The organism is Nonomuraea sp. NPDC050786, assembly GCF_040654115.1.
GTDB lineage: Bacteria > Actinomycetota > Actinomycetes > Streptosporangiales > Streptosporangiaceae > Nonomuraea.
On the sequence record NZ_JBFAHJ010000006.1, the window covers coordinates 112381 to 227723 of the forward strand.

The following is a 115343-nucleotide window of genomic DNA, read 5'->3' on the forward strand; positions in this document are numbered from 1 at the left end:
GCGTACACGCTCAAGAGCGCGGTCACGGCGTACGAGAAGCACGCGTTCCTGCACCTCCCGCTCTGGGGCAGCGGCTGGAAGGGCGAGCTGGGGCAGTTGCGGGTCTCTGTACGGCTGCCGCGCGCCGCCAAGGGCGGTCACGAGCAGTACCGGGCGTACGGGCGTTCGGACAGCGGCTTCAAGCCCGCCCTCTCCAAGGACAGGCGGACCGTCACCGGCACCGCCCGGGACGTGGCCGCCGGGCATCCCGTCTCGCTCGACCTGGCCTTCCCCACTGCCCAGCTGACCGACGTGACCCTGGGGAAGGGGACCGGCGCGGCCAGGCTGGCCAACCTCGAGAAGAGCGTGCCGGAGGCGGCCACGACCTCTGAGTGCGTGCTGGAGGACTCCATGGCGCAGCAGGACTACGAACCGCGTGAGGCGTTCTCGGACACGGGCTCCGCGCCCACGGCGTCCACCGGCTGGATGGGCATGATGTTCGTGCTGGTCCTGATCATCGCCGTGGTGTCGCTGCTGGCCAAGGCCGGGAGAGCCGGTGGGTGGTCCTCCGGGACGTCATCACGGCCGCGCTCCTATCACCGGCACACCTACCACTCGCACACCTGGAGCAGCGGTTCCGACAGTTCCAGCAGCTCCAGCAGCTCCAGCAGTTACGACTTCGGCAGCTCCAGCAGCTACGACTCCGGCAGCTCGGGCAGCTCCGACTCTGGCAGCTCCGGCAGCAGCTCCAGCGACGGCGGCGGCGGAGCCTGGTGAGCCGTTAATTCGGTTGCGCCGGGTTTCGGCAAGCCCATACGGTTACGGACATGCGCCTTTACCTGTAATTCGCACTCAGCAGCGAAACCGCCTCAGTCCACCCAGACGCGGCAGCTGTGCATGTCGAGCGGCCTCCATGAGCCGCGTCGCGAGTTACGTAGAGGAGCTTCCTTATGCGAGTTCGTTCAGCCAAGAAGAAGAACCGGCCCGAGTTGCCCGCGCCACGGCAAATGCCCAGGATGCCGCAACGCCCGGTCGCGCCACCCAGGCGCATCCCGTCGAAGGGTCGCTGAGACAACTACCCGGGATGGTAGTTAACGAGCGCCGCCTCCACCGTACGCCAGGAGGCGGCGCTCACCCTTTTCGCGTGAGGCGCGACGGTGCGGTGGCTGACCGTAATTGTTGATTACTCAGTGCTATCGTCGGGGAGTCATGTCGTCATGATTGCCGGGGGGAACGTTGCGGACATTCGTACGGATCGCCGTAATAGCCGTCATAGGCTGCAGTGCATTGTCGGCCGCGAACGCCGCGGCGGCCTCCGCGCCGCCTCGCGCGAACTCCCTGCTCGCCGGGCTCTTCGGCGCGGACCTCGGCTCGGTGGTGAGCGCGCTCCCCAGCGTTTTCTGCGGCAATCGGCTGGTCAGCTACAACTCGCCGGCGCCCAATTCGCCGACGAAGTGCGTCAACGGCCCGGTGAACTCCGGAAACTCCACCAACAGCGGCAACTACCACAATGATGGAGACCCCATCAACAGCGGTAACTTCTCGAATGCCAACGGCTCCACCGCCAGCAACAACACCATCAATGGCGGCAACACCGCCAATGGCTCCCAGCGGTTCGGTGGCCGGTGATGCGCAGAGCCGGAGCGGTCGTGGGGTGTCTCGGGCTGATGTTGACGACGACCGCGATGTCGATGCCGTACGCGTCTCACCGTGACGGCGGCAACTCCTGGAACAGCGGAAACTACTGGAGCAAGGGCCGTCAGATCAACAGCGGCAACTTCTCGTTCGCGAAGAACTCCCCGAAGAGCAACAACGTTCACGGAGGATCCAACTTCGCCAACGGCTTCCAGTGCTTCATCGAGCGCAAGAGCATCGTCAAGCGCGGCTGCTGACCGGCGTCCTCGCCGGTCGCAGCGCGCCCGCCAGGGCCAGCGCGACCAGCACCCCGGCGCCGCCCGCCAGCGCGATCGCGGGCCCTGGCGCGAGCACCTCGCCGAGCGCTCCGACCAGCGCCGCCCCGGCCGCCTGGCCCGTCATCAATCCGGAGGACTGCAGCCCGAACGCCTGGCCCCGCACCTCCTCCGGCGCCGACTCCACGAACCGCCGCTGCAGCCCGAGCTGGTACGACAGCCCCGCGGTCGCCACCGCGGCCAGCACGGCCGCCCACGCGATCCCGGGCCCGAGCGCGAAGCCCAGCCAGGGCGCGCCGACCAGCACCGCCAGCGGCAGCGAAAGCCGCTCCCGCAGTCCCGGCCCGGCGAACCTGCCCACCGCGAACTCCCCGACCGCCATCCCGCCGGCAGCGGCCGCGAGCACCACCCCGGCCTGACCCTGCCCGCCCAGGTACGGCACGACCATGGCCTCGGCCCCGGCCAGGCACACGCACGGCAGCCACCCGGCCAGCAGCAGCCCGCGCACCCGCCCGTCGGCCAGCAGTTGCCGGTTCACTCGCACCGTCTCACGTATCGCGCCCGCCTTGGCCGAGCTCGGGCCGCTCTCACGTGCCACGCCTGCTCCGACCGTGCCCGGCGTCGCCTCACGCGTCGCGCGTGCTCCGGTCGTGCCCGGCGTCGTCTCACGTGTCGCGCGTGCTCCGGTCGTGCCCGGCGTCGTCTCACGTGTCGCGCGTGCTCCGGTCGTGCCGCGCGCCGGTCGGTGCGGCAGCCCGGCCCTGAGCACCACGGCCGCCACCACGGACAGCCCCGCGGTCGCGGCCAGTGCCCCGGAGGGTCCTGCCCAGGCCAGGAACGCGCCCCCGGCCGCCAGCCCGACGATCTGCGCGCTCGCGGAGGCCACGTTCAGCAGCGACCGCCCCAGCACGAACGCGTCCCCTGGCAGCACCTCGGGCAGCATCGCCGCCCGCGCGGCGAAGAACACCGGCGAGAACAGCCCCGTGACCAGCACCAGCGCCAGCATCGCCCACACCGGCAGCCCCGCGTACGCCAGCAGCAGGCACGTCACCGCCCTGACCAGCTCGCCGGCCACCATCAGCGCCCGCGGCGGCACCCGGTCGGCAAGCGAGAGCAGGAACAGCCCGCCGAGGATGAACGGCAGCCAACCGGCCATGTAGGCGGCGGCCGACAGGCCGGGGGAGCCGGTCCGCGCGTACACCAGCACGGACATGGCCAGCATCTTGATCGAGTCGCCGCCGACCAGCAGCGCGAAGCTGCCGAACAGCACCCTGAACTCTTTGACGGCGAACACCTCGCCGAACGTCGCCGCTTTCACGCTCACGATGCTCGGATCGGCCCGGCGAATTGGCGACTGTTTCGGATATAACCGAAAGGTGCTCGTGACGATCGAGGTCACCCCGCAGGACCTGGTGGCCAGCAGGTTCGCGATCTCGCCGCTGATCGAGACCATGCACGCGCAGTGGGTGCTGGCGGGCCGGGTCGAGGCGGGCGTGCACGGCCTGTGGGCCGCGCGGTGGCGGGGGACGTACCGGGAGCTCGAACGCGCCCACCCCGCGCTGCGGGCCGTGGCCGCGATCAGCGGCAACAAGGGAGACGCGAACGTCGACTTCATCGCGCCGCCGCCCACGGCGGTGGACGTGCCGTTCGAGTCGGAGCTGGCCGCCATGCGGGCGACGCCGCTGGAGCAGGCCCATGCGGAGATCGCCAGAGTGCTGGCCAGACGGCCCGCGACGGGATGGGTCAGGGACCTGCTGACGGGGCCGCGAGTGGTGGAGCGGTTCGCGGACGCGTACGAGGCGCTCTGGACGGAGATCATCTCCCACGACTGGCCCCGCTTCCGCGCGATCCTGCAGCGGGACGTGGCCCATCGGGCGGGACGGCTGGCGGCCTACGGCTGGGCGGCGGCACTGGAGGACCTCAGCCCGCGCGTCCACTGGCGTCCGCATGACCAGATCGAGATCGAGATGACCCACTCCAGCGGGTCGCACCGGCTCGACGGCAAGGGGCTGCTCTTCCTGCCCTCGGCGTTCACGACCCGCATCGGCGCCTACCTGGAGGACGCCTGGCCGTACGCCATGATCTACCCTGCCAGGGGCACCGGCGCCACGCCGCCGGCGCCCGACGCCGACCTGTCCGCGCTGATCGGCCGCAGCCGCGCCCGCATCCTCGCCGAGCTGGCCGAGCCGGCCACCACCACGCAGCTCGCGGCCCTGCTCGGGCAGAGCCTGGGCACCACGGGCGGCCATCTGTCGGCGCTGCGCCGGGCGGGCCTGATCGTGGGCACGCGCGTCGGCCGCGGCGTCCTGTACGCGCGCACGCCGCTCGGCGACGCCCTGGTCAACCGCTGACGTTCCGAGCCACCCGGGATCCGGGGTCGCCTATTTCACGGACAATCCACTCAACGGCTCTCGATCTTCGTGCCCCGGCTGCCGGTATGTGTTGGGGCTGCTGCCGTGAATGCGCTTGAAGGCCGAGCTGAAGCTGAAGGCGTCGGCGTATCCGACGCGGTGGGCGACGGAGGCGACCGTTGCGCCGGGCTCGTTGAGCAGGTCGGCGGCCAGCGCCATCCGCCAGCCGGTCAGATAGGTCAACGGCGGCTCGCCGACCAGCTTGGTGAAGCGGCCGGCCAGGGTGGTGCGCGAGACGTTCGCGACGGCCGCGAGCGAGGCGATCGTCCACGGCCGGGAGGGGTCGTCGTGGATGGCACGCAGGGCAGGACCGACCACGTCGTCACCGAGGGCGGCGTACCAGCCGGGCGCTTCGGCCTCCGGCCGGTCGAACCAGTCGCGCAGCGTGCACACCAGCAGCCAGTCGAGCAGGCGGTCCAGGACGATCTGGCGGCCGGGACGGCAGGCCAGCAGCTGCGCTTCCAGGTAGGCGCGCATGCCGGCGCAGTCGGCATCCTCGGGCAGCACGATCAGGGACGGCAGAATCCGCACCAGGCGCCGCGCCACCTCGCCGTTGACAAGATAGGAGCCGACCAGCAGGACCGTATCGCCGGTGATGTCACCGCCGTGCCGGGCATCGCTGACGTCACCGCCGTGCCGGGCGTCGGTGATGTCACCGTGCCAGGCATTGGTGACGCGCCGCGGCGCCTCGGTGTCGGAGAAGACGAACGGCTCCGGCCCCCGGACGATGGCCGCCTCGCCCTCCCTCAGCCGCCGGGCATCGCCGTCGCGGATGATCCAGCCCTCGCCGCGCAGGGGCACGCAGAGCGTCAGCGACGCCTGGCCGGTGAACGTCAGGGCCCACGGCGGCGACAGCACCGAAGCGCCGAAGACGGAGCCTTCGCCGCGTACGCCGTGCAGGAGGTCATCGAACGGATCCACGGGCCTCACCATAACCGGACGATCGGAAAGGTCCCGCGTACGCGTGGCCATGGTCGCCGGGTCGCCGGCCCGGTTGGCTGTCGGTCATGAACGACATCGTGATTCTCGGTGCGACGGGCAAGACCGGCCGTCGTGTGGTGGAGCTGCTGCGTGCGGAGGGCAGGCGGGTCCGGCCCGCGTCCCGTTCCAGTGAGGTGCGTTTCGACTGGTTCGACCGGGCCACGTGGGAGGGCGTGCTGTCAGGGGCGGACGCGGTGTACCTGGTCCCGCCGGAGGACCCCGCCGCCGTACGCGACTTCGTCAAGCGGGCCGAGCGGGTGAAACGGTTCGTGGTGCTGTCGGGGCGCGGGCTCGAGCACGCCGGCGACACGTACTGGCAGGGGATGAGGGCCGCCGAGGAGGCGGTAGGCGCATCGGGCGCGGAATGGACGATCCTGCGGGCGAACAACTTCAACCAGAACTTCTCCGAGGACCTGTGGCATGCGCCGCTGCTGGAAGGACGGCTGGCGCTGCCGGTCGGCGCGGCGTTGGAGCCGTTCGTCGACGTCCATGACATCGCCGCGGTCGCGGCGCGCGCCCTGACCGCGGACGGCCGCCACGGCGGGCAGGTCTACGAGCTGTCGGGGCCGCGCGGACTGACGTTCGGCGAGGCCGTACGGATCATGGGGCAGGCGTCCGGCCGGACGATCGAATACGTCGAGCTGACCCCCGAGGAGTACCGGACCGGACTGCTCGCCGAGGGACTTCCCGAGGAGGTGGCCGACGAGCTGGGCGACCTGTTCGCCGTGATACGTGCGGGCCATGTGGCGGAGCCCGCCGACGGGGTCCAGCGCGTGCTGGGCCGCCCGCCCATCAGCTTCGAGGAGTACGCCGCCCGCGCTTGGGCCGTCTCCCGCCCCTGACCGCGTCGCCACTCCTGTGACGGCCGGGACGGGCCCTGACGGACGGTACGCCGCCTCACTCCGACGGCAGGAGGAAACGCCAGGTCACGGAGTAGACGCGACCGTGGCCGTCCCGGTAGAGCGGCCACGGTCCCGGCCCCTTGACCCGCTTGACGGAGCGGATCACCGCCTTCGCCTGGCGGCCCGTCAGCTTCCTGACCAGGACGTCCGTGTCACCCTTGGCGGGCTCGCGGATCGCGGACGGCCACGGCGCGTCCGCCTTCCGCTCGGACGAGAGCTCGGCCACCAGCCGTACCCGGTCGGCGCGGTAGGCGCTTCCTTCGCGCCGCACCCGGTCGGCGAGCGTGGTCAGGGTCCGCTGGGCGCGGTAGAGGGCATCGGGGTAGCGCTTGCCGCCGAATCCCTGGAGGGCGTAGGCGCTGACCGTACGCAGGGTGCTGCCGCCGGTCCAGACACCGAGGGTCGTCGTAGTGGCGTCGTAGACCCTCGGTCCGCTGGGGGTGGGGGTCCGAGGCTGGTCGTCCAGGTCCTTCCTGAGCGACCGGACGAGGGCACCGACATCGGCGGACGTCAGCCGCAGCCGGCGGTCGGCGTCGGCGACCGCCAAGCCGTTCCCGTAGATGATGATCTCGGGTGGATTGATCGCCTTGAACCCGGGCCGGATGTAACCTCCCCATTCCCGCAGCAACGCGACCACCTGACGGCTGCCCGGCCGCTCGTCCGGCCGGGCGGCCTCGGCGGCGGCGGGGTGGCCGATGGCCGCCAGCATCGAAACAGCTGTCACCAGAACAGTCCAGAGAAGGCGCATATCCCCGAAACGGGGAAGATCCCTCGCCGGTTCACCGCCCGGCGCGTCAGTTGTGGCGCAGGACCGTACGCCGGCCGTCGTCGCCGGGGGTGCGCACGATGAGGCGGCGCGCCATCGCGGTGGCGTCCTCCTTGGTGAGGCTCGCCCCCATGGCCGTCGCCTCGTCGTACGCCTCCGGCGAGAGGGCGGCGCGCACGGCGGCCACGTTCCTGGGGCCGTCCAGCGGATCCATGACCTCGGGGGAGTAGCCCACGCGGGAGCCGAGGGCCGAGACCGCGCCGAGGAGCACCGCGCCGTCCACCGCCCGGCCCGCCATGCCGAGAGCCCCGGCGAGCACGTGGGCACAGGCCAGCCAGGAGGTCACGTCCTGCACGCGGTCGAGGTGCACGACCAGGCGGGCCGCCTGCTGCACGGCCCGGTCGGCGTCGCCCAGGTCCATGGCGACCTTCGCGCCGATCCAGCCCGAGGAGCAGTACGCCCAGTCGTGGCCGCAGGTCTCGGCGATGTCGGCGGCCTGCACGAGCTGCCCGGCGGCGAGCAGCGGATCGCCCGCCACCCTCGTGATCTGCCCGCGCACCATCATCACCTCGGCCTCGATCCAGGACAGCCCGGCCGCCTTCACCTGCGTCCAGCCTTCGGCGAGCGTGCGCTCCGCCTGGCCCGGATCGCCGCTGAGCTGGAGGAAGTACGCACGGTACGGCAGGGCGCGGGCCATGACCTCGGCGTCGCCGGTGGCCTCGGCCTGCCGCAGCGCCAGCTCGACGTCGTCGTTCCCGGCGAACGGGTCGCCCGCCAGGTAGCGGAGCAGCGCCCGCCCGATCAGCGCCCGCCCCCGCCCGGGATGGTCGGCGCCGGCGCGGTCGAGGGCCTCGGACAGCCGCGCGATGCCCTCCTGCACGTCGCCGTTGCGGTACCAGAACCACGACAGCGCGCTGGCGATGCGCAGGGCGGCGTCCCCGTCGCCGGTGGCCAGGGCGTGGGCGAGAGCGGCCCGCGTGTTGGCCTGCTCGTGCCGGAGCCTGCGCAGCCAGAGCTCCCCGTCGAAGGTACGCAGCCGCCGCTCGGCCGTCTCGGCCAGCTCCACCACCCACGCGAGATGCCGGCCGGCCCACCGCGCCCGTTCGTCGCCGGACAGGGCGCGGAGAGTGTACTGCCGGATGCTCTCCAGCATGCGGTAACGCCGGGGCACGGCGGCGCCGTCCACGGCGATCAGCGACTTGGCGACGAGGCCGCCCAACCTGTGCAGCACCGCCGGAGGGCTCGCCAACCGTTCGGCCGCCTCCAGGTCGAAGCCGCCCTCGAAGAGGCTCAGGCAGCCGAGCAGCTCCTTCTCGGACGGGGTGAGCAGGCGCACGCTCGACGCGATCGCCGCCTCCAGGCTCCGATGGCGCTCGGGAGCGGTACGGGAGCCGGTGGCCAGCAACGCGAACCGGTCGTCGAGCCCGTCGGCGATCTCCTGGAGGGACAGGACCCGGGTCTGGGCGGCCGCGAGCTCGATGGCCAGGGGGAGGCCGTCCAGTTCCCGGCAGATCCGTGCGGCCAGCTCCCGCTCGTCGTGTCGTGGACGCCGGCCCGGATGGAGCACGAACGATCGTTCCATGAACAGCTCGACGGCCGCCCCGTCGGGGTCCAGCGGCGGCAGGTCCCAGGTCGCCTCTCCCGCGACGGCCAGCGGCTCCCGGCTCGTGGCGAGCAGCCGCAGGCCGGGGCAGCGGGACAGCAGCGTCTCCGCCAGCGACGCGACCGCGTCGACCAGGTGCTCGCAGTTGTCGAGCACCAGCAGCGTCTCCCGGTCGCCGATCGACGCGACAAGGTGGTCGGTGCCGCCCGCGATGGCCGCGCCCATCGCCGCGCCGGCCGCGGCCGGCAGCAGCTCCGCGTCCGTCACGTCGGCGAGCAGAGCCAGCCACGGGCCGTCCTCGTCCGGGTGCTCCCGGGCGATCTCCAGGGCCACGCGGCTCTTCCCGGCGCCGCCGGGACCGGTGATCGTCACCAGCCGGTGCGCGGCGAGCAGATCCCGTACCGCGCCCACGGCGGCCTCACGCCCGATGAGGCGGGTGAGCGGCGCGGGCAGCCGCGGGCGGGCAGGCTCCCTCGGCTCGGCGACGGTCGCCACCTCCCTCGGAGCCGCCTGCTCCAGGGCGGGGTCCTGCCTGAGCACCGCGGCCTCCATGGCGCGGAGCGAGGGGCCGGGGTCCACGCCGAGCTCCTCGATCAGCCGCTCGCGTGCCGTGCGCAGGGCCGCCAGAGCGTCCCCCTGCCGCCCGCTCCGGTACAGGGCGAGCGCGAGCAACTCCCAGGACCGCTCCGCGAGAGGGTGCTCGCGGACCAGCGACTCCAGCTCGCCCACCGCCTGGACGGCCGCTCCCGTCGCGAGGCGGGCCGCCGCGTGGTCCTGGCGGGCGGCCAGCCGGGCGTTCTCCAGGCGGGCGATCTCGGCGCCCGCCACCTCGGCGTCGCCGAGATCGGCGTACGCGGGGCCGCGCCACAGCGCGAGCGCGGTCGCGAGGCTCTCCGCCGCCGCCCGCGGATCGTCGGGCAGCAGCCTCGCGCCCTGCTCCGCCAGAGCGGCGAAGCGTTCGGAGTCCACCGATTCCGGCCGGACCCGCAGGACGTAGCCGGGGCCCTGACGGTCGAGAAGACCCGTGGCCGCACGCGGAGGGCGCTCCGGCTCCAGGGCCTTTCTCAATCTGGTGATGTACGAATACAGCGTCGACGTGCCGCTGTTCGGGACCTGCTCGCCCCAGACGGCGTCGAGGAGGCGGTCGGTCGTCACCACCTTGCCCTGTGCGATGAGCAAGGTCGCGACCAGGGCTTTGACCCGGGTGCCCCCGAGGTCGAGTTGTTCGCCCGCGCGCGTCACCACCAGCGGACCCAAGACGGAGAACTGGAGCCCGGCTGGTTCAGCGCTCACCTATGGACCGTTCCCTTTTCGTCGCATCCGCCCAAATGCGGACATGCCGCTGTTATACCCCAAAGGGCTTTTTTCGCCAATAGAGCAACATCAGCGTGTCGTGTGGCTGAATGTCGCTCCTTAATCTGACTCGGCTGCCGGGTGGTCGCGGAGTTCGTCGGCGGCCTCCTGGTAGGCGGTGGCGGCGCGGGCGAAGTAGTCGAACAGGACGCCGCGCTGCTCGGGGGAGTACTGCTGGATGATCGCGGCGATCCTGTCGCGGGCGGGGGCGAGGGCCTCGTCCAGGCCGGACGGGGTGGCGATCGGTTCGACGATGACCTTGCGGCGGTCGCCGGGATCGGGGACGCGGCGGACGTATCCGGCCTGTTCCAGGCGGTCGATCAGCCGGGTGGTGGGGCCGGTGGTCAGGCCGGTGCGGCGGCCGAGCTCGCCGGGGGTCAGTGCCCCGTTCAGGCCCAGGATGTTCAGCGCGTACAGGTCGGTCGCGCCCAGGTCGACGGCCTTGGCGCTGGCGTGGCCGTGCAGCATGACGGCGCTCAGGTAGCGCCGGTAGACCGCACCGGCGTTCTCGGGTGTTGACACGTTCTGCCCTCCGGCCTAATCTCTTCCTCAGAGAAGATAAATCTTCAAGGAATCAACTTCCTTCTTGAAGCTATCATGAGAGGCCCGCACCCATGAACGCTCGTACCGCTGACACCGCCGCCATCACCGCCGTGCTCGACCGTCTGGCCGACGCCTGGGAGCGGGGGGACGGCGCCGCCTACGGCGCGCTGTTCACCGCCGACGCCACCTACATCACCTACGTCGGCACCCTCTACGTCGGCGCCCAGGAGATCGGCGACGCCCACCAGGCGCTGTTCGACAGCTTCGTCAAGGGCACCAAGCTGGCCGGCCGGACCGTCAGCATCCGCTTCACCGGCCCCGACACCGCCCTGGTCGTCACCCGTGGCGACACCTACAAGGGCAGGCCCGGCAAGCTCCACAAGATCCAGACCTACACCCTGACCCGCCAGGCGGACGGCGAGTGGAAGATCGCCGCCTTCCAGAACACCAAGCACCAGGCGGTCATGGAAGCCATCTCCTTCAAGTTCCAGCCTGCCAGCAAGCCCGCCGCCGCCCACGCCTGAACGCGCACGGAAGACGCCCACATGACCTCGCTCGCCGTCGTCGCCGCCACCGGGCGCACCGGACGCCTCATCGTCGAACGCGCCCTGGCGGCCGGACATGCGGTCACCGCCGTCGCCCGCCACCCCGAAGCCCTCGGCCTCGACCACCCCGAACTCACGCGCCGCGCCGCCGACGCGATGGACCCCGCCCGGTTACGCGAGGCGCTGGCCGGGCACGACGTCGTAGTCTCCGCCCTCGGCTCGACCGGTCGCGGCCCGACCACCCTCTACTCGGCCGGCACGGCCGCGATCATCGCGGCGCTGCCCCCGGCCGCCCGGCTCGTCGTGATCTCTTCGGCCGGCCTGGCCACCCCCGCCGACGCCGGACCCGCCGTCCGCCTCTTCGGCCGCGTCCTGCACCACGTCATGCGCCACCCGTACGCCGACATGAACCGCATGGAGCAACTGCTCGCCGGGACCAGCCTCAGCTGGACGGCCGTGCGGCCGACCGGCCTGACCGACAGGCCGGGCACCGGCCGCCCGCGCGTCTCCCTCGGAGCGTCCGAGCGCCTCGGCGCCCGGACCTCCCGCGCCGACCTGGCCGCCTTCATCGTCGACCACCTCGACGACCCGCTGACCTTCGGCCGCCCCGTCGCCGTCTCCTCATGAGCTCCACCTGGCTGCAAGGAGAACAGAACTGACCCATCGGCCGGTTCCCGCTGCCACGGCGTATCAGCGCGCGACGGCGGGGACGCGCGGGCGGTGCTCGACCTTCATGGGCGGTTGGACTTCGGCTGCCATCCAGGCGGAGGGTCCTCGCCGACGAGCCCGTCCACGGCCTCGCGGAGCAGGTCGGCATGTCCGGTGTGCCGCCCGTACTCCTCGATCAGGTCGCAGAGCAGCCGGCGCAGGCTGAAGTGGCGCCCGTCGAAGTAGGTGAGGTGGACGAGCTGGTCGAGCCCGCCGGAGGCCAGGGCCGCGTCGAGCTTCGCCCGCGACCGCTCCACGGTGGCGTCCCAGAGCGCGTAAAGGTCCTCGGGGGTGTCGTCGGCGGCCGAGTTGAAGTCCCAGTCGGGGTCGGCGGCCCAGTCCGCGCCGTCCCACGGCGCGCCCATCGGCGCGCCGCTGAGCTTGGTGCTGAACATCTGATCCTCGGCGCGCGCGAGATGCTTGAGCAGGCTGCCCAGCGTGAGCGGGGAGGCCCCGATGCGGGTCCGCAGCCCGGCCGCGTCAAGGTTGTCGGTCTTCCAGCGGAACGTCGTGCGCAGGCGGTCGAGCGCACCGACGAGGTGTTCGGCCTCGGTGCCGGCGAGGGGTGGTTCCCACCAGTAGTCGCTGTTGGTCATGTCGCCACCGTAGAGTCCGTTCCGGACGTTCTGCTTCCGGAACCGCAGGTCGAGGGGGCGGCGGCGCACCGGGCGCGCCGCGGTGCCGGACATCACAGGCGCGCCGCGTACTCCTGCGGCGCTCGATCCCTTGACCTGGAGCGCGCTCGACCTCCTAGCCTCGGCGGCACCGAGAAAGGAGCACATCACATGAGAACCGTGCAGCTTGGCCGTACGGGCGAGCAGGTCAGCCGGCTCGCACTGGGGTGCATGATCATGGGGACGGTGACGCCGGAGGACGAAGCCGTCACGATCCTCGACCGGTACCTCGAGGCCGGCGGCAACTTCCTCGACACCGCCGACTGCTACTGCTGGTGGGAGCGCCGGGGCAGCCACGGCGGCGAGAGCGAGGAACTGCTGGGCCGCTGGCTGGCCAGGACCGGCCGGCGCGAGCAGGTGTTCCTCGCGACCAAGGGCAGCGCCGTGGTACGCGACCTGGACGCGGTCTGGTCCGACGGCCGGCCGGACTGGGACGCCGCCTACCGGACGTTCGTCGGGGCCGGGGCGAAGACCCTGCGGGAGGCCATCGACGGCAGCCTGCGCCGGCTCGGCACCGACCATGTCGACCTGTACTACGTGCACGTCGACGATCGCGCCACGCCCTTGGAGGAGACGCTGGAGGCGCTGGCCGGCATCGTCCAGGCGGGGAAGGCCCGCTACATCGGCTGGTCCAACGTACGGACCTGGCGGCTGGAGCGGATCCGCCAGTTGTGCGCCCAGCACGGCTGGCCGGCGCCGGTGGCGCTCCAGCAGCAGCACTCCTACCTGCGGCGCCGGGCCGGGCTCCGGCACGCGTCCATCGTGGACGACGAGCAGCTCGACTACCTGGAGGCACACGACGACCTGACCCTGGTCGCCTATTCGCCGATCCTCAAGGGCATCTACGATGACCCCGCCAAGCGCGCGGGCCACGGGGCGATGGACCCTTACCAGGGCCCGGACGCCGAGGCCCGGCTCGCCGTCGCCGCCGAGGTGGCCGCCGAGACCGGCGTCACCCCGAACGCGCTGGTCCTCGCCTGGCTGCTGCACCAGACCTCGCCGGCGATCGTGCCGCTGATCGGGCCGCGCACGCTCCAGCAGTACGAGGCGGCGCTGCCGGCGCTCGACGTCAAGCTCACTGAGGAGCAGCTCGCCCGCCTCGACGCCGCCGGAGCCTGACGGGAACCCGGCACCGACCGTGAGCTGAGCGGTCGACGGACGGCTCACTGCCGAGATCCCATCGAGATCCTGCCGTCGTGACGAGGGACCCGCGAAGGGCGGGGCTGACGATGGAATTCGTGAGTGAGTTGTCTGGAAACACCCAGAAATCGCTAGAGTTCAGGCTTCTCGGCCCCCTGGAAGTGGTGGCCGACGGCCGCCAGCTCCCCGTCAGCAGCCCGCGCCAGCGCGTCGTCCTGGCGATGCTCCTCCTCGCTCCGGACTGCGTGGTATCCGTCGACACCCTGGTGGAAGCCATCTGGGACGACGATCCGCCCGTGACCCGGCGTACCCAGATCGCGATCTGCGTCACCGCCCTGCGCAAGATGTTCGCCGCGGCGGGATTCCCCAACGTGATCTCCACCGTCTCACCCGGATACAAGCTGAATTCGGCTGGTTGCCGGATCGATCATGAAGAGTTCGCCCGGCTGACCGGGCAGGCGCAGTCCGCGCTGCGCGAAGGGCGTACGTCCGTGGCGGGCGCCCTGCTGGAACAGGCGCTCAAACTGTGGCGCGGCGACGCGCTGGCCGGCGTGCCGAGCGGCATCCTGGCCGCCAAGGCACTCCAGCTCGAGGAGCGGCGGCTGACCGCCACCGAGGAGTGCCTCGCGCGCAAGGCCGAGCTGGGACGGCACACCGACCTCGTGCCCGAGCTGGCCGCCCTGGTCAGGGAGCACCCCTTGCGGGAGCGGGCACGGGCGGCGCTCATGCTGGCCCATTACCGGGTCGGGGGGCGCCGCGAGGCCCTGGAGGTCTTCAACGAGGGACGCCGCCGCCTGGTGGACGAGCTGGGCCTCGAGCCCGGCCCGATCCTCCGCGACATGCAGGCGGCGATACTCAACGACGACCCCGGGCTCTCCGAGGGCGGCGCCAAACCGGCCACGACCGTGTGGACCGGGCTGGTGCCCGCCCAACTGCCGCCCGCGCCGCCGTACTTCGCCGGCAGGAAGGCCGAGCTGGACGCGCTCGACGGGCTGCTCGAGCTGCGCGGGCGCGGCGGGCTGCCCGCCGTCGGCGTGCTCACGGGCATGGCGGGCGTCGGCAAGACCGCGCTGGCGCTGCAGTGGGCGCACCGCGCGGCCGAGTACTTCCCTGACGGGCGGCTCTTCGCCGACCTGCGCGGCTGGGACTCCGACTACCTCGCCGCCGAGCCGTCGGCGGTGCTGAGCCGGTTGCTGCGCGACCTCGGCGTGGCGCCGTCGGAGATCCCGGCGCGGGTGGACGAGCAGGTGCCGCTCTACAACAGCCTGCTGGACGGCCGCCAGACGCTGCTCCTGCTCGACAACGTCAGGAGCGCCGCCCAGGTACGCCCCCTCGTCCCCGGCAGCGGCAGCTGCTGCGTCATCATCACCGGTCGCAGCCTGCCCGACGCGTACGGCAGCGTGCAGGCGCACGTGACGCCGCTGGGGACGGCGGACTCGGCCGACCTGCTGCGCAACCTCATGGGCGCCGAGCAGCGGGCCGGTGAGGAGCCCGGCGCGCTCGAGCGGGTGGCCGAGCTCTGCGACCACCTGCCCCTGGCCCTGTGGGGCGCGGCCATGCGGCTGGGCTCGCGGGGCCACTGGACGCCCAAGGACCTGATCGGCAGGCTGGAGCGGCGCGGCGGCCGGCTGGGCGAGATCAGCCACGGCGTCTGGGACATGCGGGAGCGGATCGCGCTCAGCTACCGCGAGCTGCGGCCGGGCCCCGCGATGGCGCTGCACCGGCTGGGCGGCCTGGACTTCCCCGAGGTGACACCGTGGAGGGCCGCCCGGCTGTTCGGCTGCGGCCCCGAGGAGGCCGAGGACCTGCTGGAGGAACTGCGCGAGGCGGGCTTTCTCGTGCTGTCGACGGCCGGCGACGAGCCGCTCTACCGCACGCCCGGCCTGTTCGCCGAGTACGCCCAGGAGAAGGGCCACTATGTGTACGCCGACGTGCCCCGCCCCGTAGAGGTCCGAGGCTAGCGTGCCCGGCGCGAAAAAGCGGGCGGGCAGCAGGCCCGCCCGCCCTCACCGCCCATCAGCTCCCGGCGTTCTCCATGACGTTCACCAGGCTCTTCGGCCGCATGTCGGTCCAGTTGGCCTCGATGTAGTCCAGGCAGTTCTGCCGGCTGTCGGCGCCGTGGACGCTGTTCCACCCGGCGGGGATCTCGATGAACGACGGCCACAGCGAGTGCTGGCCCTCGTCGTTCGTCAGCACGTAGTAGTCGGCGTCGTTGTTCTCGAAAGGATTGGTCATGACGATCGTCCCTTTTCACACGGTGGGGATGGACGGGGCCGGCTCGGCGAGGTGGTCGAGCTTCCAATGAGGGGGCAGCCATTCCTCGCCGGCGTAGTGGTGGTTCAGCCACGCCTTCGAGTAAATGGTGTCCATGTAGCGTTCTCCCAGGTCGGGTGCGATGGCCAGGGCGGTCACCTCCTTCCCCGGGCGGTGCTCGGCGAGCCACCGCAGGGCGCCGCTGGCGACGGTACCCGTCGAGCCGCCGAACAGGAAGCCGTCGGCGGCCATCCGGTGGCAGGCGCGGATGGTGTCCGGCTCGCTCACGTGCACGACGTCGTCGACGTACGACTCGTCGAGCAGGGGCGGGCGCACGCTGGTGCCGAGGCCCGGGATCAGCCGGGGCTGCGCGGGGCGGCCGAAGGCCGAGGACCCCTCCGCGTCCACGGCCACCACGCACACCTTCGGCCGGTGCTCGCGGAAGTAGCGGGCGCAGCCCATGAGCGTCCCGGTCGTGCCCGCGCCGACGAAGAGCACATCGAGGTCGGGGAAGTCGGCGGCCAGGGCCGGGGCCGTCCTGAGGTAGTGGGCCCGCCAGTTGCCGGGGTTGGAGTACTGGTCGAGCCAGACGTAGCGCTCGTCCTGCGCGCACAGACTCCGTACGTAGTCGATCCGCGCCCCCAGGAACCCGGTCACCGGGTCGGGGGTCGTGATCACATGTACGCGCGCGCCGTACAGCTCCATCATCGCGCGCACCGGCGCGTTGCAGCGGGTGTCGGTCACGCAGACGAAGCCGTATCCCTTGCTGGCCGCCACGATGCTCAGCGCCAGGCCCAGGTTCCCGGAGGAGGACTCCACCAGGGTCGAGCCGGGCAGCAGCCGCCCCGACCGTTCGGCGGCCCCCACCATCTCGGCGGCCGCCTTCAATTTGACGGATCCGGCGAAGTTGAATCCTTCGCATTTCAGATAGAGGCGGCGGCCGAAAGTCGCTCGCAAATCGACATAGACGTTTTCCGCGTTGTACTGGAGCGGATCGCTTATCACCGGCACGGAAACGAATCTAACCGCCTCCGATTTCCGCTCATTATCGGCGGCATTTCACCGGAAAAGAACCCGAGGAGAAACCGATGAACGGACCACGCTGGATCTCCTGGCGCCACCGCAACCCCGCCGCGAGCGTCAGGCTCTACTGCCTGCCGTACGCGGGCGGCGGGACGCGGATCTTCGACGGCTGGCCCGCGCTGCTGGGCGAGGGGGTCGAGGTGTGCCCGATCCTGCTGCCGGGACGGGAGGACCGCATCACCGAGCAGCCGGTGTCCCGGCTGTCCGACCTCGTCCCCGCGCTGCTCGAAGGGCTCGCGCCGACCATGACCAAGCCGTACGCGATCTACGGCCACAGCATGGGCGGGCTGGTCGCGTTCGAGCTGGCCAGGCGGCTGTGCGCGGAGGGCGCGCGGATGCCCGCCCACCTGTACGTCTCGGGCTGCGGCCCCAAGCCCATCCCGCCCGCGCGCCGGGCGGGGGAGCTGTCGGACGAGCAGTTCATCGAGAAGCTGCGCGGCATGAACGGCACGCCGCCGGAGTTCTTCGAGGACCGCGACCTGGTGGATCTGCTGCTGCCCGCCATCAGGGCGGACTTCCGGCTGTCGGAGGACTCGTCGGTGCGCGAGGGGGTGCGGCTGCCGGTCCCGCTGACGGCGTTCGCCGGCGAGCACGACCCGAGCGCCCCTCCCGCCGAGGTCGAGCGGTGGCGGGAGCACGCGGTGGCGGGGTTCGCCTTCCACGTCCACCCGGGTGACCACTTCTTCATCCACGACTGCCCGCCGATGGTAGGTGCCATCCGCGACGACCTGCTGAAGGCGGCCGGCTCCCTGACGGCATGAGGAAGGGGCGCCGGGGAAGGTCCCCGGCGCCCCTCGTGTCTCCATGGGTCAGCCGTGGGCCGACCAGCGGCCGTAGCGGCGCAGGCCGTACAGCAGGGGCCTGGTCTCGGCGAGCGTGGAGATGCGGAACGGCTCGCCGAACACCATGCGCTGCGGCCCGACCAGCACGCTCTGGCTCACCCGGCAGTCCGCCACCGAGTGCGCCGCCTCGTACAGGTGCGGTCCGCCGTACCCGCTGTCGTGCTCCCACGCCACCAGGTCGAAACGGTCGGGGTCCGCGGAGGCGAACAGCTCGGCCGTCTCCCTGGCCCGCTCGTGCAGCAGGTTGACGGCGAAACGGCCGCTGTCGAGCAGCGCCTGCAGCGTCGGGCTCGCCGCCCTGATCCCCACGATCAGGGTCGGCGGGTCCACGCTGGCACTGCACACCGCCGAGCAGGTCATGCCCCACTGCTTGCCCCGCCGGTCCGTCGTGGTGACGATCGCCACCCCGCTCGGGAAGCCGGCCATGAAGCCTCGGAAGCGGCCGGGCAGGGAGGCGGGGTCCCCGGCCGTCATGGTGGTGGCATCACCTCGCAGCACGGTCATGTGGTCACCACCTCGCCGCCAGTGTGATGTTCGCTGCCATGGGATCATCCTTCGCGATCGGCACGTATCGATCGGCCGCGTTCAGCATCAGGCCGCTGAGCCCGGTCGTGATCAGGGCCATGCAGAGAAACGCCAGGTACAGCCCCGGCGACAGCAGGCCGGCGCCGTAGCCGGCCTGCAGGATGACGATCTCCGTCAGACCTCTCGTGTTCATGAGAACGGCGATCCGCGCGCCGGAGGCCGGCGACCGGCCGCCGAGGCGCGCACCGGCGTAGCTGCCGCCCACCTTGGCCGCGACGGCCACGGCCGTGACCACCAGCGCCGCCTGCCAGGGCAGGACGGCCTCGGGACCGGAGGTCAGCGCGACGCCGGTGGTGACGAAGAGCACCGGCAACATCGTGCGGCCGGTGCGGCCCAGCACCTCCGCCACTCTCGTCCACGGGCCGGGACGCTCCTCCGCGGGCAGCGACAGGCCGACGAGCACCGCGCCGAAGACCTCGGTGAGGCCGAACCGGCCGGTCGCCGTGGCCGCCGCCCACGCGGCGGCGCCCACCACGACCGGCACCGCCCGCGGGAACCTGCCCGCCAGCGAGCGCGGCACCACGCGCCGCAGCAGCAGCGCCGCGACCGCGCCCGCCGCCAGCACGGTCAGGGCGGCGGCCGGGCCGCCGCCGGAGGCCATCCCGACCGCCACCGCGAGCAGCACCCAGGTCAGGACGTCGATGCACGACGCGCTCAGCAGCGCCAGCCGCCCGTCCACGGTGTGGTCCATGCGGCGGTCCCGCAGGATCCCCGCCAGGACCGGCACCGCGGTGACCGTGAGCGCGACCGCGACCATGAGCGTGAACGCGACCGCCGGCGCCCCGCCGCGCAGCGCCGGGTCCCCGGCGGCGATCAGCCACCATGCCACCAGCCCGCCGGCGGCCAGCGGCACGGCGGCCGAGCCCGCCGACAGGAACGTGACGGTGCGGACGAGCCGGCGGTCGAGGCCCGCGCGCATCCCGTGCGCCGTACCCACCAGGAACAGCGCCAGGCCCAGGTGCCCGGCCTGGCCGAGCAGTCCCCAGTCCGGCCGCGGGCCGAGCTCCGCCAGGCGGGGCAGCAGGAGCCAGCCGGAGGCCAGACAGAAGGCGATCTCGACGACCACCGCCGGCTGGCGGGTCAGGCGGGCCACCAGCCGCGCGGCGAGCACGACGATGACCACCGCGACGGCTACGAGCAGGGTGGCGAGCAGGGTTCCCATGGCCATCAGTGCATCTGGGCCAGGTATTCGTACTGACTGGGCAGCTTGCTGAGCAGGTACTTGGACTGGTCCCTGATGAGCTGGAACTCCTTGTCGGCCGCCGTGCCGTCCATGAGCGCCAGCGCCGGGGCCGGCTTGACGTCCACCCCGCCGAGGCCGAGCAGCACCGCGAGGTACGAGTACGACTCGAAGCCGTGGTAGTGCGGGTAGATCGAGGAGTCCGTGGGCAGCTTCGACTGCCACTGCTCCAGCCGCTCGGTGAACCCGTCGGGGACCGCCCGGGTCTTGGCGTCGCGCCAGTACTGGTTGTCGTTGCGCGCGGCGCCCCGGTAGTGCAGCACCAGGAACTCGCGCACCCCGTCGATGGCCTCCGTCACCGACCGGTTGTAGGAGTCGCGCAGCACCGGGTCCCAGTCGGCGGCCGGGAAGTGCTTGACGAGCTGCTCGATGCCGTGCTGGATGAAGAAGATCCCGGTCGACTCGAGCGGCTCGACGAAGCCGCCGGACAGGCCGATGGCCACGCAGTTGTTCACCCAGGGGCGGCGGGTGCGGCCGATGCGCATTTTGATGTGGTTGGCCTCCATGTCCTCCGCCTCGGGCCCGACGAACTCCCGCAGCGTGCGCTCGGCCTCCTCGGGCGAGCAGTAGTCGCTGGCGTACACGTAGCCGGTGCCGATGCGGCCGAACAGCGGGATCGTCCAGATCCAGCCGGCCTCCTGCGCCGTGGCCGTGGTGCAGGGCCGCAGCCCGCGCTTGTCCATGTCCACCGGCACGCGCAGCGCGACCGCGCTGTCGTTCGGCAGGTTCTCCTGGAAGGAGATGAACGGCTCCTCCAGCGCCTGGTTGATGAGCAGGCCGCGGAAGCCGGTGCAGTCGACGAACAGGTCACCCTCGACCTGCCCGTGCTCGCGCGTCTGGACATGGGTGATCCAGCCGCGCTGGTCGCGGCCCACGTCCAGGACGTCGTCGAGGATCTGGACGGCCCCGCGCTCCTTGGCGTGCTCGGCCAGGAACCCGGCCAGCAGCGCCGCGTCGAAGTGGTAGGCGTACGGGAACTGCGTGGCCTGCTCCGACAGCGTCGTCCGCGTGCTCTCCGGCTCGGCGCCCTCCACGTAGTCCTGCTCGAACAGCCGCCCGTCCATGTAGCGGGGGGAGCGCTCGGCGTCGCAGATGGCCGCCATGAGGAACGCGTCGCGGTCGAACCGGTCGCCGGGCCGCTTCTGCACCCACCAGTCCGTCAGCGGGAAGCCGTCGACGATCCGCAGCCGCTCGAACGGGTGGTAGAAGTAGTGGCCGGGCTCGCGCCAGTTCTCGAACCTGATGCCGAGCTTGTACGTCGCGTTGCACCGCGGCATCCAGTCCTGCTCGCGCAGCCCGAGAAAGCCGAAGAAATGCCGGACCGTGCTGAAAGTGGCCTCACCCACACCGATCGGCGCGATTCTCTTCGACTCGACCACGGTGACCGCGATGCTGCTCCCGAATGCCGCCCGCAAATACGCGGCCGTCATCCAGCCAGCAGTTCCGCCACCAACGATGACAACTTTCTTGAGCATGAGGAACCATCCGTTCTCGTGTCTTGACTTGCCGGGGTGAAGCGTCACGCGCGGCGGCGGTAGAACCGTCCGACGGACATCGGGGCGAACACCACGAGAATCGCGCTGATCCAGGCGATGGCGCCGGTGATCGACTGGGAGCTGGCATGGCCGTCGAGCAGGCCCCGGGAGGCGTCGACGACCAGCGTGATGGGGTTGATGTCGGCGAAGGCGCGCAGCCACGCGGGCATGCCCTCGGTCGGCACGAACGCCGAGCTGCCGAACTGGAAGGGCAGCACCCACAGGGAGGTCACCGTCGAGACGGTCGTGATGCTGCGGACGGAGACGCCGATGAACACGGCGATCCAGGACATGGCGATCCCGAAGCCCATGAGCAGCGCGATCGCGCCGAGCGTGCCCACCGGGCCGCCGAGCAGCCGGAACCCGAAGAGCGTCGAGCAGGCGATGATGACGACCAGGCTGAGCAGCATGCGCAGGCTGTCGGCGATGACCCGGCCCGTCAGCACCGCCGACCTGGAGATGGGCAGCGACCGGAACCGGTCGACGACCCCCGAGTTGAAGTCCACGGACATCCCGACGCCCGTGGTCCTGGAGATGATCATCAGGTTGATGGCCATGATGCCCGGGATGAAGTACTGGGCGTAGTTCGTCACGTTCCCCGCGATCGCCGCGCCGAAGACGGCGACGAAGATCACGGAGATGATCACAGGGGTCAGGGTGGCGTCGAGCAGCAGCCCGGGGTCGCCCTTGATCTGGACGAGGTTCCGCCGCGCCATCACGGCGGCGTCGCGGAACGCGTGCGGCAGTGGCCGGCGGCTCATGCGTCCTCCCTGGTCAGTGCGAGGAAGACCTCGTCGAGGCTGGGTGTGCGGGTGCCGAACCCGGTGACCGTGACGTCGCTGCCGCCCAGGGCGCGCAGCGCGGAGGTCAGGTCCTCGTCGCGGGCCAGCGCCATGTGCAGGACGTCCTCCCCGGACGTGTCGGGCGGCCCGGCGACCGGGGTCAGCCCGGCGGCCACCAGCGCGGCCCTGGCCTCGGCCAGGTCGCCGAGCGCCGCCTGGACGTACAGGAGCTGGCCGCCGACGCGGGAGCGCAGCTCCTTGGGGGTGCCGCGGGCGATGACCTGGCCGTGGTCCACGACGACCACGTCGTCGGCCAGCACCTCCGCCTCCTCCATGTGCTGGGTGGTGAGCAGCAGGGTCATGCCGTCGTCGGTCATCGTGCGGATGATGTCCCACAGCTCCTTGCGGCTGCGGGGGTCGAGCCCGGTGGACGGCTCGTCGAGGTAGAGGATCTCCGGGCGGCCGATCAGGCTGGCGGCCAGGTCGAGGCGGCGCCGCATGCCGCCGGAGTAGCCCTTGGCCGTGCGCCCGCCGGAGGCGTCGAGGCCGAACAGCTCCAGCATCTCGTCGGCGCGGGCCCTGGCCCGGCGGGGGCTCTCGCCGCGCAGCCGGGCCAGCATGTAGAGGTTCTCGCGGCCCGAGATGCCGTCGTCGATCGTGGCGTACTGGCCGACGACCGCGATGACCTCGCGTACGCGCTGGGGGTCGCGCACGACGTCGTGCCCGCCCACCAGGGCCCGGCCGGAAGTGGGGCGCTCCAGGGTGGACAGGATCCTGACGATGGTGGTCTTGCCCGCGCCGTTGGGGCCGAGCAGGCCGAGGACCGTCCCGGGCGGCACGTCGAGGTCCACGCCCTTGAGCGCGGCCACCTCGCCGAAGCGCTTGGTCAGCCCCTCGACGACGATCCCGCCGGCGCTCATCGGGTCACCGCCGTGGGGGCGCCCATGGCCACCAGGACCTCGCGCGTGCCGTCGTAGGGCTCGCGGCTGTGGGCCGTGCGGAGGTTGTCGACGATCATCAGGTCGCCGCTCCGCCAGGGCTCACGTACCGTGCAGATCTCGTACGCCTTGTTGATGAGCTCCACCTCCTCGGGGCCGATGGGGGCGCCGTCGCCGTAGAAGGTGTTGAACGGCAGGCGGTCGGGGCCGTAGACCTCGATGAGGTAGTCGCGGACCTCGGGGCTCATCGTCCAGGCGTTGAGGAAGGCGACCTGGTTGAACCAGCAGCGCCGCCCGGTGACCGGGTGGGTGATCACGGCCGGCCTGCGCTGCCGGGTGGACAGCCCGCCGTCGCGCCACTCGGCCTCGATGCCCTGGGCCCGGCAGTAGGCCTCCACGACGGCCGGGTCGCCGGTGCCGAACGCGTCCTGCCAGGGCACCCCGATGTCGTCGCCGTAGTGCCGGGTCAGCACCCAGCCCTCCCGCTCGAACCGGTCGGCCAGCTCGCCGGGCAGCCGGTCGAGTACGGCCCCGGCGTCGGCCAGCGCGGTGATCCCCCCGCGCTCGGGCGCCGTGACGCAGCCGAACAGCAGCAGCCGGGGCGGCTCGGCCAGGTGGCTCAGCTCGTGGTGCATGCACATCGGCTGGTCAGGCGGCCACAGGGAGGAGGAGTAGACGCCGCCGCCGTGGTCGTGGCGGGGGGCGAACCCCTCCCGCTCGGCCACCGGCTCGCCGAGTAGCTCGGCCGCCACCCGCCGCAGGTCGCCGGGCCCGTTCATGCCGAGGCCGCGGACGATCACCGCGCCGTGCTCGGCGGCCAGCGCGGCCGGGTCCCGCTCCCGCAGCCAGCCGGCGTCCGCCCCGGGAGGCGCGGTCAGCACGAGCGGTCTCTCCGTGGTGGGCGGCGAGGTGGAGGGCGGGGCAGGGCGCCCGGGGATGAGTACGGGGTCGGGCATGTCGTGGCTACCTCCGTCGATGAATGCTGCGAAATCGGCCAGCGTGGGGTGCTCGGCCAGCGTCCGGGGGGTGGCCTGCGTGCCGAGCCTGGCCAGGAAGCCGATCGCCGACAGCGAGGTGCCGCCCAGGGCGAAGAAGTCGTCGCCGCGGCCGATCCGGTCCTCGGGGAGGCGCAGGACCCGGGCCCAGGCGGCGGCCAGGCGCCGCTCGGTGTCCGTCGCGGGCGGCTCGTACGACGACGTCTCGCTCCACAGCTCCCGCGCCGGCCCGGCCAGCCGCCGCTTGTCGATCTTGCCGTTGCCGGTCAGCGGCAGCGCCGCCATCCAGCGCGCCCGAGCGGGCACCATGTACGCCGGCAGCCTCACGCCCAGCGCCTCCCGCACCGCGCCCTCGGGGACCGGCGGGTCGGCCGTGTAGAAGGCGACGAGCTGCCGCCCGCTGTCCGCGGTCTCCGCCACGACCACCGCGGCGTCGCGTACCCCGGGGACGCCCGCCAGCGCGTTCTCGACCTCGCCCAGCTCGATCCGGTGCCCCCGGATCTTGACCTGCCCGTCCCTGCGGCCCAGGAAGGCCAGCTTGCCGTCCGGCCGCCAGTAGCCGAAGTCCCCCGACCGGTACAGGCGCTCCCCCGGCCGGTGCGGGTCCTCGGTGAAGGCCAGCCGCGTCCGCTCCGGGTCGCCCACGTAGCAGCGCGCCACGCAGCGGCCCGAGAAGACGATCTCGCCGGGCGAGCCGAGCGGCACGGGCCGGTCCGCCTCGTCCAGCACATAGACGCGCGCTCCGCGGATCGGCGCGCCGATCGGCACGCTGTCTCCGTCGGGGGGCTCGCGCAGCAGCTCGTGGTTGGTGTCGTCGTGCGTCTCGGTCAGCCCGTACGCGTTGAGCACCCCGGCCCCGGGGAAGCGGGCGAACCAGCGGCTCAGCAGCTCCTTCTTCACGGCCTCGCCGGTGACCGAGATGTGGCGCAGGTCCGGCAGCTCACGCGGCTCGTCGTCCAGGTGCGTGAGCACGGCCTCCAGGTACGACGGCACGAGCTGCACGACGTTGACGCGGCGCTCGGACAGGGTGGCGGCGAAGCGGCGCACGTCGAGGATCACGTCCTGCTCGACGATCAGCGTGCGCCCGCCCGCCAGCGGGGCGGCCAGGAGCTGCCACAGCGAGATGTCGAAGCACTGCGGCGCGGTCTGCGCGACCACCTGACCGGGGCCGATCCCCAGGTCGTCGATCTTGGCGTAGAGGTGGTTGAGCATGCCCGCGTGCTCGCACACGGCGCCCTTCGGCTGCCCGGTGGAGCCCGAGGTGAAGTAGATGTAGGCCGCCTGCTCCGCCGCCACCGGGACCCCGGGGTCGCCGTCGCGGGAGGCGGCCTGGCACTCCGCGTACGTGATCGCCGGCCGCCCGCCCGCGACCGGGCCAGGGGCCAGGACGTGGCGGCAGGAGGAGCGCTCCAGCATCGCCGTCACGCGGTCCGCGGGGAAGTGCGGCTCCACCGGCAGGTACACGCCGCCGGCCTTGAGCACGCCGATCACGGCGGCCATCCAGTCGAGGTCGCGCTCGCCGATCACGGCCACCACGTCCTCGGCGGCCAGGCCGCGGTCGAGGAGGGTCCAGGCGACGCGGTTGGCGCGGGCGTTCAGCTCGGCATAGGTCCAGGTGGTGGTCCCGCACTCGGCGGCCACCTCGCCGGGGTGGCGGCGTACGCGCTCCTCGAGCAGCTCATGGAAGCGGCGGCCGGGCAGCTCGCGGGGCGCGCCGGCCAGGACGTCGAGCTGATGGCGCAGCTCCGCCTCCGACAGCAGGCCCTGCCCGCCGTGCGCGGCGGCAGGATCGCCGGCCAGCAGCTCCAGCGCGCGCCGGTAGTAGCCGCCGATCCGGCCGGCGTGCGCCTCGTCCATGGCGTCGCGGCGGTAGCGCAGCCGGATCCGCTCGCCCGGCACGTCCACGCTTACGCACAGCACGGCGTCCGCGCCATCGGGCGAACCGCTCAGATCGAGCACCGTCTCCACGACCGCCGCCGTCTCCACGACCGCCGCCGGGTCCGCGACCGCCGCCGGGTCCGCGACCGCCGCCGGGTCCGCGACCGCCACCGGGTCCGTGGCCGAGGAGAGCGCCTGGCCGGCCGCGGCGATCAGCTCCTCCCACGAGCCGTCGCGCACGTCCACCTGGCACGTCACCGCCGTACCGGCCTCCCGGCACCGGGTGACCACGCGGGTCTCGCCCGCCAGCGTCGCGAGCACCCTGGCATGCACGGCCAGCAGCACCGCGGGCAGCGGGTCCCCGGCCGCGGAGAGCAGGCCGGGACGCAGCGACACCGTCACCTCGCCCGTCCCGGTACGCGTGCCCTCACCCGCCGGGCCGTGCCACCGCGGCACGCGTGTCGGCGCGGACGCCTCCTGTAGGGTTTCACGGTCCACCCGAGCCCACCTCCTTCGGCTTTACCGGGAGGCTAGGGACGGCGTTTATCCGCGCCATATCGCGGCCATTTCATAAACACCCGAAAACGGCCCGATAAGTAACGGGCCTAGCTTCTCCGGCATGGCTAGACTGACGGGCCGGATTGGCGGCGCCCCGGCGATCCTGCTGCACGAGGAAGTGCTCGAGCCGCAGTTCTCCCACGACGTGCGGCACCTGCTGCCGCACTATTTGCACATCGAGAAGGTGCTCCTCGTCGAGTACCGGCGGATGGGCATCCTCGCCGAGGGCGAGACCCGCGCGATCGCCCGCGCGCTCGACGGGATCGGCCCCGGCGAGCTCATGGCCGATCCGCACGAGAACATGTCCGATCTCTCGTTCGGCATCGAACGCCTGGTCAGCCGGGCGAGCCCGGCCCCCGCCTGGCATGTCGACCGCAGCCGCAACGACGCGCAGGCGTGCGCGCAGCTCATGTTCGGCCGCGAGCGGGTGCTGCGGATCGCCGCGGAGCTGCTGGCCTGCGCCGCCGCCGCGCACGCGCTGGCGGCCGGGCACACCGACGCGCCGATGCCGGGCTACACCCATCTGCAGGCGGCGCAGGTCATCTCGCCGGGCTTCTACGTGACCGCCCTGGTGGAGCACTTCCTGCACAGCGCACGCAGGCTGCTGGCGACGTACGACCGGATGGACCGGTGCCCGCTCGGGTCCGGCGCCATGGCCGGGCAGGAGCTGCCCTGGGACCGGGAGTCCATGGCCGGGCTGCTCGGCTTCGCCGGGCCCGTGACGCACGCCCTGACCGGCGTCGCCTCCCGCGCCTGGCTGCTGGAGCTGGCCGGCGAGTGCGCGACCTTCGCCACCGGGCTGAACCGGTTCGTGACGGACCTGATGACGTGGGCAGGAGGGCGGCACGGCCTGATCGAGCTGCCCGACGAGCTGGCCGGCATCTCCTCGGCGATGCCGCAGAAGAAGAACTACCCGATCTTCGAGCGCATCCGCGGCAAGACCGCGCACCTGCTGTCCTGGTACGTGGACGTGTCCGCCGCCCAGCGCGGCACCCCGTACAGCAACACGGTGGAGGCGGCCAAGGAGGGCGGCGCGCAGCTCGTCACGGCCACGCAGGCTCTCGAGAGCGCGCTGCGGCTGCTCGCGCTGGCCCTGCGGCACACGCGGTTCCCCGCCGAACGCGGGCTGGCCGGGTGCACGGGCGAGTTCCTCGGGGGCTTCTCCCTGGCCAACCGGCTCACGCTGGAGGAGGGCGTGCCCTGGCGGACCGCCCAGGTGGTCGCGGGGACGTACATCACCACCGCGGACTCCTCCGGCGGCGGGATCGCGGAGGAGAAGCTGCTGGGGGAGATCGCCCGCGAGCACGGGCACCCGCTGAAAGACCCCGCCGCGCTGCTGTCCGGCCTGTCGGCCCCGGAGGACCAGCTGCGCCGCAAGCGTTCGGCGGGCTCGACGGCGCCGGAGGCGGTCCACCGCATGCTGGCCGACCAGGAAGGCGAGCTGGCGGCCCTGGAACACGAGTGGGCCGCCCGCCGCCACGCCGCCGAGAGCGCCCCCGCCCGCGTCAACGCCCTGCTCGGACTGGAGGACCCGGCATGATCGGCACCGGCCTGGCGTACGGCACCTTCGGCGAGCTCCTGCAGGGACGGCTCACCGGATCCGTCGACTTCCTCGTCACCCTGCCCATCCCGCGCGCCAGCCGCGCCGTCTTCAGCCTCGACCTCGGCACCGACGAGGTGGAGGTACGGCCCGCGCACAAGCTGAAGTCGCTCCGGGCCGCCAAGAGCGTGCTCGAGCTGCGCGGCGCCCGCTGCGGCGGCGTGCTGACCGTGGAGAGCGACCTGCCCGAGGGCAAGGGCTTCAGCAGCTCGTCCGCCGACCTGGTCGCCACGGCCCGCGCGGTCGGCGAGGCCGTCGGCGCCACGCCGGCCCCGGCCGAGATCGCAGCGCTGCTGCGCCCCATCGAGCCCACCGACGGCGTCATGTACGACGGCGTCGTCGCCTTCCTGCACCGCGAGGTCCGCCTGCTGGCCAGGCTGGGCCACCTGCCGCCGATGACGATCGTCAGCGTGGACGAGGGCGGCAAGGTCGACACCATCGCCTTCAACCGCCTGCCCAAGCCCTTCCTCCCGGCCGACCTGCGGGAGTACGAGCGGCTGCTGGACACCCTGGTCGTGGCCGTGGCGGCGGGCGACACCAGGGAGATCGGCCGCGTGGCCACCCGCAGCGCCGTGCTCAACCAGCGGCTCAACCCCAAACGCACGATCGAGCCGATGCGCGCCGTCTGCGAGGCGGTCGGCGGGCTCGGCATCGCGGTCGCGCACAGCGGCACCGTCGTCGGGTTGCTGCTCGACGACGCCGATCCGCGCTTCCCCGACCAGCTCGACCGCGCCAAGCGGGCCTGCGTGCGGCTGGCCGGCCACGCGCACGTCTACCACACGCTCGCCGTGCCCGAGGAGGTTCGATGCTTCACCCGAACATGATCGCCGCCATCGGCCACACCCCGCTGGTCAGGCTCGCGGTGCCGGGCGCGGCGGCGTACGCCAAGCTCGAGCTGCAGAACCCGTTCGCGATGAAGGACCGCGTCGCGCGGCAGGTCATCCTGGCCGCCCGCGAGTCGGGGGAGCTGGCCCCCGGCGCGCCCGTCGTGGAGAGCTCGTCCGGGACGATGGCGCTCGGCGTCGCCCTGGTCGGCACCGCGCTCGGGCACCCGGTGCACATCGTCACCGACCCCCGGATCGACCCGATCACCCTGGCCAAGCTGCGCGCGCTGGGCTGCCAGGTGCACATCGTGGAGCGGATGACCGCGCAGGGCTGGCAGAGCGCGCGGCTGGAGCGGCTGGCGGAGCTGCGGGACACGCTGCCCGGCTCCTTCTGGCCCCGGCAGTACAGCAACCCGGACAACCCGCGCGCCTACCGCTCGCTGGCGGCGGAGCTGATCGCCGACCTCGGGCACGTGGACGTGCTGGTCGGCGCGGTGGGCAGCGGCGGCTCGCTGTGCGGGACCGCCAGGGCCCTGCGCGAGAGCCTGCCCGACCTGTGGACGGTGGGCGTGGACTGCGTCGGCAGCGTCATCTTCGGCCAGCCGGACCTGCCGGGACGCCTCCAGAGCGGCCTGGGCAACAGCCTGGTGCCGCAGAACGTCGACCACGCCGCCGTCGACGAGGTGCACTGGCTCAACGACCGCGAGGCGTTCGAGTCGACCCTCGCCCTGGCCGCCGAGCAGCAGATCTTCGGCGGCAACACCTCCGGCTCGGTCTACCGGGTGCTGCGCCACCTGGCGGCCGCGGAGCCGCCCGGCACCAGGATCGTGGCCATCATGCCCGACCGGGGCGACCGCTACGCCTCCACCGTCTACGACGAGACGCACTGGCTGGAGAAGGAGCTGCACGACCTTCCGGCCGCCGCCGCGCCCGTGGAGGTGGACGCGTCGGAGACGGTGCGCAGCTGGTCTTACTGCTTCCCAGGATCGAGACGCAAGGAGTCGAGATGGGCCGCTGCCTTGCCTTCATAGAGGCCAACACCACCGGCACCGGGATGATGGCGCTGCGGACCGCCAGGGACCTGGGGCTGGAGCCGCTCTTCTTCACCGGCCGGCCCGAGCGCTACCGCGGGCTGGACGGCTCCGGGGCCGAGGTGGTGCGCTGCGACACCAACGACGCCGCCGCGCTCCGCGCCGCCGTGGAGCGTCACGCGGGCGAGCTGTGCGGCGTGACCACCACCAGCGACTTCTACGTCGCCGCCGCGGCCGAGCTGGCGGCCGGGCTGGGCCTGCCCGGCAATCCGCCCGAGGTCGTGCGGCTCTGCCGCGACAAGGGCAGGCTGCGCCGGGTGCTGGCCGAGGCCGGGGTGCCGCAGCCGAAGTTCGCCGTGGTCACCGAGGAGGACCAGATCACCGCCGCGCTCGCGTCGGTCGGGCTGCCATGCGTGGCCAAGCCCGTGGACGGCTCGGGGTCGGAGCACGTACGGCTCTGCGCCACCGAGGAGGAGGTGCGCGCCCACGCCGGCGAGGTGCTGTCGGTACGCACGAACGTGCGCGGCCAGCCGTCGGCCGGGGCGATCCTGCTGGAGGAGTACCTGGAGGGCCCCGAGTACAGCGTCGAGACCTTCCACATCCGTGGCGAGCCCACCTGCGTCGGCGTCGTGGCCAAGTCGGTGACCGGCCACCCCTACTTCGTGGAGTCCGGGCACGTCTACCCGGCTCCGCTCGACCCCCTGGAGGGCGAGGCGCTGGTCGCCGCCGCGCAGGCGGCGCTCGCCGCGGCCGGCGTCCGGGAGGGGCCCACCCACACCGAGGTGAAGCTGCTGCCCGGCGGCGTGGCGATCGTCGAGATCAACCCGCGCCTGGCAGGTGGCATGATCCCCGAGCTGGTCCGCCTCGTGGACGGCCTCGACCTGCTCGAACAGCAGCTCCGCGGCGCGGCGGGCATGCCGGTGACGCTCGCGACCAGGCGCCGCGGATACGCGGGCGTGCGCTTCCTGACCGCCGAGCGGGCCGGCGTGCTGCGCACGGCGTGCGGATGGCGCCAGGCCGAGCTGCTGCCCGGCGTGGAGAGCGTCGTGATCACCGCCGAGCCGGGCACGCGCGTGTCGCCGCCGCGCAGCGCGTATGACCGGCTCGGGCACGTGATCGCGCGCGGCAGGACCGTCCGCCAGCTCACCGCGCGGCTCGAGGCGGCGGTTCCCAGTCTTCTGATGGAAGCGAGTGAGCGACCGTGATCAGGCACATCGTGCTGTTCAAGCTGAAGCCGCAGTTCACCTGGGACGACGAGTGTGTCGTCCGGGCCGAGCGCATGGCGGCCGAGGTCGGCGCGCAGGTGGGCGACCTCCTCGAATGGCGGGTCGGCAGGAACGTCTCCGACCGCGACATCGCCTACGACTTCGTCGTGATGGGCCTGGTCGACGACGAGGCGGCCCTGCAGCGGTACCTGGTCCACCCCTTCCATCAGCAGTCCGTGCGGCAGTGGCGCGAAATCAGCGACTGGGTCGTCGCAGATCTCGAGGAGTGAGGGAAAACGATGTTCACCGTCTATCATCCGGAGCTCGCCGACCTGGCGAGGTCCCTTCGCGAACGGCACGACGAGTTCCTGGCCGGCGGCTGGGACGCCGCCCGCCTGGCCGAGTACCAGGCCGAGCGGCTGCGGGCGACGCTCGCGTACGCCGGCAGCCGCTCGCCGTTCTACCGTGCCAGGCTCGACGGGCTGGCCGAGGGCGACGACCTGGCCACCGTGCCGTTCACCACGAAACAGGACCTGCGTGACGCCGGCCTGGACCTGCTGTCGCGCCCGATGCACGAGGCGTGGATCTTCTACGAGACCACCGGCACGACCGGTGCCGCGACGCCGTGCCCCCGCGACAACGTCGACACCCTGCACAACAACAGCGTGCTGACCGCCTACTACGGCACGGTCTTCGACCAGTACGGCGACGCCCAGGTGATCGGCGTCTCCGGCCCCAGCGAGATGCACGCCACCGGCGACACCTTCGGCGACGTCTGCCGCAACCTCGGCCTCGCCGTGGCCAAGATGTGGCCGCACTCGCCGATGGTCGGCTTCGAGCGGGCCCTGGAGGTCATGCGGCTGCTGCCGATCACGGGCATGTTCTGCACGCCCGGCATGGCGCTGTCACTGGCCAAGAGGGCGGTGGAGGCCGGGCTCGACCCGCGCGAGGACTTCTCGATCGAGGTGTTCATGCTCACCGGCGAGCTGGCCTCGCCCAGCCTGCTGGCCAACATCGGCTCCCTGTGGGGCGCCCGCGCCTACAACGCCCTGTACGCCTCGCAGGAGGCGTCGGTGCTGGCCGCCGCGGGCGCCGACGGCGGCCTCTACACGGCGCCGCTGATCAACTACTACGAGGTCATCGACCCGGAGACCACCCGCCCCGCCACCCCGGGGCCGGACGGCGTGCGGCAGGGCGAGCTCGTCGTCACCAACCTGTACCAGGGCGCCAAGCCGCTGATCCGCTACCGGACCGGCGACATGGTCAGGATGAGCCCCGCCGCGCCGGGGGCCGACATCCCCGCGCCGCGCGTGGAGGTCCTCGGCCGCGTCGGCGACCAGCTCGAGGTGAACGGCCGCCGCATCACCGGCTACGACCTGGAGGACCTGCTCCTGCGGCACGTCCGTAACTGCCTGGACTACCAGATCGTGCTGGCGGACGACCACGTCGGCCTGCTGCTCCACGGCGACCTCGGGGCCGACGACCCCGGCCTGCGCCTGGCCCGCGAGGAGTGCCGCGACACGCTCGGCACCGAGCTGGTCGTCTCCTTCGGCGACCCGGGCGCCATCACCAGCACCGGCGCCATGGTGAGCTGGAAGGCCGCCAGGGTGGTCGACCGCCGGTCCGGCCGGCTCGGCGCGCGGGACGAGCGTGAGGCGCGCGCCGCCCGCGCCCTGGCCGCCCGGAGGCGGTGATGCGGCCCCTGCACGGCCGCTGGGTCTACCACGGCGGCGAGTTCGTGCCGTTCTCCGAGGTACACCTGCCGCCGACCACCCAGGGCCTGCACTACGGCACCGGCGTGTTCGAGGGCATCAGGGCGTACGCCACGCGCGACGGCGCGCAAACCCATCTGTTCCGCGTGCACGACCATTACCGGCGCTTCCTGCGCTCGTGCCGGCTGCTGCGCATCGATCCGGGGCTGACGGCCGACGAGCTGGCGGACGTGACCGCCGAGCTGCTGCGCCGCAACGGCGACCGGGGAGACGTGTACGTCCGCCCGCTGGCGTACAAGCTGGGCCTCCTGCCGGGCACCCCGCCCGGCGTGGGCCTGGGCGGCGTGTCCGACGCCGTCACCATCGTCGCCTCGCGGCTCGGCGACTACGGCCCGCCCGGCGGCGTGCGCTGCCTGATCAGCTCGTGGCGGCGGCCGGGCCGCGCCACGCTGCCGGTGCAGGCCAAGGTGACCGGCGGCTACGTCAACAACGCGCTGGCCGTCGAGGACGCCCGCGCCGCCGGCTACGACGACGCGATCCTGCTGAACGAGGCCGGTCAGGTCGCCGAGGCGAGCACGGCCAACGTCTTCGCGGTGCGCGGGGGCCGCCTGGCCACCCCGCCCGCCGACGCCGACATCCTGCCCGGCATCACCAGGGACACGGTGCTCACCCTGGCCGCCGGGCTGGGGATGCCCGCGGAGGAGTCGCCGCTGCACCCGGCCGACCTGCTCCTGGCCGACGAGGTCTTCCTCACCGGCACCGGGATCGGCGTCACCCCGGTGATCGAGATCAACGGGCGGCCCGTCGGCGCCGGCGCGCCGGGCCCGTCCACCACCCGCCTCGCCCAGCTGTACGGCCGGCTCGTACGCGCCGAGCGGGAGGACACCCACGGATGGCTCACCCCGGTGGAGACCGGGAGTGACGAACAGGCTCTGGCGGAAGAAGCGGTGGCGAAGGCATGAACCGGACCGGCGACATGGAACTGCTCGGCTGGATGGACGTCGACACGCGCAGCCGCGCGCCGCTCGAGGCGATCGGAACGCTCGGCCCCGTGGGCACGAGCAGCGAGACGGCGGCCGCCATGCTGTGGCGGGTGGCCGAGGCCCCCGGCGACCCCAGGATCGACCTGTACGACACGTACGAGGAGGCGGCCCAGGCCCTGCTCGACGGCAAGGTCACCCACTTCGTCGTGGCCAACGCCTACCGGTGCGTCAACGAGTTCTACATGGACACCCGGATGGCTCTGGGCGGCGCGTTCATCATGGACACCCCGCTGTACGGGCTGGCCAAGTCACGCGGCCACGACACCGTGCCCGCCGAGCCGACGATCGCCACGCACCCGGCCCCGGCCCCGCTCATCGCGCAACTCCTGCCGCCGAACTACACGCCCGGCAAGGTGATGATCATGAGTTCGACCAGCGCCGCGGCCATGGCGGTCAGCTGCGGCACGATCGACCTCGCGCTCACCACCGCGCCGTCCGTGGAGACCTACGACCTGGAGTTCATCTCGCGGACCCGCCCGATCCGCATGGTCTGGTCCGTCTTCGTCGCCTCCGACTGATCCCGTACGTACGCAAAGGAGAGGATCATGCTGTTCCTCGACGGCCAGGCCGTGCGCAAGGCCCTGCCCGTGGAAGAGGCGATCGGCCTCATGGCCGGCGTCATGCGCGCCTACAGCTCCGGGGAAGTGACGCAGCCGCTACGCGCCATCCTGCGGCCGGAGTCGGACGACGGCGTCTTCGCCGCCATGCCCAGCCACGTCCCCGGCTCCGGGTACGGCATCAAGGCCATCTCACTGCGGCCCGGCAACCCCGCCAAGGGGCTGCCCGCGCACGTCGGCATGGTGATCGTGTTCGACCCGGAGACCGGTTACCCGCTGGCCCTGATGGACGCCGCCGAGCTGACCGCCGTGCGGACCGCGGCCGTGTCGGCGGCGGCCACGGACGCGCTGGCCCGGCCGGAGGCGGGCGACCTGGCCCTCATCGGCTCCGGCGTGCAGGCCCGCAGCCACTTGGAGGCCCTCGCCGCCGTGCGGACGCTGCGCCGGGTCCGCGTGTTCAGCCCGAACAGCGCGGCCGGCCTGCAGAAATGGGCCGCCACCTGGCTCGACGTGCCCGTCGAGGTCATGCCCTCCGCCGCGGCCGCTCTGGAGGGCGCGGACCTGGTCTGCACCGTCACCTCATCCAGGAAGCCCGTCGTGGCGGGCGCCGACCTCACACCGGGCGCGCACGTCAACGCGGTCGGGGCGTCCGTGGCCGACGCCAGGGAGCTGGACTCCGAGGCGGTCGCGCGGTGCGCGGTGTTCGTGGACAGCAGGCAGTCGGCCGCCGCCGAGTCGTACGACCTGCGCGCACCCATGGAGGAGGGGCTGACCGGAGCGGACCACGTACGGGCCGAGCTGGGCGAGGTGCTGCTCGGCCGGCACCCGGGCCGCACGGACGCCGAGGAGATCACCCTGTACAAGTCGCTCGGCATGGCCGCGCAGGACGTCGTCGCCGGCTTCGCCGCGGCGCGGGCCGCCCAGGAGTCCGGGCTCGGCATCCACGTCCCCTTCCCGGCGTCATGAAGATCTTCGTGGTGGACGCCTTCGCGTCGCGGCGGTTCGGCGGCAACCCGGCCGGCGTGTGCCTGCTGGACCGGCCGCGCGAGGGCCGCTGGATGCAGTCGGTGGCCGCGGAGCTGAACCTGTCGGAGACCGCGTTCGTGGACCGGTCGGACGGCGGTGACGGCATCGGCCTGCGCTGGTTCACCCCTGACGGGGAGGTGGACCTGTGCGGGCACGCCACCCTGGCCGCGGCCCACGTGCTCTGGGAGCGCGAGGGGGAGCGGCGGGAGCGGCTGCGCTTCCGTACCAGGAGCGGCGTGCTCGAGACCGAGCGGGGCGAGCACGGCATCCGGCTCGACCTGCCCGCCGAGCCGCCGGAGCCGGTCGAGGAGCCCGCCGGGCTGGCCGAGGCGCTCGGCGCGCGGCCCGTCTGGACCGGCCGCAACCGCTTCGACTATCTCGTCGAGCTGGCCGACGAGGCGGAGGTGGCCAGGCTGCGGCCGGACTTCGCCGCGCTGGCCGCCTTCCCGGTGCGCGGCGTCATCGTGACGGCCGCCGGGGAGGGCGAGCACGACTTCGTCTCCCGGTTCTTCGCGCCCCGGCACGGCGTGAACGAGGACCCGGTGACCGGGTCGGCGCACTGCTGCCTGGGCCCGTTCTGGGGCGCCCGGCTCGGGCGCGGTGACCTTCTCGGCCACCAGATCTCGCCCAGGGGCGGGCGCGTACGCGTGACGCTCCTCGGTGACCGCGTCGCCCTCGACGGCCGCGCGGTCATCTTCATGAGCGGAGAACTTCACGACCAGGAGGAACAATGACCACCTTCGTCATCGGCAACGTCGCCGCCATCCCCGACAAGGAGAAGATGGCCGAGTACCGCGCCAAGGTGCTGGCCACCCTCCAGGCGTACGGCGGCGGTTTCGCCATCCGCGGCGGCGCGTTCGACGTGCTCGAGGGCGACTGGCAGCCCACCCACCTGTCGGTGATGCGCTTCCCCAGCGCCGACCACGCCAGGCGCTGGTACGCCTCGCCCGAGTACGCCGAGATCGTGCCGCTGCGCGAGGGCGTCCACATGGACCTGATCCTCGTGGACGGTCCCGATGCCTGAGCCGACGTACGACCTGGCCGACCCGCGCACGTTCAGGGAGCACGACCAGTACGCCATCTGGCGGCACCTGCGCAGCGAGGCCCCCGTCTACTGGAACGCCCCGCGCGGCGGCAACCCGGGGTTCTGGGCGCTCACCAAGTACGACGACGTCGTGGCCGTCTACAAGGACGGCGAGCGCTTCACCTCCGAACGCGGCAACGTGCTGACGACCCTGCTGGCCGGTGGCGACTCGGCGGTCGGGCGGATGCTGGCCGTGACCGACGGCAAGCGCCACCAGGACCTGCGCAACGTGATGCTCAAGGCGTTCTCGCCGCGCGCGCTCGCGTACGTGGCCGAGCGCGTGCAGGCCAACACCCGCGAGCGCGTACGGGCCGGGCTCGACCTGGGCACCTGCGACTTCGCCGCGGACGTGGCCGAGAAGATCCCCATCAACACCATCTCCGACCTGCTGGGCGTGCCGGACTCCGACCGCGACCTGCTGCTGCGCCTGACCAAGACCGCGCTGAGCAGCGACACCGACAGCGACGACCCCGAGGAGGCCGCCGAGGAGTCGCTGATGGCACGCAACGAGATCCTGTTCTACTTCGACGACCTGGTGGCCGAGCGCCGCGCCCGGCCCCGCGAGGACGTCATCTCCACCCTGGTCCAGGCGACCGTCGACGGCCGGCAGGTCGAGCCCGACGACGTCGTGTTCAACTGCTACAGCCTGATCATCGGCGGCGACGAGACCAGCCGCCTCACCATGATCGGCATGGTCCCGGTGCTGGCGGAGAACCCCGCCCAGTGGGCCGCGCTCAAGAGCGGCGAGGTGAGCGTCAAGAGCGCCGTGGAGGAGATCCTGCGCTACGTCAGCCCCGCCATGCACTTCGGCAGGCGGGCCACGCGCGCCGTCACGATCAGGGGCGTCGACATCGCCGAGGGCGACATCGTCACGCTCTGGAACTCCTCCGCCAACCGCGACGAGGAGATCTTCACCGACCCCGAGAGCCTCGACCTCGCCCGCACCCCGAACCGGCACGCCAGCTTCGGGTACGGCCCCCACTTCTGCCTCGGCGCCTTCCTCGGCCGCACCGAGATCGGCGCGATGCTCGAGGCGCTGCGCGACCTCGTGGACGAGATGCACATCACCGCCGAGCCCGAACGGCTGCATTCCAACCTGCTGAGCGGAATAACGAGCCTGCAGGTGAAATTGACGCCGGCCGCCGGAAATTAAACGACTGATATCCCGACGAAAAATCGCCTTATTAGGCTGCGCTCGTTTATTTGGCCCGAATGCTGAAGGAGTCGACGGATGGCCGCCACGATGGTAGAGCGAGACCCGGTGAACGCCGCCGAGCACGGTCAGTGGCTTCCCGGGCTGATCGCCGCCCAGGCCCGGCGCGCGCCCGGCGCGCCCGCGGTCCGGTGCGGGGACGACGAGCTGACCTACGCCGAGCTCGACCGCCGGGCCGCCCTGCTGGCCGGCCGCCTGGCTGCTCAGGGTGCCGGCCCCGAGCAGGTGGTCGCCGTCGCCCTGCCCCGGTCGGCGGAGCTGGTCGTGGCGCTGCTGGCCGTGCTCAAGGCCGGCGCGGCGTACCTGCCGATCGACCTCGACTACCCGGGCGAGCGGATCGCGCTCATGCTCTCCGGCGCGCGGCCGGTCTGCCTGCTGACCGACGCCGCCACGTCCGCCGCCCTGCCGGAGACCGGCGTACGGCGGATGCTGCTCGACGCCGGCGAAGACGGCGGGACGGCCGCGGAGCTGCCGGACCGGATCCACGGCGCGCACCCCGCCTACGTCCTCTACACCTCCGGCTCCACCGGCACCCCGAAGGGCGTGGTCGTCGAGCACCGGGCGCTCACCGACTACCTGCTCTGGTCGCTGCGCACCTACCCCGGCCTGCGCGGCGAGTCGCTCTGGCACTCCTCCGTCTCCTTCGACATGACCGTCACCTCCCTGTGGGCGGCGCTGGCGGCCGGCGGCTGCGTGCGCGTGGCCGCCCTGGACGACGACCGGGCGGGCGGGCCGGAGGAGGGCGGCTGCACCTTCCTCAAGGCCACGCCCAGCCACCTGCCCCTGCTGGAGGTGCTGCCCGAGCGCTTCTCCCCGACCCGCGAGCTGATGTTCGGCGGCGAGGCGCTGCGCGGAGAGGCGCTGCGCTCGTGGCGCGAGCGGCACCCCGGCGTCACGGTGCTCAACGTGTACGGCCCCACCGAGGCGACCGTCAACGTGGCCGAGTACCGCATCGAGCCCGGGAGCGAGGTGCCCGACGGCGTCCTGCCCCTGGGGCTGCCCATGGACAACACCCGCATCCAGGTCCTGGACGAGGCCCTGCGCCCGCTGCCGCCCGGCGAGGTCGGCGAGCTGTACATCTCCGGGTCGGGCCTGGCGAGGGGATACCTCGGCCGGACCGGGCTGACCGCCGAGCGTTTCGTGCCCGACCCGTCCGGCGCGCCGGGCGAGCGCATGTACCGCACCGGTGACCTGGGACGCCGCCGCCCCGACGGGGTGCTGGAGTTCGCCGGGCGCGCCGACGGCCAGGTGAAGATCCGCGGGCACCGGGTCGAGCTCGGCGAGATCGAGGCCGTGCTCGGCGCCTACCCCGAGGTGGGGCAGGTCGCGGCCGTCGTACGGGAGGACCGGCCCGGCGACCAGCGCGTCGTCGCCTACGTGACGCCCGGCACGGTGGACGTGGCCGGGCTGCTGGCCCACGCCGGGCGGCGGCTGCCCGCGTACATGACGCCCTCGGCCGTGGTGGGACTCGACGCCCTGCCGCTGACCGCGCACGGCAAGCTGGACCGGCGGGCCCTGCCCGCGCCCCCGACCCAGTCGGCCGCCGGCGCCGCGCCCCGTACCCCGCTGGAGGAGACGCTCTGCCGCCTGTTCGCGGAGGTCCTCGGCCTGCCCGAGGCCGGGCGGGACGCCCACTTCTTCGAGCTCGGCGGGCACTCCGTGCTGGCCACCCGCCTCGTCGGCCGCGTCAGGGCCGAACTGGCCGTCGAGCTGCCCCTCCGGGCCCTGTTCGAGTCCCCGACCCCTGCGGCCCTCGCCACCCGCTGCGTCCCGTCGGAGGCCCCGACACAGGGCGCGGCACCGCGATTCACCGTCATGCCGAGACCGGAGCGGGTGCCGCTGTCGGCCGGGCAGCGCGGCCTGTGGTTCCTGCACCACCTCGAAGGGCCGTCCGCGACCTACAACCTGCCGCTCGCCCTGCGCCTGCGCGGCTCCCTCGACGTGACCGCGCTGAGCCGCGCCGTCGCCGACCTGGCCGCCCGCCACGAGCCGCTGCGCACCATCTATCCCGGCCTCGGCGGCGAGCCCTGCCAGCGCCCGCTCGACCCGGACGAGGCCGCCCTGGAGCTGCGCGTCGTGGACGCCGATCCGGCCGGCCTGCCCGCCGCCCTGGACGCCGAGGCCGCCGCGCCCTTCTCCTTCACCACCGAGCCGCCCTTCCGCGCCACGCTCTACCGCCTCGCGCCCGAGGACCACGTGCTGCTGCTGGTCACCCACCACATCGCCAGCGACGGCATGTCGGAGCAGCCGATGGTGGACGACCTGGCCGCCGCCTACGCCTACCGCGTCGGCGCGGGCCCGGAACCGGCGCCGCCGGCCCTGCAGCACATCGACCACACGCTCTGGCAGCGCGAACTGCTCGGCAACCCCGCCGACCCCGGCAGCCGGGCCGCGGCGCAGGTGGCGTTCTGGCGCGAGACCCTCTCCGGCGCCCCCGCCCTGCTCGACCTGCCGCTCGACCGCCCGCGCCCCGCCGTGCGCGCCGGCCGCGCCGGACGGGTCGCCTTCCGCCTGGACGAGGAGCTCCACCACCGCCTGGTGCGCCTGGCCAGGGAGTCGGGCTCCACCGTGTTCATGGTGGTGCACGCCGCGCTGGCCGCGCTGCTCACGAGGCTCGGCGCGGGCACCGACATCCCCATCGGCACCGCCACGGCCGGACGCGGCGAGGCGGCGCTGGACGGGCTCGTCGGCAAGTTCCTCAACACCCTGGCCCTGCGCGCCGACACCTCGGGCGACCCGACGTTCGCCGACCTCGTGGCCCGGGTGACCGACGGCGACCTGGCCGCCCAGGCGCACGCCGAGGTGCCGTACGAGAACGTCGTCGAGGCCGTCAACCCGGCCCGCTCGCTGACGTACCACCCGGTCTTCCAGGTCATGCTGACCTTCGAGAGCACCCTGCGCGTCCCCGGCCTGGCGCCCGGGCTGGCGGCGAGCGTGCAGCCGGGCGTGCACACCGGCGCGGCCAAGGTGGACCTCAGCTTCTTCGTCAGGGAGCCGGAGCGGTGGGGCGCGTCCGGCGAGGTGGAGTGCGCGCTCGAGTACGCCGCGGACGTGTTCGACCCGGGCACCGCCGAGGACCTGGCCGCCCGCCTCGTCCGCCTGCTCGGCCAGGCGGTGCGCGAGCCCCGCCGCCGGATCGGCGAGCTCGACCTGCTGGCGCCCGGCGAGCGGGAGCGGCTGACCGGCGACGAGAACCCGCGTCCCGTGCCCGAGGCGACGCTGACCGAGCTGTTCGAGCGGCAGGCCCGCCGTACCCCGGACGCGCCCGCCGTGGAGTGCGACGGCGAGGTGCTGGACTACGCCGCGCTCGACGCGAGAGCCACCCGCCTGGCCGGGGTCCTGGCCGCACGCGGTGTGGGACCGGAGCGGTTCGTCGCCGTCGCGCTGCCGAAGTCGGCCGGGCTGGTCGTGGCACTGCTCGCGATCATGAAGGCGGGCGGCGCCTACCTGCCCGTCGATCCCGGCCTGCCCGCCGAACGCATCCGCTTCATGCTCGAGGACGTCGCCCCGGTCCTGACCCTGGCCGAGCCCGGCGACCTCGCCCGCCTGGAGGCCGGGGGCGTCACCGTCCCGGGAGCCGTGGACCTCGCGACCCTGGAGGCGGAGGCAATCACCCGACCGGCCGCCGGACCCGGCGCTGAGCCGGTCGTCGAGGCCGACGTCCTCTCCCGCGAACGGGTCCCCGGGCCCGGCAACGCGGCCTTCGTGATCTACACCTCCGGCTCCACCGGCCGCCCCAAGGGCGTCGTGGTCGAGCACCGCTCGCTCAACGTCTACCTGGCCTGGGCCAGGCACGCGTACGGCGACCTGGCCGGGCGCGCTCTGGTGCACTCGCCGGTCTCGTTCGACCTGACCGTCACCGGCCTGTTCGGGCCGCTGACCTGCGGCGGCTGCGTGCACCTGGCCGACCTGGACGGCGCCGCCCCGGCGCTCGCGGCGCCGCCCGACTTCGTCAAGGCCACCCCCAGCCACCTGCCCCTGCTGGCCACCCTGCCCGACACGTGCTCGCCCACCGGCCAGCTCGTGCTCGGCGGAGAGTCCCTCATGGGCGAGGCGCTGGACGAGTGGCGCCGCAGCCACCCCACCGCGACCGTGATCAACGAGTACGGCCCCACGGAGACCACGGTCGGCTGCACCGAGTTCCGCGTCGAGCCCGGCGACCAGGTGCCCGGCGGCGTGCTCACCATCGGCCGCCCCGTCTGGAACACCCGGATCTACATCCTGGACGCCGCGCTGCGCCCGGTGCCGCCGGGCGTGGTCGGCGAGCTGTACATCGCGGGCGACCTCGTGACCCGCGGCTACCACCGCCGCCCGGGGCTGACCGCGGGCCGGTTCGTGGCCGACCCCTTCCGCACGGGCGAGCGCATGTACCGCTCCGGGGACCTGGCCCGCCGGCGCGCCGACGGAATGCTGGAGTTCGCCGGCCGCGTGGACCACCAGGTGAAGGTCCGCGGGTTCCGCATCGAGCTGGGCGAGATCGAGTCCGTGCTGCGCGAGCACCCGGCCGTGGGCGACGCCGCGGTGATCGTACGCGAGGACCGCCCCGGCGACCAGCGCATCGTCGCCTATGTGACCCCCGCCGACGCCGACACCGGCGGCGTGCTCGACCACGCGAGCCGCGCGCTGCCCGGCTACATGACGCCCTCCGCCGTCGTGGCGCTCGACGTGCTGCCGCTCACCCCCAACGGCAAGCTGGACCGGGCGGCCCTGCCCGCGGCGGGACCGGCCGCCTCCGCCGAGGGCTCGCGCCCGCGCACGCCGGAGGAGGAGATCGTCTGCGGCGTCTTCGCCGAGCTGCTCGGCCTGGTCAGCGTGGGCCGCGACGCCAACTTCTTCGAGCTCGGCGGCCACTCCCTGCTGGCCACCCGGCTCGTGGCGCGGCTGCGCTCGGTCTTCGGCGTCGAGGTGGGCGTGCGCGAGGCGTTCGAGTCGCCCACCCCGGCCGAGCTGGCCGAGCGCGTGGACCGGGCCGGGCTCGGCCGCTCCAAGCCGGTGCCCGAGAACCGCCCGGAACGCATCCCGCTCTCCTACGCCCAGCGCGGCGTCTGGTTCATCAACCGGCTCGACGAGGACAACCCGCAGTACAACATCCCCTCCGTGCTGCGGCTGACCGGCCTGGTGAACAAGGACGCGCTGCGCGCCGCCGTCAACGACGTCGTGGCCAGGCACGAGATGCTGCGCACGGTCATCAGGAGCGAGGACGGCGAGCCGTACCAGGTGGTGCTGGCCGAGGCCGCGGTCGAGACGACGTTCGCCGACGTCGAGCCCGACCGGCTGAAGGAGACGCTCACCGCGTTCGGCCACCGCGCCTTCCGCCTGGCCGACGAGATCCCCATCCGCGCCGGCCTGTTCTCCACCGGCCCGGAAGAGCACGTCCTGCACCTCGTCATCCACCACGTGGCCTGCGACGGCTGGTCGTGGGCGGCGCTGCTGCGCGACCTGGCCGAGGCCTACACCGCCCGCTGCGCCGGCGCGGCGCCCGCCTGGCGGCCCCTGCCCGTCCAGTACGCCGACTACACGCTCTGGCAGAACCGCATGCTCGGCGCCGAGTCCGACGCGGACAGCCCGCTGGCCCGGCAGCTCGCCTACTGGCGCGACCGCCTGGCGGGCATGCCCGAGCTGATCGAGCTGCCCCTCGACCGGCCGCGCCCGGCCATCGCGAGCAACCGCGGCGACATGGTCACCCTGAACCTCGACGCCGCCGCGCACCAGGAGCTCACCGCCGCCGCGCGGGAGGCGGGCGTCACCGTCTTCATGATGGCCCACGCCGCCTTCGCCGCCCTGCTGACCAGGCTCGGTGCGGGCACGGACCTGCCCATCGGCACCGGCCTGGCCGGGCGCAGCCACGAGGCGCTCGACGACCTCGTCGGCTTCTTCGTCAACACGATGGTGCTGCGTACCGACACCTCTGGCGACCCCACCTGGCGCGAGCTGCTCGACCGGGTGCGCGAGGTGGACCTGTCCGCCTACGCCAACCAGAACATCCCCTTCGAGCGGCTGGTCGACGTCGTCAACCCGGCCCGCTCCCTCGCCTACCACCCGCTCTTCCAGGTCAGCATCGTGCTGCAGAACTACGAGGGCGCCCAGGCCCGCATGCCGGGCCTGACCGTCAGCCCGCCGGAGGTGGAGCTGGAGGCGGCCAAGTTCGACCTGATGTTCTTCCTGGAGGAGGCGTACGGCGCGGGCCGCGAGCCCGCCGGCCTGCGGGTCAACCTCAAGTACGCCACCGACATCTTCGACCGGGCCACGGCCGAGCGGGTCGCCGAGTGGTTCTGCCGGTTGCTGCGCTCCGCCACGGCCGACGCCGACCAGCGGCTGGGCGCGGTGGAGCTGCTGTCGGGCGACGAGCGGGACCGGCTCCTGGACGGCTGGGGCGACGGCGGCTCGGTCGGGGCGCCGGTGACGCTGCCCGAGCTGTTCGAGGCCCGGGTGCTGGAGTGCCCGGACGCGGTGGCGGTCGTGGACGGGGCGATCTCGTGGACGTACCGGGAGGTGGACGAGCGGGCCAACCGGCTGGCGCGGCTGCTGATCGACCGGTACGGCGCCGGCCCCGAGTCCGTCGTCGCCGTCGCCCTACCCCGGTCGGCCGACCTGGTCGTGGCGCTGCTCGGCATCGTCAAGTCGGGGGCGGCGTACCTGCCGATCGACCCCGACTACCCGGCCGAGCGCGTCGCCCTCATGCTGGAGGACGCCACGCCGCTGCTGGTGATCGGCGACCTCGACGCGCCCGTGCCGAAACTCGACGCCGCCGGCCTCGACGGCCTGGCCGGCGGGGGCCTGACCGACGCCGAGCGGCGCGCGCCGCTGACGCCGGACTCGCCCGCGTACGTGATCTACACCTCCGGCTCCACCGGCCGCCCCAAGGGCGTCGTCGTCACCCACCGGGGGCTCGCCGCCACCGTCGCCTCCATGAGCGAGCGCCTGGGCACCGGCCCCGACTCCCGCGTGCTGCAACTGGCCTCGCCCAGCTTCGACGTGTCGGTCATGGAGCTGCTCATGGCCCTGACCTTCGGCGGCGCGCTCGTCATCGCGCCCCCCGAGGTGCGCGGCGGCGACGACCTGGCCGCGCTGCTCGCCGGGCGGAGGATCACCCACGCGGTCATCCCGTCGGCCACGCTGGCCAGCGTCCCGGCCACGCCGCTGCCCGACCTCGCCACCCTGCTCGTCGGCGGCGACGTCGTCGGCCCCGAGCTGGTCGAGCGCTGGGGCGACGGCCGCCGCATGCTCAACGGGTACGGCCCCACCGAGGCCACCATCTGGGCCACGGCCAGCCAGGCGGCTCTCGTCCCCGGCGAGAACCCGCCCATCGGCACCCCGCTGCGCGGCGCTCGCGTGTACGTCCTGGACGCCGGCCTCCAGCCGGTGCCGCCCGGCGTGGCCGGCGAGCTGTACGTCGCGGGCGACGGACTGGCCCGCGGCTACCTGGGCCGCCCCGCGCTCACCTCCGAACGGTTCGTGGCCGACCCCTTCCACGCGGGCGAGCGCATGTACCGCACCGGCGACCTGGCCCGCTGGCGGCCCGACGGCTCACTCGACTTCGCCGGCCGCGTCGACCACCAGGTCAAGATCCGCGGCTTCCGCATCGAGCTGGGCGAGATCGAGGCCGTGCTGGCCCGCCACCCCGACGTGGAGCGGGCGGCCGTCATCGTGCGCGAGGACCGGCCGGGCGACAAGCGCATCGTCGCCTACCTGGTGACCGCCAAGGCTCCCGAGTCCGGGCCGCTCCGCGCCCACGTGGCCGTCCACCTGCCCGAGTACATGGTGCCCGCGGCGTTCGTCGTCCTCGACGAGCTGCCCATGACGGCCAACGGCAAGCTCGACAGGAAGCTGCTGCCCGCTCCCGAGTTCGCCACCCGCTCGGGCGGTCGCAGCCCGCGCACCGCCCGCGAGGAGATCATGTGCGGGCTGTTCGCCGAGATCCTCGGCGTGCCCCACGTCGGCATCGACGACAACTTCTTCGAGCTCGGCGGCCACTCCCTGCTCGCCACCCGCCTGGTCGGCCGCATCCGCTCGACCCTCGGCGCCGAGGTCCGCGTCCGCGACCTCTTCCGCGCACCTACGGTGGCCGCGCTCGCCGACCGGCTCCAGGCCGCCGACGACGACCGGCCCGCGCTGGTGGCCGGGCCCAGGCCGGAGCGGATCCCGCTCTCCACCGCCCAGCAGCGGCTGTGGTTCCTGCACCGGCTCGAAGGGCCGAGCCCCACCTTCAACGTGCCGCTGGCGCTGCACCTGTCCGGCGCGCTGGATGTCGAGGCGCTGCGCCAGGCGCTGGGCGACCTGGTGGACCGGCACGAGTCGCTGCGCACGGTCTACCCCGACGACGGCGGGCGGCCGTACCAGCTCATCCACCCGGCGGGCAGCGTGCGCCTGGTGCTGGACGTCGTGTCCGGCGGGTCGATGAACGAGGCGCTGACGTACACGTTCGACCTGGCCGGGGAGCCGCCCATCAGGGCGACCCTGTTCACCCGGCCCGAGCCCGGCGAGCACTGCCTGCTCCTGCTGCTGCACCACATCGCCACGGACGGCATCTCGATGAGCACGCTCAGCCGCGACCTGTCGGCCGCCTACACCGCCCGCCTCAGCGGCGGCGCGCCGGACTGGGAGCCGCTCCCCGTCCAGTACGCCGACTACACGCTCTGGCAGGCGCGGGTCCTGGGGAGCGACGAGGACCCGGACAGCGTCCTGTCCCGCCAGCGGGACTACTGGAAGAAGCAGCTCGCCGGCGCCCCCGAGCCGCTCGAGCTGCCCGCCGACCGGCCGCGCCCCGCCCGCCGCGGCGGCCTGGCCGAACGGGTGAGCTTCTCCGTGGACGCCGGGCTGCACTGGGACCTCATCGACCTGGCCAGGCGGAGCAACGCCACGCTCTTCATGGTCATGCACGCCGCGCTCGCCGGGCTGCTCACCAGGCTCGGCTCCGGCGCGGACATCCCGATCGGCACGGGTGTGGCCGGGCGCGCCGAGCCCGCGCTCGACCAGGTGGTCGGCTTCTTCATCAACATGGTCGTGCTGCGCGCCGACACCTCCGGCGACCCCACCTTCCGCGAGCTGCTCGACCGCGTACGCGAGACCGACCTGGCCGCCTACGCCAACTCCGACGTCCCGTTCGACCGGGTCGTGGACGCCGTCAACCCCGCCAGGTCGATGAGCCACGCCCCGCTGTACCAGGTCACGCTGACCGTGGACCGGGACGTCATCGACGGCAACCTGCGCCTGCCCGGCCTGTCCGTACGCACCGACAGCCCCGACCCGGGCTCGGCCAAGTTCGACCTCTGGGTGGGCCTGACGGAGGCCTACGCCCCCGACGGCACGCCCGTCGGCATGGAGGGCGTCGTCAAGTTCGCCACCGACATCTTCGACCGGTCCACGGCCGAGCGGGTCGCCGAGTGGTTCTGCCGGTTGCTGCGCTCCGTCGCGGCCGACGCCGACCAGCGGCTGGGCGCGGTGGAGCTGCTGTCGGCCGCCGAGCGCCGCCGGCTCCTCGACCAGTGGGGTGACGGCGGCTCGGCCGGGTCGCCGGTGACGCTGCCCGAGCTGTTCGAGGCCCGGGTGCTGGAGTCCCCGGACGCGGTGGCCGTGGTGGACGGGGCGGCCTCGTGGACGTACCGGGAGGTGGACGAGCGGGCCAACCGGCTGGCGCGCCTGCTGATCGACCGGTACGGCGCCGGCCCGGAGTCCCTGGTCGCCGCCGCCATGCCGCGCTCGGCCCAGGCTGTGGTCGCCATGCTCGGCATCGTCAAGTCGGGGGCGGCGTACCTGCCGATCGACCCCGACTACCCGGCCGAGCGCGTCAACCTCATCCTGCGCGAGAGCGACCCCTTGGTCACCGTGACCGCCGAGCTCCTCGACGGCCTCGGCTCCTACCCGGCGCACGGCCTCACCGACGCCGAGCGGACCGCGCCGCTGACGCCGGACTCGCCCGCGTACGTGATCTACACCTCCGGCTCGACCGGCCGTCCCAAGGGCGTCGTGGTGACCCACCGGGGGATCGCGGCGAGCGCCGCCTCGCAGCGCGACCGGCTCCGCACCGGGCAGGGCTGCCGCGTGCTGCAGTTCGCGCCGCTCAGCACGGACACGTCCGTGTTCGAGATGCTCTACGCCTTCGGCGCGGGAGCCGCCCTCGTCGTGGTGCCGCCCGGCGTGCGCGGCGGCGACGAGCTGGCCGAGCTGCTGGCCGGAGAGCGCATCACCCACGCCGTCCTGCCGCCCGCGGCCCTGGCCAGCCTGCCCGTCGTACCGCTGCCCGACCTCGCCACCCTGCTCGTCGGCACCGACGTGCTCGGCGCCGAACTGGTCGAGCGCTGGGGCGAGGGCCGCCTGATGCTCAACGGCTACGGCCCCACGGAGGCCACCATGTGGGCCTCGGCCAGCGACCCGCTGATCGCGGGGGAGAAGCCGCCCATCGGCTCGCCCCTCTACGGTCACCGCTTCTACGTCCTGGACGCGGGGTTGCGTCCGGTGGCGCCGGGTGTGGTGGGGGAGCTGTACGTGGCCGGTGACGGGGTGGCCCGTGGGTATCTGGGCCGTCCGTCGTTGACGGCGGAGCGGTTCGTGGCCTGTCCGTGGTCGCCGGGGGAGCGGATGTATCGCACCGGGGACGCGGTGCGGTGGCGTGGCGACGGCCGGTTGGACTTCGTGGGCCGGGTGGACGAGCAGGTGAAGGTGCGGGGCTTCCGTATCGAGCTGGGCGAGATCGAGGCCGTGCTCACCCGCCACCCCGCCGTGGAGCAGGCGGTCGTGGTGGTCCGGGAGGACCGGCCGGGCGACAAGCGGATCGTGGCCTACGTGGTGGGTCGCGGGACGGACGGGTTGCGGGAGCATGTGGCGGCGTATCTGCCCGCCTATATGGTGCCGTCGGCGTTCGTGGCGCTGGAGGCGTTGCCGTTGTCGCCGAACCGGAAGGTGGATCGGCGGGCGCTGCCCGCCCCGGTCTACGCCGTGGAAGCCGGCCGGGCGGCGCGGGGGCCTCGGGAGGAGATCGTGTGCGGCCTGTTCGCCGAGGTGCTCGGCCTGGAACGGGTCGGCGTGGAGGACAACTTCTTCGAGCTGGGCGGCCACTCGCTGCTGGCCACCCAGCTGGTCAGCCGCCTGCGCACCGTGCTCGGCGCCGAGGTCCCGCTGCGTGAGCTGTTCGACCACCCGACCGTCGCCGCCCTGGCCGCCCGGCTCGACGGCGCAGCCGAGGCGCGCGTGCCCGTGACCGCCAGGCCGCGGCCCGAGCGCGTCCCCCTGTCCACCGCCCAGCAGCGGCTGTGGTTCCTGCACCGGCTGGACGGGCCCAGCCCCACCTACAACATCCCGCTGCCCATCCGCCTGTCCGGTGACCTCGACCGCGAGGCGCTCCAGGCCGCCATCGACGACCTGGCGGACCGGCACGAGGTGCTGCGCACGGTCTTCCGCGAGAGCGACGGGCACGCGTACCAGCACGTCCTGCCCGCCGCGCACATCCCCGTCGAGCTGGTCACGACCACCGAGGAGGCGCTGCCGGGGCTGCTGTCCGAGGCGATCGCCGTCCCGTTCGACCTGGTCGAGGAGGCGCCCGTGCGCTGCCGCCTCTACTCCACCGGGCCGGACGAGCACGTGCTGCTGCTGCTCGTGCACCACATCGCCGGCGACGGCATGTCGATGATGCCGCTCTCGGCCGACTTCGCCACCGCGTACGCGGCCCGCCGCGAGGGCCGGGCGCCCGGCTGGCAGCCCCTGCCCGTCCAGTACGCCGACTACACGCTCTGGCAGGCCGAGAACGCCGTCGGCGAGGACCAGGTGGCGTACTGGCGCGACGCCCTGACCGGCGCGCCCGAGCTGCTCGAGCTGCCGGTGGACCGGCCGCGGCCGTCGGTCGCCACGCACCGGGGCACCACCGTGCCCGTGGACATCCCGGCCGAGGTGCACCGCCGCCTCGCCGCGCTGGCCCGCGAACGCGGCGCCACCGTGTTCATGGTGCTGCAGGCCGCGATCGCCGCGCTGCTGGCCAGGCTCGGCGCCGGGACCGACATCCCGCTCGGCACCGTCGTCGCCGGACGCCACGACGCCGCGCTCGACCAGCTCGTCGGCTTCTTCGTCAACTCGCTGGTGCTGCGTACCGACGTCTCCGGCGACCCCGCCTTCCACGAGCTGATCGACCGGGTGCGGGAGACCGACCTGGCCGCCTACGCGCACGCCGAGGCCCCCTTCGAGCGCGTCGTCGAGGCCGTCAACCCCGCCCGCTCGATGAGCCACACCCCGCTCTTCCAGGTCATGTTCAGCCTGATGAGCGACGGTCACCCCACGCTCGACCTGCCGGGCCTGCGTGCCTCGTTCGAGCCCGTCCAGGGCGGCGTCGCCAAGTACGACCTGGCCTTCGGGCTGCGCGAGAACCACGGAGGCGACGGCCTGCCCGCCGGGATCGCCGGCTCGCTGGAGTACGCCACCGACCTGTTCGACCGGGACACGGCCGTCTCGCTCACCGAGCGGCTCACCCGCCTGCTGACCGCCCTGTCGGCCGACCCCGGTCTGCGGCCCGGCCAGGTGGACCTGCTGTCGGAGGACGAGCACCGCCTGCTGGACGCGGGCAACGACACCCCCGCGCCCATCCCCGGCCAGGCGTTCCAGGAGCTCTTCGAAGCCCAGGCCGCGCGCACCCCGGACGCCGCCGCCGTGGTGGACGCCACCGCGTCCCTGACGTACCGGGAGCTGAACGAGCGGGCCAACCGGCTGGCCCACCTGCTGCTCGAACGGCACGGCAGCGGCCGCTTCTTCGCCGTTGGGCTGCCGCCGGGCAACGACGTCGTCGTCGCCCTCCTGGCCATCTTCAAGGCCGGCGGCGTGTACGTGCCCTTCGACCCCGCCCACCCGGCCGACCGCGTACGCGGCACGCTGCACAGCGCCCGCCCGGCCGTGCTCATCGGCTCGGGCGAGCCCGCGGACATCCCCGGCGTGGACACCCCGTGGCTGCTCCTCGACGCCCCGGACGTGGCCGCCGACCTCGCCGCCCGGCCCCACGGCAACCCGCCGCCGGACGCCGCGCCCGACCGGCTCATGTACGTCATCTACACCTCCGGCTCGACCGGCCGCCCCAAGGGCGCCATGGTGCACCAGCGCGGCATGATCAACCACCTGCTCGCCAAGGTCGAGGAGCTGGGCATCGGTGAGCGCGACGCGGTGATCTTCAACGCGCCGCTCACGTTCGACGTGTCGGTCTGGCAGATGCTCTCGGCGCTGCTGACCGGCGGCCGCACCCACATCGTCACCAAGGACGTCGCGAGAGACCCGCTCGAGCTGTTCGCCGAGGTCGAACTGCACGGGCTGACCGTCCTCGAGGTCGTGCCCTCCTTCATGCGGGCCGGACTCGACGCCTACGACGCGGGCCTGCCGGCGCCGTCCATGCCGACGCTGCGCTGGTTCATCGTCAACGGCGAGGTGCTCTCCCCGGAGATCTGCAAGCGCTGGTATGCCCGCTTCCCGCAGGCCGGCCTGATCAACGCCTACGGCCTGACCGAGTGCTCCGACGACAACACCCACGCCTTCATCGGGCACGACATCGACGCCCAGGTCGAGCACGGCAGGCTGCCCGTCGGCCGGCCGCTGCGCAACAACCGGCTGCACATCCTCGACGCCGGGCTCCTCCCGGTGCCGCCCGGCCTGCCCGGTGACCTCTACATCGCCGGCACCGGCGTCGGCCTCGGCTACCTCGGCGACCCGGGGCGCACCGCCGAGCGCTACCTCCCCGACCCGTTCGCTCCCGAGCCCGGCGCGCGCATGTACCGCACCGGCGACCTGGTACGGCTGCGCGCCGACGGCCAGCTCGACTTCCTGACGCGCGTGGACCACCAGGTCAAGATCCGCGGCAACCGCATCGAGCTGGGCGAGGTCGAGGCCGTCCTGCGCGCCGTGCCCGGCGTGAGCGACGCCGTCGTCATCGCCGACGAGCCGGACGGCGGGCCCAAGCGCCTCGTCGGGTACGCCGTCACCCGGCTCTCCCCGGACGCCCTGCGGGAGCACCTGGAGGCGGCGGTGCCGGACTACATGGTCCCGGCGGCGCTCGTACCGCTCGACGACCTGCCGCTCACCCCGAACGGCAAGATCGACAGGAAGGCGCTGCCCGATCCCTCCTACGCGGGCGTGAGCGGCGGGCGCGAGCCGAGCACCGAGCGGGAGCGGATCTTCCGCGACCTGTTCGCCGAGGTGATCGGCGTGGCGGACGTCCCCGTGGACGCCGGGTTCTTCCAGCTCGGCGGCGACAGCATCATGTCGCTCCAGCTCGTCTCGCGGGCCCGGCGGGCGGGACTGGCCATCACCGCGCGTGATGTGTTCCAGCAGCAGACCGTGGAGGCGCTGGCCGCCGTCGCCCAGGAGACCGCGTCCGGGCCCGCGCCCGTGAGCGCCGGGACCGGCGGGTTCCCGGCCACGCCGATCATGCACTGGCTGCGGGAGCTGGGCGAGCCCTACGACGGGTTCAACCAGTCGATGGCGCTCGCCGTGCCGCCAGGGCTGGGGGAGCACCTCGTACCGGCCGTGCAGGCGCTGCTCGACCACCACGACGTCCTGCGGGCCCGGCTCGACCCGGACACCTGGGCGCTCGAGGCACGGCCCGCCGGGTCGGTCGCGGCGGCCGGGATCGTCCGCCGGGTCGACGCCGCCGGGCTGAGCGGCGACGCGCTGGCCGAGACCGTCGCCCGCGAGGGCGAGGCGGCCAGGTCGGAGCTGTCGCCCCGCGACGGCGCGATGGTGCGGGCCGTCTGGTTCGACGCGGGGGAGCGGCCCGGCGTGCTGCTGCTGGTGCTGCACCACCTCGTCGTGGACGGCGTCTCCTGGCGCATCCTCGTCCCCGACCTGCGCGCCACCTGGGAGGCCCTGGCCGGCGGCGGCACGCCGGACCTGGACCCGGTGCCCACCTCGTTCCGTGCCTGGGCGCACACCCTGGCCGCGCTCGCCCGCGAACCCCGGCCCGACCGCGCCGTGTGGGAGGCGCTGCCCGCGGACGGGCCGCCACTCGGCGCCCGCCCGCTCGACCCGGCCAGGGACACCGCCGCCACGGCCCGCGACGTGACCGTGACGCTGCCCGCCGCGGTCACCGAGCCGCTGCTGACCCGGGTGCCCGCCGTCTTCCACGCCTCCGTCAACGACGTGCTCCTGACCGGCCTGGCCATCGCGGTCGCCCGGCGCGCGAACCTGGGCGGCCTGCTGGTGGACGTCGAGGCGCACGGCCGCGAGGAGCTGGCGGACGGGCTCGACCTGTCGCGCACGGTCGGCTGGTTCACCAGCATGTACCCGGTCAGCCTGGACGCGGGCCCCGTGAGCGACCAGGACCTCGCCGAGGGCGGCCCCGCCGTGGGCGCCGCCGTCAAGCGCATCAAGGAGTCCCTGCGGGAGATCCCCGACAACGGCGTCGGGTACGGCCTGTGGCGGTACCTCGGCGGCGAGCCGCGCGTGTCGCCGGTCCCGCAGATCGGCTTCAACTACCTCGGCCGGTTCGCCGGCGGCGACGGGACGGGGCACTGGACGCCCGCTCCCGGCATGCCGACGCCCGCCGCCCGCGACGCCGGGATGCCCGCCGCGCACGCCCTCGAGGTGATCGCCACCGCCGTGGACGGCGCCGAGGGGCCTGCCCTGTCCGTCACCTGGTCCTGGCCGGGCGAGCTGTTCACCGAGCGGGAGATCCGCGACCTGGCCGAGGGCTGGTTCGCGGCGCTGGGCGGCATCGTCAGGCACGCCGACCGGCCCGACGCGGGCGGCCACACGCCGTCCGACCTGTCGCTGGCCCTCAGCCAGGACGAGATCGATGAGCTGGAGAACGAGCTGATGGAGGAGGAGTGGGCGCGATGACCACGACGCCTGAGATGACCGCGCCGACCGCGACGCCCGCGACGACCGAGATGACCGCGCCGTCCGCGAGGGCCGCGACGACCGAGATGACGACGCCCGCCAGGCCCGCCAGGGCCGGCAGGTCGGCCTTCGAGGACGTGCTGCCGCTGGCGCCGATGCAGGAGGGGCTGCTCTTTCACGCGCTCGCCGACCCCGACGGCGTGGACGCCTACACCGTCACGATGGTCCTGCGGCTGGACGGCCGCCTGGACCCGGCGGTCCTGCGCTCGGCCGCCCGCGCCCTGCTGCGCCGCCACGCCGGGCTGCGGGCGGGCTTCCGCCAGCGCAAGAACGGCCAGTCCATGCAGGTCGTCCACCACGAGGTCGAGCTGCCCTGGAGCGAGATCGACCTGAGCCGGGCCGCGGAGGAGGGGCAGGAGCGGGAGTTCGAGGCGCTGTTCGAGGCCGAGCAGGCCCGCCGCTTCGACCTGGCCCGGCCGCCCGCCCTCCGGTTCACGCTGGTCAGGATGTCCGCCGAGCACCACCGGCTGATCGTGGCCAACCACCACATCCTGTACGACGGCTGGTCGCTGCCGATCCTGCTGCGCGAGCTGGTCGCGCTCTACCACTCGCGCGGCGACGCCTCCGTGCTGCCCCGCGTCACGCCGTTCCGCGACTACCTGGCCTGGCTGGGCCGGCAGGACGCCGCGGAGACCGAGCGGGAGTGGCGGCGCGCGCTCGACGGGCTGGCGCAGCCGACCCGGCTCTTCCCCGACGCCCCGGAGCGCATGCCCGAGCTGCCGGGACGGCTCATCCTCGACCTGCCGGACGCGGTGGCCACCGGCCTGGTGGAGGCCATGCGGGCCCGCGACATCACGGCGAACACCGTCGTCCAAGGCGTCTGGGGGCTGCTGCTCGGCGAGCTGACCGGCCGCGACGACGTGGTGTTCGGCGCGGTCGTCTCCGGCCGGCCGCCGGACCTGCCGGGGGTGGAGTCCATGGTCGGGATGTTCATGAACACCGTCCCGGTCCGCGTCCGGATCGACCGCTCCGAGCCGTACGCCGTCCTGCTGGCCCGGCTCCAGGACGAGCAGGCCGCGCTGCTGGCGCACCAGCACATGAGCCTGGGCGCCGTGCACCGCATGTGCGGGCTCGGCGAGCTGTTCGACACCGTCGTCACCGTGGAGAACTACCCCTCGGGCCCCGCCACCGGCGAGGACTCCGAGATCCGGGTGAGCGTCGGCGGGCGCGACTCCGCCCACTACCCGCTCCGGCTCATCGCGGGCCTGGCGGGCGGGCGGCTGCAGATGGAGCTGGAGTACCGTACGGACCTGCTGGACGAGGCCGCCGCCCGCGCGCTGGGCGGCTGGCTGTCCGAGGCGCTGACCCGCCTGGCGGCCTCGCCCGACCGTCCCGTGGACCTGCCGCCCTGCGCACTCCCCGCCCTCGCCAACGCGTCCGCCCCCTCGGAGGCCGTCCGCGTGCGGCGGACCGGGCCCGTGGCGGAGATCCTGTGCGGCCTGTTCGCCGAGGTGCTCGGCGTGCCGGACGTGCGTCCGGACGACGACTTCTTCGCGCTCGGCGGCCGGTCGCTGACCGCCGTCAAGCTGCTGAGCAGGGTCAGGGCCGTGTTCCGGGCGGGGCTGCCGGTGCGCGCCGTCTTCGACGCGCCGACCCCCGCCCTGCTGGCCCGGCGCGTCGAGGCCGCCGGAGAGGCCGGGCAGCCGCTCACGCCGATGCCGCGGCCGGAGCGCGTCCCCCTGTCGTGGGCCCAGCAGCGGCTCTGGTTCATGTTCCGGCTGGAGGGGCCGAGCGCCACGTACAACATCCCCGGCGCGCTGCGGCTGCGCGGCCCGCTCGACGCCGCCGCGCTGGGCCTGGCCCTGCGCGACGTGATGGACCGGCACGAGTCGCTGCGCACGGTCTTCCCCGACCGCGACGGCGTGCCCGAGCAGCGGGTGCTCGCACCCGGCGAGGTCCCCGTGCCGCTGGAGGTGCGCGACCTCGCCCCGGCGGAGCTGGACGCGGCGCTCACCGCCGCCTGCGGGCACGCCTTCGACCTGACGCGGGAGCCGCCCATCCGCGCCACCCTGTTCCGGCTGGGCCCGGAGGACCACTGCCTGCTCGTCCTGCTGCACCACATCGCCGGCGACGGCTGGTCGATGGGGCCGCTGGCCAGGGACCTGTCCACCGCGTACGCCGCCCGCCTGGGCGGCGGCGCGCCCGCCTGGGAGCCGCTGCCCGTCCAGTACGCCGACCACGCGCTCTGGCAGCAGCAGGCGGACCTCGGCCCCGACCTCGACCACTGGACGAAGACCCTGGCCGGCCTGCCGGAACGCCTGGAGCTGCCCACTGACCGGCCGCGCCCGGCCCGCGCCAGCCACCGCGGCGACCTGGTCCCCATCGACTGGGGCGAGGAGCTGCGCGACGGCGTCGCCCGCCTGGCCAGGCAGACCGGCACCACCGTGTTCATGGTGCTCCAGGCGGGCCTGGCCGCCCTGCTGAGCAGGCTCGGCGCGGGCACCGACCTGCCCATCGGCACCCCCGAGGCGGGCCGCGGCGACGAGGCGCTCGACGACCTCGTCGGGTTCTTCGTCAACACCCTGGTGCTGCGCACGGACACCTCCGGCGACCCCTCCGTACGCGACCTGCTCGGCCGCGTGCGCGAGACGGACCTGGCCGCGTACGCGCACGCCGCCGTGCCCTTCGAGCGGCTCGTCGAGATCGTCAACCCGCCGCGCTCGCTCGGCCACCACCCGCTCTTCCAGGTCATGCTCGCCATGCAGGACGCCGGGGACGACACGCTCGGCCTCGCCGGGCTGGAGGTCGTGCCCGAGCCCGTACGGGCGGGGGTGGCCAAGTTCGACCTGGCGTTCAGCGTGGACGCCGGGCTGCGGGGCGTCCTGGAGTACGCCACCGACCTGTTCGACCGGCGCACCGCCGAGGCGCTCGTGGAGCGGCTCGGCCGGCTCCTGTCCGCCGCGGTCGCCGACCCGGACGCACCCCTCAGCGCGCTTCCCGTGCTCCTTCCCGGGGAGGAGCGATGGGGCGACGGCGGGCCGGCCGCCGCGCCCGTGACCCTGCCGGAGCTGTTCGAGCGGCAGGTACGCCGCACTCCGGCCGAGCCCGCCCTGGCCCTCGGCGGCGAACGGCTGACCTACGACGAGCTCAACGCCCGGGCCAACCGGCTGGCCCACCAGCTCATCGACCAGGGCGTCGGCCCCGAGCGGATCGTCGCGCTGCAGCTGCCCCGCTCCGCCGGCCTGGTCGTGGCCGCGCTCGCCGTGCTCAAGGCGGGCGGCGCCTGCCTGCCCGTCGACCCCTCCTACCCGCCGGCCCGCATCGAGGCCATGCTCGCCGACGCCGCGCCCGACCTGGTGATCTCCGGGCCGGTGGCGGATCCCCGCTACCCCTCCCGCAACCCCACGAACGCGGACCGGGCCGCGCCGCTGACGCCGCGCTCGCCCGCGTACGTGATCTACACCTCCGGCTCGACCGGCCGTCCCAAGGGCGTCGTGGTCACCCACCACGGCTTCGCCGCCATGCGGGAGAACCAGTCCCGCGCCTACCCGGCCGGGCCCGGCGACCGGGTGCTCCAGTACGTCTCGCCCAGCTTCGACGTCTCGGTGGCCGAGCTGTGCCTGAGCCTGCTCACCGGGGCCTGTCTGGTCGGCCCCGGCGACGGCCTGACCGGCGGCGAACTGGCCGCCCTGATCGCCGCCGAACGGGTCACCCACGCGTTCCTGCCCCCGGCGGTGCTGGCCGGGCTGCCGGTGGACGATTCATCGCCCGGCACGGTCGTCACCGGCGGCGAGACGCCGTCCGCCGAGACGCTCACGCACTGGACCGCAGGCCGCCGCCTCATCAACGAGTACGGCCCCACCGAGGTCACCGTGGCCGCCGCCGTCAGCGCCCCGCTGTCGGCGGGCGAGCCGCCGTCGATCGGCCGCCCCGTTCCCGGCGCCCGCCTCCACGTCCTGGACGCGGGGTTGCGTCCGGTGGCGCCGGGTGTGGTGGGGGAGCTGTACGTGGCCGGTGACGGGGTGGCCCGTGGCTATCTGGGCCGTCCGTCGTTGACGGCGGAGCGGTTCGTGGCCTGTCCGTGGTCGCCGGGGGAGCGGATGTATCGCACCGGGGACGCGGTGCGGTGGCGTGGCGACGGCCGGTTGGACTTCGTGGGCCGGGTGGACGAGCAGGTGAAGGTGCGGGGCTTCCGTATCGAGCTGGGCGAGATCGAGGCCGTGCTCACCCGCCACCCCGCCGTGGAACAGGCAGCGGTGATCGTCCGGGAGGACCGTCCGGGCGACAAGCGGATCGTCGCCTACGTCGTGGGCTCCGGGACGGACGGGTTGCGGGAGCATGTGGCGGCGTATCTGCCCGCCTATATGGTGCCGTCGGCGTTCGTGGCGCTGGAGGCGTTGCCGTTGTCGCCGAATCGGAAGGTGGATCGGCGGGCGCTGCCCGCCCCGGTCTACACCGTGGAAGCCGGACGGGCGGCGCGGGGGCCTCGGGAGGAGATCGTGTGCGGCCTGTTCGCCGAGGTGCTCGGCCTGGAACGGGTCGGCGTGGAGGACAACTTCTTCGAGCTGGGCGGCCACTCGCTGCTGGCCACCCAGCTGGTCAGCCGCCTGCGCACCGTGCTCGGCGCCGACCTGCGGGTGGGCGACGTGTTCGAGCTGCCCACCCCGGCCCGGCTCGCCGGGCGGCTCGACGGCGGCTCGCGCGGCGCCTTCGAGGTCCTGCTGCCGCTGCGCGAGAGCGGCGGGCGGCCCCCGTTGTTCTGCGTGCACCCGCTGGCCGGCCTGAGCTGGCGGTACGCGGGCCTGCTCCGCCACCTCGCCCCCGACCGGCCGCTCTACGGCCTGCAGGCCCGCGGGCTCGCCGGCCGCGAGCCCCTTCCCGTCACCCTGGACGACCTCACCGCCGACTATGCCGCGCACATCCGCCGGGTCCAGCCCCACGGGCCGTACTACCTGCTGGGCTGGTCGCTGGGCGGCAACTTCGCCCAGGCCGTGGCCGCCCGGCTGCGCGCGGAGGGCGAGCAGGTGGGGCTGCTGGCCGTGCTCGACGCGTACCCGACGCCGCCGGACGAGAAGGACTACTCCGACCGTCACGTCCTGCTCCGCGACATGTGCGAGCACTACGCCGAGGCGTACGGCGCCGACCCGGTGGACACCTCCGCCATGACCACCGCCGAGCTGCGCGACCGGGTGGTCGAGTTGCTCGGCGGCAGCCAGGGCGAGCTGGGCAGGCTCGACCCCGAGGAGCGCGGCCACGCCCTGGAGGTCATGGTCAACAGCATCCGCATCACCTCCGGGCCGGCCCCGGTCTTCGACGGCGACATGCTGCTCGTCGCCTCGTCGAAGCCGTCCTCGCCGCCCGGCGCCTGGCAGCCGTACGTCACCGGAGCCGTCGAGGTTCGCGGCGTCGGCTGCGAGCACCACCGCATGCTGGAGCCCGAGCCGCTGGCCGAGATCGTGAAGATGATCGAGGAGCGGATGGCGTGAGGGCACATGGAACCGCCCGTGGCGAAGGCCACGGGCGGTTTCCGTTTGTCAGACGAGAACGTCGAGCAGCTCGTCGGTGTAGAAGTCGTCCACCTCGCACACTCCCGACAGGGTCGCGAAGTAATGGTCGACGAGGTCCTGCCGCCCGGCGATGGCACGCAGCAGCGCGAGCCGCTCCGGCGGGTTGCGCAGCTCCGCGGCCCGCAGCGTGCCGTGGTACGTGCCGGTGAACCGTTCGTCGCGCTCCGCCGCGAAGCCCCGCAGCGCCGCCGTCAGCGCGGCCTCGTCCCGCAGCCCCTCGCCGATATGGTCCACCAGCGACTGCACCTGCAGGAACGCGTCGGTGATGCCGCTGTTGCCGATCGAGTCCTTGTGGTAGCCGGCGTCGCCCACCAGCACCCAGCCCGGCCCGGCCGCCTGCCGGAAGAAGTTGCGCTGGTCGCCCGTACCGTACAGCCGCTCGGCCCGCCGGGCGGAGCGCAGCCGCTCGTGCAGCTCGGGCGACGTCACGCGCACGTTCTCCAGGTACGCCGCCATCGCATCGCCCCGGATCGACTCGAACTCCGCCTGTGGGAAGTAGGCGCCCACCAGCGTGCGGCCGTCGTTCGTGGGCACCGTGCCGACCAGGCGGCGCCCGCGCGCGTACACCTCGAAGGTGGCCGGCAGGTCCTCCCAGTAGCTGAAGTACACGCATGTCCTGCGCTCGCCCTCCAGCAGAATGGGCGCTCCGACCAGGGCGGCGACGGTGGAGCGCATGCCGTCCGCGCCCACGACGAGCCTGGCCCGCTCCTCGAAGCGACCGGCCGCCGTGCGCAGCACGACCCCGCGGACGCGGTCGCCGTCGTACAGCAGTTCGTCCACCTGGCAGCCGTCACGGAACTCGGCGCCGGCGGCGACCGCGGCCTCCGCCAGGACCGGGTCCAGGCGGTGCCGCCGCGGCGCGTACGCCGTGCGGTAACCGTCCACGCCCCAGGAACAGCCCTCCAGGCGTACGTCCTCGACCTGGTGGACGATACGGTCGATGGGCGGAGCGCCGGTCGCCACCACGGCGTCCAGCACGCCCCAGCGGCCCATCGCCGCCACGCCGGGCTGGTGGATGTAGTGCGTGGAGAGCGTGTCCCGGGGGAAGCGGGCCTTGTCGACGAGCAGGACCCGGTACCCGGCGCGGGCGAGCAGCATGGCCGTCGGCGACCCCGCGCAGCGCGCGCCGACCACGATCACGTCGTACACGGCCCGCCCCTCAGCCACGGCGCGCGACGACGGGCAGGTTCTTCGGCCCCCACATGCCGCGTTCGTGGTAGCCGATGGGGACGCCGCGGTTCACGGCCAGGCGCGGGAACCGGTCGAGCAGCGCCTCCAGCGCGATCCTGGCCTCCATGCGGGCCAGTGACGAGCCGATGCAGAAGTGGATGCCGTGGCTGAAGGCCAGGTGCGGGTTCGGGTCGCGGCGGATGTCGAACTCGCCGGGCCGGGCGAAGACGCGCCCGTCGTGGTTGGCCGCCAGCAGCCATGGGGTGACCTGCTGGTTCTTCGGGATGACGGTCCCGGCGATCTCCACCTCGCGGGCGGTGATCCGGCTGGCCGAGGTGAACGGCGGCCGGTAGCGCAGCACCTCCTCGATCGCCGAGGGGATCAGGCCCCGGTCGGCCCGCAGGTCGGCCATCGCGGCGGGGTGCTCGTCCAGGCACAGGACCGTGCTGCCGAGCAGCAGCGTCGTGGTGACGCTGCCCGCCATGAAGACGATGTCGGCGAACTTGACCACCTCGTCCTCGCTGAGCCGCTCGCCGTCCACCTCGGCCTGGACGAGCCTGCTGATCAGGTCGTCCTGAGGGCGGGCGCGGCGCTCGCGGCAGTGCTGGAGCAGGTAGTCCGCCATGTCGCGGGTGACCTGCTCGAGCAGGGCGGCGTACTCGGGCGAGTCCGAGGTGATGCCCTCGCGGGCGGTCATGCCCTGGGCGTTGAGCAGGCGGTCGATCCAGGTGCGGAACAGGTGGCGGTCGGAGGCGGGCACACCGAGCAGCTCGGAGATCACGATCACCGGCAGCGGGAAGGTCAGCGCGTCGACGAGGTCGAACTCCTCGCCGTCCACCTCGTCCAGCAGCTCGGCGGCGAGCGCCGCGACGCGCGGCGCCAGCCCGGTGACGGTGCGCGGGGTGAACGCCTTGCTCACCAGGCGGCGCAGCTTCGTGTGCTCGGGCGGGTCCACCGAGTTGAGGTTGCCCCGGCTGATCTCGGCCAGCTCGGGGTTGATGCGGCTGATGTCGTTGGAGAAGGCCGTGTGGTCGCGGACCACGCGCTCCACGTCCGCGTGGCGGAAGACGTGGTAGGCGCCGTCGCCCTCCTGCCACACGGGCTGTTCGTCGCGCATGCGGGCCAGCCAGTCGAACAGCTGCGTACCGCCGTCGGCCAGCGGGACGCTCTCGAGCAGGACCTCGGTCATGATGTGTGTCCCCATTCTCTAGTCCGCCCGCGAATATGGCAGCCCGGCCTATCGCGGTGTTATCGATATCGAGCCGATAACGCGCCCGCTTAGCGTGCCCTGGTGAACGTTCTCGGTGTGCTCGGCGGAATGGGGCCGCTCGCCTCGGCCGAATTCCTCAAGACGCTGTACGAAACGAATCTGCGCACCCCGGAGCAGGACATGCCGAGGGTGCTGCTCGACTCCGATCCCGCCTTCCCCGACCGTACGAGTGCCGTCGGCGGACCGGCCGCGCCCGAGCTGGGCCGCCGGCTCGACCGGAGCCTGGGCGAGCTGCTGTCGCGCGGAGCGAGTGCGCTTGTCATGGCCTGCTTCACTGCCCACCACTTCCTGCCCCTGGTACGCCCCGCCGTACGGGCCCGCGTCACCTCCCTGGTCGACCTGACCGTGGCGGGCCTGGAACGCGCCGAGGGCAAGCACCTCATGCTGTGCACCCGGGGCACGCGCGACACCCGCCTCTTCGAAGACGCCCCGGGCTGGGGCGGCGTCGCCCACCGGGTCGCGCTCCCGGTGGAGAGCGACCAGGAGCTGGTGCACCGCCTCATCTACCGCCTCAAGGCCGACGGCGACCGCGCCGAGGCGGCGGCCGAGGTCGACCGCCTGCGCCGCCGGTACGGCTGCTCGGGTGTCGTCCTGGGCTGCACGGAGTTCCACCTCATCGCCCGGCCGCTGGCCGACCGGTGCGGCGACGGCAACGTGGTGGACGCGTTGCGCACGGTCGCCCGTACCCTGCCCGCCCTGCTCACGACCCCCCGAGAGGAGCTGCGCCATGCGGGATGACACCCTCGTGGTCCCCGAGTTCGGCGTGGTGCCGGCGTCGAGCGTCCGCCGCACGCTGGCCGGGACCGAACGCCAGGTGATCGACCTGGTCGAGCGGGCCTACCGCGACCACGGCGATCGGCTCACGGCCAACCCGCCGTCGTACTTCCTGCGCTTCCCCGACCGCCCGGCGGCGCGCATCATCGCGCTGCCCGCCTCCATCCGCGGCGATGCGGCCGTGGACGGACTCAAGTGGATCTCCAGCTTCCCCGCGAACACGGCGGCGGGCATTCCCCGCGCCTCCGGCGTGCTGGTGCTCAACGACCCCGCCACCGGCCACCCGTACGCGTGCCTGGAGGCGTCCCTGATCAGCGCCGCCAGGACGGCGGCCTCGGCGGTCCTGGCCGCCGACTGGCTCACCCGCGGCGGGTCGCGGCCCGTGCGCGTCGGCTACGTCGGCTGCGGCCTGATCGCGCGCACGATCCACTCCTACTTCACCGCCACCGGGTGGTCCTTCGAGAGCGTCGCCGCCTACGACGCCGTCCCGGCGAACGCGGCGCGCTTCGCCCCCGGCGTCGTCGTGCACGACACGGCCGAGGAGCTGATGCGAGCCTGCGACCTCGTGGTGTTCGCCACCGTCGCCGCGACCCCGCACGTCAGCGCGCCGGAGGCGCTGGAGCGCCATCCGCTCGTCCTGCACGTGTCGCTGCGCGACCTGGCGCCTGAGCTGATCGCCGAGGCCGCCAACGTCGTGGACGACGTGGACCACTGCCTACGCGCCGGCACCTCGCTCGACCTGGCCCAGCAGCTCACCGGCGGGCGTGCCTTCGTGGACGGGACCCTCTACGACGTCATGACCGGCAAGGCCGAGGTGCGCCGCGACCGGCCCGTCATCTTCTCGCCCTTCGGCCTCGGCGTCCTCGACCTGGCCGTCGGCAAGTTCGTGTACGAGACCGCCCGCGCCCAGGGAGAGCTGGGCATCGTGCCCGACTTCTTCCCCGCGAAGTCCAGCTGAATTCTTTGGAGAGTGAGCCGATGTTGCTGACCACGGCGGACACCAACACCCTGAGCCCCGCCGACGTCGACCACCTGCGGGCGCTGGCCCGCTCAGTCCTCCCGGTGGCCCGCGGGCGGCTCGACGCCCCGCTGATGATCGAGGCGTGCCGGCAGGCCGCGGCCGAGACGCCTGCCGCGTTCCGGCGCATGTTGCGCTCGTTCCTGCGCGACTCCGGCAGCCGGGGCTCGATGGTGATCTCCGGCTTGCCCGTCGATGAGGACTCGCTGCCCTGCACCCCGCGTGCGAGCACGTCGGTGCAGCTCACGGGTACCGTTCCGGCGCTGCTGCTGATGCTGGCGGCCGTGGAGCTGGGCGAGCCGGTCGCCTACCTGCCGGAGAAGGGCGGTGCGCTCGTCCAGGACGTCGTGCCGGTCGAGGGCAAGGAGGACTTCCAGGGCAACGCCGGATCGGTGCTGCTGGACTTCCACAACGAGAACGCCTTCCACGTCCACCGCCCCGACTACGTCATGCTGCTGTGCCTGCGCGCCGACCACGAGCGGGTGGCGGGGCTGCGTACGTCCTGCATCAGAGAGGTCATGCCGTTCCTGGGGGAGGAGCACGTGGCGGCGCTGTCCGCGCCCGAGTTCGTGACCTCGGCCCCGCCGTCGTTCGGCACCGGCGACCGGGCCGCGCCCGCGCCCGTGCTGACGGGCTCGCCGGAGGACCCCGACATGTGCGTGGACCTGTCGGCCACCGAGCCGCTGACGCCGCGCGCCGGGCGGGCGCTGGAGGAGCTGCGGCGGCTGTTCGACCAGTTCGCGCAGACGGTGCTGCTGCGGTCGGGTGACCTGGCCATCGTGGACAACCGGGTGGCGGTGCACGGGCGCACGGCGTTCCGTCCGCGCTATGACGGGGCCGACCGGTGGCTGCAGCGCACATTCGTGGTCACGGACTTCCGCCGTTCACGTTTGCAGCGCCCCGGCGACGGCCACGTCATCGTCTGACCCGTATTCTTCGCGGGACCGTCTGGCGGCGTCCCAGAGGCGTACCCGCCACGAGGAGGATCGATGGGACTGGGGCCGGAGACGGACACGGTGGCGGGGCCGGCGGACGCGGCGAACCTGCCGCCCCACCGGCGGCTGCTGCTGTTCTTCCAGGGGAAGCGCGTCTCCCAGATGATCTACGGGCTGACCGTGCTGGGCGTGGCCGACCGCCTGGCCGGCGGGCCGATGACCGCCGCCGAGCTGGCCGAGGCCGTGGGGGCGGACGCGGGCGCGCTCTACCGGGTGCTGCGCTGCACGGCGTCCGTGGGCGTCTTCTCGCAGCACCCCGACGGCCGCTTCGCCCTGACCCCCATGGCCGACGCGCTGCGCGCGGACAGCCCTGTCAGCCAGCGCGACCTCGTCCTGCACGACGGCGACGAGCTGGGGTGGCGGCCCCTGGTGGAGATCCTGCACACGCTCCGCACGGGCGAGCCGGCCGTCCCCAGGGCGCTCGCCGACCGGCTCCAGACGGATCCTCTGTACGGGCAGCTCAAGGCCCGCTACGACCGTGCCGCGGACGAGGCGCTGCTCGAGAGCTTCGACTTCACGAGATTCGACCAGATCATCCAGATCGGTGGCGGGTACCCGATGCCGGGGCTGCCGGTCTCGCGCCTGCTGCCGGTCTCCGACCTGGACGAGCTGCCGGGCGGCTCGGAGGCGTACCTGCTGCGCCATCCCGTGCACGCGCTGGACGACGACCGGTTGCTGGAGGTGTTCGGGTACGTCCGGCGGGCCGCCACAGGACAGGCGCGGCTGCTGGTGTGCGCGTTCGTGCTGTCCGGCCCCAACGCCTGGGACGCGGGCAAGTTCGTCGACGTGGACATCATGCTGACCAGCGGCGGACGCCACCGTGACCTGGCCGAATGGCGCCGGCTGGTGGGCGTGGCCGGGTTCGAGCCGGCCGGTCCGGTCAGGGCGGGCGGGTGGGCGGTGCTGGAATGCGAGCTGCTTTATTGAATATTGCACTAACTAGGTGTGGGTCTTGCTGGTCGGGATCGGCCAGGGTACTTTGGCTTGCGAAAGATCATGTTGTCCTGACTTGTGAGATCCGATCGGGGTGTGCGTGGGAGCGCACGGGAGAGAATCAGGCGGCAGGCATGCCATGGGGGAATTCGACGCTATAACCCTCCGAGCAACAATCGCTGAACACTTACTGAATCGCCAGGACGAATTACTCGGCGCATTCGTCCACGAATTACGCAAGCTGAAGAGTCCGATTCTGGGGAATCCCGACTCCGCGCGGCAGGTGGTCGAGCACTACTCGACGATCCTCGTGGACGTGGCCGAGGAGCTGCGCGACCCGGGCGTCGTCATGGGCGGCGGCAACGCCGACCTGAGCCAGGAGATCGCCGCCTCCAGGGTCCGCAGCCGCATTCATCCGACCGAGTCGCTGCGCGCGGCGGGCGTGCTCTTCGACGTCACGCTCGACTGGCTGTCGCGCACCATGCACCGCGACGCCGATTCCGACCACGTCTTCCGCGAAGCCGTACGCCTCCTCAACGCCAGCCTCACCCACCGCATCCGCGACGCCTCCGCCTGGTATGCCAGCTTTCTGCTGCACGAGGTCCACCGCGACCAGATGGAGGAACGCGGCAGGATCGCCAGAGAGCTGCACGACCGCGTCAGCTACGGCGTCCTGGTCACCCGCCAGCGGCTGGAGGCGTCCAGGCGCATGTTCGACGACGACCCCGCCGCGGCCATGGAGAAGGTCGCCGAGGCGCAGGAGGCCGTCGAGGACGCCATGGAGTCCATCCGCAAGCTCATCAGCGACCTGCGCTTCAGCAACTCGGTCGACAACCTGGAGAAGGCGCTGACGACGCTGCTGGCCGAGATGTCGTCCGAGGTCCGGCACCAGCTCATCGTCAGCGGCGACGAGAACTGGCTGACCTGCGAGGTGCGCGACGAGGTCTACCTCATCATCCGGGAGGCGCTGCGCAACGCGTTCGGTCACAGTGCGCCGGCCGAGGTCGTCGTCAGGATCGACATCGCGCCCCACGAGCTGCGTGCCTCGATCGTGGACGACGGCCGCGGCTTCGACCCCTTGGCCGTGAAGGACGGCGCGGGCCTGGCCATCATGGAAGAACGCGCCAAGCTCGTCGGCGGCTCCGTGGCCATCACCAGCCGCCCCCGCACGGGAACCCTGGTCGAACTGCTCGTCCCGATCCTGAGGAACGCCGATGACGGAGAGGAATAGCCGCATCACGGTCGCCATCGTCGACGATCACACGCTGTTCCGGGTCGGGCTCAGGGAGATCATCGAAGGCCAGAAGGACATGGAGGTCGTCGGCGAGGCGGGCGACGCCGCGAACGCGCTGGCCCTGGTCGCCCAGGTCAAGCCGGACGTGCTGCTGCTCGACGTGTCCATCCCCGGCGGCGACGTCACCGACAACATCCACGAGGTCGCGGAGGTCTCCCCGGACACCCGGATCGTCATCCTGAGCATGCAGGACGACCCCGAGCTGGTCCTGGAGCTGATCGGGCTGGGCATCCGCGGCTACCTGCACAAGAGCGCCAGCTGGGACGAGCTCATCGCGGCCATCAGGATGGCGACGCCGGGCACCGACCGCGTGCTGCTCGCCGTCTCGCGCCAGTCGCTGCTGGCGATGCCCGCGGGCACGGCCGACAAGCCCGCCGCCGGCCTGCTGTCGCCGCGCGAGCTGGAGGTGCTCGGCCTGGTCGCCAAGGCCATGAGCAACGCCCAGATCGCGGCCGAGGTCATGCTGACCGAGGCCACGGTCAAGCGCCACCTGCACAACATCTTCGTCAAGCTCGGCGCGGTCTCGCGCATCGACGCCGTGAACAAGGCCACCGCCGCCTCCCTCATCCCCAACGTGGGCTGAGCGGGGTCACACGGCCCACCGCGCGGGCGTCGAGCCGGTGGTCAGCACGGCCTGCTGCAGCTCCTGCAGCTCCTGCGACGGGTCGAGGCCGAGGTCGTCGCTGAGGATCGCCCGGACGGTCCGGTACGCCTGCAGCGCCTCGCTCCGCCGGCCGCTCCTGGTCAGCGCCGAGATCAGCCGGCCGTGGAACCACTCATGGTGCGGGTGCACCGTGACCAGCGACTTCAGCTCCCCGATGAGTTCGCGGTGGCGCCCGAGCCGCAGGTCCGCCTCGATGCGCAGCTCCAGCGCGTGCAGCCGCTGCTCCTCCAGGTGCACGGCGTACGCGGTGAGCAGCGGCCCGCACGGCACATCCGCCATCGGCTCGCCGGCCCACAGGTCCAGCGCCCGCGAGAGCTGCCGCGACGCCTGCTCGTAGGCGCCCTCAAGCAGCAGCCGCCGCCCCTCGCCGGCCAGGTCCTGGAACACCTGCACGTCGAAGCGCTGCTCCGGGCCGAGCGGCAGGAGGTAACCGCTCGGCCTGGTCAGCGGCATCACCTCGGGGGAGACCTCCCGGCAGATCGCCTTGCGGAGCTGGTAGACGTAGGTCTGGGCGGTGGTCAGCGCGGTCTTGGGCCGGTCGGCGTCCCACAGCTCCTCCATCATGGCCTCGAAGGTGACCACGTGGTTGGCGCGCGACAGCAGCAGAGCGAGGATCTGGCGGAGCTTGGGGCTGCTCGGAGCCCACGCTCTGTCGCCGTCCGACACGCTGAGTGTGCCGAGAGCCGTGAAAAGCACCATTACCGGTGCCCCCTTCCGTGGCGCTGATTACCTGCTGGAAAACATAGGAACATCCCCTTCTGTCAGGCAAGATGTAATGGCCGTACCGAAGGATGTATTCCCAAATGCGTCCCGGGTGTATCGCAGGTTGTATACCTCCGGCGAAACGGGGGTGTATTTCGTTATATTAAGGCGTACGCCCCTGTCTTTCCGTCAGGGGTGGATTTAGTTTTCAAAGCATGGTCACTCTTTCCGGATTTCACTTAGGCCGTCCCCGTCTCTTTCCGCTCGTGCGGCTCTGCCTGGCCGAGGCCAGGCCCGTCGTGCAGGTCATCTTCCTGCTCAGGTTCTGCTCCGGCGCGGCGCTGGGCTCCGGCATGAGCGCGCGCGTGCTGCTGGGGGCCTTCGCCTGGGAGTGCGCGGTCGTCTTCGTCTATCTCCTGAACGGCGTGACCGACGTGGTGGAGGACCGCGTCAACGTCTCCGGCAGGCCCATCGCCCGCGGCGAGCTGCCGCCCGGCCAAGCCCGCCGTTTCGCCTGCCTCGCCGCCGGCGTGGCCCTGCTCGCCGGGGCCGCCCTCGGTCTCTGGTTCGTCGCCGCCGTCGCCGGGTTCCTGCTGCTGGGCTACCTCTACAACGCGCCCCCGTGCCAGCTGAAGCGGCATCCCGCCGGGGCGGTGGCCACGGTGACGCTGGGCGGGCTGCTCACCTACTGGGCCGGTCTGGTGAGCGGGGAGGGCCTGACGGGCGACGCGCGGCCGCTGCTCGCCGCGGCTGTCCTGGCCGTGGCCATGTCGTTGTGGATGGGACTGGTCGGCACGTCCACCAAGGACTTCTCCGACGTCGCGGGCGACGCCGCCGCGGGCCGCCGCTCGGCCGCCGACCTGTTCGGCGCCACGGCCGTGCGCGGCGGCGTGGGTCTGGCGGCCGTCGCGCTGGGCGGGGCGTTCCTGTGGGTCTCCGCGGCTCTCACCCCTGTTCTGGTCACGGCCGCTGCCGTCACCCTGTCCGGGGCGGTCGTCCTGGCCGGGCTCGCGGTCAGCCCGCTGTCACGGGGGAGCAGGACGGCGGCTCGGCGGCCGTACCGGGCGTTCATGGTGACCCAGTACGGTGCGCACCTGGCCGTCGCCGTCACCCTGTGACCGTTTCAGCGGAGCCGGGGGAGAGGGAAAGAACTTCGTCGGATTAAACCCGACAGACATTATTTCGGTCCTGACACACCGTGTTTTAGAGCCTGGCCAGAGCTGCTTTGTTGTGTACTGTCCCGGACCTGGTCACGGAGTCGGCTGAGGGCGTTCCGGTCAACCCGGTGTCGGGATCGTTGTAACGCCCTGACTCGTCTGCGTAATCGTATATATCCATCATTATTGGATGGGGCAGAGGCCCGACCTGCTTCTCGGTCTCCTTCGTTGCGTTCTACCAGGATACGGGCCTGTTCGTCCTGGTGCGCGGCCGCTTCGCGCACGGCTTTTTGCACGCTCATCCCGCCCGGCTTCGCGCTGATTCCGGTTCCCCTTGAGTGAAGACTGTGAGTGCTGTTACCTTCACACGGTGGACGACAGGCGTGCACGGGCAGAGATAATCGAGGACTTTGCGGCGATCCTGCGGGAGTTACGCAACGCGGTCGGCAACCCACCTTTCCGTGAGATGTCCGGCCGGTCCGGGGCGATTTCTCACACGACGTTGCATGAAGCCACTAAGGGTAACCGGCTCCCGAGTTGGGAGACCACCGTCGAATTCGTCAAAGTGTGTAACGCGGACCCGGCCGCGTACCGCGAACTCTGGGAGAGAGCGAACCGGGCGATCAGATCGACGAGCGCCGGGGATCCCTCGGTCCGCGCGGACACCGACGGGCTCGCAGCCGCCGCCACAGGCGCCGTGGAGCTTCGTACGGTGCACCTCGCCGTCGGGTCACAAGCGCTCCGGTCGGCCGGCGAGACCTCCGCATTCGGGCCTACGCCGCCGCCACCGTCCGACGAGTTCGTGGGCGAGGTCCGGCCTCTCCTTCCTGCACAGCGGAGCAGAGGGCGATTACGGCTGACTGGCCCGGCCGCGTTCGTCACAGCGGCTGTCACCGTGGGGGCAGCGGTCCTCGTCGTGGTCGCCGTCAACAGCGGCTCCAAGCCCGAGGGACCCAGCCTGATCGCGACCGGCAGCCCGTCGGTTGCCGCGCCGTCCGCGGCCGACTGCCCCGTGCGTGCGACCAACCCGCCTTGGGCCCCGCCGCTGCACGAGGGTGACGCGGCCGCGTTCATCGAGGACGTCACGCTTCCCGACTGCACGCGCGTGGGTCCCGGCAAGACCATGACCAAGGTCTGGCGGCTCAAGAACGCCGGCACTGTGCCGTGGAAGGGATACTCGCTGCGCCGCCTCGACCGCGCGCAGCAAGCCGACCAGTGCCAGACCATCGCCGACGTGCCGATCCAGGACACGCAGCCTGGCGAGACGGTCGACATCCGGACCGACATCACCACGCCCAAGAAGCCGGGCCTGTGCTACGTGCGCTTCAAGATGGTGGACGCTTCGGGGGCGGTCGTGTTCCCCGGCAGCCGGCCGATCAATTTCCAGATCATCGTCGACGGACTTTAGCCCCCGCCGGGTGACACGGCGGGGGCTGAAGTCGGACGCCTCAGCAGGTTCAGGAGCTGATGACGATCCCCGTGTAGTAGTACTGGAGGATCCTGGAGTAGCTCCAGCCGTCCCTGGCCTTATCGCGAGAGCCGTACTGCGACATCCAGTCGCCGTCGACCCAGTTTCCGCAGGCCGTCGTCGTGGAGCAGTACTGGGCTCGGAAGATCTTCCCGTTGCGCGTCAGCCGGGTGCCCCACGTCGCGTCCACCGCGGCGCTCGTCACCGCCTTCGCGGAGCCGGGCTTGTACACCTGACTCGACGTGTGGTCGTAGACGTCGAAGCACTCGCCGCTCGGCGTCTTGCGGTTGGAGTGCAGCGCCCAGTACCAGCCGAAGTTCTTCACGGCCATCGCCCCGGCCTTGAGGGACTCGGTCGGCCAGGTCGAGACCCACTCGTTGGGCAGGACGTTCTTGACGTAGGTCTTGAAGTCCACCCGCTCCACGCGATCCAGGTCCTTGCGGTACACGAGGATCGTCGTGGGCAGCTTGGTGTCCGTGCCGTCGGTCTTGCACCCGGTCGGCGATCCCGGCGATCCCGGTGAGCTCAGGAACTCGTGCGAGGCGTTCTGGTTCTTGAGCGTGGGGTTCAGGTTGCCCTTGGCGCCGGGGGCGAAGTCCTGGTAGGTGCCGGTGTGGCCGCTGTTGTAGTAGACGCGGACGGTTTTGCTGCTGCGGTTCCAGGCGGAGGCGGCGGCGTTCTTGATGCACTGGCCCTTGCCCTCGCCGGGGCCCTTGAAGTCGTAGCAGGTGGGCTGGGTGGTGGCGTAGTCGTCGATCGATTCGGTGAAGTCGGAGACGGACCCTTGGTTGTTGCTGTTGAAGTAGTAGCAGAACTCGCCGGTATCGCAGATTCCGTCGCGGTTCGCAGCCGAGGCGGGCGCCGCGGTGGCGAGGATCGTCCCGCCGAGCGCCATCGCGGTGGTCGCCGCGGCGAGCCGCGGGATCAGCCGGGCAGTTCGTAAAGGCACAGCTGTCTTCCTCTTCTGGTCAGTGGCCGCGGAGCGTTATCGGACGTTGTAGCCCTGGGAGTTCCAGAACGAGGTCGGGTTCGGGTTGTCCAGGTGCGGGTCGTTGACGCTCTTGGCCGCAAGCGTCTGCCGCCCGGGGCGCATCTCGACGTGGGTGTGTGCGGCTGAACTGCTCGACACCCCATGCCACGACTCGGTGGCGATGACCTGGCCGCGGGTGATCTGCTGGCCCACGCGCAAGGAGGACGCCGGAGCGGAGTGCAGGTAGATCACCGTCTTGTTCGCCGCGGCGTTGTAGATGGCGATCGTGGAAAGGCCCCCGCTGCCGGTGGATCCGCGTACGACGTTGATGAGCTCGCCCGCCACCAGGGCGTGAACACTCGAGCCCACGCTGCGGGCGATGTCGATGCCTTCGTGCCGGCCGGGAGTGGAGTCGTAACCGTCGAAGCCGCAGGTGATCGTGCCACCGCTGGTCGCGTAGAGCGAGTACGACATGTTGCTGCGCGGCGATGACGACGGGCCGAACTCGTGCGAGGCGTTCTGGTTCTTGAGGCTGGCGTTCAGGTTGCCCTTGGCGCCCGGGGCGAAGTCCTGGTAGATGCCGGTGTGGCCGCTGTTGTAGTAGACGCGGACGGTTTTGCTGCTGCGGTTCCAGGCGGAGGCGGCGGCGTTCTTGATGCACTGGCCCTTGCCCTCGCCGGGGCCCTTGAAGTCGTAGCAGGTGGGCTGGGTGGTGGCGTAGTCGTCGATCGATCCGGTGAAGTCGGAGACCGACCCCTGATTGTTGCTGTTGAAGTAGTAGCAGAACTCGCCGGTATCGCAGATTCCGTCGCGGTTCGCAGCCGAGGCGGGCGCCGCGGTGGCGAGGACCGTTCCGCCGAGCGCCATGGTGGCGGTCGCCGCGGTGAGGATCCTGGTGAGCGTTCTCATGCTGTTCTCTCTTTCTGTTCTGCGGAGCTTGGGTTGTCGGATGGATGAGTCAGCGGCGCCGGTACTCCTCCCAGGTGCGGATGGTCACCTTGGGGCCGTCGTCCGGGCCGCGGCCGGCGAGTCCGTTCAGGCCGAGGTAGTAGTCACCGATCTGGTGCTGGGCCTGTCCGGAGAGGCTTGTGTCGCTGATGGCGGCGGCGTGGATGTGCCACGGCCAGTCGTCCTGCTGGGGGTTGCGCAGCCATGCGGCGAAGCCGACAAGGCGCAACGTGCGGACGACCGCGGTGCGGGTGGCGGAGTTCATCCCCTTCACCGAGATGTCGACGACGCCGCCGCCGTCGTGGGTGCCCGCGGACGTGGGGTCGCCACCGGGGTTGTACGACCCCTGATCCAGCTTGAGGTCGCGGCCGAGCAGCCGCTTGGCCTCCGCCAGCATGCTTCGCGTGCGGGCGTTGATGACGAAACCGTCGCTGGACACCCGGCCGCCCGGGTCGATGGTGTCGGTGACCTTGAAGCGGCCGGTGCCGAGGCTGGTGAGCGACGTCTTGTTCGGCAGGCCGGTGGCGTCGAGGCCACTGAGGCCGAGCGACTTCTGGTAGTTCGCGTAGGCGGCGATCGTCGTGGTGCCGAAGTAACCGTCCACCCACTTCGCGTCTAGAAGCTGTCGGTCACGCAGCGCCTGCTCGACGAGGAGCACGCTGGCCTTGGCGCCCGGGGTCTGGGTGCTGTCGGGCCGCCGCGGGTCGATCTGGGCGGCCTTGACGGTAGCCTCCATGTTCAGGCTCGGAAGGGCCCCAGCGCCGGCCACCGGTGCCGCCGACGCCTCGGACATTCCAGTCAGCGAGGCGAACAGGGCGGCCGCCGTGAGGGCAGCGGCGCGTGAGGGCAACTTCATCGGATACTCCTGATTCAGGGGCTGAGGCGGTTCCGGCGTGGCGGGATCCAAGATTGCGGTTCGCTCGCGTGTCCGCCAGGAGATCGGTGTTGTCAGCCTGTTCGACAGGCCTCTCCGTACGGGCGTACGCGCCGTTCGACAGGTCGTCCGATGGCGAGAAACGCCAGCTCAGACCGGGTTGCGAGGCGATACGTGGCACACCTTCTGCCAAGACGCCCGAGGCGGCCACTTACGAGCGCGGCTCGCTTCCCGGACGCTTTCCGGACGGCCGGTGCCCGGCCCCGACACGAAGGAATCGGGCTCTGCGCGAGCGCCCGCCGCTCACCTCATGGCGACGCACGAAGCCCTTTCCTAACCGCCGAGGCGGATGATCCCCCGCGTGGCCGCCACGGTCACGGCGGCGGTGCGGTCGTCGACGTCGAGCTTGGCGAAGATGTGCAGCAGGTGGGTCTTGACCGTGGCCTCGCTGATGCACAGGTGGGCGGCGATGGCCTTGTTGCTCATCCCCTGGGCGACCGCGCCGAGGACCTCGATCTCCCGGCCGCTGAGGGCGCCGGGCGCGTCGGCGCGCGCCCACGACAGCACCCGGGTCGCTATCGCCGGCGACAGGGCGCTCTCCCCTCGGGCCGCCGCCCTGATGGCGTCGAACAGCTGCTCACGGTGGCTGTCCTTGAGCAGGTAACCGATCGCTCCGGCGTCGATGGCCCGGGAGATGTCGCTGTCGGCATCATAGGTGGTCAGGACGATCACCCTGGCGCCCGGGTCGTGCTCGCGGATCCGGCCGATCGCTGTCGCGCCGTCGAGCTCGGGCATCTGCAGGTCCATCAGCGTGACATCCGGCCGCAGGTCACGCGCCAGCCGTACCGCGTCCGAGCCTGAGACCGCCTCGCCGACCACCTCCAGATCGTCCTGGGTGCCGAGCATCGCCCGGATGCCGTCACGGACCACCGGGTGGTCGTCGGCGATCAGGACCCGGATCGCGCCCCGCGCGGTCATCGGGCCCTCGCGGCCATCGCGTCCCGGGCGGTCATCGCGCCACCGTCGGGAGGCCGGCCACGATCGTGGTGCCCTCCCCGGCCGCGCTCTCCACGAGGAGCGTGCCGCCGAGCTGCTCCATCCGCTCAAGCATGATCTGCAGGCCGTGGCCGGCGGCGGCCCGCTCGGGATCGAAGCCGTCGCCGTCGTCGTGGACATCCAGCACGACCAGGTCCTCCATGTACGACAGGGTCAGCGTGACCTGCCCGGCGTGGGCGTGCCGGCGGGCGTTGGCGACCGCCTCCTGCGCCACCCGCAGCAGTTCCGCCTGGAGGTGCGCGTCCAGGGGCCGCGGCGCCCCGGTGATCACGGTGTGTGCCTCGATGCCGGTCTCGTCGGACAGCCGGCCCGACAGCCGCCGCAGCGCCTCCGGCAGGCCGCCGTCGTCGAGCTCGCCGGGCCGCAGCGCCCGCACCACGCGGCGGCTCTCCGCGAGGTTCTCCCTGGCCGCCCGTAACGCCTGGGTCAGGTGCCGGTCGTCCGGCAACCGCTCCTGCGCCGCCTCCAGCAGCATCACCACGCTGGCGAACCCCTGGGTCAGGCTGTCGTGGATGTCACGGGCCAGCCGCTGCCGCTCGGCGGCCACACCCGCCTGCCGTTCGGCCGCCGCCCGCGCCTCCTGGGCGGCCTGCAGCTGGTCGATCAGCTCCTTGCGCTCGGCGCTCTGCCGGGCCACCGAGTAGAAGTACCCGACCGAGGTGGCCGCGCTGATCGCGATCAGCGCGGTGATGGCGGTCTCGGTCCAGGTGATCGACCCGCCCTCGTGGTAGCTGTGCCACAACCAGCCCCCGGCGCACGACAGCACCGCGACCAGCCCGACGCGCAAGGCGTCCATGCAGTACGGCACGAGCACGCTCAGGCAGACCGCCAGGAAGGACGAGTCGATCGCGAACAGCCCCAGCCAGAGCAGCCCGCCGCCGACCACGTACGGCAGCGGCACCTCACCGGCGGGAGGCGTGCGCAGCACGAACCACACCGCATACCAGGCGGCCAGCCCGGCCACGAGCAGCACCGGCAGGACCTGACCCACCTCCACCAGCGGGCCGGCCGAGGTCAGCACCAGCCACGAGACGAAGAAGGCGTGCTGCCACCGGCGCCGGGACCGCTCCCAGGACTCCACAGCACCGACGATAATCAGCCACCCGCCGGTCCGGCATCAACCAGTCGACTGACCCGGCGATCGGTGTCCCGCTCGATGTGCGCGCAGCCGCACCGGAGCGAGACTCGACGGCGTGACAGCCATCCCCAGTCCGTCCCAAGCCGTCTGGTACCTCGGCCCGCTGCCCATCCGCGCCTACTCCCTGCTCATGCTGCTCGCCGTCGCCGTCGGCATCTGGATCACCCAGCGCCGCTGGACGGCCCGCGGCGGCGAGCGTGGCCTGGTGGGGGACATCGCCACCTGGGCCGTGCCGTTCGGTCTGATCGGTGCGCGGATCTACCACCTGGCCACCGACTGGCAGCGGTACTTCGGCCCCGGCCAGAACCCCCTGCGCGCCTTCGCGATCTGGGAGGGCGGGATCAGCATCTGGGGCGCCGTCGCCGGCGGCGCGCTGGGCGCGTGGCTGGCCTGCCGCCGGCGCGGCATCCCCCTGCGCGACTTCGCCGACGCCGTCGCGCCCGGGATCGCACTCGGGCAGGCGATCGCCCGCTGGGGCAACTGGTTCAACCAGGAGCTGTACGGCAGACCGACCACCCTGCCCTGGGCGCTCGAGATCGACCCCGCCCACCGGCCGCCGGGCATGGAATCCACGGCCACCTACCACCCGGCCTTCCTCTACGAGTCGCTGTGGAACCTGGGTGTGCTCGGGCTCGTCCTCTGGGCCGAACGGCGCTTCCGGCTGGACCGCGGCCGGGTGTTCGCCCTGTACGCCGCGGCCTACACCACCGGCCGCGCCTGGATCGAGTGGCTGCGCATGGACCCCGCCCCTCTCGTCCTGGGGCTGCGCTTCAACGTCTGGACCGCGCTGCTGGTCCTCGGGGCGGCGGTCGCCTACCTGACCGCCACCCGGTCGTTCCGCGCTACCGGGCCTGCTGGTCGTACAGGCCGTCCATCATCCGCAGGATAGGCGCGGGGTACGAGCCCTGACCCTCGTCGCTGAACTCGCCCCCGTACGACGCCTGCCAGTCGCCGGTCGAGGTGTTCCGGATGGAGGTGTGACTCAGCGTGCCGCCGTCGGCGTTCGAGCCGTAGACCGCCCAATGGTGGGCGGTGCGCTTGTTGGTCGCCGAGTCGACGCTGACCGTGTCGTCATGACTCGAGGCGAGGAAGGTGTAGTCCGTGCCCATCTGGGAGGGCGGCTGCTTTCCCAGCCAGCTGATGAAGCCGCTGCCGGGACGCATGTCGCTGCACTGCTCGTGGGTGATGGCGCACGCCGTCACCACCGCGCTGCCGATGCCCAGGTGCGGCGTGGCGAACGTGACCATGTCCTCGATGTACAGGAAGGGGGGCCAGGCTCTGGGCCACGCGGTCGCGCCGAGGTTGTTCGGATCGACTGTCAGCCCGCTCAGGTCGGGCGGCGGCTTGCCCACGCCGTACCGGTTGACGCCCTCGATGGCTGCCTTCGCGACCAGCCCGCCCATGGAGTGCGCCACGACGTCGATCGCCACGTCCTTGCTGGAGTACAGGTAGTAGACGGTCCACGCGAACTGGCGGCCGACCTCCTGGATGCGCGTGTCGGTGGTCCCTTGGAGCCTGAGGTCGCAGTTGGTGGCCTTGTTGTAGTAGCCGAAGGTGACGACGTCGCCCCAGCCATTTGCGTTCAGCACGTTCTTGGCGCTGTTCCATGCGCCGGAGCAGCTGATGTCGGCCTCGCGGTCGAACCCGTGGACCATGACGGTGACCCGGTGCCCGTCGGCGCGCGCGGGCGCGGCTGACGCGGCTGGTGCGGTGGCGATCAGGGTGGCCGCGACTATGGTCCCGACTAAGGACAGGGCAAAACCGGATCTGGCTAATTTGTGCATCCACGGTCTCCGTTTCCGTTGGGCCGGAGGCAGAGTAGCGCGCAGACGATCATTCTGTGAATCAGTTGAGCAGCTGGATTTCGCCGCTCATGCCGGCTCGCGACCAAGCAGGCGCAGGGTACGGGCCGGTCCGGGGGAAACTCACGGCGGCGGCCCCACCGAGTCCCGCCTGACCAGCGGGCACGGCATGAGATGTCCTTGCTCCCCTTGCTCGGGGTCGTCCTCGATGAGCCCCAGCAGCCGGCGGACCGCCCACCTGCCCATCTCGTAGTGGGGGAGGGCGACGGTCGTCAGTGCCGGGGACAGCTCGGGCGCGATCAGGTCCTGATCGTCGTACCCGACGACGGACAGGTCGTGGGGGATGCGCAGGCCGCGTTCGGCCGCGGCGCGGTAGCACCCCATGGCCATCCGGTCGTTGTAGCAGAAGATCGCGATCGGCCGTTCGTCGAGATCGAGAAGGCGGCCCGCCGCCCGGTAGCCTCCCGTCGTGTCGCCGTGCTCGGCCGCCACCAGCTCCGGGTCGGCGGGGATCCCGGCCGCCGCCAGCGTTTCGTGGTAGCCGGCCAGGCGCCCGGTCGCCGCCGGCACCTCCAGAGACTCGGTGGCGAAGCCGATCCGCCGGTGACCCGCGCGCAGGAGCTCGCCCACCGCCGCGGCCGCGCCTCCGCGTTCGTCGGGCACGACGTACGGCACGGAGCCGCCGGTGGGGCGCGCGTCGAGGACGACGGTGCGCACGTCGCCCAGCAGCTCGGGGAGCTCGACGTGCCGGTGGTACATGGTGGCGTAGATGACACCGTCGACGCTCCGGTCGAGCAGCGCCCGAACGGCATGGCGCTCGAGCGCGCGCTCGCCCCCGGTGTTCACCAGGAACAGCAGGTAGCCGGCCTGCCAGGCGGCGTCCTGAGCTCCCTGGATCATCCGCCCGGCGAACGGGGTGGTCGCTATGTCGTCGCCGACGAAGCCGATCGTCTGAGTCCTCCGCGTGCGCAGGCTCCGGGCGATCGGGTCGGAGGTGTAGCCGAGGGCGCGGGCGGCGGAAAGGATCCGCTCCCGGGTCTCGAGGCTGACGCGCGCGCCCTCGACGTTGTTCAGCACCACGGACACTGTGGAGACGCCTACGCCCGCTCGGGCTGCGACGTCCTTGATCCGCGGCCTGCCCATGATTCTCCTTGAAGAAACGATTCAGCAAATCGATTCTTCACCCCGGAACGGACATCTGACAAGGGGTTCGTCTGCAAGCCCGCCCCGGCGCGCCCTGCGGCTCAGGGAGTGGCGCGGAAGGCGTAGTCCGTGGCGTAGGTGACGAACTGCGAGGCGGTGGCGCTGTCGATCACCTTCGTGCCTCGCGTGCTCGCGTCGAGCACCACGGCGTTCGCCGCGACGTTGCTGGCCATGCTGTTGTTGGAGACGTGGTTGTTGGATCCGGTGGCGACCAGGATCATGGTAGGTTTCGCGCCGGCTGGTTTGATCTTGGCGGGGGCGACGTCATAGGCGAAGAGGTTGCCGGTGACCATGTTGCCGTCACCGCACAGGTGCATCACCCCGTAGAGATCGTCCTTGCCGTTGTCGTACGGCTGCATCGGCGCCCAGGGCTCGGGCTCCCTCCGGAAGTGGTTCCCGCTGACGAGGTTCTCCTTGTTGACCCCGTCCGAATCGAACATGCCGGGGTAGAAGCCGTGCAGCCGGTTCCCCGTGATCGACGATCGACTGGTGTTGCGCAGGTGAACCAGGCTCTTGCCGCGCGGGAAGATGTTGTTCCCGGCGATCAGCAGGCCCTGGTGCCCTTCAGCGAAGATCGAGTAGCCGATGTAGCCCGCGCCGACATGGTTGTCGGTGACCTTCGACGCCTGCCCTGAGCCGATCAGCTCCACGCAGTTGCCGCATTCGGCGATGAAGTTGCCGTGCACGCTCAGCGCGTCCGCGTCCCGGATGACCAGCGCGCGCTCGAGGTAGACGAACCCCATCCGTTCGACGCGGAAGGCGTCGTTGGCCGTGTCGACGCGGATGCCGACCTTGCCGTTGGCGTAGGAGTTCTGGTTCGGCGTGAACGAGATCCCGTCGAGGCAGAAGTTGTCGAAGACGACCGAGCTCAGCCGCGGGTCCCCGCTGCGGGAGACGAGGAAGGCCTCGCTCTTGCCGTCGGTGTTCTCGACCCGGATCCGGCTGCCGCCCGGCCAGATCTCATGCCAGGCCGAGGTGTCTCCGGCGTTGTACCGGATGCTGGAGGAGGTGAAGCCGTGGCCGTCACCCCTGATGGTGAGATAGCTGACGTCGACCGTGACCCTGGTCTTGAGCGGGTAGTCGCCGGGCGGGATGTAGATCACCGCACCGGGCTTCGACGACTGGTTGGGCTGGCGCTTCTTGATGTCGGCGATGATGTCGTTGATCAGCGCGCCGATATCGGTGAAGCAGGTGATGGCCGCGTTGGTGGAGTGAACCCAGGTCGTGACGTCGTACGCCATGGACGGCCCGGCCTGGGCGGAGGCGGCGGACGGGTTCGACAGCACGGCCACGCCGGCTGCCGCCACGCCGACTGCCGGCGCTCTGAGCAGCAGGCGCCGGGTGAGGCCGGGATCCTTCTCGGTCATGCGGTTCCTCCTGAAGGTTGGGGGGTGGGGGATTGCCCGGACTGAGGCGGTCTCACATCGGGAGCGGCTGGGTGCTCCGCAGGCCGTGAGCCGGATCGAGGCGCACGGGGATCGGGTCGGTGATCTCCCCGATGAAGCCGTCGTCGTCGGTGTGGCGGAAGGCGAGCAGGACCCAGGCGCCCGCGCGATCTCGGATGACGCGGCCGCTGTAGAGGGACTCCTCGGTGAGGCGCCGCGCCTTGAGCGGGTCGTACGGTCCGAGCAGATCGCCGGGTTCGAGGGCCCAGACGCCGCCGCGCTCCCCGGCCAGCCGCCGTTCCTCCGACAGCTCGGTGTGGAGACACGAGAACAGCAGCACAGGGCTGCCGTCGACCAGCTCCACCTGGGCGACCTCCAGGTGGCCGAAACCGGTGCCGGGTGCGCTGAGCGGGGGTTGCGCCTCCCAGGTGAGCAGGTCGTGCGAGCGGGCGTGGCCGATCACGCCGCGCTGGTCAGGGTGGCCGGCCCGGGAGCGGGCTGTGATGAGCATGTGCCAGCCGTCCCCGCCGGGGTCGCGGAAGACCCAGGGGTCGCGCCAGGCCTCGTCGGGCCACTGAGCGGTCTCGAGCTGCTCGTACCAGCGCGGATCGCTCTCCAGGATCGCTGCCGTGCCGTGCTTGCGCCAGGTGTGCAGGTCGTCGGAGGTCGCCAGGCCGATGCGCTGCTTGAGGCCGCGTTCGGCGTGGCTGGTGCCGGTGTAGAACATGTGCCAGGTGCCGTCGTCGGCCCGGACGATCGAGCCGGTCCAGGTGGTGTAGTCGTCGAAGGCGGGACCGGCGCTGGGGGCCAGCGCGTCCGGGAGCACGGTCCAGTCGGTGAGGTCGGCGGAGACGGCGTGGCCGACCGAGACGTTCCAGTGGCGCTGGTCGGGGTCGCCGATCGCCTTGGGTGCCTTGAGGAAGTACAGGTGGTAGGTCCCGCCGTCGTCGGCGAGCCAGAAGTCCCAGACCCAGTGGTCGTCGAGACGCAGCACGAAAAGCCTTTCAGGTGATGACGCCGGTACGCCTCAGGCGGTCGGTGCCGCGACCGAGGACCGGCGGACGAGGGGGCAGGGCAGTGTCCGCACCGGGACGTCGCCCGCGTTCCGGGCGGGGTCGTCGATCAGCTCCATGAGGCGATTGACGGCCCAGGCACCCATGTCGTAGTGGGGTAGTTGCAGGGTGGTGAGGCCGGGGTACAGGCCGTCGGCGATGTACTCCTGGTTGTCGAAGCCGATGACGGACAGGTCCGTGGGGATGCGCAGGCCGACTTCGGCGGCCGCGCGGTAGGCCCCCATGGCCATGCGGTCGTTGAAGCAGAAGATCGCGGTGGGTCGCGGCGTGCGCTCCAGCAGCCGACGGCAGGCGCGGTAGCCGCCGGTGGACTCGGACTCCTCCCGTACGACGAGTTCCGGGTCGTAGGCGATGCCCGCCTCCTCCAGCGCCTGGCGATAACCGCGCAGGCGCCCGTGGGTGGCGGGGACGTCGTCGGTGTTGAGCGCGAGCCCCACGCGCCGGTGGCCGTGCTCGACCAGTTCGCGGGTGGCGTCGTACCCTCCCCGGACCTCGTCCGGGACGACCGCGGGCGGCCCGTCGCCCGCGGTCCTGGCGTCGGCCATGACCAGGGGGAGGCCGCGCAGCGCGGCCGGGACCTCGACGATCCGGTGGTACATCGTGGCGTACAGCACCCCGTCGACCTGCTGCTGGTGCAGCGCCTGGATGCCGCGCGCCTCCGCGGCCGGGTCTCCCCCCGTGTTGATGAGCATCAACGCCCACCCACGGGTGGTCGCGACCTCCTGCGCGCCGAGGATCAGCCGGCCGGCATGCGGGGTGGTGGCGATGTGGTCGCTGACCATCCCGAGCAGGTGGCTGCGCTGGGTGCGCAGGCCGCGTGCCATCTTGTTGGGGGCGTACCCCAGCCGCTCGGCCGCCTCGCGTACGCGGCGACGGGTGTCGTCGGGCAGTCGGGCGCCCTCGACGTCGTTGAGCGCGCGGGAGACGGTCGTGATGGACACGCCTGCCTCGCGCGCCACGTCACGGATGCTCGGCCGCCTGGTCACCGCGTCTCTCCTCTGTTCCGCTGTCTCCTGGGGGATCCCTTGATGGCGCGACCGGAGGCATCACTCGTCCCAGAGGCCGTGCTCGGGCCAGCGGCGCGGCAGTCGCTCCTCGACCGGCGGGAGGTCGGCGTGCGGGGCGTGCGGGTGGAGCTGGTACCAGTACGCGACGCTGGAGAAGTCGTTGCCTTGATCGTTGGCGTGACCATGCTCGATGGTGACGCGAATCGACTCGGCAAAGCGAACCGGGTCCTCAATGTGAAAGCGGTACAAACTCCACAGGCCGAAGTGCTCCTGCGGGCTGCTGGCCAGCGAGACCCCGTGGTACGGCCCGGCGTACGCGCCGCTGGGGAATCCCCACGCGGCGTTGAAGTAGTCCTCGGTGCCGGTGCCGTGGAGGGACGGCGGCCATTTCTCACCGTCGATGAAGATCATGTCGTCGCCCTCGCCAGGCCAGGTGAACTGCTGGTTGGAGGCGTCGAAGTTGTCGATGCTCAGCACGCAGCCGACGTAGTGCCCGGTGCCGGTGGCATCCAGGATGACGTAGTTGTCGTCCCCGGTCAGGTTGACGCCCGGCAGCTCCCACGGCGGCGGGTTCTCCGCGCCCGCGGGGTGCACGACCTTCTCACAGGGCTTCTCCTGCCGGTAGTAGGCGTGGAAGCGGCCCATGTCGTCGGGGATCGGCTCCTTGGTGAGCTCGTAGTCGACGTAATAGAAGAAGTTCTCCACCGGCATGTCGCTCTCGTTGCGCAGCACGATCTTGGCGTGCGAGCCGAACGGCATGGGGAAGTAGGAGTTCATCGCGGCGGCGAAGGGGCCCTTGGGGCCGCGGCGCGGGCCGAAGACCATGCTCAGCGGCAGCGACACGTAGTGCGTGCAGGTGGCGTGGCCGACGCCGAAGAAGTCGCCGAGCGGGCTGCGTACGCTGGGGTTGTCCTCGCCGTCCCAGTACATCTCGATGACCAGCTTGCGCAGGTACTTCTCCGAGTAGCACCGGGTGGTCAGCCAGATGTGCTCGATGATCCCGCTGCCTTCGATGTCGGCCAGCACGTGGGTCTCGCCAGGGGGGACGACGGCGAAGTCGCGGTTGCCGCCGGTACGGTCCCAGCTGGACGATCGCCGCGATCGTCCGGCCTTGATGCGCGGGAGCCCGCCCAGTGGGCTGGTCGGCTGCCAGAACTGCATTGCTGGGTAACCTTTCGCTTGGTGTGGATCAGCCCTTGACGGCGCCGAGGGTCATGCCCGCGACGATCCGCCGCTGGAGCAGCAGGGTGAACAGGACTACGGGGACCGAGTACAGGGTGGCCAGTGCGGTCATGGGTCCCCATTGCAGGCCGTACTGGGTCTGGAAGTTGGCGATGACGATCGGCGTCGTCTGTGCCCGCACCGCCGTGAGCAGCAGCGCGAACAGGAACTCGTTCCAGGATGCGAGGAACGCGAAGATCGCTGTCACCGCGATGCCGCCGCCGACGACCGGCACCACGACCCGCACCATCGCCTGCAGCCGGGTGCAGCCGTCGACCTGCGCCGCCTCCTCCAGACTGGGCGGCACGGCCTCGAAGAAGCTGGCCATCAGCCAGATCGACAGGGGCAGCGAGATCGTCGTGTGGGCCAGCGCGAGCGCGGTGGGCGTGTCGGTGATTCCCGCCGTGCTCATCAAGTTGACCAGCGGGACCCCGATGGCGACCGGCGGCACCATCCGGGTGACCAGGGCGAGCATGACGAAGATCCGCCCGCTCACGGTCCCGTAGCGGGTGATCCCGTATGCGGCCGGGACCGCGAGCAGCACCGACAGCACCGTGCTGATCACAGCGGTGGAGGTGCTGTTGATGAACGAGGGGATCACGCCGGGCGTGGCCAGCGCGGTGCCGTAGTTCTCCAGGCTCCAGGCCTTGGGCAGCACCGTCGGCGGCACGGAGATGGCGTCGGTGGGCAGTTTCAGCGAGGTCAGGATGAGGTACGCGAACGGGAACGCGTACAGCACCACGATGGCGGCCAGCAGCGCCCACAGCAGGGTCCGCGTGCTCAGGCGGGAGGTCATCGCGCCGCTCCCTTCCCCGGCCGCCAGATGGTGGCCACCGCGATCAGCGCCACGGCCAGCATCGCGACCAGATAGAGGGTGCCCATGGCGCTGGCCAGTCCCGGCTCGCCGAAGCGCACCATCGTGCGGTAGATGAGCAGGCTGAGCGTCTCGGAGGCCGACTGGGGGCCGCCGTTCGTCTGGATGAGGATCACGTCGAAGGCCCGCGCCGCGTCGATGCCGCGTACGACGAGCGCGACGGCGATGACCGGCCGCAGCAGCGGCAGCGTCACCCGGGTGAGAGTGTGCCAGGGCCCGCTGCCGTCGAGACGGGCGGCCTCCAGCACGTCGCCCGGGATGTTCTGCAGCCCGGCGAACAGCACCAGGGCCATGAACGACGTGGTCAGCCAGATGTCGGGCAGCGCCACCGAGAACAGCACGATGCCCGGGTCACTCAACCAGCCGATCGCGGCGGGCCCGCCGATGACGCCGAGCCGGGCGAGCAGCTCGTTGACGATGCCGAAGTTGTCGATGAGCAGGAACCGCCACAGCAGGCCCGCGACGACGGGGGCGATCATCAGCGGGTACAGGAACAGGGTCCGGATCCACCTCGCCCGCCGGCCCAGCGCGTTGAACAGCAGGGCCACCGCCAGCCCGAGAGTGAACTCCAGCGTGACCACGAGCATCGTGTACAGGGCCGTGCGGCCGGCGGCGCCGAGAAACTCGGGCGAGGTCAGCGCCTCGCCGTAGTTGCCCAGGCCGGTGAACTCGCGCGTCCCGGCCAGCGGGGCGATGTCGTACAGGCTGTCCACGACCAGCTTGACCAGTGGCCAGCCGACGAACACCGCCAGGAACCCCGCCGCCGGAGCCATCAGCACCAGCGCGAACCGGTTGTCAGTGAGGCCGGGACGCCGCCGGCGCCGGACGTGATCGCCGCCCGCCCGGACGTCGCCGCCGGAGGGCCGGGGGGCGGCCGGCTCCAGCGCGGGCTTCGGGCTACTGCGCAAGGCTCTGGACCTTCTCCTTGGCGGCGGCCAGCAGGGCCGCGTAGTCGGCGCCCGGGGTGAGCGACTTCTGCAGCGTCGGGATCAGCACGGTGTCGACGATCTGCTGCCACTTGGCCGTCGCGGGGCGTGGCTTGGTGGCGGTCGCGTTGAGGGTCTCCAGCAGCGGCTTGAAGTGCTCGTAGCCGGGCTTGTCGGCGTACTGCTCGAACGCCGACTTCCGCGCGGCCAGCCCGAGCGAGGACTCGATGGCCATCGCGTTGTTGTCGTAGGCGAACTTGACGAACTCGGTGGCCAGATCGGTCTGCTTGGTGGCCTTGGGCACCGACAGGTACCAAGGGCCGGGGATGCCCGCCACGCCGGCCGCTCCGCCGATCATGGGAGCGGCGCCGACCTTGCCGTGCACCGGGGAGTCCTTCGGGATGAGCGGGAACGCGTGCGCCCAGAACCGCGTCATCGCCGTCTTGCCCTGGTTGAACAGGTTCTGCGCGCCCGCCCAGTCGAGCTGCTCGGCGCCGGGCGGGCTCACCTTGAGCTTGTTGTGCAGATCGCTGTAGAACGTCAGCGCCTTCAGGTGCTGGTCGTTGTCGATGATGACCTGGCCGGAGGCGTCCAGGACCACGCCCGGCGACCCGGCCTGGAGCACGTGCGCGAGCCATTCGGTCTCGACCGCGCCCTTGACGTCGGTGCCGAACAGCTTGCCGTCGCGGGTGAAGAACGTCGCCGCGTCATTGAACTGATCCCACGTCGTGGGCGGGGCGAGCTCGTAGCCGTACTTCTTCTTGAAGGCGGCCTGCTCGCCGGCGTCCTCGAACAGGTCCTTGCGGTAGAAGAGGATCTCGGCGTTCGTCCACACCGGCATGCCGACGAACGTGCCGCCGACCTGCGCCTCGGCCACCAGGGCCGGGAACAGGTCAGCCTTGACGTCCGCGGTGAACAGCTCGGTCAGGGGGCGGACGGCCCCGGCGAACGCGGTCAGCCAGATCGCGTCCAGCGCGGCCACGTCGAAGCTGAGGGCGCCGGAGGACAGCTCGCCGGACAACCGGTTGAACAGGCCGTCGTACGGCAGCTCGATGAACGTCACCTTCGCGCCGGTCTTCTTGGTGAACGCCTCGGCGATCTTGGTCAGCTCCGCCTTGCCGCCCGCCTCGACCAGGACGCTGAGCGCCTTGGCGCCGCCCGTACCCGATCCGCTCGTGGTCCCGCCCGCGCCACACGCGGTCGCCATTGCCGCCAGACCCGACACGCCCGTCCACTTCAACAGGTCGCGCCGGGACAGGCCAGAGTTGTGAGACATGGTGCTCTCTCCCGTCAGCCCGGGGCTCATGCGGTGCCCCGAACCGCCACTGAGCTAAAACGTTTGCGCAAACGTAGCTCCCGCATCGGACGAGGTCAAGAGGGTGCCGGAAACATTGCCGCAACCCCCGCGAAACGGGCCCCCGCTCTTGCGGAATCGATTCATCAAATGTCACCATGTCGCCGGCATGAGGGGAGAGCACATGACGTTCCTGGTGATCGGCGAGAGCATCGTCGACCTGATCGGCTCGCCCGGCGCATGGCGGTTCAACGCCGTCGCGGGAGGCAGTCCGCTCAACGTCGCGGTGGCGCTGGCCACGCTCGGGCAACCGGTCAGACTCGCCGGCGAGATCGGCGGCGACTTCTTCGGCGAACTGCTGCGGGGCCATCTCAGCAGGTACGGAGTCGAGCAGGGCGAGCTCGTCCCGAGCGCCGCGACCAGCCTGGCCTTCGCCAGGGTCGGCGACGACGGGTCGGCGTCCTACGACTTCCGGTTCGACTGGCGCTTCTCCGGCTCCGTCTCGCTCGACGGCGTCACCTGCCTGCACACCGGATCACTGGCCACGCTCGTCCCGCCCGGCGCCGCGCATGTCCGGGACGTGATGCGGGCCGCGGCCGACGCCGGGGTCGTCGTCTCCTACGACCCCAACATCCGCCCCTCGCTCATCGGCGACCGGGCGACCGCGCTGACGCAGGTCGAGGAGTGTGTACGGCTCTCGAGGCTGGTCAAGGTCAGCGCGGAGGACCTGGCCTGGCTGTATCCCGGCGAGCCCGATCTGAACGCGGCGAAACGCTGGGCGGCGTGGCCCGGGGAGCGCCTGGTCGTGGTGACCCGAGGCGGCGACGGCGCGTCGGCGATCCTCGGCGACTCGGTGATCACCTGCCCCGCTCCCGTCGTCGAACTCGTCGACACGGTCGGCGCGGGCGACACCTTCACCGCCGCCTATCTCGCGGTTCTCGGTGATGGCGAGCTCACCGAGGAGCGGGTCCGCGACGCGCTGCGCTACGGATGCGCGGCGGCGGCCGTGGTGTGCACCCGGGAGGGCGCGGTGCCGCCCGAACCGCAGGAGATCGACCAGCTGATTTCCTCGGTGCCGGCGACCCCGGTTTGACGGACCTCAACGAGCCGGAGCTCTCTCCGCCTCCACCGTCGGGTCGTCGGCCGGCCTTGACCATGACACCAGTGTCAGTACCTAGCGTGACATCCGTACAGGGCTCACCCTTCGCAAACGCGCGGTACGGAGGTCCATCACGCCATGAAACGCAGCCTGCCAAGTTGGCTGTTCGTGCTCTTTCTGACTCTGCTGGCCACGGCGACAGACGAGTTCATCATCGCCGGAGTTCTCAAGACCGTCGCGTCTGACCTGAACATCAGCGTTTCGGCTGCGGGCCAGTTGGTGACCGTGTTCGCGGTCGTCTATGCGATCGGCGCGCCGACGCTCGCGGTCGTCTTCGAACGCTTCCCCAAGCGGACCGTGATGGTCACCGGGCTGCTGGTCTTCGTGCTGGCCAATGTCGCAGCGGCGGTGGCTCCCGGCTACTGGTTCCTGATGGCGGCTCGCGTGGCCGCCGCGGCGGCTGCGGCCATCGTCACTTCCGCTGCCTTCACGACGACGGCGGTCGGCGCACCGGAGGGGATGCAGGGGCGCTACCTGGGAGTGGTGACGGCCGGCATGACGGCCGCTCTGTTCACGGGTGTGCCGCTCGGCTCGTGGCTCGGGGGCGCGTTCGGGTGGCGCGCGACGTTCTGGTTGATCGCCGCGGTCGGTGCCATCGCGCTGGTCGGGCTGGCGGTCACGGTGCCGGAAGTTCCCGGCAGCAGTCCGGCTCCGCTACGCGATCGGCTTTCTCCGCTGCGCGACATGTCCGTCCTTCGCCTGGTGACGGTCACCTTCCTGGCCGCCAGCGGGGGACTGATGTTCTACACCTATCTCGCCGAGTTCACCGCTGAGGTGGCGAACGGGTCCTACCGGCTGCTGTCGGTCATGCTGTTCATCGTCGGCATCGCCGGTCTGGCGGGCGCGCTGCTGGCCGGCCGGATCACGGACACTCTCGGACCGCAGCGGAGCCTGCGCGCGGTCATCGGCGGGCACGCCGTCGCCCTGGCATTGCTCGCAGTGCTGGCCTTCAGCGGTGTCGAAAGCCCGATCGTCATGGGCCTTCTCATCGCCTTCTGGTCGGTCTTCGCCTGGGGACTCAACCCCCCGATCCAAGGCAGCATCATCAGCGCGGCGGGACCGCAGGTCGGCATGACCGCCCTCGCACTGAACATTTCCGGTCTGTACCTCGGAACGGGCGTCGCCGGCGCGACGGGAGGAGCGATCATCGGCATCTCGGACGTCATCTACGTCCCGGTGGCTGCCACCGTGCTGATGAGCCTCTCCTTCCTCCTCACCCCTCGGGCGCGCCTGGTGGCGGCGTCGCGAGCGTCTGTCGGGGCCGGCGGCGTAGACGAGTCACAGCAGGCCGGCGCCTGAATCCATGGGGGCACGATGCCGCCGCGGGTTCGTCGGCGGCAGTCGCTCAGGGCCCGGATACGTCATCGTGGGTGCGCCAACCGGCCTGCCCGCATGGGTACGACGACCGCAGATGAATGGGCGCACTCGAAGTGGGCCCTAGGAGGGCCTGTGAACTGCGGTCGTCGGTCATGCAGGATCGGTCTGCCGGCCGAGCCGAAACAGCACGGATGAGAGGTCCATGAACAGCAGCGCACCAACCGTGCGAGCCATTCGCGGTGCCATCCAGGTGGCGGCGGATGATGCTGGGGAGATACGCGCGGCGACCAAGGAACTGATCGCCGCCGTGCTTCAGGAGAACGACCTTGCCTCGGATGACCTGATCAGTGTCTTCTTCACCGTGACCCCCGATCTTGTCAGCGAGTTCCCCGCACTCGCCGGCTACGAGTGCGGCCTTGCCGATGTGCCGATGATGTGTGCCGTCGAAATGAACGTGTCCAATGCCATGCCCCGTGTGATCAGATTGCTGGCGCACGTCGCCACGAGCAGGCTCCGAGCCGAAATTCGGCATCCGTACCTGCGCGGAGCATCGGCCATCACACCCGCACGGGTCTTCGCAGCAAGAAAATCCGCTGCCATGTTTCCGGACATTCCAGAATGAGTCGGTGAACGGAGGTCAGCTGGCGATGTGGTGTGACGTCGGCGTGGCCGTCCGGTATACCAGCCCTTCGTTTATGGCCTTGGCCACGGCCGAAGTCCGGTTGGGGGAGTTGAGTTTGGCGAGGATGTTGGTCACCAGGCGTTTTATGCTGTGTTGAGACAATGTCAGGCGACTGGCGATCTGCTTGTTGCTCAGGCCTTCGACGAGCAGCACCAGGACCTCCTGCTCGCGTGGCGTCAGGTGAATCGGGGCCTGACCGGGACCGTTGTTATGCGGCTCGCTCGCCAGTTTCAGCAGCTTCCTGGTCAGCTCGTGCGGCATGGGAACGTCCCCGGCGACCATACGCTGCAACGTCAGGGACAGGGTCTCGGCGCACAGCTCGTGCTCGGAAAGGAATCCGTGTGCCGGTGCGGCGGCGATGTAGGACACGCACTCGTCGGGGACGCCGTTGAGCAGAAGCAACGTCCTGCTTCGCCTGGGTAGTCGTTGCATGAAGAGCGAGGGAGCTTCGTCGAGTTCTTTGATGGGGATGATGATGACGTCCGTGTCGGTGCGCACGTTCGCCACGAGTTCGGCGGCATTCCTGTAGATGGCGAAGGAGCCGATGACGGCTATTCTCTTCAGTAACTGCTCGAAGCCCAGTCGACGAAATTCGTTTTCGCTGGAGAGAGCAACAGAAATCTTTTGGAGTTCTGAGGGGGTTCCCATCTCCTGCCTTCCTGTGGAAGCTTCCTGATCAGCTTAGCGCATGGCCTTGCGGTCGCGCGTAGTGCCGCATACGTGACCCTGTGTGCAAGGCCCGGTCAATGAGCTGGGTCAATGCTTCGAGTGATAGACGGAACCGGCGCGAACTGTTTCTGCCGGTCCGTGGAAATCCACTGTCCGGCGGTCATTGTCGGTCGTACCCAGGGCGGTCGCGTCGGCGCACCGCTCGGGTCATGGATCTGGCATGCACTCGACACCGGGAGAATGAGACGGTACGAAGAAGGAGTTGACCGCCTGGCGATGGCATGTCCGCCGACATTGCCGTGAACGGAAGTGATCATGCAGATCGGAGAGTTGTCGGAGCGAACGGGTGTAAGCCGCCGTTCGATTCGCTACTACGAGCAGAAGGGGCTCCTGCATGCCCACCGGACGGGCAAAGGCTGGCGCGAATATGACGAAGCCGCGGTCAACCGTGTCCGCAATGTCAGAGAACTGCTGCAGGCCGGCCTGACGGTCGATGACATCCAGCGGGTGGCTCCGTGCCTGGGTATGGAAATGGCCGCCTTCATGGCCTGCCGGGACGCCGACCACGCGATCTCGATGTACGAAGAACGACTGGCCGTCATCGACGACAAGATGGCGGTGCTGGAACAGCACCGGCAGGAGTTGCTGCGACGCATCGCCACGCTCCGCCAGAACTCGGCGGACGCCGGTCTCACCGAGCTGCTGCGGCACGCTCAGGACGCATAAGACCGGCCCGTGACGCCGGCTGTTGAACGAGCCGGACTACCGCCCCGGCACGCCCACTCGTTCAGTGGAGCACGACAGAGCATCCCGATGCGCTGACCGACCGCCGGCCGGCAGGCCGCCACGATGTCCGCGCCGCCAGCCGCGCCGCCGGCCGCGCCGCCGGCCGCGCTGGCGGCGTGCGTTGGGCGTGCCGCCGCAGACTGCGCGGCATCGGAGTGCGCGGCATCGGAGTGCGCGGCCACAGTGCCGACTCCCGCTCGTGGCATCCAGTCGCTGCCGACGCCGCGATCCGTGCTGCCCGCCTTCTGCCGCGCTCAGGCAGCCGCCCGGTTGATGGCCGTGGCAGCCGATGCGCCGCTGCCGACCGTACGGCGCAAAGGCCCCCCATGCGTGGCGGGGCGACGATCTCCGCCAATAGCGCCGTGCCTTCGCCCTCGACGGACACATGAGCGTCGCCGGCCCACAACGGCATCAATCGTCCCCCATATGTCGGCGGTCAGCCGTGGTCCGGCTGAACTGCAGATTCTCGCCTTTCCCTGATTGATGTGCCGGACGGGGTACCCGATTGGGGCGCCGATTGTGGAAGGCGTCAGACGAACGTTGGGTCCCTTTTCGGGGCTTACCCCATCCCCTGAGCACACAGCAGGATCGTGCCTGCGGGGCATACGACGGGGACGTTCTCCGTATGCGCTCGAATTACGGGGAGGTGCTGAATGTCAATGAGGGCGGCGACAATCCACGACGAGCCGGCATCCGTTATCCGCGTCTTCTCCAAGATTCGTGACCTGGTCGGGCCGGATCGTGTGGACGAATTCGGTCCCGGCGCGAACGGAGCATGGGGGAGCCGGCCGAACGTCGGCATGTACCGGACCAGGCGAAACCTCGGAGTGATCCGGCCGGCGACGGTCGAGCAGGTCTGCCGGGTCGTCGAATTCTTCGACGACCCCGACCTCCCGATCGGCCTGCACGTTGTCAGCACCGGGCGGAACTGGGGGCTGGGCTCGGCTGAGCCCGCTCGCGACCGCACCGTCACCCTTGACCTCAGTGACCTGGACGAGATCCGCAGCCTCGACATCGAGGGCGGGTTCGCCATCGTCGAACCCGGGGTCACCCAGGGCCGGCTGGCCACATCGCTGGCGGGCACGGATCGCATGCTCAACGTCACCGCCTCATCGGCGCACACGAGCATCATCGGCAACGGGCTGGACCGCGGAGTGGGACTGCGCCAGCAGCGGGTCGACGACCTGCTGGGCCTCGAGGTCGTCCTGCCGGACGGGCAACTGGTCCACGTGGGTTGGTGGCCGGAGAAGGACCGGCGCACCCCGCTGTATCCGTACGGTCTCGGGCCCTCCTTGCTGCAACTCTTCGTGCAATCCGATCTGGGCGTGGTGTCCGCGGCTGCCGTGCGCCTTCTCCACCGGCCGGAGGCCCAGCGGGTCATCCGGCTCGCTTTCGCCTCGCGAGATCTCGTCCCGGCCGTGAACACACTCCGGCGCTGGGTGGCTCAGGGGCTGGTCGGAGGCGTCCTCAAGATTTACGACACGGTGTCGGCGGCGTTCTACGGGGGCAGAGCCGGGGGATTCCTGGCCCACCTGTGCGTCGACGGGACCGTACGATCCGTCGACGCCATATCGGGCCTGATCCTCGATGAGGCGGTGTCCAGCGGCTTGTTCACGGAGGCCGCCCCACACGGGCGGGAGGCCGGCGGGGACGCCGTCGTCGCCATGGTGGAGGGGGCCTACGGCGGCGACCCGAGCCACAACGACGCAATGCTCGAAGCCACGCTGGGACAGCCCGCAGCCAGGGTCGACGAGCACGGGCTCGGGTGGCTGTTCTTCCTCCCCCTCGTACCGTTCTCCGGTGAGGACGTCGCCAGAGCACACGGACTGCTGGCGCAGATCCATGAGGAGACCGGCGTCCGCCCCGGCTGCACCGTCAACGCTCTGAGCGCAGACGTCATCGACTTCGTCGTCACGATCAAGTTCGCGCGTGAGGACCGCGCGGCCGAGCGCGCCCATCGCGCCCTGGACCGCGCCTACGAGCTCTTCTCCGCCACGGGGTTCATGCCGTACCGCCTCGACATCGACCACGCCGACTGGGTCGACCGCCTGAGCCCCGACCCCGGCGCGCGGGAACTCGTCCGCCGGCTGAAGACGTCGCTGGACCCGAACGGCGCGATCGCGCGAGGGCGGTACTCCTGATCCCGACTGATCCCGACTGATCCCGACTGATCCCGACGTCTCTGAACGGAACCGTGATCGCTGAAGGAAGGCACCGTGTCCACACGGATCAAGGTCGTACTCTTCTCCGAGGTCAACTCAAAGCTGGGGTCCCCTTTTCTCGACCTGCTGGGCAGGCACCCGCAGGTGGCGCTGGCCGGCGTGGTCACCTCGCCGCCCGGAAGGCTCTGCTCGTACTTCGTCGATGACCGGGAGCAGGTCGACCTGGTCAGCCAGGCGGCCGCGCTCGGCGTCCCCGTGTTCCGCCCCGCCCATGTCAACTCGCCCGAGTCGCTGCGGAGCCTGCGCGCCCTCGCGGCCGACTACTTCATCGTGGGTAACTACCAGCAGATCCTGAAGCAGGAACTGCTGGACATTCCGCGGGTGACCTCCGTCAACTTCCATCCCAGTCCGCTTCCGCGCTACGCGGGACTGGCGCCCTTCTACTGGATGGTGCGCCACGGCGAACGGTTCGGTGCGGTGTCGGCGATCGAGATAACCCCCGGGATCGACGCGGGGCCGATCATCATGCAGAAGCCGATGCCGCTCACCGGTCAGGAGACCGCGCTCAAGCTGCGCACCGCTCAGGAGCTGCTCAACGTCGAGATGCTGGGCGAGCTCATTCCGCGGCTCGCCGATCGCTCCTTCACCAGGACCTATCAGGACGAGAGCCTGCGCTCGTACTTCGGGAGACCGACGGAAGAGGACTATCGGCTCGACTTCACCCAGGACGGGGAGTCGGTGCGGCGCGCGGTACGGGCGGGCTACCGGCATCCCGGCGCCTTCACGATCGGCGCCGATGGGGAGCGCGTCGTGATCCTGAGCGTGGACGTCGCCGGCCGCACCTGCTGGGCGCCACTCGACCACCCGGGAACCGTGCGGCGCTCCGACACGGGGCTGTTCGTCGCGACCCGGGACGAGTGGGTGCGGATCATCACGATCGAGCAGGACGGCGCGGAGATCTTCGTACGGGACTACGAGCGTTCGATGCCGCACGGCACCCTTCTGGGCGGATCGGCCCGACGATTCGCCTCGGTGTGAGCTTCGTCCGCCGGCCGGCCACGAAAATGGCAGAGACGGAGCCTTCCGTGCGAGACAAGGCGCAGGATCAGCTGGTCCTGGACCGAACCGACGACGCGCTGCCGGGCCGCGCCGACAAAGAGGCCCTGCGGGACGTGCTCGGCAGGTTCACGACGGGGGTCGCCGTGGTCACCACGATGACGTCGCGCGGCCCCATCGGAATGACCGTGAATTCGTTCGCCTCCGTTTCCCTCGATCCGCCGCTCGTGCTCTTCTCCGTTTCGCGCACGTCGCAGCTGTGCCCCCACATCACCGAGGCGGACCTTTTCGCGATCAACATTCTCAGCGCGGCTCAGGCGCAGGTTTCCCGGCAGTTCGCGACACCGGGATTCAACCGGTTCGGCGAGCTGGAGTGGCGAAGGGGAGTGACGGGGGCACCGCTCCTCCCCGGTGTGCTGGCCCTGCTCGAATGCCGCGTCTCCGAGGTGCACGAGGGTGGAGATCACTACATCACGGTCGGCCGCATCGTCGCCGCCTCGACCGACGCGGCCGTGTCCGCACCGTTGCTCTTCTTCCGCGGGACCTATCGCGAGATAGCTGATCGCTGATCCCGGTCGCGTCATCGTGCTGTGGCTTTCCCGCGTACCCGAGTAGTGAGGAAAGGATCTTGTCGCTAAGCGTTCAATTGGCGATGGTCGAGGACAAGAACCTCGAACTCGTCCTGAAGGTGTTACCGGCGATCCTGGTGATCCTGGTGGTCTCCGCCCTGTGCGGCCGGCTCGCGATCCTGGTGAAGCAGCCCAGGGTCCTGGGGGAGATGGTCGCCGGGGTGCTGTTGGGGCCGACATTGTTCGGCGCGGTGCTCCCCGAGGCCCAGCGCGCGATCTTTCCGCCCGAGGTGAAGCCGATCCTCTACGTGCTCAGCACGATCGGACTCACCCTGTTCATGTTCCTGGTGGGAGCGGGACTCGGCCACGGGGACACCCACGGCAGGAAGGAGACCGGGCAGGCCGCCGTCCTGGCGGTATCGGGCATCGTCCCGTCGCTGCTGCTGGGAGCAGGCGCTGGGTACCTGGTGTACGACCGGCTGTCCAGTCCCGACGTCAGCAGATTCGAGTTCATGCTCTTCGTCGGGGGCGCGTTGTCGATCACGGCCTTCCCCATGCTCGCCAGGATCCTCTACGAGCGTGGGCTGCAGAACTCGCGGCTGGGCCGCCTGACGCTCTTCGGCGCGTCGGTCGACGACGCGGCTGCTTGGTGCTTCCTGGCGGTCCTGTCCGCCCTGCACGCCAACGCCGGGCCGACGCAGGCGCTGCGGACGATCGGCCTGGCCGCTCTCTTCGCCGTGGTCATGATCTTCGGTGTCCGGCGGCTGCTCAGGCCGCTCGGATCCTGGGTGGAGCGGACCGGGGTCTTCGGGTTCGAGCAGATGTACATCGTGATCGTCGTCGTGCTGCTCGCGGGATACTTCACCGACTACATCGGGATCTACTCCGTGTTCGGCGGATTCATCGCCGGGCTGGCGATGCCGCGCAACGAGACGTTCAGCAAGGCGCTGCACGGCCGCCTGATGGACGCGGTGTGCGTGATTCTCCTGCCCACGTTCTTCACGTTCTCCGGCTTGAACACCCAGTTGAACGGGCTGGCCGCATGGGGCTTGGCCGTTCCCTTCCTGGTGATTCTCGCCGCCGGGTTCTTCGGCAAATACTTCGGGTGCGCCGTCGCGATGCGTTCGATCGGATTCAGCTGGCGTGAATCGTATGCCGTCGGTGGCCTGATGAACGCGCGCGGCCTCATGATCCTGATCTTCATCAATATCGGGCTGGCTCGGGGAATCATCGGGACCGAGCTCTTCTCCATGCTCGTGCTGGTGGCCGTCATCACCACGGCGGCAGCCGTGCCGCTGTACCGGCTGGCCCTGCCCGAAGGGCATGAAGAGAGGCTGCTGCGACGCGGTGGCCGCGCATCCGGTGACGATTCTGCCGCTCCGAAACAGAGCGTGGAGGTCTGACCTTGACATTCGCTGACCATTCGTCTGCCCGAGCCGCTGAACCCCAGTGCTGCCAAGTCGAAAAGAAGGTGAGCAAGTGAGCGCGAACTCGTACGAGACCGTTGACGTGGTCGTCATCGGCGGCGGGCCCGGCGGCGCGACCGCGGCCTCGACCATCGCCGCAGAGGGCCGATCGGTGCTGCTGCTGGAGAAGTCTCCGTTCCCGCGATTCCACATCGGGGAATCGCTTCTGCCCTACATGGCCGGCGTACTCGAACAGATGGGGCTCCTGGCGCCGTTCGCGGACAACGGTTACGTTCCCAAGTGCGGCGCGGAGTTCACGGACGAAACCGGCTCGTTCCGGCGTGTCTCCTTCGAAGACCAGGGCCCGGGCCGCCACCACCAGACGTTCCAGGTCGAGCGTGCCCACTTCGACAACGCGCTGCTCGAGCACGCCCGGGAGGCCGGCGCGCAGATACGTAATCCGGCCCCGGTGGACGAACTGATCGTGGAGGACGGGCGGGTCGTCGGTGTGCGCTACCGCCATGAGGGTGAGACGAGGGAGGTACGCGCTCAGTACGTCGTGGACGCCAGCGGCCGCAGCGGGAAGGTCGCCCAGACATTCGGCCTGAGGCGCAGCGTCGACCAGCTGCGCATGGTCGCCATCTACCGGCACTTCACCGGACTCAACGAGGCGGCGAATCCGGGTGAGCGGGGCGATATCCAGATCGGTAACCACAAGGACGGCTGGGTGTGGGCGATCCCGGTCTGGGAAGACACCATCAGCATCGGCACGGTGATGCACAGGGACACCTTCCGTCGGCACGGTGAGCCCGAGCAGCTCTTTGACGAGCACCGCGCGCGGATCCCCCGTATCGCCCAGCGACTGGAGGGCACTGAGCCCTCCACCAAGATCCGCATTGAGACCGACTACTGCTATCTGTCCGACCAGATCGCCGGGCCGGGCTGGCTGATGGTCGGGGACGCGGGCTGCTTCGTGGACCCGATCTTCTCCGGTGGCGTCTACCTGGCCATGGTGAGCGGTCGTGAGGCCGGCCGGACCGTGGCCGCGGCGCTGGAGCACCCGTCTCGCACTGAACAGCTCCAAGCCTCGTACGAGAGCTTCTACAAGACCGGCTACGACACCTACTTCCGGCTCATCCGCGGTTTCTACGACTACAAGTTCAACTTCCGTCAGTACCGCGAGGATCTGCCCGACTTCATCGAGGAACGACACGTGTCGCTGCTGCTGGCCGGGGACTTCTGGAGCCAGGGGAACGCCCTGGCCCGCTATCTCAAGAGCGAGCGCAGGTGGGACACCTTCGCCCCGTTCGAGTACTTCTACGGATGCCCGGTCTATCCGGACCTGGAGCTCCTCGAGCGGGTCGAAACGGGAGTCTGAGCCGCCTCCCGCCATCTAGCACCGTCTTGGCGGCTTCCGCGCAGCCGGCGCGGCACGCGCGGAAGCCGCCGCTGGGGAAAGGAACCCATGGAGAACTCACGTACAGACGTCGCCGTCATCGGCGCCGGGCCCGCGGGCCTGGTGCTCACGGAGGTCCTGGCAAGGCGGGGGATGTCGGTGACGATCGTTGAAAGGCAGGACGACCCGACGCTGAGCCGCCAAGGTGCCCTTCTGCAGCCGGTGACCCTGGATCTGCTGCACAGGCTTGTCGCCTTCGAGCACTCGGCGGAGCAGGAAGGCGCCATCACCACGATCGAGGAGTACGGCCCTCAAGGGAAGATATTCTCCGGCCCTTTCGCCGACCTCGCGGACACCCCGGCGGACCATGCGCTGAACATCACGCAGGGCATGCTCAGAAAGCTGCTACTGGACAGGGTGCGTCGGCATCCTTCGGTCGCCGTACGTACGGGAGCCGCCGTCCAGCAGATGGACAGCATGCGTCCCGGCCGGTGCAGCATCGTCATCAGGGAGGTGAACGGAGCGGAAACGCCACATCGGATCGACTCGCGCTGGATCGTCGCCGCGGACGGGAAGCTCTCCGAGACGCGCCGGCTCGCCGGCATCAAGGCCCGGATCGAGGGCGGGGACCATCAGCTCTCGCTCGTCCCCGTCCCGACGCCCGAGGGGTATCCGCGCACGATACGCGTCCATCGCCGCCCTGACGGGATGGCCACGACCGTCCCGGGCGCCGCCCCTGGGACGACGTACGTGTTCGCCCATCTCGCCGACCGCGACGCGACAGCCCAGACGGTTGTCGACTGGGCGATGAGGACGGTGAGCGCGCAGGACGACATCCTCACCACGGCACTGCGCTCCCACGCCGATCCCGCCAAGATCATCAGCATTCCCCCGCAGATCGTCCACACGCCGACGTGGCGACAGGACGGGGTGATCCTGCTCGGGGACAGCTCGCATGGCATGTACAACGTCGGTGGGCAGGGGCTCAACACCTCACTCCAGGACGCGCTGCTGGTGGGCGAGGCCATTCGCTCCGACGATGAGGCCGGCGGCACCGAGCAGCTCGATGCGTTCGTCCGGGTCAGACGCCCCTTCATCGATGAGTTCCAGGCGGCTCAGCGCAAACTGGGCAGTGGATTCTGGCCGGTCGGCGGCGGGACCAGCTGGTTCCGCGACCGCTTCGAGGAGCTGAGCCTCGGCCAGGCCGAACTGCGCAAGCGGTGGAGTGAGATCGTCGACGAGCTGAGCGTCGCAGGACAGGGGAGCGCGTGAGGCTCCGACCTGCTGCGCGCTCCGCACGGGAGACCCGATGAACGCGACCACCCCGTTCGCGGCGGCCGGCAGTGGACCACCGTCACTTGACGGCTCCTCCGGTGATGCCGGAGATGATCCGTCTCTGGGCGACGACGAAGACGACGATCAGCGGCAGGCTCATGAGCACGACGTAGGCGAAAACGAGGTTCCAGTTGTTCTGATACAGGTTGCTGCTCGCCACCGAGTACAGGTTCAGGGGAAGCGTCGAGTACGTCCCTCCGCCGAGCACGAAGAAGGCGTAGAAGACGTCGTTCCAGATGTAGAGGCAGATGAGGATCGTGGCGGTCGCGATGACCGGGCGCAGCAGCGGCAGGACGACCTTGATGAAGATGCCGAGCGGCCGTGCGCCGTCCATGCGGGCCGCTTCCTCCACCTCGACCGGTATGGTCCGCACGAAACCGGTGACGAAGAAGATCACCAGCGACATGTACATGCCCATGTAGACCAGCACCATGCCGGTCGGCGTGCTGGCCAGGTGGAGTTGCCGGAGCAGCAGCACGATCGTGACGACGGCCGGAGGCAGGATGATCCCGCTGATCGCAGCCGAGTAGAGCACGGCCATGACGCGCCCGGTCCGCCGAGCCAGCACCCATGAAGCCAGCGAGCCGAAGATCAGCACCCCGGCGACGGACGGCACCATGACCAGCAGGCTGCCGAACAGCGCCCACAGCATGTGGCCCTGCGAGAACGCCTGGGAGTAGTTGTCCCACAGGTGCCACACCCGTGGGAGGGACAGGTCGGGCAGGTTCGCCTCGCCTTGCGACTTGGCGGAGGTCACCAGGGCCAGCCAGAGCGGGATCCCGATGACGACGGCGGCCAGGACGATGACGACGGCCGGGTGAACGAGGCGGGACCAGGCCCGGGCAGAGTTCCTCACAGGACGCGCTCCCTCTTGCGCAGGTAGCCGATGACGGGGAAGGCCAGCAGGGCGACCAGGAGCAGGAGGGCGAGACTCATCGTGGTCGCCTGGGCGAACAGGCCGTTGCCGTAGACGCGGAAGATGTAGATGTCGAGCACCTCGGTCTGCTGTGCGGGCCCTCCTCCTGTGGTCGCCAGGATCGTGTCGAACCCGTTGAAGGAGCCCAGCAGCGCGGTCGCGACGTTGAAGGTCACCGCGGGGGCGATCAGCGGGAACCGGATGGATCTGAAGGTCCGCCACCTTCCGGCGCCGTCGATCCTGGCCGCCTCGAGCACGTCGGCCGGGATCGTCTTGAGACCGGCGAGGAAGATCACCATCGCCAGCCCCATCCACTTCCAGGAGTTCACGAAGGCCACCGTCACCACCGTCCACGTGGTGCTGCCGAGCCAGGGGATCGTCACCTGCTGGCCGATGAGAGCGCCGAGGAGCCCGTTGAGCGGACCGTCGGGCTTGAGGAGCGCCTGGAAGGTGTACCCCACCGCCAGGGCGGACATCAGCACCGGGATGAAGAAGACGACCCTGGCGAACCGGTTGATCCGGGTGTCGCGCTCCAGGAGCAGGGCGAGCCCCAGCCCGAACCCCGTCTGCATGATCGCCACCAGGACCGCGTAGACGATGGTGATCCGCAGTGACGACAGCAGGGCGCCGTTGGACAGCACCGCCTTGACGTTCGCCAGCCCCACGGGGCGGATGTCGTCATGGAAGGCCGACCAGTCCGTGAAGGCGTAGACGAAGTTGAAGACGGTCGGCAGGAAGAAGAAGACGGCCAGCACGGCGAACGCCGGAGCGAGGAACGAGCTCGGGTACAACACCGCTCGCCGCGGCGAGCGACCGGAAGCGGCCGAAAGAGAAGGGATCATGGCGATCCTGCATGCCTCTCAGTGTGGTGGGGGCGGGAGGGGCTCCGTGCCCCCGCCGCCGTCAGAAGCCCTGGATCCCGAGTGCCTGGGCGAGCTGGGCGAACTGCGATTGTGTAGTGGAGGTCACCTGTTCGGGGGTCATGGTCCCGTTGACCATGTTCGCCAGGTTCACGTAGAAGTCCGGGTTCACCGCGGCGTTCTGCTGCATCGAGCCGGCCGCGTCGCCCAGCGCGGCCGTGGCCTGCTTCACGACCTCCGGCACCCCGGCGGGAGTCGGTACGGCAGGCTCGATCGACACGGTGCCGGCGGACTTCACGTAGTCGGGGTAGTACGTCTCCAGCCAGAACCGCAGGAACTGCCGGGCGCCCGACTCCCGCTTCGGGTCTCCGGTCTTGAAGGCGACCAGGGCGTTGTCACCGCCGGGCACCGACGTGGCGATGTTGCCGTCCTTGGAGATCGGGAACCAGCCGATCTCCCGGTCTATGGTCGCCGTGTCCGCCGTCGACTGCATCAGCGACGCGAACGAGGTGAGCTGCAGCACCATCGCCGCCTCGCCCTTGAGCAGGGCCGGGCCGGACTCGGTGTACTTGGAGGTCTTGTCGTCCTTGTTGAACAGGCCCTGCTTCACCATGTCCTGGAACTGCCGGACGGCGCCGAGGATCTCCGGATCGGTGAACTTCTCCTTGTTCTGGCTGACCCGCTCCCACAGGCCCTTCTTCGACGCCTCGGCCAGCAGGACCTGCGGCCACCACTGGGTGGGCCACTGGTCGCCGGCGGCGCCGAAGAACGGCGCCACCCCCTTCGTCTTGATCTTCTGGGCGTCGGCGAGCAACTCGCTGAAGTTCTTGGGCGGGCTCGTGATCCCCGCCTTCTGGAACACCGACTTGTTGTAGAAGACACCGAGAACGGAGGGGACGTTGACGAAGGCCGCGTAGTGATGCCCGTTCACCAGGCCCAGCTTCTGGATGGCCGGCGTCTGCTTGGCCAGCCACGGCGCGCCGTCCAGGCTCTGCAGGTCGGTGGAGGGCTTGAGCAGCGCGAGCATGCTGCCGGTCGGCTGCCAGGTCGCGAGGTCCGGTTTGGCGCCCGTGGCCAGCTTGGTCGGCGCGTTGGTCTCGTAGACGTCGGGAATGACGACCTTGGTGATCTTCGCTCCGGTCTTGGCCTCGAACGCCTTGATGACGTTGTCGGCCATCGCGGCGGTCTGCGTCGACATCCACAGGGTGAGGGTCACCCCCTGCAGGCCGGCGCCCGGGTCGGGCCAGGTCGTGGCGACCGGTCCGGCTGTGTCTGAGGACGTCCCGGGGTTGCCCGCCGAGCAGCCGGCCAGCAGCAGAGCCCCGCACGTGGCGGCGGCCGCCGCGCGGGTAAGGCCTCGCGTCTTCATGGATTCTCCTGATGTGTGGTGGGAGGTGAGGGCTGCCACGCTGAACGGGATCAGTGCTCCGGCCGCAGGCGGAGCAGGCGTGCGGACGGTCCGGATACGGCGGGACGGAGCGTGAGCCGCGCGGTGGAGGCGTCCCACCGGTGCTGCCAGCCGGGCAGCGTCGCCGGGTACTCGGTCTCCACCCGCAGCCGGCGGCCGCGCAGGCCGGGCAGGTCCACCTGGATGTCGTGCGGCCCGCCGTCGCGTTGCCATACGGCCAGGCGCACCGTGTCACCGGTGCGCAGGCCCAGCGCGACGACATCGTCGGACCAGGCGGGCAGTCCCAGCGGCCAGAACGGCTCGGCCGTGGCGATCTCGGTCCTGATCCGCTTGTGCACGGCCACCCCGTCCGCGACGAGCTCCCGCTCGGCCCGGCTCATCCTGTCGAGATGTCCCGACAGGTAGAGCCGCCCGGCCAGACCGTTGATCATGGTGAAGGCCAGAGCCTCCGGGGGCATCCCCGGCTGCGGGTAGGCCCAGTTGCCTGCCTGCTCGGGGAGCATCGTGGCGGGCGCGGCCGCCGCGATGGCGGCGTAGAGCCGCCAGTCCTGCTGGTCGGAGGTGGACTGGAGCTGGAGGCGGGAGAGCATCGCGTAGTCGGCCCGCATGGCTCCCGAGGCGCAGTTCTCGAAGATCACCTCAGGGTGGCGGCCGAGGAGGTCGTCCAGCCACTCCAGGTGGGCGCGGTTGTGCTCGAGCAGTCCCTCACCCGGCTGGAGCGCGCCCCGGTCGGTGCCCGGCCCCGGGGTGACGTTGTAGTCGAGCTTGAAGAATCCGGTGCCGTAGTCGTGCACGAGGCGATCGACCACCTCGTCGAGATGCTTCCTGGCGGAGGGGTGGCGCAGGTCGAGGAAGTACCGGCCGTGCTCCACGACCCGCTCGCCGTTCCGGCTCAGGAACGCCTCGTCAGGCAGCGTCGCGGCGACAGGGCTGCGCACCCCGACGACCTCCGGCTCCAGCCACAGACCGGGGCGCATGCCCCTGGCCCTGATGTGGTCGAAGACCCGGGCGAGCCCGCCGTCCGGGAAGCGGCCGGTCGAGGGGCGCCATTCGCCGACGCTGTCCCACCACTTCCCGCCGTCGTCGTACCAGCCGGCGTCGATGCAGAAGTACTCGGCGCCGCTCTCCGCGGCGGCGTCGATGAGAGGCAGCAGGCGCTCGGTGGTCGGGTCGCCCATCAGGGTGTTCATGTAGTCGTTGAAGATGACCGGCAGCGCGTCGTCTGTGGGATGCGCGCGGCGGATCGCCCTCCGCTGCCGGGTGAGGGCGGCCAGCGCTCCCTGGCAACCCTCGTCGGACACGGCGACGGACACGGGAACGGCGACGAAGCTCTCCCCGGGGAGCAGCCGGGTGCTCCACTGGTGGTCGAGGTCGGTGGGGCCGCTCAGCACGAGGGAGACGGCGTTCGCCCCGTCGCGGCGGCGGTCCACCTCCCAGCGCCAGGCGCCGTTGTGCTCGATCTGCCAGCCCCAGGCCAGGCCGGTGCGGTCGCTCGCCAGGACGCCGGTCGGCAGGTACTCGCCCGAGGACCAGGTGCTCTTGCTCACCGTGACGAGCGCGCCCCGGCCGTCGTGCCGGTGCAGTTCGCTGTTGATGTCCGCCAGCCCGTCCGGCCCGGACAGCGGGATGGCCGCCCACCTGCCCTCGGCGCACCAGTCGGCGCGCCCCCGCCACAGGACCAGGTCGCCGTCGTCCGCCGCCTCGGTCGGCGCGCCGGCGGCGAAGGACGACACCATCTGCAGAACCCGGGGCGCCGGTCCGGTGTTCGTGATCTCTGTCCAGGTCTGCAGGGCCGGGACGTCCGTCCTGGCGCGAAAGACACTGGTCGCCTCCAGCCCGGTCACCTCGTCACGCTGCCTCACCCGCAGCTCGCGCCAGTCGCCGTCCGCCTGCTCGACGGCGTCCACGAACCGGAGCCGCGATCCGGCGGCGGTGTCGGTGAACCGGGTGTTGGACAGCCCCCGGCCCTCCCCCAGAACCATCAGCTCGACCAGCGGCTGCGCCCGGAACGGGGGCACGGCGCTCGGTGCGGGCGACGCGGTCGCGAGCCTCGCGATGCGGGCCGGAGCGTCTTCGGGCCGCTCGAGCACCAGGTCGAGTGAGCCGGGACGCCACTGGATGGTTCTGCTCGTCATCACGTTCCTTAAGCCGGACATATGGGGCGGTTCAGTCATGAAAGCGCTTATCAAGCGATGTGACAAGGGGACCACGGGAAATGGGCTGATAACGCTTTCAACACGAGACGTCATGAAGGAGCCCTTAGGCCACGCGTGCGTGGCCCGAGGGCTCCTGGGCCGAGGGCTCCTGGGCCGAGGTCAGCTGGAGGGTGGAGCGGTGCTCTTGCGCACGACCAGGCGCGGGGTCGACCGCGGCGCCGCGACCGGCACGCCTGCCAGCCTGCCGAGCAGGAAGTCGACCGCCATGCGCCCCAGTTCGGCGAAGTCCTGGCTCATCGTGGTCAGCGAAGGGGTCCAGATCTCGGCCAGCGGGTGGTCGTCGAAGCCGACGACGCTGACGTCCTCGGGGACCCGCGAGCCCTCGTCCTGCAAGCCCTTGATCACGCCGAAGGCGACCTCGTCGTTGCCGCACAGCACCGCGGTCACGTCGCCGCGCCTGGCCAGGCGCGCGCCGGCCTGCAGGCCCGAGCGCGGGGTCCCGTCGCTCTCCACGATCTCCGGAACCGGGGCTCCCGCCGCCTCCAGCGCCTCCCGCCAGCCCAGCAGCCGCCCGCTCGGCCGGCCGGAGGCCGGTATCCCCACGTGGTGCACGGTGCGATGGCCCAGTCCGAGCAGGTAGTTCGTCGCATCCCGCGCGCCGGCGTGGTCGTCGAACAGGGCCCGCGGGACGCTCCTGCCCTCCCCGGCGGAGGACACCGCCGCCACGGGGAGCGTGTCGGGCAGTGCCGCCAGCGCCCAGCTGCCCTGGATGTCGAACTCGAGCACGATCATCCCGGCGAGCGGCTGGTCGAGCGCGAGGTCCACGGCCACCCGCGCCGACTCCTCGTCGTCACCGTCCAGCATCGTCAGGGCGACCACCAGGCCGACCGCGCGGGCGGCCTCCTCGATCCCCCGGATCGCGCTGGCATAGCCGTACCGGGTGGTGTCGCTGGTCAGCACGCTGATGATGGAGCGCCGGCCGGTCGCCAGGGCGCGCGCCGCGGGGTTGGGGCGGTATCCCAGCTCCTGGATCGCGCGCAGGACCTGCCTGCGCTTGTCGGCGCTCACCGGGGCGGACCCGCTCAGCACCCGGGACACCGTGGGGACGGACACGCCGGCGGCCCTCGCCACGTCCGCGAGGACGGGAGGGCGGGTGTGCGGGCGGCGGGTCACACCGGTAAGCGTACATACCAGGAGGTGACGGCTCAGACGGGCGGCTCCTGCGGCCGTTCTACAGACATCAGGAAGTGGCAGGTATGAACGTGCTGTCGGCTCGGAAGGCGGAGGTGTCCTGCTCCTTGTCGAGCCACAGCTGGTGATGGCGGTGGCGGATGAACCGGCCGGGATAGTTGAGCGACTCCAGCCGCACCCTCCCCGCGCCGGAGGCCGGCCGGGCGAGGAAGGTCGCGTCCCGCTCGAACAGCTCGGTGCCGTTGTCGGCGTCGAACCGCAGCCGGTAATCCTTGTGCCGCAGGTAGCGGCCGTCCCCGTCCATGAACGAGTAGCCCTTGGCGTCGGCCAGGCCGGGCACGATCCGCAGCGGCGCCGCCTCCCCGAGCACGCCGAGAGCACCCGCGGCGGCGATCCCTTCCTTCGGGAAGTTGATCGACTGGAGAGTGCGCGTCACCCCGGTCGGCAGCGCGCCGCCGCCACCACCGCCGGAGGCTGCGGCCGCGCGGGTGAACAGCAGGGTTCCGAAGCCGAGCTGGTCGAACCCGCCGCTGTTCGGCCCGTAGTCGCCGCCACCGCCCTCGGCCCGCACCCGCTCGGCGCACGCCTTCGTGTACGGCAACGCCAGCCCGCGCCGGTTGGCGTAGTGGTTGTAGAGCAGCTCCCACACGGGACGGTCCTGACCGCGCGCCGCGCTCGAGATGACCGTCTGCTCCTGGGGGGCGCACTTCTGGCCGGAGCCCCACTTGTACGTGGTGAACGGCACGTCGTGGCCAAGGTTGTACCTGGCGACGTACTCGGCTGCCTTCATGATCCGGTTGTCGGCGTAGCCGTACAGGTCGACGCCCTGGTTCCAGGCCATTTCCGCGATGGTGCCGATCAAGCCGATGCCCATCATGGTGTGCGCCTGGTCGCGTCCGCTCTCCTGCCACTGGGCGAGACCGCCCGGGTGGAGGAACGGGATGGCGTTCATGATGGACCCGTTGCCCTTGCCGTTCTTGAAGTAGTCGACGGCCCGCTCGAACTTGGCCCGGTCGTCGCAGAACAGCCCGATCGCCATGACCGAGGCCATGTTGCACAGGTCCCAGTTGGCCCAGTAGTGGGTGACGCAGGCACCGTTGTGTTCACGCAGGAAGCGGTCGTTCACCGGGTAGAAGACGATCAGTAGCATCTTCTGGAACCGCTCGACGTCGAAGCCCGGGTAGCCGCGCATGAGCTCGGCGGCGTTGGCGGCCTGGTAGCCGTAGATGCCCGCCGCCAGGAACCGGTCGGAGTTGCCGTTGATCGCCTTCAACATTCCCGACCAGGCGTTCAGGATGTCCCGGGCGGCGTCGCCGTGTGCCTTCTCGCCGGAGATCTTCCAGCGCAGCGCGTTCTGGTAGGCGGCATGCACGTCGTTGTAGAACTGCCAGTAATTCTGCCCGGTCCCGCCGCGCACCACCGTCTCCAGCGGGCGCGCCTGCCACGTGCTCTTGGAGTGCCCGTTGGCGACGAGCTTGTCCCACCCGCTCTTGTACGGCTGCGCTCCCGCCTGCACCGCGGCCGCGATCCGGTCGAAGTCCGCCTGGGTGTGCAGCAGCCCCGGGTGCTTGAACGCCGCCGCCGCCGACGACGCCCGCGCCACGGAGGGCAGCGCCGGCAGCACCGCGATCCCGGCCGCGGCCTTCAGGATGCTCCGGCGGCTGGTATGGAGAACCATGTGAGTCCTTTCGCGAGACGATCTCTCATCCCGAGGAGACTGGCTCGGGGCGACCCCATAACACTTTTCCGGATGTCCGTTCCATCCGGCGGGCGCGGCCGAGTACGAGGCTGACGCCCCAGATCGCGCGGGGGCCGACGACAGCTGCTTCACGGCCGTCACCGCCTGGGCCTGACACCTTCATGGGCGGGTGGCGCGACGGACTGGCGCACCACGACGTGGGTGCCGAACACGACGTGCTGCTCCGAGCCGCTGCGCGCCCCTCCCTCTTTCAGTTCCAATGCCAGCCGGACGGCACTGCGGCCCAGTTCCTCGTACGGCACGCGCACGGTCGTCAGCTGCGGCCGCAGGTCCGTCGCCAGCGGTATGTCGTCGTATCCCACGAGCGAGATGTCCTCGGGCACGCTCAGACCCGACTCGAAGATCGCCGCCATCGCGCCGCCCGCGACGACGTCCGTCTCGGCGAAGATCGCGGTGAACGGCGGCCCCGAGCTCAGCCACCGCCGCGTGTGCTCATAGCCGGATGTCCGGCTGAACTGCACTGTCGTCTCGATCAACTCGGGGTCGACCGGCACTCCATTGTCCTCCAGCGCCTGCCGGTACCCCGCCAGCCGGGCCGCGGTCGTGGTGAACCCAGGCGGCCCGCCGCCCAGGAAAAGGATCCGCCGGTGCCCGCGGGACACCAGGTGAGCTGTCGCGGCGTAGGCGCCGGCCTCGTTGTCGTACTCCACGACCGTGACGGGCATGTCGGCGCCGATCGGCGGCCGGCCGCACATGACCAGCCGCGACCCCGCCGCGTCCAGCGAGCGCGCGATCTCGGCCATGCGCGTGCGGTAGGCAGGATCGTCGACCGTCCCGCCGATGAGGATCACCGCCGACGCCCGCTGCTCGCGCATGAGGTGAATGGCGGCCAGCTCCCGCTCGGGATCGCCCTCGGTCGTGCACACCAGGCACAGTCGCCCGCGGCGGGCCGCCTCCTGCTCGGCCCCGTGCACGGCGGCGGCGAAGGCGGGCCCGCGCACGTCGTTGACGATGAACGCCACCGTCTGGGTGCTGCCCGCCACCAGCGCGCGCGCGTGGGTGTTGGCCACATAGTTGAGCTCCTTGATGGCCCGCTGCACCCGCAGCTTGGTGGCCTGCGCCACCGGGTAGTCGCCGGCCATCACCCTGGACACCGTGGAGACGGACACGCCGGCCCGCGCCGCGACGTCCCGGATCGTGGTCTGGCGGTGCTCGTCTCTCCTGGCCATGATCCCGCAGTATAGACAACGTTTTCCACGGCATTCTATTTGAGGCTGCCCAAGGTGACGCCGGAGCGCCAGTAGCGCTGCATGGACACCATCAAGGCCACCATGGGAATCAGCGAGACGATAGAGCCGACCACGACCAGCCCGGTCAGGTCCGTGGAGCTGTCCATCTTGATCTTGAGCCACGAGTAGAGGCCCAACATGACCGTCCACCTGTCCTGGCTGCGCAGGTAGACCAGAGGACCGAAGAAGGAGTTCCACGATCCCACGAAGCCGAGCAGGAAGATCGTCGCCGCGCCTGTGGACATCAGCCGCGCCCCGATGGCGAAGAAGATGCGGTACTCGCCGGCCCCGTCGATCCTTGCCGCTTCCAGCAACTCGTGCGGGATGGCGCCCTCGGCGTAGACCTTCGCCAGGTATACCGAGAAGGCGCTGAAGAAGCTCGGCACGATGATCGCCCAGGGCGTGTCGATCATCCGCAGGTCCGTGTAGAGCAGGAAGGACGGGATGGTGAGCAGCGCGTGGGGCACCAGGAACGAGCCGATGATGCAACCCATCATCACGCCGCGGCCCCGGAAGCGGTACATCGCCAGGCCGTAGCCGCAGGCGACGCAGATCAGCGTCATTCCCGCGGTCCCGGCGAGGCTGTAGACCACGGTGTTCCACATCCACGTCAGGAAGATGCCATCTTGGTAGGTGAACAGCTCCCTGAAGTTGTCCAGCAGCCGGAACTCGGCGAACCACAGTCCGTTGGTCGTGTAGAGGTCGCTCTGCCCCTTCGTCGCGGCCACGATCAGCCACCACACCGGCGCCACGGAGTACACGGTGAAGGCGATCAACCCGAACAGCACCGTCGCCTTCGTACGTTTGCTGTGCGATGCCCCGGGCTGCCGCGAGGCGGAGCCGGTGACGGTACGGCGGTCGAGCGTCATGGTCATCAGGTCGGCGCCTTGTTCGTGAACCGGTAGAAGATCGCCGACGCCAGGCCGACGACGAGGGCCAGGATGATGGACAGGGCGGCGGCGTAGTTGAAGTCACCCTGCGCGAAGGCCCAGTCGTAAATGCCCATGATCGGCGTGAAGTCGCGGGTGACGGTCTCCGGCGCCATCGACCGGAAGAGCATCGGGTCGCTGAAGATCTGCAGCGTGCCGATGATGCTGAGCACGGTCGTCAGCACCAACGATCGCCGGATCAACGGCACCTTGATCGACCAGGCGATCCGCAGCTCCGAAGCCCCGTCCACGCGGGCGCCCTCGAAGATCTCCCGAGGCACCGCCTGCAACGCGGCGTACACGATCAGCATGTTGAACCCGATGCCGCCCCACGCCATCAGATTGCCGATCGACACCCAGATCAGCTCGCCGCTGTAGAAGTCGGCGTCCACCCCGAACAACGCGAAGAACGGCGTCAGCGGCCCGACGTCGGGGCTGTAGAGATAGATCCAGATGAGCGTCGCCACGATCCCCGGGATCATGTACGGGATCAGCAGCGCCAGCCGGAACCGCGCCGCCACCTTCCGGGTCGCTGCGTCGAGCAGCAGCGCCACGGCGACGCTCGCGAGCTGGATGAGCGGGATGCTGATCGCCGCGAACAGCGCCACGCGCCCCATCCCCGCCCAGAACCGCTCGTCGCGCACACCTTTCAACAGGTTGGCGAGTCCGGAGAACTCGATGGTCTTCTCGCCGAACCCGAGCCCGGAGCTCTTGGTCGTGTACATGCTCTCGCGCAGCGCCAGGACGATCGGCACCGCCGTGAACAGCACGAACCCGAGGAAGAACGGGATGGTGAAGGAGGCCCCCTTGATCGCCGCGATCCGTCGCCAGGTCATGACGGAGGGCGTGGCCGTGCTGTCAGCCCTGGGCATTGATGTTCTTGGCCTTGAGGTCGTCGACCGTGAACTTCTGCATGTGCTCCAGCGCCTCGCGCACCGTGATCTTCTTGGTGACGATCTGCGCCCACTGGTCCTGGAGCTCGGTGAACACGCCGGTGTAGTTGGGGCCGACCACCCACGGGTCCCGGGCGCTCTTGACCGCCTTGAGTATGACGTCCTTGGCCTCGGCACGGCGCTCGCCGAACAACTTCGCCGGCACCGCGGAGTCGACCCAGGGGCTCGGGTCGGGGATGGCGCCCGGCCAGGCGTACTGCTTGGTGTCCTCCTGGTAGCTGGCGTCGACGGCTTCCTTGCTCGTCGTCATCCAGACGGCCGCCTCGACCGCCTCCTTCACGTTCTGGCAGCCCTTCGGCACCAGAATGGCGCTGCCGTGCGCGTTCGTGACGAACGTCGGGGCGTCGACGAACTGCGGAAGGTCGATGGGCTGCCAGTCGCCCAGCGACTTCTTGTAGTTGAGCTCGTAGTTGCCGAGCTGCCAGGTGGAGGTGGGCAGGGACACCATCTTGCCGGAGTCGAAGTAGGCGATGAGCGCCGGCCGGTCCTGGTAGGTCTGGTTCGCCACCAGATCGTTCTCCACCAGCTGCTGGACGACCTCAGCGGCCTTGAGCGACTCGGGCGAAAGGAAGTCCACCTTCCATGTGTCGCCCTCGACCTTGTACCAGGTGCCGCCGGCCTGCTGGGTCAGGTTGACCAGCGTGGAGGGGTCCTCGCCGGCAAGGTTCATCACGTAGACGCCGTGCTTCTTCAGCTCCTTGCCCGCCGCGATCAGCTCGTCCCAGGTCTTGGGCGGCGCGATGCCGTACTTGTCGTATACGGCCCGGTTGATGATCATGAACGACGGGTTGAACCCCGAGGGGACGCCGTAGTAGCGGCCGCCGGCCTGCGCGCCGGCGTAGGACGGCTCGTTGTACAGGCCCTTCTTTGTGTACGGCTCGAACTCCTCCGTGACGTCCTCCAGCAGCCCTTCGCCGGCCAGTCCTGGCACCTCGCCGAAGTTCTTCACCAGGCAGGGCACGTCCTGCTTCGCGGCCACGGCATTGCGCAGGTTCGCCGCGGTGCCCGGAAGGTCGGCCTGCTTGACCGCCTTGAGCTTGATGTGGTCGTGGGTGGCGTTGAACTTCTCGACGGTCGAGTCGAGGAACTTGTGCTCGTCCCAGGACCACCAGGTGATGGTGACCGGTCCCTTGTTCTGGGGCGCGGCGGGTTGCTCGCCGCCGCAGCCGGCCAGGGTGACGGACGTCGCGAGGAGGGTCACAGCTGCGACTTTCAGCTGCTTACGGGCCATGAGGACACCTCTCCGTAGGGCGGAACGCGCCGCGCGGGTCGGCGGAAACGGGGAGTAGGCGGATAGAAAACGGTCTCTATGGAAGGTAGAACCTGGCGATAGCCGGGGGCAAGATGTCGCCCGGATAAATCTGGTGTTACAGGGAGTTTGCCGGTCTCATATCGGCAGACCGGTTCAGACAACGTTTCCTAGTAGGCGCTCGCCCCCGTGGCGTCGTCTGGCGGGCGCCTACGAGTCGGACTATGCGTCGTACTTGATGTCGCCGTAGAGCTCGACCTCGGAGAGGTCGCCGTACCAGCTGGTGGCGTTGTAGATCCGCAGGTACCGGTAGCGGTCTTCGCCCGAGATGGGCTGGTTGCTCCAGCCGTTCGCGACGGCCCCGGTGAGTGGCTTGGTGAGGTCGGTCCAGGTCTGGCCGTCGTTCGACCCCTGCACGACGGTGCCGTTGGCCCGCTGGGGGTGGCTGGCCCGCGGCAGGAACAGGACCTCGCCGGGCCGCACGGTCGCGTGAGCGCCGAAGTCGATGTCGTAGTACGCGCCTGGTCCGGTGTTCAGGTCGCCGTACGTGTCGGGCTTACGGTCGAAGAGCAGGTAGCCGACCTCGTCGGCGCCCAGTCCGGTGCCCGGCCACTGTTTGTCGGAGGCGGTGACGGTGGCCAGCTTGGTCACGTCGATGAAGTGCGCGGGGTCGCCCGCGATGTAGAGCTTCGATCCGTCGGTGGTGCCGTAGGCGGTCGGCCCTGGCTTGCCGTCGGCGTCGAGGTAGTCGACCGCGACCTGGATGACGCCGGGGGCCACGTCGTCGAGTTTGACCGAGGCGGTCCAGTTGACGCCGTCGTCGGAGTTCGCCTTCGCCGTCACACCTTGAACGGTGACGGTGACCTGTTGGATCGGCTTCTTCGCGGTGACCGAGACGTCGACGGTGTCGCCAACCATGATCTTGCCTGCGATGGCCTGATCGGAGGCGATCGAGGTCGCCTTGACGAAGTTGCCGATCTCGTGCCGATCGCCGTAGATGTGGAACTCGGTCATTTCGAACACGTTGCGGACGATGCCGTAGAGCACGTCCGGCAGGGGTTTGAGCATCTGGACCTTGATGTAGCGGAATTGCTGGTCGCGCAGAGCGGGGGCGACGTCGAGGGTGTTGAAGTCCTGGGTGAACTGGGTGACGCCCGGGGTCAGACGGGTCCAGTCCTTGCCGTCGTTCGAGCCGTAGACGGCGGAGTTCGCGAGCCGGTCGGCGAAGATGTTGCTCTGGAATCCGAAGCGGGTCGCCGAGACCCGGAAGTCGGGCCCGAAGTCGAAGGTGTGGGAGAGGTTGACCGCCTGGGCGTACACGGTTCCCGACTGGTTGTCGCCGTCGACGAGGTTGCCGATGTTGGCCCCGGCCGTGGAGGTGGTCACGAGCGAGGGATAGTCGAGGCTGCGGTCCACGGCCGTGCGCGGGGAGAGGAGGGCGAGACCGTCGACCGCCGTCACGAGGTGGGTCAGCGCGGCGAGGTACTCGTCGTCCGTACCCTTCTTGCCCGCGGCCTGGGCAGTGGTGAGCGCCTGGTCGAAGGCGGCCTCGGTGTCGGAGACGTACTCGGCGTCCGTGTCGTGGCCCTGCTGGGCGAGTGCCAGCGCGCCGGAGCGGCTGTGGGCGGCGGCGAGGACGACGGGGTGGCTCGCCAGGGTGGTGCCGTCGGAGACCGTCACGGTGATGACGGTCGAGCCGGCTGCGGCGGGCGTCCAGGTCAGCTGTCCGGTGGAGGCGTCGAGGGACGCCCCGGCGGGCAGTCCCCGCGCCGTGTAGGCGAGCTTGTCGGCGCCGGCGTAGTGCGCGGAGAGGTCGGCCGTGGCGGTCGCGCCCTTCCAGCTCACGATGCGGGCAGTCGAGGTGTCGTCGAAGGTTGGCGGCGTCAGTTCGGCGGCCGCATTCGTGTTGATGTGATCGATATCGATGGTCGCCCCGTCGCCGGTGGCCTGGATGAACAGCATGTCCCCGATGGAGCGCGGGTACATGACGTACCGCCATTTGCCGCCGGTGTCCGGCACAAGGATCGTGCGGTCATCGTGTCGGTCGATGCGCAACCGGACCTCGCCGTCGGTACGGACCCGGAAGGCAAGGAGCTGCTTGCTGCTCGAGCCGCTGAGGTAGGCGATCTCGGAGCCGGGGCGCGAGGTCGGCATCCGCACGTATGCGGTGTCGGCGTCGGTTCCCCGCTCGACGTCGCCGGAGAGCCGGGTGTACTTGTTCTCGACTTCGAGGATCGTCGGGCTGTCCGGCAGCGGCGGCACGGTCTGCCCGGCCGCCGAGGCGGGCGCGAAGAGCCACGAGTCCCCGCCGCCGTCCACGTTGTCCCACGCCGTGTTGAGGCCGCCGCCGTAGTAGAACAGGGGGCCGTTGCGTTTGGCGTACGCCTCGGCGAAGTACGGCGCGAGCTTTCTGACGTCCTCGCCGCGGGTGAACGCGTAATAGTAGTAGATGTCCCAGAAGCTCGCGGTGTTGTAGCGCCCGCGGTAGCTGTTCGAGATGTGGTTGTAGGTGTCGCGGATGGTGCCGTCGGGCGAGATGGCGTACGCCATCGGGGTCCACGGGGTGTCGTAGCCGAGCATGAACCGCCAGAAGTAGTCGGCGGCGGCGAGGATGCGGTCGCCGAGGAACTCATAGGGACCCACCGCGTTCGGCGCGTCGGAGACGGTGCCCTTGACGGGGTCGACCTTCGTCTGCTGCGCCAGCAGCATGCGGGAGATGATCGCGGCGTTGGTGAGGTCGCCACCGCCGTGAGCCTGGTCGCGTCCCATCTCGGCGTGCTGGACGTGCGGGTCGTCGATCGGCTCGCCGGTGGCGTCATTGGTGTCGACCCATCGGAACAGCCGCATGATCGAGCCGTTGAAGCCCTGGTCCTTCGCAGTGGCGTTGACCGTGAACCACTCGACCGACCGCTTGTAGAGGGTGGTGTCGTTCATGAAGATGGAGCCGGCCATCGCACCCATGAGCGGGTAGTTGTGCTGGTTCATGAAGTGGTTGTTGTCGTTCTGGAAGGTCTTGATGACCGGGACGACGAGGTTGTCGGTGAACGACTGCGTGTCCGCGTCGGTCCAGGGGTACGCCTCGTCGGCACACGAGGTGTAGCGCAGCAGCTCGGCGGCGGAGACCATGCGGTTGAGCGGGATGCCGGTGTGGATGTGCGAGTCGGTGAAGTACTCGTACTTGCCGGGGTCCATCTGCTCCCAGATGCGGATGATGTCGAGGGCGTTCTTGCGGTAGACCTCCTCGCCGGTGAGGACGTAGAGGATCGCCTGCGTGTAGGACTTGAGGCCGTCGGCGATGAAGCGGCCATTGAAGCCCTGGCTGTTGAACGCGTCGGAGGCGGGTTTGGTCGGGTCGGCGCTGCTGCGGTTGGACGAGGTCACCGCGGTCCCAGCGGCGGACGACCGCTGCATCGCCTTGAGCGATGAGGTCCAAGGTTCGGCGCCTGCGGCGATCTGCCGGCGGGCGTTCTCCAGGATCGGCTGGGTCAGGCCGACGCCGGGGTGGACGAACCCCTGCTCGCTGACGGTGGACCGGAATGTCGGGGTGCACGTGCCGAGATCCTGTGCGGCGGCCGGCCGGGCTGCCGCGCAGAGGAGTCCGGTGACGAGCAGGAGCGCTGCGGCGAACGCGCCATGCCGTCGGACGTGGGCGCATGCGGCGGCTGGAGTCGGATTCGGACGTCGACGTTTCCGTGCGTTCTGGTCGAAGCAGACTCTCCGCAGAACATCGAACATGGCACGGTCCTCCATTCAGGCGGTTAACCAGGAAAGCGCTTGCCCGCCTCGGTGTCGAGGATGCCGGGAGCGACCGAACCGGTCAAGACTTCACAGCAACCGTTTTCTACTCCTCCGGTCCGGCGTCCTCATGCAGAACGAGGCTCGGATGGGCCGCTTTCGTGGCTATTCATAACACTCCGGTAACGAGATCTGGTGGCATCGGCCCTGCCTCGTTAAGGTGCGCAGATAACGTTCTCTACCTGGCTTTTACGAGCCGGCTGTTGGAAAAGCGCACTCCGTCACCGGCCTACCAGGGAATCCACCGGAAGGCCTGTCGAGTACCTGACCGAGCACAT

Annotated in this window: 86 protein-coding genes (1 of these 86 running past the window's edge); 43 read left to right on the forward strand and 43 right to left on the reverse strand. The window is 71.0% G+C overall.

The genetic code is table 11. The features are described 5' to 3' along the window. From AB0H84_RS14430 to AB0H84_RS14440, 3 genes are all read left to right on the forward strand, one after another. Positions 1-756, forward strand: partial view of a DUF2207 domain-containing protein gene (locus tag AB0H84_RS14430; RefSeq protein WP_357603347.1) — the 3' portion only. The gene continues 390 nt to the left of window position 1, outside the view; 756 of the gene's 1146 nt are visible here — the last part of the coding sequence; its start codon lies off the left edge, out of view; its stop codon occupies positions 754-756. A 510-nt stretch (positions 757-1266) separates the two neighbouring features. Continuing rightward, positions 1267-1608 (forward strand): hypothetical protein, encoded by a 342-nt coding sequence (locus AB0H84_RS14435; RefSeq protein WP_357603350.1) that lies wholly within the window; start codon positions 1267-1269, stop codon positions 1606-1608. A gap of 38 nt (positions 1609-1646) precedes the next feature. After that, positions 1647-1871, forward strand: coding sequence for a hypothetical protein (locus tag AB0H84_RS14440; RefSeq protein ID WP_357603353.1), 225 nt, complete (start codon positions 1647-1649; stop codon positions 1869-1871). On the opposite strand, the gene AB0H84_RS14445 is transcribed toward AB0H84_RS14440, so the two are convergent. Further along, positions 1855-3207 (reverse strand): MFS transporter, encoded by a 1353-nt coding sequence (locus AB0H84_RS14445; protein ID WP_357603356.1) that lies wholly within the window; start codon positions 3205-3207, stop codon positions 1855-1857. The genes AB0H84_RS14440 and AB0H84_RS14445 overlap by 17 nt on opposite strands. A 58-nt stretch (positions 3208-3265) precedes the next feature. Between AB0H84_RS14445 and AB0H84_RS14450 the strand changes: the two genes are divergently transcribed. Further along, positions 3266-4240, forward strand: coding sequence for a winged helix-turn-helix domain-containing protein (locus AB0H84_RS14450; RefSeq protein ID WP_357603358.1), 975 nt, complete (start codon positions 3266-3268; stop codon positions 4238-4240). A 30-nt stretch (positions 4241-4270) separates the two neighbouring features. Here AB0H84_RS14450 and AB0H84_RS14455 read toward each other — a convergent pair whose 3' ends face one another. Then, positions 4271-5221 (reverse strand): AraC family transcriptional regulator, encoded by a 951-nt coding sequence (locus AB0H84_RS14455; RefSeq protein WP_357603360.1) that lies wholly within the window; start codon positions 5219-5221, stop codon positions 4271-4273. An 86-nt stretch (positions 5222-5307) separates the two neighbouring features. Between AB0H84_RS14455 and AB0H84_RS14460 the strand changes: the two genes are divergently transcribed. Next, entirely contained in the window at positions 5308-6123 is an 816-nt protein-coding gene (locus AB0H84_RS14460; protein WP_357603362.1) for an NAD(P)H-binding protein, read from the forward strand. Positions 6124-6178: 55 nt separating this feature from the next. On the opposite strand, the gene AB0H84_RS14465 is transcribed toward AB0H84_RS14460, so the two are convergent. From AB0H84_RS14465 to AB0H84_RS14475, 3 genes are all read right to left on the reverse strand, one after another. Beyond that, entirely contained in the window at positions 6179-6907 is a 729-nt protein-coding gene (locus AB0H84_RS14465; protein ID WP_357603364.1) for a hypothetical protein, read from the reverse strand. A 70-nt stretch (positions 6908-6977) separates the two neighbouring features. Continuing rightward, complete coding sequence (locus tag AB0H84_RS14470) at positions 6978-9845, reverse strand: BTAD domain-containing putative transcriptional regulator (RefSeq protein WP_357603366.1); 2868 nt, start codon at positions 9843-9845, stop codon at positions 6978-6980. Positions 9846-9965: 120 nt separating this feature from the next. Next, positions 9966-10427, reverse strand: coding sequence for a MarR family transcriptional regulator (locus AB0H84_RS14475; RefSeq protein ID WP_357603367.1), 462 nt, complete (start codon positions 10425-10427; stop codon positions 9966-9968). A 92-nt stretch (positions 10428-10519) separates the two neighbouring features. Here AB0H84_RS14475 and AB0H84_RS14480 point away from each other — a divergent pair, with 92 nt between their 5' ends. Further along, complete coding sequence (locus AB0H84_RS14480; protein ID WP_357603369.1) at positions 10520-10972, forward strand: SgcJ/EcaC family oxidoreductase; 453 nt, start codon at positions 10520-10522, stop codon at positions 10970-10972. Between the two features lie 21 nt (positions 10973-10993). Next, positions 10994-11620 carry an NAD(P)H-binding protein gene (locus AB0H84_RS14485; protein ID WP_357603371.1) on the forward strand — a complete coding sequence of 209 codons (627 nt, stop codon included), beginning with the start codon at positions 10994-10996 and terminating at the stop codon, positions 11618-11620. Positions 11621-11724: 104 nt separating this feature from the next. Here the strand turns inward: AB0H84_RS14485 and AB0H84_RS14490 are convergent, their stop codons facing one another. After that, positions 11725-12297: a DUF664 domain-containing protein gene (locus AB0H84_RS14490; RefSeq protein WP_357603372.1), complete on the reverse strand. Its 573-nt coding sequence runs from the start codon at positions 12295-12297 to the stop codon at positions 11725-11727. A 189-nt stretch (positions 12298-12486) separates the two neighbouring features. On the opposite strand from AB0H84_RS14490, the gene AB0H84_RS14495 reads away from it, so the two are divergent. Together AB0H84_RS14495 and AB0H84_RS14500 are read left to right on the forward strand one after the other, a co-directional pair. Next, positions 12487-13494 carry an aldo/keto reductase gene (locus AB0H84_RS14495; protein WP_357603374.1) on the forward strand — a complete coding sequence of 336 codons (1008 nt, stop codon included), beginning with the start codon at positions 12487-12489 and terminating at the stop codon, positions 13492-13494. 119 nt (positions 13495-13613) lie between these two features. Continuing rightward, the gene (locus tag AB0H84_RS14500; RefSeq protein WP_357603376.1) at positions 13614-15476 is read left to right on the forward strand and encodes a BTAD domain-containing putative transcriptional regulator; all 1863 of its coding nucleotides are present in this window, start codon (positions 13614-13616) and stop codon (positions 15474-15476) included. A gap of 55 nt (positions 15477-15531) precedes the next feature. Here AB0H84_RS14500 and AB0H84_RS14505 read toward each other — a convergent pair whose 3' ends face one another. Both AB0H84_RS14505 and sbnA read right to left on the reverse strand, forming a co-directional pair. Then, positions 15532-15750: an MbtH family protein gene (locus AB0H84_RS14505; protein ID WP_357603378.1), complete on the reverse strand. Its 219-nt coding sequence runs from the start codon at positions 15748-15750 to the stop codon at positions 15532-15534. A 15-nt stretch (positions 15751-15765) separates the two neighbouring features. Further along, positions 15766-16779 (reverse strand): 2,3-diaminopropionate biosynthesis protein SbnA, encoded by a 1014-nt coding sequence (gene sbnA / locus AB0H84_RS14510; protein ID WP_357603380.1) that lies wholly within the window; start codon positions 16777-16779, stop codon positions 15766-15768. A 77-nt stretch (positions 16780-16856) separates the two neighbouring features. On the opposite strand from sbnA, the gene AB0H84_RS14515 reads away from it, so the two are divergent. Beyond that, a complete protein-coding gene (locus AB0H84_RS14515; RefSeq protein WP_357603382.1) occupies positions 16857-17612 on the forward strand; it encodes an alpha/beta fold hydrolase in 756 nt (251 codons plus the stop codon). Positions 17613-17660: 48 nt separating this feature from the next. On the opposite strand, the gene AB0H84_RS14520 is transcribed toward AB0H84_RS14515, so the two are convergent. From AB0H84_RS14520 to AB0H84_RS14545, 6 genes are read right to left on the reverse strand one after another with little or no spacing between them, the layout of a single operon-like run. Next, a complete protein-coding gene (locus AB0H84_RS14520) occupies positions 17661-18197 on the reverse strand; it encodes a flavin reductase family protein (protein WP_357603384.1) in 537 nt (178 codons plus the stop codon). 4 nt (positions 18198-18201) lie between these two features. Next, positions 18202-19440 carry a cation:proton antiporter gene (locus AB0H84_RS14525; RefSeq protein ID WP_357603386.1) on the reverse strand — a complete coding sequence of 413 codons (1239 nt, stop codon included), beginning with the start codon at positions 19438-19440 and terminating at the stop codon, positions 18202-18204. A 5-nt stretch (positions 19441-19445) separates the two neighbouring features. After that, entirely contained in the window at positions 19446-20993 is a 1548-nt protein-coding gene (locus AB0H84_RS14530; protein WP_357603387.1) for a tryptophan halogenase family protein, read from the reverse strand. A gap of 44 nt (positions 20994-21037) precedes the next feature. Then, positions 21038-21814 carry an ABC transporter permease gene (locus tag AB0H84_RS14535; protein ID WP_357603389.1) on the reverse strand — a complete coding sequence of 259 codons (777 nt, stop codon included), beginning with the start codon at positions 21812-21814 and terminating at the stop codon, positions 21038-21040. After that, positions 21811-22755: an ATP-binding cassette domain-containing protein gene (locus AB0H84_RS14540; protein WP_357603391.1), complete on the reverse strand. Its 945-nt coding sequence runs from the start codon at positions 22753-22755 to the stop codon at positions 21811-21813. Before AB0H84_RS14540 ends, AB0H84_RS14535 begins: the two co-directional genes overlap by 4 nt. Further along, on the reverse strand, positions 22752-26144 hold the full coding sequence (locus AB0H84_RS14545; protein WP_357603393.1) for an amino acid adenylation domain-containing protein: 3393 nt from the start codon (positions 26142-26144) through the stop codon (positions 22752-22754). Before AB0H84_RS14545 ends, AB0H84_RS14540 begins: the two co-directional genes overlap by 4 nt. Before the next feature lie 121 nt (positions 26145-26265). On the opposite strand from AB0H84_RS14545, the gene AB0H84_RS14550 reads away from it, so the two are divergent. The 14 genes from AB0H84_RS14550 (at position 26266) to AB0H84_RS14615 (ending at position 58786) form a co-directional block, all read left to right on the forward strand. Continuing rightward, entirely contained in the window at positions 26266-27744 is a 1479-nt protein-coding gene (locus AB0H84_RS14550; RefSeq protein ID WP_357603395.1) for a lyase family protein, read from the forward strand. Further along, positions 27741-28628, forward strand: coding sequence for a hypothetical protein (locus AB0H84_RS14555; protein WP_357603397.1), 888 nt, complete (start codon positions 27741-27743; stop codon positions 28626-28628). The genes AB0H84_RS14550 and AB0H84_RS14555 overlap by 4 nt, the downstream gene beginning before the upstream one ends. Continuing rightward, a complete protein-coding gene (locus AB0H84_RS14560) occupies positions 28610-29659 on the forward strand; it encodes a cysteine synthase family protein (protein WP_357603399.1) in 1050 nt (349 codons plus the stop codon). Before AB0H84_RS14555 ends, AB0H84_RS14560 begins: the two co-directional genes overlap by 19 nt. Next, positions 29635-30864: an ATP-grasp domain-containing protein gene (locus AB0H84_RS14565; protein ID WP_357603401.1), complete on the forward strand. Its 1230-nt coding sequence runs from the start codon at positions 29635-29637 to the stop codon at positions 30862-30864. Before AB0H84_RS14560 ends, AB0H84_RS14565 begins: the two co-directional genes overlap by 25 nt. Next, positions 30861-31154 carry a Dabb family protein gene (locus AB0H84_RS14570; protein ID WP_357603403.1) on the forward strand — a complete coding sequence of 98 codons (294 nt, stop codon included), beginning with the start codon at positions 30861-30863 and terminating at the stop codon, positions 31152-31154. The genes AB0H84_RS14565 and AB0H84_RS14570 overlap by 4 nt, the downstream gene beginning before the upstream one ends. A gap of 9 nt (positions 31155-31163) precedes the next feature. Continuing rightward, a complete protein-coding gene (locus AB0H84_RS14575; RefSeq protein ID WP_357603404.1) occupies positions 31164-32558 on the forward strand; it encodes a hypothetical protein in 1395 nt (464 codons plus the stop codon). Continuing rightward, positions 32558-33538 (forward strand): branched-chain amino acid transaminase, encoded by a 981-nt coding sequence (locus AB0H84_RS14580; RefSeq protein ID WP_357603406.1) that lies wholly within the window; start codon positions 32558-32560, stop codon positions 33536-33538. Before AB0H84_RS14575 ends, AB0H84_RS14580 begins: the two co-directional genes overlap by 1 nt. Beyond that, positions 33535-34137: a hypothetical protein gene (locus tag AB0H84_RS14585; protein WP_357603408.1), complete on the forward strand. Its 603-nt coding sequence runs from the start codon at positions 33535-33537 to the stop codon at positions 34135-34137. The genes AB0H84_RS14580 and AB0H84_RS14585 overlap by 4 nt, the downstream gene beginning before the upstream one ends. A gap of 27 nt (positions 34138-34164) precedes the next feature. Continuing rightward, positions 34165-35142 (forward strand): ornithine cyclodeaminase family protein, encoded by a 978-nt coding sequence (locus AB0H84_RS14590; protein WP_357603410.1) that lies wholly within the window; start codon positions 34165-34167, stop codon positions 35140-35142. Beyond that, a complete protein-coding gene (locus tag AB0H84_RS14595; RefSeq protein ID WP_357603411.1) occupies positions 35139-35936 on the forward strand; it encodes a PhzF family phenazine biosynthesis protein in 798 nt (265 codons plus the stop codon). The genes AB0H84_RS14590 and AB0H84_RS14595 overlap by 4 nt, the downstream gene beginning before the upstream one ends. Next, positions 35933-36226 (forward strand): DUF1330 domain-containing protein, encoded by a 294-nt coding sequence (locus tag AB0H84_RS14600; RefSeq protein WP_357603413.1) that lies wholly within the window; start codon positions 35933-35935, stop codon positions 36224-36226. Before AB0H84_RS14595 ends, AB0H84_RS14600 begins: the two co-directional genes overlap by 4 nt. Continuing rightward, on the forward strand, positions 36219-37439 hold the full coding sequence (locus AB0H84_RS14605) for a cytochrome P450 (protein WP_357603415.1): 1221 nt from the start codon (positions 36219-36221) through the stop codon (positions 37437-37439). Before AB0H84_RS14600 ends, AB0H84_RS14605 begins: the two co-directional genes overlap by 8 nt. Before the next feature lie 78 nt (positions 37440-37517). Further along, on the forward strand, positions 37518-53300 hold the full coding sequence (locus AB0H84_RS14610) for a non-ribosomal peptide synthase/polyketide synthase (RefSeq protein WP_357603418.1): 15783 nt from the start codon (positions 37518-37520) through the stop codon (positions 53298-53300). After that, the gene (locus AB0H84_RS14615) at positions 53297-58786 is read left to right on the forward strand and encodes an amino acid adenylation domain-containing protein (protein WP_357603420.1); all 5490 of its coding nucleotides are present in this window, start codon (positions 53297-53299) and stop codon (positions 58784-58786) included. Before AB0H84_RS14610 ends, AB0H84_RS14615 begins: the two co-directional genes overlap by 4 nt. A 48-nt stretch (positions 58787-58834) precedes the next feature. Here the strand turns inward: AB0H84_RS14615 and AB0H84_RS14620 are convergent, their stop codons facing one another. Together AB0H84_RS14620 and AB0H84_RS14625 are read right to left on the reverse strand one after the other, a co-directional pair. After that, positions 58835-60016, reverse strand: a complete 1182-nt coding sequence (locus tag AB0H84_RS14620; RefSeq protein WP_357603422.1) for an NAD(P)/FAD-dependent oxidoreductase — start codon at positions 60014-60016, stop codon at positions 58835-58837. A 10-nt stretch (positions 60017-60026) separates the two neighbouring features. Continuing rightward, positions 60027-61226, reverse strand: a complete 1200-nt coding sequence (locus AB0H84_RS14625; protein ID WP_357603424.1) for a cytochrome P450 — start codon at positions 61224-61226, stop codon at positions 60027-60029. Positions 61227-61328: 102 nt separating this feature from the next. On the opposite strand from AB0H84_RS14625, the gene AB0H84_RS14630 reads away from it, so the two are divergent. From AB0H84_RS14630 to AB0H84_RS14655, 6 genes are all read left to right on the forward strand, one after another. After that, entirely contained in the window at positions 61329-62045 is a 717-nt protein-coding gene (locus AB0H84_RS14630; protein WP_357603426.1) for an aspartate/glutamate racemase family protein, read from the forward strand. Then, positions 62035-63039, forward strand: a complete 1005-nt coding sequence (gene sbnB, locus AB0H84_RS14635) for a 2,3-diaminopropionate biosynthesis protein SbnB (protein WP_357603428.1) — start codon at positions 62035-62037, stop codon at positions 63037-63039. Before AB0H84_RS14630 ends, sbnB begins: the two co-directional genes overlap by 11 nt. A gap of 20 nt (positions 63040-63059) precedes the next feature. After that, positions 63060-64025 (forward strand): TauD/TfdA family dioxygenase, encoded by a 966-nt coding sequence (locus AB0H84_RS14640; protein WP_357603430.1) that lies wholly within the window; start codon positions 63060-63062, stop codon positions 64023-64025. Between the two features lie 63 nt (positions 64026-64088). Next, positions 64089-65021, forward strand: a complete 933-nt coding sequence (locus AB0H84_RS14645) for a methyltransferase (RefSeq protein ID WP_357603432.1) — start codon at positions 64089-64091, stop codon at positions 65019-65021. 289 nt (positions 65022-65310) lie between these two features. After that, positions 65311-66258 carry a histidine kinase gene (locus tag AB0H84_RS14650; protein WP_357603434.1) on the forward strand — a complete coding sequence of 316 codons (948 nt, stop codon included), beginning with the start codon at positions 65311-65313 and terminating at the stop codon, positions 66256-66258. After that, positions 66242-66904, forward strand: coding sequence for a response regulator transcription factor (locus tag AB0H84_RS14655; protein ID WP_357603436.1), 663 nt, complete (start codon positions 66242-66244; stop codon positions 66902-66904). Before AB0H84_RS14650 ends, AB0H84_RS14655 begins: the two co-directional genes overlap by 17 nt. 6 nt (positions 66905-66910) lie before the next feature. On the opposite strand, the gene AB0H84_RS14660 is transcribed toward AB0H84_RS14655, so the two are convergent. Continuing rightward, positions 66911-67684: an AfsR/SARP family transcriptional regulator gene (locus tag AB0H84_RS14660; protein ID WP_357603438.1), complete on the reverse strand. Its 774-nt coding sequence runs from the start codon at positions 67682-67684 to the stop codon at positions 66911-66913. A gap of 269 nt (positions 67685-67953) precedes the next feature. Between AB0H84_RS14660 and AB0H84_RS14665 the strand changes: the two genes are divergently transcribed. Further along, complete coding sequence (locus tag AB0H84_RS14665) at positions 67954-68805, forward strand: UbiA family prenyltransferase (RefSeq protein WP_357603440.1); 852 nt, start codon at positions 67954-67956, stop codon at positions 68803-68805. A gap of 409 nt (positions 68806-69214) precedes the next feature. Continuing rightward, positions 69215-70252 (forward strand): NBR1-Ig-like domain-containing protein, encoded by a 1038-nt coding sequence (locus AB0H84_RS14670; RefSeq protein WP_357603442.1) that lies wholly within the window; start codon positions 69215-69217, stop codon positions 70250-70252. A gap of 49 nt (positions 70253-70301) precedes the next feature. Here AB0H84_RS14670 and AB0H84_RS14675 read toward each other — a convergent pair whose 3' ends face one another. The 5 genes from AB0H84_RS14675 to AB0H84_RS14695 all read right to left on the reverse strand — a co-directional run bounded on the left by AB0H84_RS14675 (position 70302) and on the right by AB0H84_RS14695 (position 75241). Next, positions 70302-71261: a SpoIID/LytB domain-containing protein gene (locus AB0H84_RS14675; protein ID WP_357603443.1), complete on the reverse strand. Its 960-nt coding sequence runs from the start codon at positions 71259-71261 to the stop codon at positions 70302-70304. A 36-nt stretch (positions 71262-71297) separates the two neighbouring features. Then, positions 71298-72191, reverse strand: coding sequence for a peptidase inhibitor family I36 protein (locus AB0H84_RS14680; RefSeq protein ID WP_357603445.1), 894 nt, complete (start codon positions 72189-72191; stop codon positions 71298-71300). Between the two features lie 49 nt (positions 72192-72240). Continuing rightward, on the reverse strand, positions 72241-73086 hold the full coding sequence (locus tag AB0H84_RS14685; RefSeq protein WP_357603447.1) for a peptidoglycan-binding protein: 846 nt from the start codon (positions 73084-73086) through the stop codon (positions 72241-72243). A gap of 351 nt (positions 73087-73437) precedes the next feature. After that, positions 73438-74082, reverse strand: coding sequence for a response regulator transcription factor (locus AB0H84_RS14690; RefSeq protein WP_357603449.1), 645 nt, complete (start codon positions 74080-74082; stop codon positions 73438-73440). Between the two features lie 31 nt (positions 74083-74113). Then, complete coding sequence (locus AB0H84_RS14695) at positions 74114-75241, reverse strand: sensor histidine kinase (RefSeq protein WP_357603451.1); 1128 nt, start codon at positions 75239-75241, stop codon at positions 74114-74116. A 112-nt stretch (positions 75242-75353) separates the two neighbouring features. On the opposite strand from AB0H84_RS14695, the gene lgt reads away from it, so the two are divergent. Further along, a complete protein-coding gene (lgt, locus tag AB0H84_RS14700) occupies positions 75354-76187 on the forward strand; it encodes a prolipoprotein diacylglyceryl transferase (protein WP_357603453.1) in 834 nt (277 codons plus the stop codon). Here lgt and AB0H84_RS14705 read toward each other — a convergent pair. The 9 genes from AB0H84_RS14705 to AB0H84_RS14745 all read right to left on the reverse strand — a co-directional run bounded on the left by AB0H84_RS14705 (position 76141) and on the right by AB0H84_RS14745 (position 86065). Further along, entirely contained in the window at positions 76141-77082 is a 942-nt protein-coding gene (locus tag AB0H84_RS14705) for a hypothetical protein (protein ID WP_357603455.1), read from the reverse strand. The two genes, lgt and AB0H84_RS14705, sit on opposite strands and share 47 nt — an antisense overlap. Before the next feature lie 141 nt (positions 77083-77223). After that, positions 77224-78243 (reverse strand): LacI family DNA-binding transcriptional regulator, encoded by a 1020-nt coding sequence (locus AB0H84_RS14710; RefSeq protein WP_357603457.1) that lies wholly within the window; start codon positions 78241-78243, stop codon positions 77224-77226. A gap of 101 nt (positions 78244-78344) precedes the next feature. Continuing rightward, complete coding sequence (locus tag AB0H84_RS14715; RefSeq protein ID WP_357603459.1) at positions 78345-79670, reverse strand: NosD domain-containing protein; 1326 nt, start codon at positions 79668-79670, stop codon at positions 78345-78347. A 52-nt stretch (positions 79671-79722) separates the two neighbouring features. Next, complete coding sequence (locus tag AB0H84_RS14720; protein ID WP_357603461.1) at positions 79723-80682, reverse strand: hypothetical protein; 960 nt, start codon at positions 80680-80682, stop codon at positions 79723-79725. 33 nt (positions 80683-80715) lie between these two features. Next, the gene (locus AB0H84_RS14725) at positions 80716-81747 is read right to left on the reverse strand and encodes a LacI family DNA-binding transcriptional regulator (protein ID WP_357603463.1); all 1032 of its coding nucleotides are present in this window, start codon (positions 81745-81747) and stop codon (positions 80716-80718) included. A 60-nt stretch (positions 81748-81807) separates the two neighbouring features. After that, the gene (locus AB0H84_RS14730; protein ID WP_185068766.1) at positions 81808-82929 is read right to left on the reverse strand and encodes a glycoside hydrolase family 172 protein; all 1122 of its coding nucleotides are present in this window, start codon (positions 82927-82929) and stop codon (positions 81808-81810) included. Between the two features lie 28 nt (positions 82930-82957). Further along, positions 82958-83785 carry a carbohydrate ABC transporter permease gene (locus tag AB0H84_RS14735; protein ID WP_357603465.1) on the reverse strand — a complete coding sequence of 276 codons (828 nt, stop codon included), beginning with the start codon at positions 83783-83785 and terminating at the stop codon, positions 82958-82960. Next, entirely contained in the window at positions 83782-84771 is a 990-nt protein-coding gene (locus tag AB0H84_RS14740) for a sugar ABC transporter permease (protein WP_357603467.1), read from the reverse strand. The genes AB0H84_RS14735 and AB0H84_RS14740 overlap by 4 nt, the downstream gene beginning before the upstream one ends. Continuing rightward, positions 84761-86065, reverse strand: a complete 1305-nt coding sequence (locus AB0H84_RS14745; RefSeq protein ID WP_357603469.1) for a sugar ABC transporter substrate-binding protein — start codon at positions 86063-86065, stop codon at positions 84761-84763. Before AB0H84_RS14745 ends, AB0H84_RS14740 begins: the two co-directional genes overlap by 11 nt. A gap of 202 nt (positions 86066-86267) precedes the next feature. On the opposite strand from AB0H84_RS14745, the gene AB0H84_RS14750 reads away from it, so the two are divergent. The 3 genes from AB0H84_RS14750 (at position 86268) to aroH (ending at position 89181) form a co-directional block, all read left to right on the forward strand. Continuing rightward, positions 86268-87176: a carbohydrate kinase gene (locus tag AB0H84_RS14750; RefSeq protein WP_357603471.1), complete on the forward strand. Its 909-nt coding sequence runs from the start codon at positions 86268-86270 to the stop codon at positions 87174-87176. Between the two features lie 144 nt (positions 87177-87320). Continuing rightward, positions 87321-88541: an MFS transporter gene (locus tag AB0H84_RS14755; protein ID WP_357603473.1), complete on the forward strand. Its 1221-nt coding sequence runs from the start codon at positions 87321-87323 to the stop codon at positions 88539-88541. 220 nt (positions 88542-88761) lie between these two features. Then, positions 88762-89181: a chorismate mutase gene (gene aroH / locus AB0H84_RS14760; protein ID WP_357603475.1), complete on the forward strand. Its 420-nt coding sequence runs from the start codon at positions 88762-88764 to the stop codon at positions 89179-89181. A gap of 15 nt (positions 89182-89196) precedes the next feature. Here the strand turns inward: aroH and AB0H84_RS14765 are convergent, their stop codons facing one another. After that, complete coding sequence (locus AB0H84_RS14765; RefSeq protein WP_357603477.1) at positions 89197-89889, reverse strand: response regulator transcription factor; 693 nt, start codon at positions 89887-89889, stop codon at positions 89197-89199. 336 nt (positions 89890-90225) lie between these two features. Between AB0H84_RS14765 and AB0H84_RS14770 the strand changes: the two genes are divergently transcribed. The 7 genes from AB0H84_RS14770 (at position 90226) to AB0H84_RS14800 (ending at position 98557) form a co-directional block, all read left to right on the forward strand. Next, positions 90226-90636 carry a MerR family transcriptional regulator gene (locus tag AB0H84_RS14770; RefSeq protein WP_357603479.1) on the forward strand — a complete coding sequence of 137 codons (411 nt, stop codon included), beginning with the start codon at positions 90226-90228 and terminating at the stop codon, positions 90634-90636. 719 nt (positions 90637-91355) lie between these two features. After that, positions 91356-92837 carry an FAD-binding oxidoreductase gene (locus AB0H84_RS14775; RefSeq protein WP_357603481.1) on the forward strand — a complete coding sequence of 494 codons (1482 nt, stop codon included), beginning with the start codon at positions 91356-91358 and terminating at the stop codon, positions 92835-92837. A 75-nt stretch (positions 92838-92912) separates the two neighbouring features. Beyond that, positions 92913-93896 (forward strand): formyltransferase family protein, encoded by a 984-nt coding sequence (locus AB0H84_RS14780; RefSeq protein WP_357603483.1) that lies wholly within the window; start codon positions 92913-92915, stop codon positions 93894-93896. Between the two features lie 47 nt (positions 93897-93943). Further along, a complete protein-coding gene (locus tag AB0H84_RS14785; protein ID WP_357603485.1) occupies positions 93944-94483 on the forward strand; it encodes a flavin reductase family protein in 540 nt (179 codons plus the stop codon). Between the two features lie 59 nt (positions 94484-94542). After that, positions 94543-95886: a cation:proton antiporter gene (locus tag AB0H84_RS14790; protein ID WP_357603487.1), complete on the forward strand. Its 1344-nt coding sequence runs from the start codon at positions 94543-94545 to the stop codon at positions 95884-95886. A gap of 76 nt (positions 95887-95962) precedes the next feature. Then, positions 95963-97267, forward strand: a complete 1305-nt coding sequence (locus tag AB0H84_RS14795; protein WP_357603489.1) for an NAD(P)/FAD-dependent oxidoreductase — start codon at positions 95963-95965, stop codon at positions 97265-97267. 87 nt (positions 97268-97354) lie between these two features. Beyond that, positions 97355-98557 (forward strand): NAD(P)/FAD-dependent oxidoreductase, encoded by a 1203-nt coding sequence (locus tag AB0H84_RS14800; protein ID WP_357603491.1) that lies wholly within the window; start codon positions 97355-97357, stop codon positions 98555-98557. Between the two features lie 82 nt (positions 98558-98639). On the opposite strand, the gene AB0H84_RS14805 is transcribed toward AB0H84_RS14800, so the two are convergent. The 11 genes from AB0H84_RS14805 to AB0H84_RS14855 form a co-directional block, all read right to left on the reverse strand. Continuing rightward, on the reverse strand, positions 98640-99476 hold the full coding sequence (locus AB0H84_RS14805; RefSeq protein WP_357603492.1) for a carbohydrate ABC transporter permease: 837 nt from the start codon (positions 99474-99476) through the stop codon (positions 98640-98642). After that, on the reverse strand, positions 99473-100330 hold the full coding sequence (locus AB0H84_RS14810; protein ID WP_319713087.1) for a sugar ABC transporter permease: 858 nt from the start codon (positions 100328-100330) through the stop codon (positions 99473-99475). The genes AB0H84_RS14805 and AB0H84_RS14810 overlap by 4 nt, the downstream gene beginning before the upstream one ends. Positions 100331-100439: 109 nt before the next feature. Beyond that, a complete protein-coding gene (locus AB0H84_RS14815; protein WP_357603494.1) occupies positions 100440-101765 on the reverse strand; it encodes an extracellular solute-binding protein in 1326 nt (441 codons plus the stop codon). Between the two features lie 50 nt (positions 101766-101815). Further along, positions 101816-103939 (reverse strand): glycoside hydrolase family 36 protein, encoded by a 2124-nt coding sequence (locus AB0H84_RS14820; protein ID WP_357603495.1) that lies wholly within the window; start codon positions 103937-103939, stop codon positions 101816-101818. A 180-nt stretch (positions 103940-104119) separates the two neighbouring features. Next, positions 104120-105133 carry a LacI family DNA-binding transcriptional regulator gene (locus tag AB0H84_RS14825; RefSeq protein WP_357603497.1) on the reverse strand — a complete coding sequence of 338 codons (1014 nt, stop codon included), beginning with the start codon at positions 105131-105133 and terminating at the stop codon, positions 104120-104122. A gap of 67 nt (positions 105134-105200) precedes the next feature. Then, the gene (locus AB0H84_RS14830; protein WP_357603499.1) at positions 105201-106829 is read right to left on the reverse strand and encodes an AbfB domain-containing protein; all 1629 of its coding nucleotides are present in this window, start codon (positions 106827-106829) and stop codon (positions 105201-105203) included. Between the two features lie 158 nt (positions 106830-106987). Continuing rightward, positions 106988-108079, reverse strand: a complete 1092-nt coding sequence (locus AB0H84_RS14835; protein WP_357603501.1) for a LacI family DNA-binding transcriptional regulator — start codon at positions 108077-108079, stop codon at positions 106988-106990. A gap of 35 nt (positions 108080-108114) precedes the next feature. Continuing rightward, a complete protein-coding gene (locus tag AB0H84_RS14840; RefSeq protein ID WP_357603503.1) occupies positions 108115-109014 on the reverse strand; it encodes a carbohydrate ABC transporter permease in 900 nt (299 codons plus the stop codon). Beyond that, positions 109014-109904, reverse strand: coding sequence for a sugar ABC transporter permease (locus AB0H84_RS14845; RefSeq protein ID WP_357603505.1), 891 nt, complete (start codon positions 109902-109904; stop codon positions 109014-109016). Before AB0H84_RS14845 ends, AB0H84_RS14840 begins: the two co-directional genes overlap by 1 nt. A 22-nt stretch (positions 109905-109926) precedes the next feature. Next, positions 109927-111252, reverse strand: coding sequence for an extracellular solute-binding protein (locus AB0H84_RS14850; RefSeq protein WP_357603507.1), 1326 nt, complete (start codon positions 111250-111252; stop codon positions 109927-109929). A gap of 240 nt (positions 111253-111492) precedes the next feature. Beyond that, positions 111493-115005, reverse strand: a complete 3513-nt coding sequence (locus AB0H84_RS14855) for a putative Ig domain-containing protein (RefSeq protein ID WP_357603509.1) — start codon at positions 115003-115005, stop codon at positions 111493-111495. Between the last annotated feature and the right edge of the window lie 338 nt (positions 115006-115343).

Coding starts and splice junctions, on each gene's coding strand:
- AB0H84_RS14440 (WP_357603353.1), top strand. CDS start 1,647: ATGTTGACGACGACCGCGATGTCGATGCCGTACGCGTCTCACCGTGAC.
- AB0H84_RS14460 (WP_357603362.1), top strand. CDS start 5,308: ATGAACGACATCGTGATTCTCGGTGCGACGGGCAAGACCGGCCGTCGT.
- AB0H84_RS14480 (WP_357603369.1), top strand. CDS start 10,520: ATGAACGCTCGTACCGCTGACACCGCCGCCATCACCGCCGTGCTCGAC.
- AB0H84_RS14485 (WP_357603371.1), top strand. CDS start 10,994: ATGACCTCGCTCGCCGTCGTCGCCGCCACCGGGCGCACCGGACGCCTC.
- AB0H84_RS14490 (WP_357603372.1), bottom strand. CDS start 12,297: ATGACCAACAGCGACTACTGGTGGGAACCACCCCTCGCCGGCACCGAG.
- AB0H84_RS14495 (WP_357603374.1), top strand. CDS start 12,487: ATGAGAACCGTGCAGCTTGGCCGTACGGGCGAGCAGGTCAGCCGGCTC.
- AB0H84_RS14505 (WP_357603378.1), bottom strand. CDS start 15,750: ATGACCAATCCTTTCGAGAACAACGACGCCGACTACTACGTGCTGACG.
- AB0H84_RS14515 (WP_357603382.1), top strand. CDS start 16,857: ATGAACGGACCACGCTGGATCTCCTGGCGCCACCGCAACCCCGCCGCG.
- AB0H84_RS14520 (WP_357603384.1), bottom strand. CDS start 18,197: ATGACCGTGCTGCGAGGTGATGCCACCACCATGACGGCCGGGGACCCC.
- AB0H84_RS14525 (WP_357603386.1), bottom strand. CDS start 19,440: ATGGGAACCCTGCTCGCCACCCTGCTCGTAGCCGTCGCGGTGGTCATC.
- AB0H84_RS14530 (WP_357603387.1), bottom strand. CDS start 20,993: ATGCTCAAGAAAGTTGTCATCGTTGGTGGCGGAACTGCTGGCTGGATG.
- AB0H84_RS14535 (WP_357603389.1), bottom strand. CDS start 21,814: ATGAGCCGCCGGCCACTGCCGCACGCGTTCCGCGACGCCGCCGTGATG.
- AB0H84_RS14540 (WP_357603391.1), bottom strand. CDS start 22,755: ATGAGCGCCGGCGGGATCGTCGTCGAGGGGCTGACCAAGCGCTTCGGC.
- AB0H84_RS14550 (WP_357603395.1), top strand. CDS start 26,266: ATGGCTAGACTGACGGGCCGGATTGGCGGCGCCCCGGCGATCCTGCTG.
- AB0H84_RS14555 (WP_357603397.1), top strand. CDS start 27,741: ATGATCGGCACCGGCCTGGCGTACGGCACCTTCGGCGAGCTCCTGCAG.
- AB0H84_RS14560 (WP_357603399.1), top strand. CDS start 28,610: ATGCTTCACCCGAACATGATCGCCGCCATCGGCCACACCCCGCTGGTC.
- AB0H84_RS14565 (WP_357603401.1), top strand. CDS start 29,635: ATGGGCCGCTGCCTTGCCTTCATAGAGGCCAACACCACCGGCACCGGG.
- AB0H84_RS14575 (WP_357603404.1), top strand. CDS start 31,164: ATGTTCACCGTCTATCATCCGGAGCTCGCCGACCTGGCGAGGTCCCTT.
- AB0H84_RS14580 (WP_357603406.1), top strand. CDS start 32,558: ATGCGGCCCCTGCACGGCCGCTGGGTCTACCACGGCGGCGAGTTCGTG.
- AB0H84_RS14585 (WP_357603408.1), top strand. CDS start 33,535: ATGAACCGGACCGGCGACATGGAACTGCTCGGCTGGATGGACGTCGAC.
- AB0H84_RS14590 (WP_357603410.1), top strand. CDS start 34,165: ATGCTGTTCCTCGACGGCCAGGCCGTGCGCAAGGCCCTGCCCGTGGAA.
- AB0H84_RS14595 (WP_357603411.1), top strand. CDS start 35,139: ATGAAGATCTTCGTGGTGGACGCCTTCGCGTCGCGGCGGTTCGGCGGC.
- AB0H84_RS14600 (WP_357603413.1), top strand. CDS start 35,933: ATGACCACCTTCGTCATCGGCAACGTCGCCGCCATCCCCGACAAGGAG.
- AB0H84_RS14605 (WP_357603415.1), top strand. CDS start 36,219: ATGCCTGAGCCGACGTACGACCTGGCCGACCCGCGCACGTTCAGGGAG.
- AB0H84_RS14610 (WP_357603418.1), top strand. CDS start 37,518: ATGGCCGCCACGATGGTAGAGCGAGACCCGGTGAACGCCGCCGAGCAC.
- AB0H84_RS14615 (WP_357603420.1), top strand. CDS start 53,297: ATGACCACGACGCCTGAGATGACCGCGCCGACCGCGACGCCCGCGACG.
- AB0H84_RS14625 (WP_357603424.1), bottom strand. CDS start 61,226: ATGACCGAGGTCCTGCTCGAGAGCGTCCCGCTGGCCGACGGCGGTACG.
- sbnB (WP_357603428.1), top strand. CDS start 62,035: ATGCGGGATGACACCCTCGTGGTCCCCGAGTTCGGCGTGGTGCCGGCG.
- AB0H84_RS14640 (WP_357603430.1), top strand. CDS start 63,060: ATGTTGCTGACCACGGCGGACACCAACACCCTGAGCCCCGCCGACGTC.
- AB0H84_RS14645 (WP_357603432.1), top strand. CDS start 64,089: ATGGGACTGGGGCCGGAGACGGACACGGTGGCGGGGCCGGCGGACGCG.
- AB0H84_RS14655 (WP_357603436.1), top strand. CDS start 66,242: ATGACGGAGAGGAATAGCCGCATCACGGTCGCCATCGTCGACGATCAC.
- AB0H84_RS14660 (WP_357603438.1), bottom strand. CDS start 67,684: ATGGTGCTTTTCACGGCTCTCGGCACACTCAGCGTGTCGGACGGCGAC.
- AB0H84_RS14680 (WP_357603445.1), bottom strand. CDS start 72,191: ATGAGAACGCTCACCAGGATCCTCACCGCGGCGACCGCCACCATGGCG.
- AB0H84_RS14685 (WP_357603447.1), bottom strand. CDS start 73,086: ATGAAGTTGCCCTCACGCGCCGCTGCCCTCACGGCGGCCGCCCTGTTC.
- AB0H84_RS14690 (WP_357603449.1), bottom strand. CDS start 74,082: ATGACCGCGCGGGGCGCGATCCGGGTCCTGATCGCCGACGACCACCCG.
- AB0H84_RS14705 (WP_357603455.1), bottom strand. CDS start 77,082: ATGCACAAATTAGCCAGATCCGGTTTTGCCCTGTCCTTAGTCGGGACC.
- AB0H84_RS14710 (WP_357603457.1), bottom strand. CDS start 78,243: ATGGGCAGGCCGCGGATCAAGGACGTCGCAGCCCGAGCGGGCGTAGGC.
- AB0H84_RS14715 (WP_357603459.1), bottom strand. CDS start 79,670: ATGACCGAGAAGGATCCCGGCCTCACCCGGCGCCTGCTGCTCAGAGCG.
- AB0H84_RS14730 (WP_185068766.1), bottom strand. CDS start 82,929: ATGCAGTTCTGGCAGCCGACCAGCCCACTGGGCGGGCTCCCGCGCATC.
- AB0H84_RS14735 (WP_357603465.1), bottom strand. CDS start 83,785: ATGACCTCCCGCCTGAGCACGCGGACCCTGCTGTGGGCGCTGCTGGCC.
- AB0H84_RS14745 (WP_357603469.1), bottom strand. CDS start 86,065: ATGTCTCACAACTCTGGCCTGTCCCGGCGCGACCTGTTGAAGTGGACG.
- AB0H84_RS14750 (WP_357603471.1), top strand. CDS start 86,268: ATGACGTTCCTGGTGATCGGCGAGAGCATCGTCGACCTGATCGGCTCG.
- AB0H84_RS14755 (WP_357603473.1), top strand. CDS start 87,321: ATGAAACGCAGCCTGCCAAGTTGGCTGTTCGTGCTCTTTCTGACTCTG.
- aroH (WP_357603475.1), top strand. CDS start 88,762: ATGAACAGCAGCGCACCAACCGTGCGAGCCATTCGCGGTGCCATCCAG.
- AB0H84_RS14765 (WP_357603477.1), bottom strand. CDS start 89,889: ATGGGAACCCCCTCAGAACTCCAAAAGATTTCTGTTGCTCTCTCCAGC.
- AB0H84_RS14770 (WP_357603479.1), top strand. CDS start 90,226: ATGCAGATCGGAGAGTTGTCGGAGCGAACGGGTGTAAGCCGCCGTTCG.
- AB0H84_RS14775 (WP_357603481.1), top strand. CDS start 91,356: ATGAGGGCGGCGACAATCCACGACGAGCCGGCATCCGTTATCCGCGTC.
- AB0H84_RS14800 (WP_357603491.1), top strand. CDS start 97,355: ATGGAGAACTCACGTACAGACGTCGCCGTCATCGGCGCCGGGCCCGCG.
- AB0H84_RS14815 (WP_357603494.1), bottom strand. CDS start 101,765: ATGAAGACGCGAGGCCTTACCCGCGCGGCGGCCGCCGCCACGTGCGGG.
- AB0H84_RS14820 (WP_357603495.1), bottom strand. CDS start 103,939: ATGACGAGCAGAACCATCCAGTGGCGTCCCGGCTCACTCGACCTGGTG.
- AB0H84_RS14830 (WP_357603499.1), bottom strand. CDS start 106,829: ATGGTTCTCCATACCAGCCGCCGGAGCATCCTGAAGGCCGCGGCCGGG.
- AB0H84_RS14835 (WP_357603501.1), bottom strand. CDS start 108,079: ATGGCCAGGAGAGACGAGCACCGCCAGACCACGATCCGGGACGTCGCG.
- AB0H84_RS14840 (WP_357603503.1), bottom strand. CDS start 109,014: ATGACCATGACGCTCGACCGCCGTACCGTCACCGGCTCCGCCTCGCGG.
- AB0H84_RS14845 (WP_357603505.1), bottom strand. CDS start 109,904: ATGACCTGGCGACGGATCGCGGCGATCAAGGGGGCCTCCTTCACCATC.
- AB0H84_RS14850 (WP_357603507.1), bottom strand. CDS start 111,252: ATGGCCCGTAAGCAGCTGAAAGTCGCAGCTGTGACCCTCCTCGCGACG.
- AB0H84_RS14855 (WP_357603509.1), bottom strand. CDS start 115,005: ATGTTCGATGTTCTGCGGAGAGTCTGCTTCGACCAGAACGCACGGAAA.